This window comes from Hyalangium ruber (assembly GCF_034259325.1).
Taxonomy (GTDB): Bacteria; Myxococcota; Myxococcia; order Myxococcales; family Myxococcaceae; genus Hyalangium_A; species Hyalangium_A rubrum.
Genome location: NZ_JAXIVS010000015.1, coordinates 227,652 through 328,143, shown reverse-complemented (window position 1 = coordinate 328,143; position 100,492 = coordinate 227,652). Strand labels below are relative to the sequence as shown.

Here is a 100,492-nt window from a genome sequence, read left to right as displayed (position 1 = left end):
GCGATGTCCCGCGGGACGGCCCTTGCGCCACTCGTAGAGCGTCGGCCCGGACACCCCCAGCTTCTGCGCCGCGTCCGTCACCGTCCCTCCCGCCGCCACGGTGTGCTCGGCGTAGCGCACCGCGAAGGCGCGCAGCGCCTCAGGGAACGGCAACGAGCCACTGCGCCGCCCAGCCTTCAGCCGCTGCGCCTCCTGACGGAACTGCTCCAAGTCCTTCTCCAACTCCACGGACCACCTCCTGGTGTGTGGCCGCAGGTGGTCTCACGAGAAGGGGAACCCGTCACGACGGGGCACGGCGAGGTCTTACGTTCAGCATCAATGGGGGTTGTTGGATTCGGGTGGCGGACGTCAAGCCGCCATGCGGAGACGTGAGCTACGAGTGGAAAGAGAACTGCTACGTCCCCAACTACCACCCTCCGCGAGAGCCCACCTCAGAGCCACCGTAGCCGCCGCCCATGTGCAGCATGCTCATGGCTCTGGGCTGATGTGTCTCACCCCGTCGACGCGCCGAAGCGTTGGTCGAGCTTGGTGAGCTGGCTGCTGAAACCCTCCTTCTGCATCTGGCTGAACTCCGGGTTGTGCATGGGGCTCAGCGTCACGACCATGCGCACGCTGTTTCCGGACGGGATGAAGTCGACCCACATCGTGCTGTCGTACGGCTTCACGCCGGGCAGGAAGTCGATGACGTGGGTGAGGGCGAGCCGTCGTTGCGGCTCGAGCTCGGTGAAGGTCCCGCGGGTCGCGTGCGAAAGCGGCTCACCCATCTTCTTCATCTCGGCGATGACTTCCGGCGCGTGGGCAATCATGTCGTAGCGCAGCGTGCCGCCGATGCGCGCCGAGATTTCGTGAACGTCGACACGGAAGCCCACCGGTCCCCACCAGGACTCGAAGCCTTCCTTCGTCGTCCACAGATCCCAGAGTTCCTGCGCGCTCGCGCGGTAGGTGCGCTCGATGATGATGTTCTTCGCTTCAGCCATGGTCGTTGCTCCTGTTCGCTACTTCTTGCTCTTCTGTTTTTGACGTTGTTCGAGCGCCGCGCCGAAGCGGTCGAGACGTTCTTCCCAAAGCTGCCGGTAGGGCGAGAGCCAGGCATCGAGCTCCTGAAAGGGCTCGGGCTTGAGGGAATAGAGCCGGCGTTGCCCGTCGGGTCGCACCGAGACGAAGCCGGACTCGTGGAGGATGCGCAGATGGCGCGAGACGCCCGACTGGTGGACGCCGGCCTCTTCGACGATGTCACCGACCTGCCGCTCGCCCCGGCGCAGCGTTTCGACGATGCGCCGGCGGGTGGGGTCGGCGAGGGTCTGAAAGGCGTCTATATGCATGCTCGTGTATATACATAGCCGCGCATTCGATGGCCGTCAATGGGCTAGGGGCGCGCGCCACGCCGCAGGGACTCGAAGCTGCTTCAGGTGTCAGAGGGGAAGCCCCGCCCGGGGGGAACGGGGCAGGGGAGGGGCCACGTTCCCCCAGGGGTGCCCACGGCTCAGTCCATCGCGTGGAGGCGCGGAGTCAGTCGCCGGCCTGGGCCAGCCGGTGGTCGTAGCTGATGACCCGCGCAAGCTTCCAGCTGCCATCCTGCTGCTTCTTCCACAGGTCGATGAACTTGCCGGTTTCGGTCAGCCGGTCCGGACGCCCGGGCTGCAGCGCGAAGAACCGATGCGTGCCCATCTGCATCGCGCCGTAGCCTTTCAGCACATGCACCGTCATCGTGCCTGGCACCAGTTCTCGTCGCGCGGTGAAGTTCTCGCCGGTCTTCTGCTTCTCGCAGCCTTGGCGCACCGACTCCACGAAGGCCGGGCCCGAGTCCGCGGTTTGTCCCCATTTGTCATGCACGAACTCGAAGTCCTCGGCGATGAGCGAGGCCAGCGTGTCGAGCCGGCAGCCGAACACCGCGTCGAACAGCTTGAGATCCAACTCCTCGAGCTGCGCCACCAGTTCGGGCGATGGCGGCTCGGCGCCGGGATGCAGCCGGATGGCAGCGGCCCCGGGCGGAGCCGCTGCTTCGCCAGGCGTCGTGGTGGCGCATGTGACGCCAGAGATCAGAAGGGGCACGACAGGGAGCAGCCGCGTCAAGACGGTCTTCGCAGGGGGCATGGGATGGGAGGGACTGCAGGGTGGCCTCCGAAGCTTACTTGCAATCGATGCGTCCCTGCGCGTCGGGCAAGCTCGCGCACGCTTCGCGCCACGCAGCGTCCTCGGGATAGAGCGCGCTACGGAGGAACGCCCAGCTCATACGCTGCACCAGGGCGACGCGCTCGGGATTCTCGTCGGTGGTTTCGGTCACCTCGTAGCCGGAGATGCCGCCGAGCATGTGCTCACCGCCAAACAGCGTGAGCAGTGCTTTGCCGCCGGGGCTCAGCGTGTACGGATCGGTGAACCAATCCGGGCCGCGGACCGTCAGCGGCGATCGATCGTGGTCACCGGCCACCACGAGCGTCGGCGTCGCCATGTGCTCGAAGCTCGAGTCCAAGTACGGCAAGTGCTCCTTCGCGAAGGGACTCAGATCGTCGCCACCGCGCCCCCCTGCGGCGAGCAGCACACCCGCTGAGATCCGCGGATCGCGCATGTCCTCGTCGCCACCACTCGCGACCATCCGCGCGCCGAGCAGCATGCTTGCTGTCTGGGCACCGAACGAATGGCCAGCAATCGCGATGCGACTTCGAGCAACCCGGCCCGCGAGCTCCGGGGCCGCGGCCTCGAGGCGCTCCAAATTGTCGAGCACGCGCTTCACATCGTCGACGCGAAACCGCCAGATCACCGGCCGACGCGGATCGCCCTCCGCGAGCCCGAGCCGCCGCGAATCGAGATGCGTCGGCTGGATCACTACGAAGCCCCGCGCTGACCAGTAGTCGACGAGCGGCGCGTAGCCGTCCATCGACGATCCGAAGCCATGCGAGAACACGATGATCGGCAGGTCGCCTCCGTTCACTGGCGCGGACACGCGCACCTGCAGATCAACGCCGCGCCCTGGCGCCAACAGGGTCAACGGATGCACCGATACAATCGTGGTTGGCGAGATCCTCATCGCTGCTAAGTAAGAGACAGCATGCGGCTCGTCAATCACGCAACTTTTTAGGACCAAGTCACATGGATATGACCAGCTGCTCGGGCGTCAGCGAGATCCTCGGACAGGTCGGCGACAAGTGGACGATCCAGGTCGTCATTGCGCTCCTCGAGCAACCGCGGCGCTTCAACGACCTGCGCCGCAGCGTCGCGGGCATCTCGCAGCAGATGCTGGCGCGCACCCTGAGGGCGCTCGAACGCGACGGCATGATCGTCCGCACCGTCCACGCGACCAAGCCACCGCAGGTCGATTACGCGTTGACCGACCTCGGCCGCTCGCTCTCCGAGCCCGTCCGGCAGCTGGCGCAGTGGGCGATCGACCACCGCACCGCGATTCGCGACAACCGCGAGCGATTCGACGCGCGATGATGCCCTGCCGCGACCTGGAGTCGCCGCTGCGACGGGCGCCCGGTTGCTCAAGCAGCTCGGTCGGGGCTCATGCGACAACGGTACGTGATGAGGAGATGCGTGGTCTCGGCCACGCCTCATAGCAATGCCGAAACCGCCCTAAGCTCGCTCGCGGTCAACTCGAGCTCGAAGATGGCGAGATCCTCGCGCATGTGCGCTTTCGACGTGGTCCCGGTGAGCGGCGTGACGCCGACCTGCGTCAAGTAACGGAACAGGATCTGAGCCGGTGTCCGGCCGTACTCGAGCGACAGCCGCCGCACCGTGTCGTTGGCGAGCAGCTGCGGATTGGCCGTCAGCGTCCAGAAGCTCTGGTACGCGATGGCGTGACGCGTACAGAACTCGCGAATGTCCCGGTCGTACCCGGTCTCCGCATAGAAGCGGTTCTGCACGATGGCCGGCTTGATGCGGCTCGCGCCATGCAGACGCTCGAGAACATCGAGGTTGTAACAGTTGCTGATGCCGATGCGGTGCGCGCCGCCCGAGTCCACCAGTGATTCCATTGCGCGCCAGACCTGCATCGTCTGCTCCTCACGGGGAAGCGGCGAATGCAGGACCAGCGCGTCCACGTAATTCGTCTGGAGATTGCGCAGCGACGTGGCGAATGATTGCGCCACCTGCTCGGGCAGGCTTGCCTGCGGATCATACGGAATCCGCTGAGGATCGTGGCCGGGCAGTGACGTGAACTTGGTCTGCACGTAGACGTCCTCGCGGCGTATGCCCTCGCGCAGCCAGGACGCGAGCGCCTCGCCCACGCCGGGCTCGTGGTAGTGCTTCGGCTGGCAGGCCGTGTCGATGCCACCAAATCCCGCGCGCAGCGCCTGCGTGACGAGCGTCTCCGTGCGCTCTTTCTTCCACGCGGTTCCGTAGATGATGGGTGGCATTTGCATGGGTCGACTTCCTCGTTCGAGTCGTTGACGGCTCGCGGGAACGGATGGCACACAGCATGCCACGAACGGAGCCGCGCAGCCGTTGCGCGAGCCGGTGGTGCGACTTCAGGAAGAGGCGGATTCGATTGCCGCCGCTTCCAAGTAGATCAACCCGCCGCTTTCAATGCGGCACCCTCTGAGAACAGGGGCTGCGCTCGCATTTTCGGGACCAAATCCGGGTCTTTGGTCTTGAAGGAGAGTTCTTTCAGCGTCGTCGTCCCGCTCTTTAGGGACGGTGGAATCGTCGCGAAGTTCTTCAAGCCGAAGGCGATTGTCCTCATCACGCGCGACCTCCTTTGATCCGTGGCGTCCTCGATTCGTGGTGGTCATCAGGTTTGGAGAGCAGAGCATACAGCTCGTGGAGCTTCGCGCGGAGCACCTCCTTCGGAGGTAGGAACGTTTGGTACTCCGCGACGAGCGTGGGCGACGTCGTACGCGCGAGCGCGTACTCGACGACCTCGTCGTCCTTCGTCGCGCAGAGAAGCACGCCTATCGAGGGGCGCTCGTGAGGTTTCTTCACGTCGCGGTCGAGCGCCTCCACGTAGAACGAGAGCTGCCCCAGGTCGGCGGGTTTGAACTTGTCGACCTTCAGCTCGAAGGCGACGAGGCACTGCAGGCCGCGGTGGAAGAACACGAGGTCGATCTCGAAGTCTTGCTTGCCGACCTGCACGGGGTACTTCGAGCCGACGAAGCAAAAGTCGCGACCCAGCTCGGTGAGGAAGCGCCCAAGATGTTGGAGCAGGGAGCTGTGGAGGTCAGCTTCTGAGTGGCCGTCAGCAAGGGCGAGGAACTCCAAGTTGTAGGCGTTCTTCAGCTCGCTCAGGGCGTCGGGAATTTGTCTCAGCGCTGGTGAGACTTTCTTCGCGGCGTGCGCGTCGCGCAGCACGGCACCTGATCGGAGCTGGCGCTCCAACTCGCGCGACGACCAACGTTCCTTGATAGCTGCGAGGATGTAGAACTCGCGGGCCTCCGTTGGCTTGGCCTGCCCCAAGATGAGGAGATGGTGGGTCCACGGCAATTGTCTCAGCAGTGCTGAGACTTTTCGGTTCGACCGGTACGCCTCGTAAAACTGGCGCATTCGGAACAGGTTCGGGCGCGTGAAACCACGGAGCCCAGGGAAACGCCGGGCGAGCGACGCCGCGAGTTCCTCGACGACGCCGTCACCCCACTCAGCGCTCGCGATCTTCCGGCTGATGTACTCGCCGAGCTGCCAGTAGAGGGAGACCAACTCGGCGTTCACCGCCTGGTAGGCGCGGCCACGTGCGGCCTCGATGAGCGCGATGACCTCGGCGAAGCGCGTGTCTTCGTCGCCGGTCAGCCGTCTCGAACGAGGTACGGCGAGCGCCGACGCCTCGGTGGCGACGGTCTTCGCGGCGCGCGTTTTCGAGGCGGTCTTTGTGGCCATGCGGAGCACACATGTTCCGGCGAACCTGCGGATTTTACAACCGGATCTACCCACGACGATTTTGTGTCCCTGAGTTCGCGTCCGGAAGGCTTTGCTCCTCGCATGAGGATCGAACCTCACGCAGGCCAACACGTCGAAGTCGAACGTCCGAACGTCCTCCTCAGCCACTCGGCGTAAGTCCACTCGCGGCGTCCTCTGCTTCATCCGCTCCGTTCTGGCCGCTGCCTCCTTCCTCGCTCTCGCTTCCTCCTCACCTGCTTGGGGACCAGAAATGGCCGCAGTTTGGCGCCTGGGGCGAAGACGCCGTGGAACCTCGTGAGGTTTGCCCGAGGCGGAGGCACCAGGGACGCCACACGCTGTAACAGTTCCAGCCCAGTGAAGAGCAGGTGCGTCGTACCGTCCGGCAGCGGGCGCTTCATGCGGTAGGCAAGGAGCATAGGGGCTGCTTGGAAGTCCTACAGGAACTGCGCTCGATCAAATCGGAGCGCTCTCGTCAGAAGCTCCGCGCGGCGGGTTCGATTCCCGCCGCCTCCATCCCGAGAAGCCCAGCAATCTTAACGGGTTGCTGGGTTTTTCTTTGTCCTCGTTTTCTTCATGTGACCTCAGTGTGCCCCTCTGGCGTCTCTAGCCCAGAGCGGCGCGCGGCTGGGGGCTGGGCCGATCCAGTTCCTGCACCGCGCTCTCCCGCGCCTCGGGCGACAGGTGCGCATACCTCATGGTCATCGCGATGGTGGCGTGACCCATCAACTCCTGAATGACCTTGAGAGCAACGCCCCGCATCGCCAGGTGGCTGCCATAGGTGTGCCGTAGGTCGTGCCAGATGATGGAACCCTCCGGGCGGCTGACTCCTGCCCTACGCAGCGCCCGCAGGAGCGGGTGCTTGGTCACCCCAGCGGTGACCGGGCGACCGTCCGGCAGGCAGAACACGTAAACGCCGCACAGGTGGCGGTGTCCCTTGAGTGCCTCCACTGCCGACGCGGGGAGATCCACCGTTCGCGAGCATAGGAAGGACGGGAGCCCTCTTGGGCGTAGCGGGCGGGAGCAGAGCGGGAGGTGAGGGACGCTGACGGGGAGCCCATGAGCCGCACGCCGAGCCGACGCAGAAGCCTTTCATCTCCAGCAGACACACGCCTGCCCAGCCCAGCCGCCTTCCCAGCAGGGGCGCGGCAGGGGCCTGGCTCTCTTGGCTGGCTGGGGCGGCTTGAGCTTCAACACCCCGCGCTCTGGGGCGGCCCTCGCGCAGGGGCCAGGTGCGCACTCGACGGGGGCAACCCCAGGTGCTCCACAATCGCGCTCACCCCTCCGGCTCCCTTCACGGCCCGCCAACACCCTTAAGCCTGCCTCCACACCTCAAGCACGCCAACACATCCAGAGCGAACCTCCTGCGCAGCAGCCAGGCCCTGTCCAAACGGGGTGTGCGCTCCTTCCTCGGCTCCTCCACCGTCGCGGCAAAGGCGGGGCTCTCCTCCTGCCCCGGCTCCGCCCCTGCTTGAGGGAGCCCGAGCTGTGTGCCAGGCCGGTGTAGGGGGCCGAGCACCCCATAGGGCACACTGCTGCCCAGGCCGCCCTCCCATGTGCTTCAGAATCGCGCGCACCCCTCGTGCTCTCTTCACGTACGGCGATGGATCCACGCACCTGCGCGGAGCAGATCCTCCGCGCCATCGACCACCGAGACCGGGAGTTGGTGATGACGGCCCGAGCCAGGATTGGCCTCTACCTCAAGCTCCTGGCTCCGGGCTTGGTCGATCGCTTCGCGCTCAAGGCCACGCTGAAGCGGGGCGGATCGTGAGGAAGGGGCGGAGCGGACCCCGCTCCCTTCCGAGGACTTCAGCGCCTACGGGCTGAACATGCCGGTGAGCACGCTAGCGCGGCCTCGAGGCAGCGAGCGCATGTACGGGCTCGTCGCCAGGTCCGAGCCGGGCTGGTACCAGCTCTGGATCTCCGCGAAGTACGTCTGGCCCGTCTGCAGCACGCCCGGGGGCAGGTACACGCTCTGGAGATCCGTGTGCAGCGACGTCACGCGCGTGGCCGTGGTGCGGCCATTGCTCACGCCCAGCCGGTAGATGTTCACCACGTAGTTCGTGGCCGTGCCGACCAGCGGCTTGGACCAGCTCAGCGAGGCGTTGGTCCCCACGCCCGTGAGGTTCTGGAACGCGCCGCGCGTGTTCACCTTGGGCGCCTGCACCGGCCCGATGATCGGCTGGACGGGGGCGGCGGCGAACGCGCTCGCCTCCTGATCCACGCGGAGGTCCACGCTCATGGTGTAGGGCGTCGCGGTCCCCAGCGCGTAGCTCTTCGTGAAGCCCGCGGCGGCGAGCGCCACCTTCTGCCAGCTCGCCGGGAGCGGGTTGTTGTACGCCATGTCCCCCGTGACGAGGTCGGTGCGCTGCGAGTCCGGATTGAGCTTCACGAGCAGCGGCGGCCCGCTGATGGACGCGAGCGCCGAGCTCAGCGCGGCCGGCCGGGCGGACATCCAGATCTCGCTATATGTGCTGGCCGCGTCCGGATTCACCTGCGTGCGCATCGCCTCGAAGGCCGAGCGCCGCCAGTCCACGGCGAAGGTGCCTGTCGAGGCGGGCTGGGTGAAGGTGCCGCTGACGGAGACGGGCTGGCCCTCCACCTGCGTCACGCTCGCGAGGAGCACCTTGTGCATCGCGCGGTAGGTCACCCCGTTCGCGCTCGTCTTCAGCCGCATCTGCGCCAGCGAGAGCAGGTCCCCCTTGCTGCTGTCGAGCAGCACGGGGTTGAGCATGTTGGCGTAATCGAAGGTCAGCCCGGAGAGCGACGTGGCGCCCACCTGGGGGAGCCCCGTTGCGCTGCCGTTGATGTAGCCGAACGCGCCCGGGTTCAGCGAATACATGTCCAGGAAGTCCTCTGACTGCCAGGGAGACAGGCCTGTGGCGGACACCGTCACGGGGGTGGACAGCGAGACGAAGGTCCCGTCACGGCCCCACTCCATGGAGCCCAGATCGAACGAGCGGCCGGTGCTCACCAGGTAGCGCGAGCCCAGCTTCAGGTAGATGCGCCCGGAGGGGACGCTCGGCACGGAGATGGTGCCGTCCGCAGAGCCCGTGCCCGGGTAGGCCGTGAACTCGCCGGTCGTCGAGTCCCGCGTGTACGCCACCACCGAGGTGGCCGACTGATCGTACGGCTTCGTCTCGTTGCCCGACATGGCGACGAAGGTCACCTGGCTGGTGCCGGTGACGTTGGTGATCAGGGCTCGGGTGACCTGGGAGGTCGTGTCCGCCGACACGGAGGAGTCCAGGGCTTCGGCCTCATCGAGACCCGCGCAGCCGACCCCCGTCATGCCTAGGAAAAGCCCCATGAAGATCAATGACTTCCGCATTTTGGAATGCACCTTTCGGCGGCGCCCCAATGGTGCCGCGCCGGGAGATTCATACCGGGCATGTCTGACTTTTCCTGGAGCGCTTTGAGTCCCCACTTTTCGGCTACATCCGGAAGCATCGGCGGTGCATGTCGACGCTCTGGAAGACTCCTGCGGCCGTGCTCTCGCTTCTCCTCATTCCCTGGCAGCTCGCGGTCGCCGCGCCTCCGGCGGCAGCCCGAGCGAAGCCCGCGGACAACCCCTGGGTGCATCATCACGACCCTCGATCGCGCCGAGGCACGACGCAAGCCGCCGCCGGACCAGGACACGGTCGAGATCGGCGTGATGGAGAAGCCCGAGGATGCCGCGGCGGGTGCTCCGCCCGTGTGGACGCTTGAGCGCAACTTTCTCTCTCAATTCAAGGACAACAAGCACTCGCGCGTCTCGTTCGAGCATAGAACTCTCGCAGCGCACCCGCGCGAAGCCGTGCGCCAGCACTCCGCACTCCAGGTACCGGGCTTACGTCCCGCTCCACGTACCGGGGCAGGCCGCGCCCCACCTCGCTCGCCTCCGCCAGCAGCGTGGCCAGGTTGTCCTTCACCGCCTCGTACAGCACCGTCCCCTCCGGCTGCCTCCGCCGGTACGCCCACCCGCGCTCCTCCACCCGCTCCTTCCCTGCCACACCTTTCCAGGGCACACGCTCCTGTCCGCCTCCCACGGGGTTCTCGTGTGCCCTGGGAGACCGGGGAACTCAGGCCGCTTGCGTCCAAGCAGATTGCCTCTGTTTGGCCGCATGTGCCCCCAGTGTGCGTGCGCCGTGAAAGGTGCATCTGACCAGCGGGTGGAAGTCCCGCCCGAGGAGGAAGTCGACCCCCTCGGTAGCTATCTGGCGGGGATGAGGGGTGACCCTCGGACTCGAAGCCCAGAGAAAGAAGGCCTCGAAAGGAGGTCGAGCAAGCCAGATCCATCGGTGGGATGTCCTGACGGAGGCGCTCAGGCAGTCGAAGCAGAAGAAGGGCGCCGCAGGAGTGGATGGACAGACCTTCGAACAGATTGAGGCGCACGGTGAGGAACGCTGGCTCCAGGAGTTGCAGCGCGAGTTGCAAAGGAAGGGGTATCGGCCCCAGCCCGTACGAAGGGTGCTGATACCCAAGCCAGGAGGAGGCGAGCGGCCACTGGGTATCCCCACGATCAGAGATCGTGTGGTCCAGACAGCGGCAAAGCTCCTCCTGGAGCCTATTCTCGAGGCCGCCTTGAGCGAGGCTGCTTACGGGTACCGACTCGGACGCAGTGCAGTCGATGCGGTCAAGCAGGTCCATCAGGAACTGAAGCGAGGGCAGACCCAGGTAGTGGATGCGGATCTCTCGAAGTACTTCGACACGATTCCCCACGCGCAGCTGATGAAGAGCGTGGCGAGGAGGGTCGCGGACAAGGCGGTGCTGCATCTGGTGAAGATGTGGCTGAAGGTGCCTGTGGAAGAGAGGGACGAGCAGGGGCGCCCGAGGTACAGCGGAGGCAAACGCTCGAAGCAGGGAACACCGCAGGGGGGGGGCATCTCACCGCTGCTGGCGAACATCTACATCAACCGGTTGCTGAAGGTGTTTGCCAAGAGTGAGCTGATGGAGAGGAGCGGAGCGAAGATCGTCAACTACGCCGATGACTTCGTGGTGGTAGCCCGCAGGGGCGCCACGGAGGTGCTGGCACAGGTGAAGCAATGGCTCGGTGGGATGAAGCTGACGCTCAACGAGACGAAGACGAGCCTTCGTGATGCGCGGAAGGAGCATTTCCGCTTCCTGGGGTATGAGTTGGGGCCACTGGTCTACAAGAAGACCGGCCAGAAGTACCTGGGAGCCCGACCCTCGAAGAAGGCGATGGAGCACGCCCGAGGCGAAGTGAGCCGAATCCTCCGACGCGGCAGAACGGAGCGCTGGGAGGAGATAGCGGGTGAGCTCAACCAGTTCCTGCGAGGGTGGGCAAGTTACTTTGCCTACGACTCGCCGTTGCACGCGTTCAACGTGCTGGACTGGCACGTCACAGAACGGGTGAGGAACTTCCTGAGCAGGAGGCACAACGTGACGCGAGCAACGTCACGCTTCAAGTACAACGAGGTGCATCGGAGCCTCGGAGTGCTGGAGGTGCGTGCGCTCCTGCGCTGAGACGCGTCGCGTGAAATCTGTCCGAGAGCCGGATGCAGGAAATCTGCACGTCCGGTTCGATGAGCGGCGTGGAGGAAACGGACCGTGGGTAAGACTCGGCGAGAGGGCGAGCGAAAGCAGACCCTCGCAGTAGGCGCCGACGAGCCCGAGCGGTACCGCGCCTCCCGTCGACTCTACCCCTCCAGCGGGGAATTGAACGGGACGAGACGGGACGAAACGGGATGGGGCAGCAGAACGAACCGACGAGAGATCAAGGCATTAGCCGGTAACAGCGCGACCTGCTTGGGGTTTTGCTTCCGCCTTGATGCGGGTTCGATTCCCGCCGCCTCCATCCCGAGAAGCTCCGCAATCTGGGATTGCTGGCAATCAAGTCACTCTTCGGGAAGTGAAGGCGCGCTCCGTAGCCGATAGGGTAGGGGCATGGAGAGCCATGCGACCGTGGTCTTCGCTGATGGTGCGTGTTCCGGCAACCCCGGCCCGGGGGGCTGGGGGGCCATCATCGTTACGCCTGATGGCCAGGTGACGGAGCTGGGGGGCCACGAGCCGGGGACCACCAACAACAGGATGGAGATGACCGCCGTGGGCAAGGCGCTGCGCCACCTGGAGCGGACACCGGGGCCCGTGCATATCTACACGGACTCCACGTACGTCATTCAGGGCATCACCCGCTGGGTGTTCGGGTGGAGCCGGCGCGGATGGAAGACGGCCGAGGGCGGCGAGGTGGCCAACACCCTCTACTGGAAGCGGCTCATGGCACTGCTGGCCGAGCGCAAGCAGGCCTTTCCCGCCGAGGCCGCCCTCGTGGAGTGGCGGTACGTTCGCGGGCATGTGGGGGTGCCGGGCAATGAGCGGGTGGACGAGATCGCCGTCGCCTTCTCCAAGGGGCGAAGCACGCAGCTCTACGTGGGCCCGCTCCAGAGGTACGGGGTGGCCGTGCATGAGCTGCCCGAGGACACCTCGCTCCCCGAAGAGAAGCCCCGCCAGCGCGAGGGCGCTGCCCCGGCGTACTCCTACCTGAGCGAGGTGGGACGCACCGTGAGGCGGCACGCGACCTGGGCGGCCTGTGAGCGCAGGGTGAAAGGCGTGTCCGGCGCACGCTTCAAGAAGACGCGGAGCGCGCAAGATGAAGCGCGGGTGCTGGAGGAGTGGGGCGTCCAGGCCCAGGACGTCCAGTCGGAGGACTGAGGAGGCTCGTGCTCAGCCGCTACGGGTGCCACGTCGCGAGACCGAGCGCGAGGAGGGCGCCGCCGAGCCGCACGGCTCGATCGTTCTGTGCGTCGCTGAGGAGGACCTCCGCCTGGCGCGCGGCTCGGAGTTCGGCAGGCTGCAGGCGCAGTGCCCCCAGGGTGTCCTCGCCGGCGTGAAGCTTCAGCGCGCCGGAGGCTCCGCCGAGGTAGTGCCGAATGACGTCCGAGGGCAACGCGCGAAACTGCTCGAGCAGCAAGGCGCCGAGGTGCAGCCGAATCGTGCCACGGCCGACGGCCCCGGTAGCGGCCGCTGCTTGCCCTTCGCCCATCATCGCCGCCCGGAACTGCGCCGTCGCCAGCCTCTCGAGGGCTCCGACGACCTCCGCGGGGTGAATCAACTTCTCTTCGATCAGGAGGTGCTCTGGCGGAATGCCACGTTTCGCGGCTGCCGCACCGAGAAGTCCGACGAGTCCGCGATCGAGTTTGTCCTCCGCTGCGAGCAGGGCCAGGAGCCCCTCGGACGGGACCGTCGACTCCGAGGAGACGATGTGCCCGGCCGTCACCGAGAAGCACCGAACGCCCGAGGCACCTCGGGTGACGATGCGTGCCGACGGCTTCGACCAGGAGAGCGATACCGCGGACAGGAAGCGGGTGTTGAGCATGGGGGAACCTATCGCTTGCTACCCAGGGACAATATTGGCACTGGGTGCCATCCGCAACACGTAGTGCCAGGATTGCCGAGAGCAGGAAAGTAGGTTCAGCTACGCGGATGAAGGCGAAAGAGTCCCCTCCGGACCTCGAGTCTCTGCAGGAGCGCAAGCAAAGGCTGGTGCGGGCGAACATCGCGGAGCTTGCCTTGGCGCCGCTCATCGAGCGCGGCTTCGATGCCGTCACGATCGATGACCTCGCGAAGGCCGCGGGTATCTCCAGGAGGACGTTCTTCCGCTACTTCGCAACGAAGGAAGAAGTGGTTACGTCCGAGTTCGATGAAGCAGGCACGTCACTGCTGGCCGCGTTTCGCCTTCGTCCCCGGGACGAGCAGCCGCTCTTGTCGCTGCGCTTCGCCATCGGTTCGGTCATCGAGCGCCTCGCCAGCGCTCCGGAGCGCACCCGAGCGCTGATGCGGCTCATTCGCCGGACCCCCTCGCTCCGCGGGCGTTTCCTGGTCACCCAGGACGAGTGGAGGGATCAGCTCACCGCCGCCATCGTCGAACGGCTGCCGAGAGGTCCAAAGTCCCCGATGCTCGCGCGCCTCACCGCCACCGTGTCGATGGGCGCGGTCGACGCGGCGATGACGACGTGGGCCGAGAGCAACGACAGGGACATCAGTGCCGTCGCGGACGAAGCGTTCGAAGCGCTCTCGGCCGTGGTCATGGCGGCAACGCACACCGTGCAAGGCCGCAAGAGCCACCGCTGACCTCGATGGCTCCTCGGTGGATTGGACCTACGACGATGTGCTTTTGACCGAGCCGTAGCGTCTGGCCGCCTCGCGGTGGCTGGCGCTCAACAGCAGCGCCCACCGCCCCCGCGATAGCGGGCCTGCATTCGCTCGTTGAAGAACTCCGCGTAGCTCATCACCGGGCGAGCGGGGTGATGGGTACGCATGTGCTCGACGTAGGTGTCGTAGTCGGGCACGCCGATGAGCAAGCGGGCCGTCTGCACGGTCCGGAGCCAGAGCCGCCTCAGTTCCTCGCGCGGGAAGGGCATGGGTCAGCGCTCCACCACCGCCGCCAGGGGAACGGGGGGCGTCTCTTGCGCGGTCGGCACCGCTGAACGCCGGGCGGCCAGCGCCGCGCGGAGGCCGAACACGAGCGTGGTTACCACCACCAGCATGAACAGGCCGGTGAGGGTCGCGTCCACGGTGTCGTTGGTGATGACGCGCTGCATCTCCTCCAGGTTCTTCGCCGGTGCCAGCACCTTGCCGTCGGCCACCGCCGCCTCGAAGCCTCGCGCGTGGGCGAGGAAGCTGACCCGAGGATCCGAGCTGAACACCTTCTGCCAGCCCGCGGTCAGCGTGCAGATGATCAGCCAGACGGTGGGAATCGCCGGAATCCACAGGAAGCGCTCCCGCTTCATCTTCACCAGCACCACGCAGGCCAGGATCAGCGCGATGGCGGCCAACATCTGGTTGGCGATGCCGAACAGCGGCCACAGCGTGTTGATGCCTCCCAGCGGATCCACCACGCCCTGGTAGAGGAAGTAGCCCCAGCTCGCCACGCAGATCACCGTTGCGATCAGGTTCGCGCCCCAGGAGTCGGTCCGCTTCAGCGGCGCGTAGACCAACCCGGCCAGCTCCTGGATCATGAAGCGGCCCACACGTGTGCCCGCGTCCACAGTGGTGAGGATGAACAGCGCCTCGAAGAGGATGGCGTAGTGGTACCAGAAGGCCATCATTCCCTCGCCGCCGATGAGCCCATGGAGGATCTGCGCCATGCCCACCGCCAGGGTCGGCGCGCCGCCCGCGCGTGACAGGATGGAGGTCTCTCCAATGTCCCGGGCTGTCTGGGTGAGCACCTCCGGTGTGAGCACGAAGCCCCACTGGCTGATGACCTGGGCCGCTTGCTCGGCGGTGGTGCCGATCACGCCGGGAGGAGAGTTCATCGCGAAGTACACCCCCGGCTCCAGCACCGTGGCGGAGATCAGCGCCATGATCGCGACGAAGGCTTCCATGAGCATCGCGCCGTAGCCCACCATGCGCGCCTCGGGTTCGGAGGAGAGCATCTTCGGTGTGGTGCCCGAGGAGATCAGCGAGTGCCAGCCGGACACCGCACCGCAGGCGATGGTGATGAACAGGAACGGGAACACGTTGCCGGAGAACACGGGCCCGGTGCCATCGATGAACCGGGTCACCGCGGGCATCTTCAGCTCCGGCGCGGCGAAGACGATGCCCAGCGCCAGCACCACGATGGTGCCGATCTTCAGGAAGGTCGACAGGTAGTCGCGCGGCGCCAACAGCAGCCACACCGGGAGCACCGAGGCGCAGAAGCCGTAGGCGATCAGCATCCACGCCAGCGCCTTGCCGTCATAGGTGAACAGGGGCGCCAGGGCCGGTGCATCGGCCACCTTGCCACCCAGCCAGATCGACAGCATCAGCAGCACGAAGCCGATGATGGACACCTCGAGCACGCGGCCCGGACGGAGGTAGCGCAGGTACACGCCCATCAGCAGTGCGATGGGGATGGTCATGGCCACCGTGAAGGTGCCCCAGGCGCTGGCGGCCAGCGCCTTGACCACCACCAGGGCCAGCACCGCGAGGATGATCATCATGATCATCAGCACGCCGATCATCGCCACCACGCCGGCGGCGGGCCCCAGCTCCATGCGCACCATGTCGCCCAGGGATTTGCCGTCGCGGCGGATGGACAGGAACAGGATGGTGAAGTCCTGCACCGCGCCCGCGAGGATCACTCCGAAGAGGATCCACATCGTGCCGGGCAGGTACCCCATCTGCGCGGCGAGGACCGGGCCAACGAGCGGGCCCGCTCCCGCGATGGCGGCGAAGTGGTGGCCGAAGAGCACCCACTTGTCCGTGGGCACATAGTCCAGGCCGTCATTGTGACGACGCGCCGGCGTGGCGCGGTTGGGATCCAGCTGCAGGGCCTTCTCGGCGATGAAGCGGCTGTAGAAGCGGTAGCCGATCAAGAAGGTGGCGACGGAGGCCACCACCAGCCAGGTGGCGTTGATCGTCTCTCCCCGGTGCAGCGCCACCGTGCCCAGACAGAACGCGCCCAGGATGGCGAGCAGGGCCCAACCCACCGTGCTTGCCAGCCGCCTCTTCGTCCCTTCCGCTTGGAGCATCGCGGGATGCTTCCTCCTGGGATTGGAGCCCGTCAATGCAAGAGATCCGGGGCATGCACTTTGCGACGAAGCGGCGCCTCAGGGGCTCCCGCGACCGACGAGCTTCGCCAGGATCTTCTGGAACTCATCGGGGCGCAGGTTGATGTGCTCCACGACGTGCCCGTAGAGCATGGCCGTCGGGACGGAGCGCCCACCGCGCTCCTGCTCCAGGCGGCGCAGGGTGTAGAGGATGATGCGCTCGGCGCGCGTGAGCCCATCGCGTACGTCGGGGATCTGGTCGCGAGGGTCCACGAAGGTTCCTATTACCTGAGGGCGTCATACAGCCGCCGGGCCGTAGCGTACACCCAAGGGTCAGCTTCCCCACCAGCGGAAGGCCGCGAGGTGGGACGGATGGAGGAGGTCCTTGATGAGGCCATCCACCGTCACGCTTCGGAGTGAAGGCGCGCCATGACGGTCCGCGAAGGGAAGGAGCGCATCAGGCGGGAGGTAGCCAGCCATGGAGGCACGACGACGCTCATCCAGCAGCCCCAGTGCGTGCGGAAGGGAGCTGGACCGACGGGCCTGTTTGGACCATTGGGCGAGCAGGTCGCGCGTCCGTTGCACGGCGAGGCAGAGCGCGGCGGCACCCCGAGGGTTCTCGGCACGTGCATGCGCGAATTGCTCGCAGACCAGGGCCTTGACCAGATCGTGAATGGGCCATGCCAGGTCGAGCACGGCTCGCGCACCGCATGCCAGGAAGTTACCCGCGAGGCCGGGGATACGGTCCGCGGCGTCAAGCCCCGGGAGTGAAGCGTCCGCGCCTCCCGAGCTAGCTGCCCAGAGTTCCACTTCCTCGCAGCCGGGCAGAAGCACCTGAAGGGTGTCCTCCGAGGTGAAGGCGCGGGAGCCGGAGCCGTAGACCCGCAGGGAACGGACGTGGCTCCAGTCCACCTGGAGGCTGGGATCAAGGAGCACTTCCGGCGGGAAGGCGTTCCGCAATGTCCCAATGGCGGCCTCTCCGAAGGAGGTGTCGCCCTCCTCATGCTCGGGGAGGAGGAGGCAGGCGCGCTGCGTCGCCTGCTCCTGTTGAGGGAGTGGCTCTTCGAAGCCGAAAGAGGGGAGGAGCCGGAGGCTCGCCACGCGTTGATAGAGTCTGTGCTTGCCGCCCATGGGCAGGCCCAGCCAAGGAAGCGGGCGCAGGGCTCCCGGCGCGATGACGCTCCAATGCAACGCCTCCTCGGTCGCGGGACGCAGCAGTTGCTCGATGAATGGCGCCAGGTGCTTCTCGAGTTTCTCCCAGGCGCGATAGCGCGCCTCCGACTCGTTGGCTTCGAGTACCGCGGCGAGCGTCATGCCCAGCCCGAGGTCCTGGCTCCGCACGACATGGCCCCGGAGTCCGCGCTTGTCGTGCCAGAGCGCCGCGGCGAGCGGGGCCGCGCTCAGTCCCAGGAGAATGGCCAGCACCCCCTTTCCCCGTGGCACACGTCCGAGCTCGTCCTCGAGGATCTCCAGCTTGGAGTTCAGCTCGAGCAGGGGCACGCGCCGGCTGTGGCCTTCGCGTTTCTTTGGGAGCGTCGAGAGGATGCCCGACCACAGGTTCTTCGCCTTGTCTCCCAGGGCATGGACGGCGCGGGCGGATGGCTGTGCGGTGGGCCAAGGGGAAGGAGCAGCGTGGAGCGAAGAGTCCCGGAGCGTGTCGAGCAGGTATTCGCGCTGCCGAAGCGTGGTCCACAGCTCGCGATGAGTCCGAGCGAGGCGGTGGAAGAAGGTGAGCCGCAGATCACATGCGAGCTGGGTACACGCGATGAAGTGGCCAGGATCGCGAGGGTTCCCCTGGGAGCAGTGCTGCAGGAGATAGAAGGCGAGCGCCCAGCGGTAGGCGAAGCCAGGCGTGCCGGTGCTGGCTACCAGGGGAAAGCGGTCGTCAGAGGGTTCTCCCCAGAGCGCATCTTCCAGGCTGGAGAGCGTCGTCCCCCAGAACCAGTTCGGATCTTGTACCGCATCCTGGCCCTGGGCCAGGAGACGGCGGAGCGTGCTGCGGACCAACTCATGCGGAGGAAGCCATGCAAGCGCCTCCAGGGGGCCCTTCATGCGCTCTCCCAAGGCGTCGGCGAGAGCGGCAGCGGCCTCCCACAGGCGCGCCAGGAATGGCGCCTGGTGAAGGTTCTTGAAGGGCCGCTGCTCGCTTGGGAACAGGGGGCCACAGCGCTTCAAGAGGTCGAGGCCCGCTCGCGGCATGAGCCTGGGCTCCAGGAGGAGCACCTCACAGGCGGTCCACATCACCCGAAGGGCCTCGGGAGTGGGTTCCTGGAGTTCACCGAGGACGGGCGTGAGCAGTGCCCAGGCTTGGTGGATGGCGGCTTCGAGCCAGGACTTTCCGCGTTCCGGCGCAGCCAGTGCCTGGAGGATCCGCAGCCGGGCCTTCGCGGCCATGTAGCTGGCACGCAGCGCCCCCGATGCGGGAGCCTCTCCGGCCAGGCAGTGCTCCGCGCGGAGCAGGTCTGTCGGCGCGGGCTTATGCAGGCCGGCGAGGTTCAGATCCGGCAATTCACCGCTGGCCAGATCGAGCCAGAGGTGAGCGGCTTCCGTGGAGAGGCGGGCTCGCTCATGGGCCGCCAGGGAGGGGGAGGCGAGCGCCTCATGGAGCCACGTCAGGGCCAGCAGGAGGTTGTGAAGGTGGGAGCTCCGCTGGCGAGCGCAGTAGAGGCGCGCGAGGGAGAGCACCTCCTCGGGAGAGAGTTCCCGCTGCGTGCTGGCGACCAGGGCTGCCTCCAGCGCCTCCTCGAGTCGCTCCTTGGCGGAAGGAGGCTCCGAGGCTTTCTCCGCCTCGGAGAGCAGCCGTTCCACCTCGCGGCGGATCTCCTCGCTGACGGGGCGCGCGTGCTCATCCGTCCAGGGCTCCAGCGGACGCCGCTCGGGAATGCCCACGAATCGGAAGCCGGCCCACGAGAGAGGACAGCCGAAGCGTACACGGAGGTACTCGAGCTCCGCTTCGGGCATGGGTTCCCCTGGGTCGCGGGCCTCGGAGCCGAGGCTGGAGAGCATGTCCTTCATGTCCTCCTGCGTGGGGGTGGCGCCCAGGCTGCTGGTGAAGCGCTGGAAGCCGTCTTCTTCAGGGCCCTGACGAAGATGCTCTATGAAGGAGTCCAATCCCGCACCCGTCCACCAGCGCTGGGCCTGCGCGAGCGCTTCCGCGGCGTCTCTCCCCAGGAGCAATTCATGGCGGAAGCGGTTGACGATGCACGCCGTCACGAAGCCTGGAACCTTCCACAGGGTCCCAATGGCGCTGCGGACACCGACTCGGAGGAACTCGAAGTCGAAGCCGAAGGCCTCGTCCACGACCGGGGCGCGGGGATCCTGGGGCGCATTCACCCCGGATTGGCAGGCCCACAACTCGACACGCTCCGCGCCCGCCCATTGATCGATCAGGTGGCTCCGGTTGAGCCGCTGATCGCCGTGAAGCTTGAGGTGCGGCTCATGGGGAGCGGCGTGGAAGCCGTGGGCATAGAAGCAGATGACATCCGCGGTGCGCGCTTGCTCGGCGACCTCCTCCGGAACGGTCTGGGCTCCCTTCATTCGTCGCTCGTTCGGCAGCGGGAGGCGCGTGGCGAGGCCGGGGAAGGGAGTCTTGTCAGGGAGCACCGTGAGGGTGCCCTGCCGTGGAGGCTGGGCCACCTGCCGGCTCATGAGGGGAGCCAGGCTGGGAAGCCACAGGATCGAACCGAAGAGATCCAGCGGGCGCCTGCCCACGGGCCCGAGCGCAGCCAGGGGCAGGAAAGCCGAGAGATACGAGGGCAGGAGAATCACCCTGCGCCGCGCCGCCGACGGGAAAGCGCTGGAGATGTCGATAGAGGCCAACATCTCGTTCCACTGCTGGAAGTCGGCGCGCTCCGGGTCACGGAGCGCCTGGGGAATGAGACTCCATCCGTGCTGGGGAACGGCGGCCCGACAGGCCTTGCCCATCAGTCGTCCCTCCTCGAGCCACACGGCGACGGCGAGGAGATCACGGTCGAGATGGAGCCTCACGAAGACGGTGTCCGGTTCCTCCGCGAGGATTCGTTCGAGGCTGGACGCGTCCAGGAAATCACTCCCGAACAGCCCCTCGCGGTCTTTCCCGGACAGCCGCTTCCAGAGCACGGCGATGGCGCGGTGGGTGTCTTCTGTCCGGTCCTCGGAGAGCGCGCGGAGATACTCCGCCGGAAAGGGCTCGGAGGTGGCACCCCGCAGCGCGCCGATGATCCACTCGGAGCCGAGGCCCTTCTGACGGAAGCGCGCGTCTTGCGTTGCCTGCTCCTGGAACTCCGTGGCCATGGTGCGAGCCTGCTCACGCTGCTCCTCTACGGGCAGGAGGCTGAGCGTGCTGGCGCAGGTCGCGAGGAAGCTGGCCTGAGTCGCGAGCTTCAGCCGCTCCTGCCAGAGCGCGTTCGAGACAGGATCGGAGGGGCGGTAGTGATACGCGTGCAGCGCTTCGAGGTAGCGCAAGCCACTCACGTTCTCCAACTCGATGAACGCGGAGACCGCATCGCCCCGCGTCACGAGAATGCGCGCCGCCGCGCCCGCGGCATCCTGGGCCTCGCTGGCCAGATGGTCCGCGGAGAGATCGGTGACTGTCTTCTTGCGGCGCTGCATGAGCTCGGCAGCGAGATCGCGGAACAGCTTCAGGGCTTGTTCCGAGGCGGGATCGAGGCGCTCGTACAACCCCGCCAGCAGGGAGATTCGCTCGTGGCTCAGGCTCTCGGGATTGATGCGCTCGAGCGCCTTCCGCGCTTCCTCCTGCCGCGCGGGCTCGTCGGCGAGCACGGTCGCGCGCCAGAGCCAGGCTTCATCGGCTTGCTCCGGATCCTGGCGAGCGACATCCTCCAGGAGTTGGAGCGCGCGCTGTCGATCTTCGGGCTTGCCGCGAGCGGCCAGGACGCGAGCGAGGGCGAGGCTCGCGGCGTGGGCGACAGGAGGCAGGGAGCGGGACGCGCCTCCGCCCAGGAGATGTTGGAGCCTCAAGCCCTTGTCATAGGCCTCGATGGCTCCATCCCACTTGCGGCGCTGCTCGCGCAGGTTGCCCAGGTTGAACAGGTACTTGATGCAGCCTGGAATCCCAGGTGGGCCGAGCTGCTCCATCAAGGTCACGGCCTCTTCCGAGAACCCCTCCGCCTCATCCAGCATCCTCACGGTGTGCTTGCTCGGGGGCAGCTCCGATGCCTGGTAGCGGAGGCAGCTCGCCAGCATCGACAGGGTCATGGCGCACTGGATGGGGTACTTGCGCCTTCCGGTGGACTGGGCGGACCTGCGCAGGAGCAGCTCCGCCTGGCGGTAGCGCTCCTCGGGCAGGAGTTGCTCCTGGTCCATGAAGGACTGCGCGAGGTCATGCCAGGCGGCAGCCGCGGCGGCGCTCGTGTCGTCATCGGAGTGGAGGTTCGAAGCCCGGAGGAACAGCTCATGGGACGCGGGAAGTCTTCCCGCTTGTTTGTCCTCGAGCGCGCGCATCCGGAGGTCGAACGAGCGTCGACCCAGGGGCGTGGACTGAAGCTCGGCGTTGTAGGCGGCGCTTCCCTCCTTGAGGAAGCGCATGGACTCCAGCAACTCGCGCACGTGGGGAGGAGCACCGGGAAGGTCCAGCCCTCCCGGGAGGCGTCCTCCGCCTGGGGTTCGCCGTTTTCGCAAGGATGCCCCCCCTCAGGGCCGCGTGGGGCCCCGTGTGTCGCGGGTGGCGCCTAGCCTAGCAGTGCCAGCAGTCCGATGATGCCCACGATGAGGAAGTAGAGCGACTCGCCCGCGATGAGGCCACCACCAATGAGCGAGGTGGTGCTCATGTCCGACGGGAGCTCCGTTGACCCTTCCTTCGGTGCGGCGGCCCTGGCCCCCATCGTGTTCCACACCGAGGTGAGGATGCCGCCCGCGCCAAACCACAGCGACACCGGCAGATCCACGAAGCCACCGAAGGACGTGGCGTACGGGCTCGCCAGCACCACCGCGTCCATCGTCCAACCCAGCACGAAGCCCTTGCGCGAGCCCTGCACGTAGCGCTGGTAGCGGGCGTTGCCGCGCACCACCTTGCGCAGCACCTCGATGACGAAGCCGATGCTCAGGCCAATGAGGATCGCCTTCACCTTGTAGCCCGACAGGTGCCCGATGTCCTTGACGGCTCCCACGAGCTTGTACGTCATCGCCGAGCTCCACTGGCCCTGCTTCGCCTCCGGGTTGTCGAAGAGGTTCACCGTCAGCACCGGGTACGCCGTCATGAACAGCTTCGCCAGCCCCACGCACAACACCGCTCCCATCAGGATGCCGATCACCTGATAGCGGAACTGCAGCAACCGGTTCGTCCCCAGCCGCCAACCCGTCGAGCGGTCCTGCTGCATGTCGCAGCCCACCGCCGTGGCGACCAGCAGGATGCTGGAGACCATCATCCCCACCAGCGGCTCCGTCAGCCCCAGCAGCGACATCAGCAGCACGGAGATGACGAACGCGCTCGAGATGGGGTTCTGGTCGGTGATGCCCAGCGAGATGCCGTTGATCAACACGAACAACAGCGACAGCCCCAGCCCGAAGAGCACGAAGCCGATCGGCTGATCCAGCACCTGCGTGGCCACCACCACCACCGCCGCGCCCCAGAACCCCACCCACGCGATCAGCCGCGGGACGTTGACCTTCTTCCAGGCTGGCTCCGTGTCCACCTCCGCCGCCCCGGCGCGAGCGCGGATGCGTGCCACCGCCTTCACCGCCAGCAGCGAGATGTCCACCAGCGCCGCGCCGCAGATCATCGCCAGCGCGATGAGGAAGCCCGTCTTCCGGAAGGGATCATTCGGCCCCAGCCAGCCGATCTCCCGCAGGTAGGGCGCCAACCCCAGGCCCGCCAGGCCTCCGAGGATGGCGGGGACGGTGACGCGGCTGCCCACCACCATGCCCGCGCCGAAGGTCGAGGCGCTCGTGGCGAGTCGAGCCACCGCCTCCACGTGCTCGGTGAGCCACGCCACCGCCGCGCCCAGCCCCGTGCCGCCACCCAGCTTGGCGATCGAGACCTTCAAGAGGCGCTTGTCCGTCAGTGCCCGCAGGATGTTGGCCACCGCGTAGCCCGAGGGGTATTCGAGCTGCAGCTTGTCCACCAGCAGCGGCGTGTAGAGCATGCCCACGCCCACGCCGAACATGCCGATGCACGCCATGAAGAGCATCAGCTTCCAGGTCTCCGGCATCGGCATGCCCAGCCACACCATGGCCTGGATCAGCGCGCTCATGGCGCACAGCGAGGCCACCGAGGCGGCCATCGTCTGCATGTAGTTGGCGCCGTGCTTGCCCTCGGGCCCGTACCCGTACGTGACGGCGCTGCCGAGGATGCCCGCCAGCACCTGGCCTCCCACGAAGAAGCCCAGGCTGAAGTTCATGTACGCCGATGCCACGCCTCCCAGCGGCCCGAGGATGAAAATGGCCACCGCGCTCAGCAGCAGGTGGAACTTCCACGAGCCCACCGGCGGCAGGAAGCGGAAGCGCGGCCCCTCGGGGTCCTGGGGCATTCCCACCAGATGCGGGGAGGGGGGAGGGGAGGAGAGCGGTTGGGCAGGTTGAGCCATGGGGCCAGAGGGTACCGACCCTCCAGGTGGGCTTCAATGCACCCCGGGTGCATTGGCTTCAGCCGAACCAGCGGCTGGTGTCCGGAGCGAAGACGCGGACCCGCTCCAGCAGCGCGGGCGGCACACGCTGGCGGATGATGTCGTGTACCGCCGTGGGCGGGTAGGCCTGGCTGAAGTGCATCAACACCAGGGCCTCGTTCTGGAACCGGTCCGCCCGAGCGATGATCTCGTCCAGGTGGACGTGTAGGCGCTCCTGGGTCTCCTCCACCGTCCGGGACTGATCGAGGTAGGTACACTCGAGGATCAGTACCCGGCTGTCGAGGATCTCCGGCGCCGTCTCCAGCACCTTCGACAGGGTGTCGGTGGCATAGGCCAGCTCGCGCCGCTCGATCTCCTCGAAGATGCCCGGCGCTCCCTCGCGGCGCAGGCGGGCGAGCTCCTCTCCGGGCAGGCCCTGGTGCTCGGGCTTGAGCTTCGTGATGCGGCGCAGGAACTGGTAGCCCAGCGAGGGGCCCGCGTGGTGCGTCCGGAAGGCGCGCACCCAGAGGTCCTTGTAGACTTTGAGGGTCTCGCCCGGGAGCATGGGGATGGTCTGGAAGGAGATCGCCGAGCGGTGAAGCCGGCAGAGCGCCGCTTGCGCCTCCTGGACCGCCGACTCGATCTCCGCGGGCAGGAACACGCGAGCGGGCGTGTGCTTGCCTACCAGCCCGCGAATTCCCAGCAGCGCCCCCAGGGCGCTGGCGTGGTCCGAGTGGCCGTGGCTCAGGAAGACGTGGTCCGTCGTGGCGAAGCTCCGCAGCGGCACCCCCACGTCGAGCACCACGCCCAGCTCCGGCACCTGCAGCGACGTGTACACCCCGCCCACCGAGATGCCTCGGACGGTGTAGGGCCCTGCCTGCACTTCGGTCAGCATGCACCCAAAGCTAACCCGGCTTGTGCAGGGTAGGGGGGATGCCAACGTTCCTCGCAGATGAGGACGACCATGCGAACGATGCCAGCCTTCCTGTTCTGCCTTCTCACGCCACTGCTGGCCCTGGCCCAGGCCGGTCAGGGACCCAATCTCCCCGAGCAGGCGGTCACCCGCAGCCCGCTGTTCTGGTACTGGGTGGTGGCCATCGCCATCGCCGTGGGGGCCTTCATCTGGACCTCGATCACCATCTCCCGGCGCAAGGGAGGGCCGCCTTCTCGGCCCCGCATCTCGTGACGCCCAGGCCCCTGGACGCCCGTCCGGTGGGCCGCCGAGCTTGATTCGTGGCGAGTGAAGCCTGCTTCCTGAAGCGTTGGCGTCATCATGCGTTGGGTGATGCTCGCTCGCTTTGCCGCCGTGCTGCTCCTGAGCCTGGGAGTTCCGCTGCGCGCGGGCGCCTTCTCGGTGGGCGACCATCAGCGCCTCACCGAGGCGGCGATCGACTCGGCGTCAGGCTCCGCGGCGCACCCCCTGCTCGCGCGGTACCGGAGTGCGGTGGTGCATGGCGCCACGGCCGAGGATCTCAACCTCCACGTGAAGTGGACCGGCTGGCACCACTTCTATTCCCCCGAGGGCTCGCTCGACACCGCCGTGCGTCGGGCCTCGGACTCGCGCGTTCGGGAGTTGTGGGGGGAGGCGCTCGAGGCCGCCCGCCATGGAGACATGGCCCGCGCCTTCGATCGCGCCGGTCACCTCGCCCACCACGTGCAGGACATGGCCTCTCCCCCCCACGTGGTGCCGGTGAATCATGGCCTGGGCGATCGCTTCGAGCGGTATGGCGTCAGCGCTTCCCTCGCCCGTGTCTCGCGTCGCGAGGTGGCGCCGCTCTCCGGAGATGAGGCGCAGCGGGCGCTCGCGCGGGAGACCCTGGCCGCCGTGCGCGGCGAGTTCCTGACCGTGTCGGGAGGCGCCATCCCCTGGAGCGCCTTCTGGTCCGAGCCCGAGACGCCTGGGCCCGGCGTGTTCGGTGGCTATGGCGCCAAGGTGGGCAATGCGTTCGGCCGGGCCCGGGTGTCCTGGAACGGGCGCATGTGTGACGTGGACCCGGCCGGCTACGCTGCGTTCATGGACGCGCGCATCTCGGGCGCCGTCGCCTATACCCGCGCCTTCCTCGAGTGGGCGAGCGCGAGGTTCGAGGAGGCGGCCTCGGCGGACACCTCCGTGGCGCTGCGTGGGTTCCGGCCCGCGCCAGCGCTGTCCCTCCAGTTCCTGGGGGGCCTCTCCCAGGACTCGCGGGGCATGGCTCCCGTGCTTGGCCTTCGCGCGGAGCTTCCGTTGCCGCACGCGCTGATGCTGTCCGTGGACTGGAAGCGCGGGGTGGGGGGCTCCGAGGCATCGCTTCGCCCAGGAGGTTGGGCTCTGGCGGTGCTCTCGCCTCCGCTGTGGACCGCGCGTCCCGGCTATCCGCTGGGCCTGGACCTTCGCGCCGCCGTGGGCGTGGGTCTCGTCTCGTGGGAGGGACAGCGCCGTGTTGGCGTGCCGCTCGGGCTGCGCCTGCACGCGGCTCCGGGGAGCGCGCTCACGCTGAGCACCGAGCTGCTCTACCAGGGCATGAAGCCTCCCGACGCGGCCTGGAGACACGGCGTCGCTTTCACCCTGGGTGTCGGTCTCGCCTGGGGCGATCGCTAGCGCTCCCGAGTGGTTCCGCGCGCAGCGGTTTTCAGGTATTTCCCTGCGCGCCCATGATTCCTTCTCCTTTCGTCATTCTGCGTGCGTTGAAGCGCCCCATGGCTTTCAAGTTCCTTGGGGCGGGCGTCGTCGGCTCCCTGTTCTTGTCCCACGTGAGCTGTGGGGATGAAGCGAAGCCGCGTGAGCCCGTCCGCGTCCAGGTGCTGGCCATCAATGACTTTCACGGCAACCTGGAGGCTCCCTCCGGCAGCAACGGGCGCATCACGGTCCCGAGCACGACCACCGACGGTGGCGTCGGAACCGTCGACGTCAACGCGGGCGGCGCGACCTACCTCGCCCACCACATCTCCAAGCTGCGGGAGGAGAACCCGAACACGGTGGTCGTCTCCGCGGGAGATCTGATCGGCGCCTCGCCGTTGGTCTCGGGCATCTTCCACGACGAGCCCACCATCGAGTTGATGAACCTGATCGGTCTGGACATCAACGGCGTGGGCAACCACGAGTTCGATGATGGCCAGGCCGAGCTGCTGCGCATGCAGAACGGCGGTTGCCACGCCGACGGGTGCCAGGGCGCCACGACCTTCACCGGCGCGAAGTTCAAGTTCCTGTCGGCCAACGTCTTCAAGAACGTGGCCACGAAGGAGACGCTCCTTCCTCCCTACGAGATCAAGGAGTTCGAGGGTGTGAAGGTCGCCTTCATCGGGATGACGCTCGAGGGCACCTCGAAGATCGTCAACCCGGCCGGTATCGGTGGCCTCACCTTCCAGGACGAGGCGGACACCGTCAACGCCCTGGTCCCCGACCTCAAGGCTCAGGGCGTGGAGGCCATCGTGGTCGTCCTGCACGAGGGCGGCATGCCGACGGGCGCGTATGACGCGTGCCCGGGCATCTCCGGCCCCATCGTGGAGCTCACCGAGCGGTTCGATGACGCGGTGGACGTGGTCGTCTCCGGTCACACCCACCAGGCGTACAACTGCGTCATCGACGGCAAGCGCGTCACCAGCGCCGCCAGCCATGGGCGCCTCGTGACCGACATCGATCTGGTGCTGGATCCCACCACCCGGGACGTGGTGGAGGCCACCGCGCGCAACGTCATCGTTACCCGCGACACCGCGACTCCCCAGGTGGACACGTTCGTGAGTGACTACGTCAGCAGGGCCGCGCCCCTGGCCAACCGCGTCATCGGCAACACCCCGGTCGAGCTGAAGCTCCCCCCTCGCCCGCTCCCGCCGGGCCAGGGCGGTGACTACTCGATGGGCAGAGTCGTCGCGGACGCCATGCTCGCGGCCACGAGCGGCCCGCAGGTGGGCAACGCGGTCATCGCCCTCCAGAACCCGGGCGGCGTGCGCGCCGACATCAACGTCGGCGACATCACCTACAGCGAGGTCTTCACCGTGCAGCCCTTCGCCAACAACATGGTGACGATGACGCTCACGGGCGCGCAGATCGAGCGGGTGCTGGAGCAGCAGTTCCGAGGAACGACCCGGCTCGTGATGCAGGTGTCCGAGGGCTTCACCTACGCCTGGAGCGAGTCGGCGCCGGTGGGGCAGAAGATCGACCCGGCGTCCATCACCCTCCATGGCACGCCCATCCGCCCGGACGCGGAGTACCGCGTCACGGTGAACAACTTCATGGCCTCCGGTGGCGACGACTACCTGGTCTTCACCGAGGGCAAGGATCTGCTCACCGGTGACGTGGATACCAACGTGCTCGAGGCCTATCTGCGCTCCCACAACCCGCTGACTCCGCCGGCGCAGGGCCGTATTACCGTGCTGCCATAGAGGAGCTTTGCCATGCACTTGAGCGAGTACGCGAAGTTCGATGGTCTCGGCCTGGCGGAGCTCGTCCGCCGAAGGGAAGTAAAGCCCCAGGAGCTGGTCGAGATCGCCCTGGCCGCCATCCAGGCGGTGAACCCCTCCCTCAACGCCGTCATCGATGTGCTGGAGAAGGAGGCGCGTACCACGCTGGAGCGTGGCCTGCCCGAGGGCCCCTTCACCGGGCTGCCCTTCCTGTTCAAGGATCTGGTGATGCACGCGGCCGGAATCCCCTCGGACTCCGGCAGCCGGCTGTTCCAGGGGCTGGTGCTGCCGCATGACACCGCGCTCATGGGGCGCTACCGCAAGGCGGGCCTCGTCCCGCTGGGGCGGACCAACACGCCAGAGCTGGGCTTCAACGCCACCACCGAGCCCGTGCTGCACGGTGCCACGCAGAACCCGTGGAACCCGGAGTACAGCCCGGGCGGCTCGAGCGGCGGTTCGGCGGCGGCCGTGAGCTCCGGCATGGTGCCCCTGGCCTATGCGAATGACGGGGGCGGCTCCATTCGCATCCCCGCCTCCCTGTGCGGCCTCTTTGGCTTGAAGCCGACTCGGGGCCGGACTCCCTCCGGGCCCGATGTCGGGGAGCCGCTCAACGGCATGGGCGTGGAGCACATCCTGTCTCGGACGGTGCGCGACAGCGCCGCCATGCTGGATGCCACGATGGGGCCTGATGTGGGCGCCCCGTTCCACATCGCTCCTCCGGAGCGGCCCTATCTGGAAGAGGTGAAGCGGGAGCCCGGGCGCCTGCGCATCGCCTTCACCCGCGCCTCACCCGCGTCCCGAGTCGCGGTCAGCCCCGAGTGCGTGGCCGCGGTGGAGGATGTGGCGCGGCTGTGCCAGGACCTGGGCCACGAAGTGGTCGAGGCGCGGCCGGATTACGTCCACGAGGTCATGGAGGAAGCGTTGCTGGCCATCTGGAGCTCCGGGCTGGCGGGCTGGGCATTTGGACTCGCCGGCATGACGGGCCGGAAGCCAGGGCCCGATACACTCGAGGCCGCCAACTGGGCCACCTTGCAGCATGGCCTGGGCCTCAAGTCCCTGGAGATGCAGCGGGCCTTCGCGATCGTGAACCGCGTCACGCGCGCGGTGGCCAGCTTCTTCGTGGAGCATGACGTCCTGCTCACCCCTACGATGCCCTTCGCGCCGTACCGGCTGGGTGTGCTGAAGGCGAACGAGCCGACGACCGCTCAGGAGTGGGCCTCTCGCACCTTCTCGTACTGCGCGTTCACGGGCCTGTTCAACGTGACGGGCCAGCCCGCCATGAACGTGCCGCTCCACTGGAGCGCCGAGGGAATGCCGGTGGGGACCCAGTTCGCCGGGCGCTGGGGCGACGAGGCCACGCTGTTCCGCCTGGCCGGGCAGCTCGAGCGGGCCCGCCCCTGGGCCCAGCGCCTGCCGCGGATTCACGTTTCGACCGCACGGTGAACCGGGCGCCGCGCGGGGTGCTCGGCTTCACCTCGCCGTTCGGTGGGCCGGGGTGAGCTTCATGGGAGCGTGCTTGCGGCAGCGCTTCGGGCGGGGGCCCTCGGCCATCCGGGTCACCCACAGCCCGACATAGCTGTCCGCGTGCTCGGCCAGGTACTGCTTCAGGTCCACCTCCACCACCTGGCCCGCGAAGTGGTCCCCGACGATCCACTTGCCCCCGCCGCTGTAGAGCCCGGTGTGCCAGACCCACACCGGCTGGCCCTTCAGCATGCCGATGGAGGGCTCCGCCGGATTCCGGCCATGGCCGACCAGCAGCAGCACGTCCCCCGGCTGGAGCTTCGAGAGCTCCAACTCCGAGGAGGCCACGGGCGACAGGCCTTCCACGCTCACTCCCAGCTCTCCGTCCGGGACGGACTGCGTGGGCATTACGGAGAAAGACTTCCAGCCGCACTGTCCGACACGCTCCGCCGCGTAGAAGAGCACGCCCTGGCAGTCGATGCCGTCCTCCGCTTCCCGGAGCCGGCCGCCGAAGTCATAGGGTACACCGAGCACCTCCCGGGCCGCCGTGACGAAGCGCTCGGAGGAGGTGGGCCGCTGCTGGGCCAGGACGCCGCCGCCCCCACCGAGCATCAGCAGGAGTATTCCCCGGTATACAAGCTTTGGCACGGCGCCCTCCAGATTGCGGCCGCAAAGGACCGTTGATCAGCCTTGGAGACTATAGTGGGGGTATGTACAGCCGTGCCGAAGGCGAAGAGCTCGCCCCCATCCACCGCATCATCCACACCTTCGCTGGAGCTCTGCGCGACTTGGGGCACCCGGCTCCGCCCGCCGAGGTCGAGCGCTGGAGCGTCATCGTGGACGAGGCCATGGCCGGCCGCGCGCGCCTCTTCCACACCCACGACCATGTCTTCGATCTCACCCAGACGACCGATGCCATCGAGGCCCTGGCCGGCCTGTTTCACGACATCGTCTACGTGCAGGTGGATCAGGGCATGTCCTCCCGCATCAACAACGTGGTGGGCGCGTACGCCGAGCCCGGGCCGAACGTGTACGTGCTCAAGCCGCTGGCCGAGGACGATGTGCCCGCCCAGCTCGTTCATGAGCTCTTCGGTGTCCAGCCCGGAGCGCGCCTGTCTCCCTTCAGCGGGCTCAATGAGCTGCTGAGCGCGCTGGTGGCCGCCCGGGAGCTGGCCCCCCGGCTGCCGCTGTTCGCGATCGCCGAGATCGTCGCCTGCATCGAGGGCACCATTGCCTTCCGGGGCCTGGATGCGCAGGGCCGCTCGCCCTTCCAGAACATGGCGGACCGGATGCGGAGCGCCAACGCCCGCTTCTCGCTCGGGCTGGACGAGCAGGAGATCCACGCGGCCGTTCGCCGGGCGCTCCACGTCTCTTTCCGGGACGTGCAGAACTTCGCTGATCCGGATCCCGCGCGCTTCCTCGACAACACCTGGAAGCTGCTGCCGGAGACGAACCCCGCGCTCCGGACGCCGGATGTCTATTCGATCCGGGAGTACCGCATCGCCCTCCACAAGATGGAGGGCTTCCTCAGCTCGCTCACCCCCGCCCGGGTCTTCCCCCAGTACCAGGGTGAGCCGCCTCCCGAGGAGCACCAGCAGCTCCTGGAGGCCACCGCGCGCAACCTGGACTTCTCCGTGCGCTACCTGCGCACCAAGCTCTACCCGGTGGCGATCCTGGAGGCGCTGGCCATCGCCACGGGAGGCGATGCGCCGCTCGAGCTCTTCACGGGCGGGCTGCCCAAGCCCTCCGGGACCAGCAAGCGGCTCGAGCACTATCTGCCTCCCGCCGAGGACATCGCGCAGGACCAGGACCCGACCTTGCGCGCCGTGCTCGCCTTCGGGCGGGCGAGCGAGACGTCCTTCGACCTGCGCGCCTCTCCGGCCGCCTCGTTCCTCTACCGGCGGTTCGGTGAGGCCGCCATCCCCCGGTGGATGGACCACTCCCAGCGCTTCTTCCAGGGGACGATGTCCGCGCAGGACTTCCTGCGGAGCCAGTCTCCCGCCGCCACCGTCCCCATCACCCGAGCCACCGCTCGGCTGGCGGTGACCCGCACCGAGGCCCTGGAGTCCCTCGCCGCCAGCTTCGAGGCGGGAGCGGCCGCCTAGCCTCGGCTCACTCGCGACGGCCGGGGCACCTGCCGCAGTGCTCCGAGACGTGGACCGCGTACACCACGCCCGCCGACTCGTTCCGGGAGCGCACCTCCGCAGGGTTGGCCTTGAGGGCACGCGCGAAGTCCTGCACCGCCTTCCGGGCCGCCTTCGGCTCTGGAGCGAACACCGCGCCGTGGGCCACGTCTTCCCACTGCAGGGTGCTCATCCAGTACTCCCACTTGCCCTGGGCCGCGGAGTCCAACAGCGCCACCTCGGACACGCGGGCTTCCTTGAAGGAGGGAGAGATCGCCAGCTTGGGCTGGTAGCGATCCACCTCCAGCGGCAGCTCGAAGAGGAAGAGGCGGCCGGGCGGGGCGCCGGCGGCCGTGCGCACCGTCACCTTCATCCGTGACGGCCGGGGGTAGGCATCCTCCAGGTTCGTGGTGGCCTTGAGGTGACGGGTGATGACGTCCTCGTGGGTGCTGAGGGCGTTGTCGACGCCCACCTTGTCCTTCAGAACGCGCTGACGCTCCTCATCGTCGTACTCGGCCAGGTCCGACAGGCACACGTCACAGGGGGAGGAGAACCCCGTGACCAGCGCGCAGACACTGCCAGCGGGCTTGGGGTAGTCGTTGTCCGGCTCGAAGTCCACCCGCTCGACCTGCGCCTCCAGGGGAGGCCCCGAGCACCCGTAGATGCTGGTGACCGTCTCGATCCGCCAACCCTTGTCCGGGGCGTCCTGGGCCCGCTCTGGCTCCTTCATGCGGACGGCCGCGGCGACCGCCAGGCGGTAGCGCTCGGACTGGAAGGCCTCGTCGATCAGCGCCGGGGCGATCTGGGACACATCCTTCGCTTCGGCGATCACCAGCGCCCGCTTGAGCAGCTCCAGCCGTTGCTCCTCGTGCTCCTCTCGGGACAGGGCGTTCACCTTGGCGAGGTGCTCGGCTGGGCTCAGGCGCTTGGCCTGGATCGAGGTGAGCTGCAGGTAGCCTCGGGCGCGGGCGCCTCGCTGGGCCGAGGAGAGCTCCGCCGTGTCTCCCGCCTGGACCTGGGCGAGGTCCCCCAGATCGACCGACATCCACGGCGTCTGCTTCGCGATGAGCGCCACCTGTGCCCACTCTCCCTGGAGCACCTGCACCTCCACGGCCGCCTCCACCGGGAGCACGGTGATGATGGGATCGCGCAGGTCCGGACCCTCCCGGAGCGAGGCCCGGTAGGGGACGACGTAGCCCACGGCACCCTTGGCCGGCGGGGTGTCGCCATACGCCTTCTCTCCAAAGCTGGTCAGCTCGTCCAGCAGCGCGGACGGCTCCGTCTCCGCTTGCTCCAGCGCCTGGACGAGCGCGCCGCTCCTGCCGGTGCCCTCGGCCATCGTCGCGGCGGCCCGGGCCAGCGCCTTCGTGCGCGCCATGTCCCCCTGCCGGAGGTACTCCTTCGCGGTCTCCAGGAGGTTGCGCGTCGTGGGCTTCTCCGCGCCGAGCCCGAACCCGTCCACGTAGCCCAGCAGCAGCCCGCCGCGAATGACGCCCCGGTAGTCCTGTTCACCCGGTGGCTCCGCGGCCAGCAACTGCACCTCGTCCCCCAGCTTCAGCACCGTCTCGAGGAGGCGACCCGAGGACTCCCGCGTCGCGCGGACTGGCAGCTCCTCCACCCGAACGAACCGCGTCTCTCCTCGGAGCGGGTAGGGGGCCAGCCCCTCCAGCTTCGTCCAGCGAGGGCCCGCCTTCGTCTCGATGCGGTGCCACTCCGAGTCCTCCCAGAAGTGAGGCGCATGCAGGGTGACCCGCGCCCCCAGCGGCAGCTTCTCCGCCACCGCCGCGTCGACGTGGGCGGTCTCTCGCAGCTCCACGCCCTCCTGGATGACGGTCATCTCCTCGGGCTTGCCGCACGCGGCGGCCAGCAGCACCACCAGGAGCCAGACGGGAGCGCGGGCGAGGACGAAGCTCGGGGTTCTCATCCTCCGAAGGAAACCCCATCGACGCTTCACCGACAACGGGTCCGAGTGACGCGCCTTGTCCATTGTCAGTGGAGGTCCCAAGGTCTACACCTCTGGACATGGATACGAACCGGACGATTCTCATCGCGGGCGCGGGCATCGGAGGTCTCACGTTGGGGGTCGCCCTGCGCCGGGCAGGCTTCTCCGTCCGGGTCTTCGAGCGTGCCGCGACCCTGCGCCCCATCGGCGCCGGCATCACCATGCAGGCCAACGCGATGCTCGCGTTCCGGACGATCGGAGTCGATGCGGCTGTCGCCGCGGCCGGCCATGTCATGCAGCGCGGCTCCATCCAGGATCAGCAGGGCCGCACGTTGGGGACGATGCTGGTGGGCGAGATGGCCGAGGAGCTCGGCGCGCCGATGATCGCCATCCACCGGGCCCGGCTCCAGGAGACGCTTCAGGAGGCGCTGGGCTCCGAGTCGCTCACCCTCGGGGTGAAGGTGGTGAGCTTCCGCGACGAGCCCGGCGGCCTCTTCGTCCGGCTCTCCGATGGCTCCGAGGTCCAGGGCGATCTGCTGGTGGGCGCCGACGGCCTGCGCTCCGTGGTGCGTGCCCAACTGTTGAACGATGGCGAGCCCCGGTACGCGGGTTACACGAGCTGGCGCGGGGTGTGCGAGGTGCCCGGCATCGCGGACCCGTCCGCCACCTCCGAGAGCTGGGGGCGCGGGGCCCGCTTCGGCATCGTGCCCATCGATGGCGGGCGTACCTACTGGTTCGCCACCGCCAACGCGCCCCAGGGCGGAATCGATGCTCCGGACTCGCGCACCGAGCTCCTCTCGCGCTTCTCGGACTGGCACGCGCCCATCCGCGCCCTCATCGAGAACACGCAGGCGGCCGCGATCGTGCGCACCGACATCCTCGATCGGCCCCCGGTGCCGCACTGGTCACGCGGGCGCGTGGTGCTGCTGGGGGACGCTGCGCACCCGATGACTCCGAACATGGGGCAGGGTGGCGGACAGGCGGTGGAGGACGCGGTGGTGCTGGCGCGCTGCCTGGCCCGCGAGGCGGAGCTGCCCACGGCCCTGTCGCGCTACGAGGCCCTGCGGGTGCCGCGCGCCAATGACTTCGTGGTCCGGTCCCGTCGCCTCGGTGGGGTGGCCCAGTGGGAGAACGCCGCCGCGCGCTGGGTGCGGAATCGGATCTTCGCGCTCACGCCCCCCAGCAGCATCCGCTCCACGATGCGCCGGGCGCTCACGTTCACGCCGGGTCCCTGAGCCGGCCTACCCGCTGTGAGAGCCCATCCCGCCGGGTGGGTTCCGCAGCCGGGCGTACAGCGTCTCCGTGAGCAGGAACCAGAACTGCACGTAGCCGAAGCTCAGGATGTCCCCGTCCCGCAGCGTCACCTCGCGGTCCCCAAGGGTGGCGCCGTTGAGGAACGTGCCGTTGCGCGAGCCCAGGTCCTTCACCGTGCAGCGGCGGTCGGCCTCGCTCCAGCGCAGCTGCGCGTGCATCTTGGACACCGAGGAGTCCTCCAGCACCACGTCGCAGTCCGGCAGCCGCCCGATGGTGAGCGCGTCCGTCTCCTTCAGCGGCGGCAGCGTGGCGACGAGCAGGTTCTCGAACTCGAACAGCAGCGAGAGCATGCCCAGCTCGATCGTCCCCGTATCCGCCACGCGGGTGGGGGCCAGCACCGCCGAGGAGGACTCGCTGGGCGGGCGCTGGATGAGGGCGAAGGGCCCGAGCTGGCGGCGGAACGTCCCCGCCGGGAGGGATGCGCCGAGCGCTCGCAGTTCTTTGACCGAGATCACGTGGGTCGTCTCAGAGGGGCTGGTGGGTGCGCAGCATGGCCAGGAGGCTGGAGGTCTCCAGGAAGCAGAACTCCGCGTCCCCGAAGCTCAGCACGTCCCCGTCGCTCACCATCGTGTTCGGATCGCGTACGTAGTCGGCGTTGATCGTCGTTCCGTTGCGCGAGCCCAGGTCCGACACCACGCACCGGCGCGCCACGTTGTCCCACCGCAGCATCGCGTGGCGCTTGGACACGGAGGGGTCATCCACCACGAGATCGTTGTCGGGCAGTCGCCCGACCGTCAGCTCCTCGCTGCCGTGGATGGGGGGGAGGGTGGCCACGCCCAGATCATCGAACTGCTGGAGCAGCTCCGCCATCAGAATCTTGGAGTCGGCCGAGGTGCGCGCCACCTTGGTGCGCTGGGCCCCCAGCCGCATCGCCATCTTCGCCACCACGGGGTCCGGCGGCCGCCGCACGAGGACGAAGGGGCCCACCTGCCGACGAAAGTCTTCGTTCGTCAGGTTCCCCGCCAGCGTTCGGACCTCACGGACCAGCAGCATGGCGGCCAGCCTAATGGGTTGCCTGCCAGACACCCAAGGCCCAGCCGCACAGGGCCTGCCGCTTTCGTTTGCTCGGTTGTCAAACGTTCTCTACATTCCAAACTTTCTGTGTGGTTGCCCTTCCGCCTGTGGTGGCGGGCGGGCAGGCGAGCACTCGTCTCGGTGGTGGAAGGAGCGGTAGCAATGAGTGGCGGCAACATCCCGATGACCCCTCACGGTCTCCGGAAGCTCAAGGAGGAGCTCAAGCACCTCCAGACCGTCGAGCGGCTGAAGATCTCCCGGGAGATCGAGGTGGCACGCGCGCACGGGGACCTGCGCGAGAACGCCGAGTATCACGCGGCCAAGGAGAAGCAGTCCCACATCGAGGGCCGCATCCTCGACATCAATGACTGGATCGCCCGCGCCGAGGTGATCGACACCAGCAAGCTCAAGGGCGACGCGGTCGTCTTCGGCGCCACCGTCGTCCTCAAGGACGCCGAGACCGACAAGGCCGTCACCTACCGGATCGTCGGCGAGCTGGAGGCCGACATCAAAAAGCGCTGGCTGGCCGTCACCTCGCCCGTGGCCCGCGCCCTCATCGGCAAGAAGGTGGGCGACACCGCCCTCGTGCGCAGCCCCGGAGGCGAGCGCGAGTACGAGATCGAGGAGGTCCGCTTCGAGGATCCTCCGGATGAAGAGGCGCCGCCCGCCTCGTGAGGCCTCGCCGCTGGAGCGGCAGCCGGGGGAGTGGGCCTTGGCTCGCTCCCCCGTTTTCATTTGGTGCGGGACGTCATCCCCACTCTTTAGGATGAGCGCTCGGACCCGCCTGTGAGCCACCCCCTCGCCAGCCTCGTCGGACCGCTTCGTTACGCGTGCCAGCGCGACTTCGCCCACCTGTCCACCGTGAAGGATTTGCGCACGGTGGTGGAGCGGGCGCTCGCGGGGGCCAGTGGGGTGGATGTGCGTGCGCTGTCGCAGCTGCGCGCCGCCCTGCCGCATGTGGACCATCCTACTCCCGAGCGACGCAAGGCCGCGCTGCGGAGTGTCGTGGGCGCGCTCAAGCTCAGCGGGTTGGCGCTCCCCGTGGAGCTGGAGCAGGTGGCCCGGAGTGCTCCCGCCGAGGGGGGCTCTGGCGGTGTGCCTACCGTGGCTGCTGTGCGTGCCGTGGCTTCTGTTCCTGCCTGGAAGGCCTCGGAGCCGGTGCCTCCTCCGTGTGAGCCGCTGGTACTGACGCCTCCTCCGGCTCAGCCGGCTCCTGCTCGCGCCGCTCCCGCCGCCGCGAAGAAGGCCGCCGCCCCGAAGAAGCGCAAGCGCGCCCCTGGCTCCGAGGAGTCCCGCTCCGAGGCGAAGCTGCTCTCCATCGCCCCTCGCTCGGGCCCGCTGTCCATCGCGCTGAAGACCTTGGGCAAGCGGCTGGGGCCGCGGCTCCTGGCCACCCTAAACAAGAAGGGCCTGCGGCGCGTGGGCGACATCCTCTTCCTCCTGCCGCGCTGCTACGAGGACCGGCGTCAGCTGATGACCATCGCCGAGCTGGATCCGGGCCAGCGCGGCGTCACCGTGGGCGTCGTCCGGAGCGCCGACTACGTGGCAGGGCGCAACGGCAAGCGCTACTTCCGGGCCGTCGTCGCCGACCGCTCGGGCTCCATCGCCGCCACCTACTTCCACGCCGGCCCGTGGCTCAAGGGCCGCTTCACCGTGGGCAAGCGGCTGGTGCTCTCCGGCGAGGTGCGCGCCTCCACCTCCGGCCGGGAGATCGCCCACCCCGAGATCGAGCCCGCCGAGGATCTCGAGTCCTCCTCCATCCACTTCAACCGCATCGTCCCCATCTACCCGGGCCTGGAGCGGGGGGATCAGCGCTCCTACCGCGAGCTGGCCTCCCGTGTCGCCGACAGCTACGCCCAGCACCTCGAGGAGCCCCTGCCCGAGGCCCTGCGCCAGAAGCTCAATCTGATGACGCTGCCGGAGGCCCTGCGTCACATCCACTTCCCGCCGGACGACGCGGACCTGGAGCGGCTCGACGCCCACCGCAGCCCCTCGCACCTGCGGCTGGCCTTCGATGAGCTGTTCTTCCTCCAGCTCGGCGTGGGCCTCAAGCGCCAGGGCGTCAAGACGGAGCGCGGCATCGCCTTCGATGTCTCCGCGCCTCGCATGGAGCGCGCCCGGAGCGCCCTGCCGTTCATGCTCACGGGGGCGCAGCGCCGAGTCATTGAAGAGATCGCCCAGGACATGGCGCGCCCCGAGCCCATGAACCGCCTGGTTCAGGGCGACGTGGGCTCCGGCAAGACGGCCGTGGCCCTGGTGTCCGCGCTGCTCGCGCTGCAGGACGGCTACCAAGTGGCCGTCATGGCCCCCACGGAGATCCTCGCCGAGCAGCACGAGCGCACCTTCCGCCGCCTCCTGGAGCCGCTGGGCTTCCGCGTGGGGCTGATCAGCGCCGCCGGCACCGCCAAGCAGAAGCGCGAGCTGCGCGAGGCCGTCGCCCGGGGAGACATCCGCCTCGCCGTGGGCACCCACGCCCTCATCGAGGGAGATGTGGCCTTCGAGCGGCTGGGCTTCGTCGTCATCGACGAGCAGCACCGCTTCGGCGTGCTCCAGCGCCACTCGCTGATGAGCAAGGGCCTCAAGCCCGATGTGCTGGTGATGACCGCCACGCCCATTCCCCGTACCCTGGCGATGACGATGTACGGGGACCTGGATGTCTCCGTCATCGACGAGCTGCCCCCGGGCCGCACGCCCGTCACCACCCGCGTCTTCAACGAGCAGCAGCGCGCCCGCGTCTACGAGGGCGTGGCCGCCGAGATCGCCAAGGGCCACCAGGCCTACATCGTCTATCCGCTGGTGGAGGAGTCCGAGAAGCTGGACCTGGAGGACGCCACCCGGGGCGCGGAGAAGGTGCAGCTGGTGTTTCCGCAGGCACGCGTGGGGTTGCTCCACGGGCGGATGAAGCCCGAGGAGAAGGACGCGGTGATGGAGGACTTCCGCCAGAAGCGGATCCACATCCTCGTGTGTACCACCGTGGTGGAGGTGGGCGTGGACGTGCCCAACGCCTCCGTCATGCTCATCGAGGCAGCCGAGCGCTTCGGCCTGTCCCAATTGCACCAGCTGCGTGGCCGGGTGGGGCGTGGCGCGGCCGTGAGCCACTGCTACCTGGTGGCCAGCCTCGCCCGCTCCTGGGAGTCCACCGAGCGGCTCGCCGTCATGGAGCACAGCAATGACGGCTTCGTCATCGCCGAGAAGGACCTGGAGATTCGCGGGCCCGGCGAGTTCCTCGGCACGCGGCAGAGCGGCTTGCCCGAGCTGGCCGTCGCCAACCTCGCCCGGGATGGGGATCTGCTCTCCCTGGCCCAGGCCGAGGCCCGGCGGATCCTCGAGAGGGATCCCTTCCTGCGAGCCCCCGAGCACCAGGGGCTGGTGAAGGCGCTGGAGGAGCGCTGGGAGGGGAGGCTGGCACTCGCGAAGGTCGGATAGTCGCGGTGCCTTGCCTACATGGGTCGGTTCTGGCGGTGCCTATCCTTATATAGGGAGGACGGCCATGGGTGATGTGGCGCTGGCGGAGTTCCTGGAGCGGCAGGGGATTCGGGACCGACGGGTGCTCGACGCGATCGCCCGCCTGGACCGCGCGGACTTCGTCCCGGAGCACTCGCGGGCGGCCGCCACGCAGGACTCGCCGCTGCCCATCGGCCACGGGCAGACCATCAGCCAGCCCTATATCGTCGCCCTCATGTCCCAGGCGCTCCAGCTCAAGGGGCATGAGCGCGTGCTGGAGATCGGCACCGGCTCTGGCTACCAGACGGCGGTGCTGGCCCAGCTGTGTCGTGAGGTGTACTCCGTGGAGATCGTCCCCTCGCTCGCCCGCTCGTCGAGGAGGCTGATGCGACGGTTGGGCTTCCAGAACGTGTATCTGCGCTTCGGGGACGGCACGCTCGGCTGGCCGGAGGCGGCGCCCTTCGATGCGGTCATTGGTACGGCGGCCCCGGAGACGGTGCCTCCTCGGCTCCTGGGGCAGCTCGAGCCGGGCGGGCGCATGGTCATCCCCGTGGGGCCAGAGCGGGGCGCGCAGGAGCTGCTGCGCATCACCCGGGTTCGGAACGGGGGGATTCCCCAGGTCGAGCGCCTGTTGCCCGTGCGCTTCGTGCCCATGACGGGCGAGGCTCGGCACCCTCAGTGAAATGACGCCCGCGTTGCCCTGGCACGCCGCTGCCCGTTAACGTGCGCCCCATGATCATCTGCCCGGTGTGCGAACACCAACAGGCGCAGGGAACCGAGTGCGACAACTGCGGCAAGAAGCTCCAGGCGCCCCAGGCCGTCGCCGTGCCCGTCGTGACGCTTCCTGAGTTGGAGCAGACCCACCACGCCGGAGGCCGCGCGCCCGTGGAGACGCAGGCGCTGCCCGAGCTGGACCACACCCGCCAGAAGGCCGGGCCCGATCTGCCAGCCCAGGCGGTGCAGGATCTGGAGGCCACGCGCGCGGCGCCGATCGACAAGGTCAGCGTCGAGGCCGTGCCCGAGCTGGATACCGGTCGCGCGGCGGATGACGGGGTGCGCACCGCGGCGCCCAGCGGGGCGGTTGTCTGCCGCTACTGCCGCAACGTCCAGGCCGAGGGCCTGGTGTGTGATCGCTGCGGCATGCGCCTGCCCAAGCTCCGCGTCACCCAGGCCGCCGCGACGCCGGGGGCCGTGGATGGGGACGCGCCGTGGATCCCGTGCCACAAGTGCCGCACGCCCACCCGTCCGAACAAGATCTGCTCGGTCTGTGGCACGCGCGTGGTGGTGCAGGAGTGAGCGCGCCCGGTCCTGGTTTCCGAGCGGAGTTCGCCTGCAGCGAGGGGTGCGGCTTCCGCTCCTCGCTGTGGGAGGTCATCTACCGTTGCCCGCGCTGCGGCTCGCTGCTGGAGGTGGCGCACGATCTCGAGGCGCTGCGCACCGTGCCAGCCGCCGAGTGGAAGCGCCGCTTCGAGTCTCGCTTCGGGAGCGCGCGGCTGCCGCACGCCTCGGGCGTCTGGGGCAAGCACGAGTGGGTGTGCCCGGAGCTGCCCGTGGGGGACATCGTCTCTCTGGGCGAGGGGCGGGTGCCGCTCAAGCCGCTGCCGCGCATGGCGGCCGGCCTGGGGCTGGCGAGCCTGGAGCTCAAGGAGTGCGGCGTCTCGCCGACGGGGAGCTTCAAGGACTGGGGCATGACGGTGCTCGTGTCCGCGGTGAAGCACCTGAGGGCGCGCGGAGTGCCCATCCGGGCGGTGGCGTGCGCCTCCACGGGAGACACCTCGGCGGCGCTGGCGGCCTACTGCGCGGCGGCGGGCATCCCCTCGGTGGTGTTCCTGCCCAAGGACAAGGTGTCGCTGGCGCAGCTCGTCCAGCCCATCGCCAACGGGGCGAAGGTGCTGTCGCTGGACACGGACTTCGACGGCTGCATGCGGCTGGTGCAGCAGGTGACGGAGGACCGGGAGCTGTACCTGGCCAACTCGATGAACTCGCTGCGCATCGAGGGGCAGAAGGTGGTGGCCCTGGAGCTGTGCCAGGATCTGGGCTGGGAGGTGCCGGACTGGGTGGTCATCCCCGGAGGCAACCTGGGCAACGCGAGCGCGCTGGCCAAGGGCTTCCAGATGCTGCAGGCGATGGGGCTGATCTCCCGGCTGCCTCGGCTGGCGGTGGCGCAGGCGCAGCGGGCCAACCCGCTGTTCCGCGCCTTCCGTGGAGGCTTCAGCGAGCTGGTGCCGATGAAGGCGGAGAGCACGCTGGCCTCGGCCATCCAGATCGGCAACCCCGTCTCGTTCCGGCGCGCGGTGCGGGCGCTGAAGGCCTTCGACGGCGTGGTGGAGGAAGCCACCGAGTCCGAGCTGGCCAACGCGGCGGCCCGGGCGGACCGCGAGGGGACCTTCACCTGTCCCCACACGGGCGTGGCGCTGGCGGCGGTGGAGAAGCTGGCGGCCCAGAAGGTCATCGCCCCGGGGGCGCGCGTGGTGGTGGTGTCCACGGCGCACGGGTTGAAGTTCGCGGACTTCAAGGTGGGCTACCACCGCTCGAGCCTGGCGGATGTGGAGAGCCTGCGGGCCAATCCCCCGGTGGAACTGCCGGCGGAACTGGGGGCCGTGCGCGCCGCCCTGTCGGCCCTGGGATGAGGGCTCGGGGCGGCAGTGACTCGACGGCGGGCCGGGGCTGCGCTATGTCCCCGGCCCCGTGAGCGCTGAAAACCCTGAGCAGTTGCGGTCCCAGCTGGATCTCCTCCAGGAGAGCCTGGCTACGCGGCAGAGCGTGCTGCACTTCGCCCATACGGGCGTGTCCTTCCTCATCGCCCTGATCATGGCGGGAGCGGCGGCCAAGCTGTTCTGGGACTCGCTCCGGGTGCCAGTGCTGGCCTTCGCGGCCTCGGGGGTGTCGCTGGGGCTGGTGGTCTACGCCCTGGTTCACTACCGCAAGGGCCGCCGGGCGCTGACCGAGGAGCTGAAGCGCTACGGTGATCTGCTGGAGCTGCGGCGCCAGTTGAAGTTGGACAACCCGTCGGCGTTGCTGCCCCGGTGAGCGCCCTCCGTCGGAAGCCGGGGCGCGGGCGTTTCATCGTCCTGGAGGGGCTGGACGGGGCGGGCACCACGACGCAGGCCGAGCGCCTCGCGGCGGCACTGCGCGCGGAGGGGCACACGGTGCTCACGACCCGCGAGCCCTCGGACGGGCCGATTGGCACGTTGATCCGCCAGGCCCTGACGGGGCGGCTGGTGCTACCGGGAGGGGCGGGGCCCTTGGCCTCGGAGACGCTGGCGCTGCTGTACGCGGCGGACCGGACGGACCACCTGAAGGCGAAGGTGCTGCCGGCGCTGGAGGCGGGGCAGATCGTCCTGAGCGATCGGTATGTGCTGTCCTCGCTGGCCTACCAGGGCGCCTCGCTGTCGATGGCGTGGGTGGAGGCGGCGAACGGGTACGCGGTGTCGCCGGATCTCACCCTGTTCGTGCATGTGTCGCCGTCGGTGGCGGCCAGGCGGAGGGCGGCGCGAGGTGGGGCGGCGGAGCTGTTCGAGGAGGACGCGCTCCAGCGGCGGATCGCCCGGCAGTACGAGGAGGCCATCCGTCGGCGCGAGTCACAGGAGCACATCGTCCGGATCGACGGAGAGCAGTCCGTCGAAGCGGTGACGGAAGCGGCACTGGCGGAGATTCACACGGTGCTCGGACGCAAGCGCGCGCGTTAGAGTCGGTGCTCCATGGAGCGCACCGGAGCAGCGGCGATCATCATCGGCAACGAAGTCCTGACCGCGAAGGTGGTGGATGCCAACGGGCCCCACCTCATTCGCCGTCTCCGGGAGCGAGGCATCCCCTTGCGCTCGATGGAGTTCGTCCTGGACGACGTGGATGCCATCGTCGACGCGGTGGCGCGAGCGCGAGCCCGGGCGGCCTACGTCTTCACCAGCGGCGGCATCGGCCCCACGCACGATGACGTCACCGTGCGCGCGGTGGCGCTCGCCATGGGGCGCCCCGTCGTCCGCCTGCCGGAGATGGTGGAGCTCGTCCGCAGGAAGTACGACCATGTGACGGAGGAGGCCATGCGGCTCGCGGATGCGCCCGAGGGCGCGGAGCTCCTCTACCAGGAAGGCACCTGGTTCCCGGCGCTCACGGTGGACAACCTCTTCCTGCTGCCCGGAGTGCCACAGCTCTTCAAGATCCAGCTGGAGACGGTGCTGGCGCGGCTCAAGGGCTCGCCCGTCCACCTGCGCAACCTCTACCTGCGGCTCGGAGAGGGCGCCATCGCGGCGGTGCTGGACCGGGTGGCCCTGGACATGCCGCACGTGGCGATCGGCTCGTACCCGGTGTTCGACGCGGGGTTGGACTACCGGGTGAAGGTGACCATCGAGTCCGCGGAGTCGGGCCCCGTGGAGGATGCGACGGCGCGCATCCGCGGCGGACTGCCCGCGGATGCGGTGATTCGTCAGGAGTAGCCGGCGCGGCTCAGAGCGAGAGGCCGAGCCGCTGGCGCAGCCGGAAGAAGTCGTCCGACAGGGCGAAGCCCAGCAGATCCCGCAGATCGTTGCGCTCCTTGAGCGCCTGGAACACCGGATCCCCCGACTCCACCTTGGAGTTGGCCATCGACGGATCCTCGCGTAGCACCAACCCGAGGCCCACCGAGACGTCGCCGCACATCAGCAGGCCAGCCCGGTCCGCCGACATCGACAGCGACTCCACCAGCGACTGCACGTCCAGCTTCTTCGCGTCCCCGATGGCCAGCGCGTGCGGCTTGAGCACCTTGAGCGCCGTGCTCGAGGAGACCTTCTTCACCTGCTTCGACATCTCGTCGTTCTTGCGGCCCAGCGCCGAGAACTGCGGGGAGAAGATGCGGATGGCGTTGCCGAACAGGTCCGCCGTCTCACCCTGGGAGAGCTTGGAGAGCACCGCCGTCTTGTTGAGCAGGCCCAGCACGGCGCGGCCGATGAGGAACTTCTGCTCGCGGGCGTTGAACTTGCGCACCACGTCCTGGCCCACGCACACCGACAGCGGCTCGGTGGTCTCCAGCGTCATCAGCCCACGGCGGGCCTGGTAGACCTCGAACTGCTCCACCCCGAGCACCTGCGCCACGGAGCGGATGGCCTTGAACACGGCGGAGTCCGGCTTGAGCCGGTCGGCCTTGCGGTCCACGCCCAGCATCTCGAACTGGGGCGGGTACATCTTCCCGAGCTGATCACCGATGGAGCGCAGCACCTCGAGCAGGGGCCCGCGGGCACCCGGATGCAGCAGCGCGCTGTCCAGATCGGCCAGGGCCAGACGCTCCTGCGCCTCATGGGCCAGACGGGCCTTCGCCTCGTTGTAGTAGACGATCTCGATCTCGTTGGCCGAGCGCAGGAACTGCAGCACCGATGCCGCGCTGAAGGCCTTGTCGTGCTGCTTCAGGCCCTCCCACAGCTTGAAGAGCGCATGCAGGCTGTCCACCCGCGTGGGGTCCAGCTTGAGCAACTGCCGGTGCTCCTCGATGGCCATCGGCGTGGAGGCGCTGTCGCGCGTGTACAGCTCGGCCAGCGCGGCCCGGGCCTGGAGGTTCGCCGGATCATTCTCCAGCACTTGCCGGTAGACGGCGATGGCGCGCGCGGGCTGCTCCAGCTGCTTGGCGTTGAGCTCGGCCAGCCGCATCCGCACGGACTGGGCCCGCTGCGGATCCGCCGAGAGCGCCCCCACCTGTGCCTCCAGCATCTGCGCCAGCTCGGGCAGGTTGTGGGCACGCTCGTAGAGGATGACGAGGCGATCGACCAGCGCCGACTCACCGGGGCTCAGCTCCAGCGCCTTGCGGTACAGCGCGGAGGCGCCCGGCGTATCGCCCAGGCCCTCGTCGTGGATGCGCGCCAGCTCGACCGTGTGACGCGCCCGGTCCGCCGTGGGCAGATCCTGCTCCAGCAGGCGCTTGAGGCAGTCCACCGCGCCGGACCAGTTGCGCGCCTGCCCGTGCAGGGTGGCCAGTCGCTCCAGCGCCTCGAGGTTCTTCGGCATCGCGGCCAGCGCCGTCTGCAAGTGCGCCGCGGCCCGGTTGGGCTCGTTGAGGTGCGTCTGGTACAGGCCACCCAGGGTGAGGTGGTGCTGCGCCAGCACGCGCGGATCGCCGCCCTGTTGCACGCGCTGGGCGAGCGCCGCGGCGGCATCGGCGTACTGCTGAGCCTCGAGCATGAGCCGGCCCTTCACCTCGAGGGCATCCGGGTGACCCGGCTGCGCGACGAGCGCGCGATCCACCAGGGCCATGGCCTTGGCGCGATCATTGAGGGCGGTGACGTACAGCTTCGCTCCGCTGACGAAGGCGGCGGCGGCGGCCACGGTGTCGCGCTGGGCCATGCGAGCCTCACCGCGACGCTCGTGCAGGGCGGCGAGATCCGAGGTGCCGCCGCGCTGGGCGAGCAGCTCCTCCAGGCCCGTGGTGGCGGCGGCGTTGAGCGGATCGCGCTCCAGCGCCTGGCGGTACAGGGCGGCGGCGCCGTCCAGATCGTTCATCCGGCTGGAGGCCAGCCGCGCGGCGGCGATGAAAGCCTCCACGGCGCTGCGAGGATCGCGGCTCGCGCGAGCCTCGGCCTCCAGGGTGGCGCGGGCGGCGGCGGTCTGGCCCTGCTTGAGCTGCACGCGGCGGCTGCCCATGAGGGCGGGCAGGCACTGCGGCTGAGCCTCCAGGGCGGCGCGGTAGAGCTGGCCGGCGCGATCCAGGTCCGCCAGCTTGTGCTCGGCGAGGTCGGCGGCGCGCAGCATCAACTCCACGCGCTCGATGGGCTCCTTCGCCACCTCCAGGCGGCGGCTGTAGAGCCACGCGAGGCCGGCGGAGTCATTGGCCTGGCGCATGGCGCGCTCCAGGGCGAACGCCACGCGCACGTCGGAGGGGTCCTCCTGGAAGGCCTGTCGGTACTCGTCCAGGGCGCGCTCGGCGGCGCCCTTGTCCTGGTCCCCGGCGGCCGACAGGCGCAGGGCGGTGCGCAGGCGCGCGTCGGTCACCCGCTCGGCCAGCCGGGCGCGCAGCTCGGCGCGGCGCGGCCGGTCCCCGGCGCGGATGCGCTCGAGCATCTTCAGCGCGGCGAAGTGGCCGGGATCGAGCTGGAGCACGGCCTCGCAGCACTGGGCGGCGCGAGTTGGCTCCTGGAAGCGATCCAGGTACAGCCGCGCGAGCTTGAGGTAGGCGGCGATCTTGGCGCCGGGGGTCTGCCCCACCTGCGTCTCGCGATCGAGGATGGCCACCAGCTCCTTGGTGTTCTCCTGCGTGGTGTAGAGCCGCTCCAGGGAGCGCAGCGAGGCGCCATGGCCCGGGGTGATGCGGAGCACCTCCTGGTAGCCCTCGATGGCCATCTCCGGGCGCTGGAGCTGATCCTCCCAGATGGCGGCGGCCTGGTAGAGGGCGTTGGCGCGCTCGACGGGGTCGATGCGGTTGGCGGCCTCGGCGCGCAGCACCTCGATGAGGCTCTCCCAGTTGCCGCGGGAGCGGTAGATGCGGGCCAGGGCGCGCAGGGCGGGGAAGTAGCTGGGCGCGAGCGTGAGCGCCTCCTGGTAGGAGGCCACCGCCTCGTCCTCGCTCTTGAGCCGGTGCTCGTACAGCTCGGCGATCTTGAAGAGGAGGGTGGAGGCCTGCTCGGTGGAGGAGGAGATCTCCGCCTCGGCGCGGTACATCTTGATGAGCTCGTCCCAGCGGCCCTCCTGGGCGTAGAGGCGGCCCAGGGCCTTGAGGGCGGGCAGGTACGAGGGAGACAGGGCCAGCACGCGCTCGTACACGGCGATGGAGCCGCCGCGATCCTTGAGGTGCTCGTCGAGGATCTCGGCGTTGCGGTGGTAGAGCGAGAGCACCTGCTTGGTGTCACCGGCGAACGAGGCCTCGAGCTCCTGGGTCTCGATGAGCTCGCGGTAGCGGCCGGCACGCTCGTACAGGCGCGCGAGGTTGCGGATGGTGGGCAGGTGGTCCGAGGCCAGATCGAGGATGCGCTTCATGCACTCGATGGCGTGGTCCAGATCGCTCAGGCGGTCCTCGTAGATGACTGCCATCTTGTTGAGCGTGGTGATGAGCTGATCGCGGTCGGCCGTCTGGAGCAGATCCTGCTCATACATGGCGACGAGCTCGGCGAAGCGGCCCTGGCGCTCGTAGAGGCGCGAGAGGGCCTTCTGCGCGGGCAGGTAGCCGGGCTGGAGCTGGAGGCAGACGTTGTAGCGGGAGATGGCGTCCTCCTGCCGTCCCAGGCGCTCCTCGAGCACCTCGGCCGCCTTGTACATGCGAGCGGCCTTCTGCTTGGGCTCCTCGGCGGCGGCGATCTCCGCGTCGAACACGGAGACGAGGCCGTCCCAGTGCTGCAGGCGGTGGTAGAGCTTGCCCAGGCCGGCGAGCGCGGCGGAGTGGCCGGGGATGCGCGAGAGGATGGCTTGGTAGCGGGAGATGGCTTCCTGCTCGCGCTTGAGGTCCTCCTCGTAGAGCGCGGCGAGGCGCAGGTTGATGGCGACCAGCTCGCTCTCGTCGGTGATGGAGCCCACCCACGCCAGGAGCACGTCGGCCAGCTCCTCGTACCGGCCCTGGGTCTCGTAGATGCCAGCGAGCTCGGAGAGCACCAGCGGCTCGTTGGGGGTGACGCGGCGGCCGGCCATCAGCGCGGCGAGGGCGTCATCCTTGCGGCCGAGGCGCTCATAGACCTTGGCGATCTGCAGGTAGGCGGGGGTGGCCTGGGTGCCGAGCACATGGGCCTCGGCGGCCAGGGCGGCGAGCAGCTCGTCGGTGCGGCCCTCGCGCTCGGCCACGCGCTTCATGGCGGCGAGCAGCAGCAGGTCCGAGCGGTCGAGGGAGAAGGCCTCGCGGAACAGGGCGGCGGCGCCATCGCGGGCCTTGAGGCGCTCTTCCATCACCAGACCGGCGGAGGTGAGGTAGTGGGCGCGCAGGGAGGGAGTCTCCAGCGAGGCGGCGAGCAGCCGGTACACCTCGATGAGGGCCTCGAAGTCGTTGCGGGCGCCGTAGTGCGCCTCGAGCTGGGTGAGCAGCGAGGCGTCGGTGGGCTTGAGCTCGAGGCTCTGGCGGTAGGCGGCCTTGGCGTCCTCCTCGCGGGAGAGCCGCTCGTCGAGGATGGAGGCCTTCTCGAAGAGGAGAGCGGCCTTCTGGCGGGGCTCGTCGGTGCCGGTGAGCTCGGCCTCGAGGAGCTGGAGGACCATCTGCCAGTTGCCGACGTCGGCGAAGAGGCGACGGGCGGCGCGGATGTTCACGAGGAACTTGGGCGCCAGCTTGTAGGCGTTCTGGAAGGCGACGGCGGCGTTGCGAGGGTTCTTGAGGACCTCTTCCCAGAGCAGACCGATCTCATGGAAGAGGAGGGCGGCGGCCTGAGCGTCGGAGGTGCTGAGGGCGCGAGCCTCGCGCTCCATGACAGCGATGCGCTCGCGGGCATCGTCCTCGGGAGTGACGACGGGCGGCATCGCGCCAATGCCCTGGGCGAGAACCTCCGTCGCGGGCTTCGCGGGGGCCGTGCCGGGAGGAGGCACGGAGACAGAGGGAGAGGACGCGGTCCTCGTGGAATCGTTCTGCTCGCTCATGGGAGGCAGGCTCCGGAGATGGGAATTCAGCCTGGACGACAGTTGCCGTCGGGGTCGTAACACGTGGCTGCCTGCCCTCTCAAGTTCCCGACTTCCTTGATGAAATGCGCGTCTGGCTACCTGGGAGGCAGGGAGGCGAGGGCTTGGGGTGAGAGATTGGGCGCGCTAGGGTTCGAGGGGTGCGAGCCCGAGAAAAAGCCTTTCGTGTCGGCCTGATCGGCTACGGCCTGTCCGGAGCGACTTTCCAAGCGCCCCTGCTCTCAGTGGAGCCCGCCTTCACGCTGAGTGCGGTGGCGACGCGGAACGCGGAGGCGGTCGCAAGCGACTGGCCAGGCGTGCGAGTGCTCTCTGTGGATGCGCTGCTGGCGGACCCGACGCTGGATCTGATCATCGTGGCCACGCCGAACGACAGCCACGGACCGCTGGCGGAGCGGGCGCTGCGGGCGGGGAAGCACGTGGCGGTGGAGAAGCCCTTCACGCTGGATTCGGCGGAGGCGTTCCGACTGGGAGCGCTGGCGCAGGAGCAGGGCCGCTGCCTGGCGGTCTTCCACAACCGGCGCTGGGACGGAGACTTCCTCACGGTGCGGCAACTGCTGGAGCAGGGGAGGCTCGGGAAGCTCTACAGCTTCGAGAGCCACTTCGACCGCTACCGCCCGCAGGTGAAGAAGCGGTGGAAAGAAGAGGAGGGACCCGGAGGAGGCACGCTCTGGGACCTGGGGCCGCACCTGGTGGACCAGGCCCTGCAGCTCTTCGGAATGCCCGAGTCGGTCATGGCGGACGTAGGCCGGCAGCGTCCCGAGGGAAGGGCAGTGGACTGGTTCCACCTGGTGCTGCGCTACGGCGAACTGCGAGTAATCCTGCACTCAGGCTCGGTGGTGCATGATCCCTGGCCACGGTTCGTGCTGCAAGGCGAAGCGGACGCCTACGTGAAATACGGGCTGGACCCGCAGGAAGAGCAACTCAAGGCGGGACTGCGACCGGGAATGGCGGGATGGGGCGCCGAGCCAGCGGAGCGGCACGGACGCCTGAGCTGCGGCGGAGCCCTTCCCACGACGCCCGGAAGCTACGAGCAGTTCTACCGCCAACTCGCTGCCGCCATGGCGGGAGAAGGCCCGGTGCCTGTCACAACCGAGAGTGCGGGCCAAGTAATCCAAGTCATTGAGGCAGCCGTGCGCAGTGCTTGCGAGGATCGGTGCATCCCATTGAATTGAATCACCGCAAGAAATCCGCAATACGTTGGACGGCAGGAGCGGCTGGAGGGGACGGTGCTGTACTAGAGCTTGACGCACAGCCCGAGCGGCACCTGTCAACGGCCCGCCTTGGCCCCTGTGCATCAACTCGCCATCCTCAAAAGCGCACCATTTTTCCTAGGCATCATATATGGGCGCTGCTTGCGGCACATAAGTAGGGTGGGATTCAGCTTATTCTTACCATGGTTCAAATCGCCGAGAGCGTATTTGTCGGCATGCTTTGTCGGCATGCTATGTCGATCCCTTGAAAGACTAGATGAAGAGACTAACCGAATGCCTACCGCGCCCTCATACTCTCGATTTGCACTCAAGCCACACAAAGCCTAGAACAAAATCGCACCACCTCGTCTGGCCTACAAAATTCTTGACAAGCGCCATATAAAACGAGCGAGTATTCGACCATGCCACGGTCCAAAACAGCAAACCTCAAGTCACGTTCCGCAGAAGGACCATCCCGTTCTTCCTCAACCAGTCGCTCGACGTCCAGGACTAGAGCTGCAGCGAATATATCCTCGTCTCTAGATTCTTTAGAGATACGGCACATAATACCCGACGAAAGAGTAGGAAGTCTTTCGACTCTGGTCAGCATGAGCACTGAGGACTACCTCTCGTTGACCAATCCAGCTTACCAGAGACGAGGAAGCATTGAAGGGCAGCGCGAAGCACTCCAGACTAGCTCCGCAGTGCGTATTCGCGATCGAATGGCCAGCGATCTTAGAGCAGGCGCAGTGCTTCCTCCTGTAGTCGTTGGGATTCTTCTGCCTCATAAGAGATTGACGCAAGTCCCCTCGTGGACCAGTTCAAAACTTAGAAAAATGCTGGCAAAGCTAGATCCATCTGCAGTTTCAATCATAGATGGGATGCAGCGCACTACAGTGTTGCTTGATCATCAAAAAGAACTCAAGGGCCGTGAACTCCGTGTCGAACTCTGGCTTGCGGACAAAACCTCAAGCCTGACTTATCGAATGCTAATCCTCAACACTGGGCAGGTTCCTTGGAATCTCCGACGGCAGATCGAAGTCATAAATGCTTCGCTCATCAGAGAGATTCGCTCTGAGCTTGAATCTGACAATACACCTCCTGAAATCTACAGTATTGACAACAAGAGCCGTCGCTTTAATCCAGGCGAGTATCAAGCGAACGACGTTGTAGAGATGTATATAGCTTTTGGTCTCAGAAAAGCACAGGTTGACAAAGAGTCCGTGCTGGCAGATCAATTCTCGCGACTGGATATGATTGAAGCAGTCTCCACCAGTGACTTCTTGCCGCATTTCATCGAAGTTTTTAGGCAGATGATTGCGCTCGACCGTGCTTTTGGTCAAATGCCCGGCACTCCCAAGAGTCTCAGGCGATTCAATGCAGGGCGCAGTCTCTTCGACAGCCAACCCGCCTGCGTTGGGTTCATGGCAGCTGCTGCACAGAAGATATATGGACGCCCTGGCGCCAATCGCAGCCATGATGAACAGCTGGCAGCTGTTAAAAATATCTCCGATCAATGCAATAAGGTGAGTAAGTATGTATCCACCCTTAACGAAGAAGAACTCTCCGCTTTTCTTGACTTCGCAACGCTGAACGAAGTCTTGGATAAGCCGTCTAGCAAAATTGGAGATTTTGAGCGAACACTCTTTACAGATGCCTTCAGGCTGTTTCTTGAAGAGGGACCAAGGCTAAAGTCAATGACTGCCTGCTGGCGTGTGCAGTAGTGAATCCGTCCCATGTCTAGAAACATGAAGGAGGCCAACAGCAAGATTTTTGCAAAACTGGCCGCGTTAGTCGATGCCGCCGGTGTCGCCCATCATGTTGCCAATATTAAAGCCCCACGGTGGGTCAAGACCTCCGAGGAGGAAAAAGACTTTTTAAAGCACGCCAAGGTTGAGCACTCCAGCGAGTGCCTTCCTGGCAAGTGGGCATCTCTTGTATCGCACAGTGCTCGGCTTTTTGTCGTACTGCCAGAATCACGTCAACTCACGATCTCCATTCAAGGTATCAAGTCTCATCCTCCTCATGCAGGGCTCTTGACGCTCCTCTGGTCTCTTGACGCACACAAGGTTATTACCAGCAGCGACATTGGAGTTCGCATCGCGGAGAACCTCTTCGGAGTTGAAGGGGCTTACGAAGCAGCAACCGTCGCTCCATACTTTGCACCGATACAAGTTTTTGAAGTTGATCAGGTTGCGAGGGGAGATGATCCTGAAAACCTGATATACAAGGTCTATGGGGTGTTTTTACTAGACAAGGACGCCAGCATTCCGTTGCCTTACTCTACTTCGACGAGGGCGCGAATATCCGAACTCATAGAAGGAGAGTGTGGTAATATAGCTTCTGATGTTTTATTTAGGGCCATCACCGCATCACATTGGACGCATGCGTTCTTGGACTTTTACCGCTGCATTGAGCGACTCTACCAAGTTCCCTATGTGGAAGATTTAAGAAAGGGATTGGGTACTGCATCGCACGCAACCCTAGGGGAGCAAATCTCTAAACATCTTGATTGGCGCCCTAAGGAAGATATTGCTCTTAAGAGGCTTCTCAGGGAAATATCCAATCCACCACTTATTGAGAGACTTCGGTTGGGTTTCTGTAAAACCCAGGCGCCTGAACCATCCGGGCTGGTGGAAATGGTCGGCGGATCAATTTATAAAGTCCGAAATGGCATCGCACATTTCCGTGCCAGTAGAGCAGCCACGCAGCCGCCCGCCAATGCAATTGGCGACTGGGATCAGGCTATCGAGTACCTCTGTGAGCTTATTTCTGAACTTTATAAGGCTTACGGTGTCGCTATTCGCGTCTAAATATATAGACGCCAGATTAGGCATTGTCTGTAGCGCCGAAGAGCTCTTTGCATACTAGCAAGTTTTCCGCCGTCAGCTCGATTACCTGCTCGCCCGTGAGAGTCTCGCTGCGGCGCAAGAATTGCTCGGACAACTCGGGCACCAGTACGAGGAAGTGTGGGTGCGTGAGGATCGACGCGTCGAAGTCCTCGCGCCGCAGCAGCAGCGAGGTGCGTTCCCTCAAGCGGATTTGGATCCGAAGCTGGAAGAGGCGAGTGTGCTGACCGAGGCAACGGGCCAAAAGGTTGCCCCAGAAGTACCCGAAGTGAGGCCGGTTCAGGCTGGGTTGTCGCCCAAACGGCGAAGCAGCGCGGTGTGCTGGGACGCAAGCTTCAGGCACTCATTCTCAATGGCCTCGACGGAACAACTCGCCATCGCGTCGAACGCGGAAATCAAAGTAAAAAACGACGCAGATATTTATGCTGCCACTGCGGATTCGGGGGGCTCCTCAGCGGCCCTCCTCGGATTGAGACAGCGGCGCTCGAGCGGAGAGGTGGAGCAACCCAAACAGGTAATACCAGCCCAGCACGGGGCTTGCGCCAGCCCCCAGCACAGGAACCGGGAAGTTGCCCAACTCAGTGACGATGAAGGTCAGCCCGAAATACACGGCCAGGGAAGCAGCCAGCGGTGCCGCCTCGCTGTGACGGGAGAACAACCTCACGGCATGGTGAATGGCGGGAGTTAGGAGGGCCCCCACTGACAGCAGTGAGGCAACGAGCCAGGGTGCTCCAACATTCGCCGCAAGGTGAAGGATGCGCTCCACGTGGGGAATCGCTCCTAAGGGATCGGGCCTCATCCAAGCCGCTGCGGCTCCCAGCAATGCCAAGGTGCTCGCGACGACGCGCCACCGGGTGCCCGTGGACGGCGTGGTCCAGAGAAGGAGCGCTGCACTGACGCCCAACGCCGTCGCCTGCCCCGAATCGGGCTGGAGGACGTGAAGCGCTTGGATTGCCGCAACCCAGCCACAGGCAAGGGCGGGGCGGGCTCGGATCAGGAGCCCTCCCACCGCCATCAGGAACCACGGCATCACCACCGATGAGGCATTCAGACGTAAGGGCCCCAGGGCGATCCAGCGGTGTACGCCTTCGAGCCCAGGGAACAGCAGGGTGGTGGCCAGCAGGCCCCCGATTGCGGCCGCGATGAGGGGTGCCTGGCGAACCACGCTCTCCCACGAGAGCCGGAGGAGCCCGGCCACGAGCGCGAGTCCCAGCCCTGCCGCCACCACGTTGGGGCCAAAGGCCCTCGGGGCGATACCGTGGAGGTAGGCCACCCAACCTCCGATGAGGATGGCCGCGAATGGAAGCGCGCCAACCGCGAGGAACGTCAGCTGAGACGAAAGGGAGCGCATGGGAGACAACCTTTACCGAGACAGCAGCCGTTCGAGCCATGCCTCGCGAGCCGCATTCGCGGCCCGGGAGATGGCGGCATTCGGCGCCATCTGGTTGAAGCCGTGAAACGCGCCGCCCCAGACGTGGAGCTCCGCGTCTCCGCCTGCCGCCCAGATCGCGCTCGCATAGGCAACGGCCTCGTCGCGGAAGACCTCCGCCGACGCCACGTCGATGAATGTAGGAGGCAGGCCGCTCAGATCGGTCGCGCGCGCGGGTGCCGCATAGATTGACACGTTGTCCGTTCCGCGCCGGTTACCGAGCAGGGCCGTCCAGCCGGTCAGGTTGCTGACGCGATCCCAGATGCCGATCCCCTGCATCTGGTACGAGGAGACGGTTTCGTTCCGATCGTCGAGCATGGGGCACTGGAGGAGTTGTCCGAACAGCTTCGGCCCCTTGCGGTCGCGCGCCAACAGGGTAGTGCCCGCGGACAGGCCGCCCCCAGCGCTTCCTCCGAAGACGATGAGCCGCTCCGGGTTGATCAACAGCTTCTCCGCGTGTGCGGTCATCCACACGAGTCCCGCGTAGCAGTCCTCGACGGGGATCGGGTCGGGGTTCTCGGGTGCCCGTCGGTATTCGACCGTGACGCACACCGCGTCGAACTTCATCGCCCACGCCACCAGGTCGGAGGCACCTGCGAAACGGTTGGCCATGACCATCCCGCCACCGTGGATGTGATAGATGCCGGGGCCCGGTTTGGCATGGTCTTTCCGCGAGATCACCGAGACGGCGATGTCGACCCCTTGGTAGCCGGGGAGGGTGAAGTCGACGCACTGGACCGGCTGATTGCCGATCTGCTCAGCGATCGAAGGCATGGGAATGGCGCGATATTTTTCGATCTGATCGGCCGTCATGTTGATGGGGGCGGCCCCGGCGAACGCAGGAAGGATTTCGGCGAGTTCGGGATCGAACGGGGGCGGCGCGAGCCCCTTCTTCGTGTTGCGCATGGTCATCGACCTCGATTCATGGGGGAGCGCGGAGAAGAGGGGAGAAGCGTCGCCCGCTCACCCATCGCGCAGTATGCCCGCCTGGAGGGCGTGGGAATCCACAATCCATCCGTCCGGAGAGCGATGTGCAGGTGGGTCGACAACAGTCCGGTGCTCGCTCGCGGGATCGTAACTTGTCCCAGGTCGATCCCGGACACAGGATGAGTCCTCCATGCGCCCTGGAGCCCTCATCGCTGGACGCTTCGAGCTCAAGAGGCGCGCGGGCTTGGGGGGAATGGGCGAGATCTTCCAGGGCCTCGACACGGAGACCGGTCGTCTCGTCGCCCTCAAGTTCCTGCGCGATGCCTCGGATCGGGAACGGTTCGAGCAGGAGGCACGCACGCTCGCGCAGCTGCATCATCCCGCGATCGTCCGGCCCGCCGCCTACGGAGTCACCGAAGAGGGCCTTCCCTACCTCGCCATGGAGTGGCTCGAGGGGGAGGATCTCGCCACGCTGCTGCTCCGGCGGCGGCTCAGCGTCGAGGAGGTGCTGGTCCTCGCCAAGCGCGTGGCCAGCGCGCTGGGAGAGGCCCATTCCCTGGGGCTGATCCACCGCGACATCAAGCCGGCCAACCTCTTCATCGAGAATGACGACGTCAGCCGGACCCGGCTGCTGGACTTCGGCATCGCACGGTTTCTCGGTCAGACGCGGATGACCCAGACGGGCACGCCCCTGGGGACGCCTGGGTACATGGCTCCGGAGCAGGCGCGGGGGGACGAGAAGCTCACGCCCGCGCTCGACATCTTCTCGCTGGGCTGCGTGCTCTTCGAGCTGCTCGCGGGAAGGCCCCCCTTCGAGGGCCAGCACATGGTCGCCATCCTGGCCAAGGTCATCTTCATGGAGGCCCCGGTGCTGGAGACCTATCGCCCGGATGTGGCCCCAGAACTCTCCGCGCTCGTCTCGCGGATGCTCGCCAAGGAGCCCACGGCACGGCCTCAGGATGGCATGGCGCTGCTCGCGGATCTCACGGAGCTCGAGGCGCTCGTGGGCGGCTCCGCGCCTTCGGACCGCGTGCCACCCTCTCTTCCGCCTCCGGGCTCGCTCACCGAGGACGAGCAGCGGATGGTATCGGTGGTGATGATTGGCCGCGGCAGGACCGGAGCGCAGCCGGTGGATGGCTGGAGCATCCCGGCGGAGGTGTGGAGCACCGCCGAGGAGGTGGGGGGCCGCCAGGAGCGCCTCGCGGATGGTTCGATCGCCATCACCTTTGGGGGCCCTGGCGTCGTCAAGGACCATGTCGCGCTCGCGGCGCGGTTCGCGTTCGCCCTCCGGGCGCACCATGCGGAGGCTCCCATCGCCCTGGCCACGGGCCGTGGCGCGACGCGCAAGGCCACCGCGCTCGGTGAGGCGATCGAGCGGGCGGCCCAACGGCTCGCTCAATGCGACGAGGCGCGGGCCTCGGGCCCTCGGCCCGTGGCCATCGACGCGATGACGGCGGCGCTGCTCGACGCACGCTTCGAGTGGCGCGAGGGTGAGGGGGGACCCGAGCTCTGGGGCGAGCGCGACCGGGCCGAGGCGGCGCGGACCCTGCTCGGTAAGCCCACGCCCTGCGTGGGCCGGGAGATCGAGCTGCGGATGCTCGAGCAGGCCTTTGACACCTGTATGGAGGAGGTCTCGGCGCAGGTCTTCCTGGTCACGGCGCCCGTGGGGATGGGCAAGTCGCGGCTGGCCCGCGAGTTCATCCAGTCGATCCGGCGGCGGGCTCCGGAGGCGGCGATCTGGTTTGGCAGGGCCGACTCTTCGCACGCGGGCTCCTCGCTGTACCTGCTGGGCCAGGTGCTGCGCGGTGCGCTGGGGTTGCCGGGCAGCGAGCCCCCCGAGGCGTGGCGCGAGAGGCTGCGGGCCCGCTTCACCGAGGACGTGGCGTCAGCCAGAGGACAGCGGCTCCGCGAGTTCCTCGGTGAGCTGGTGGGTGTCCCTTTCCCGGAGCCCGTCAGCCCCCAACTGGCCGCCGCGCGGCAGGACGTGCAGCTCATGGCCACGCAGCTCCACCAGGCCTTCGAGGACTTCCTGCTGCTCGAGAGCGCGGCGCACCCGGTGGTGCTCATCCTCGATGATCTGCACTGGGGAGACACCGCGAGCATGCGCTTCGTGGATCAGGGACTCCTGAAGGCGAGGGACCGGGCCGTCTTCGTGCTGGGCCTGGCGAGGCCCGAGGTCCACGCGCGCTTCCCCCGGCTCTGGAGCGAGCGGGACTTGCAGGAAGTCCGCCTGCGCTCGTTGTCGCGCAGGGCGAGCGAGCGGCTGGCGCGGTCGGTCCTCGGAGAGGAGTTCGCGGACCAAACCCTCGAGCGGCTCATCGAGCTGTCGGAGGGCAATGCCTTCTACCTGGAGGAGCTGATCCGCGCCGTGGCCGAGGGCAAGAGCGCGCTGCCGGACACGGTCGTCGCCATGGTGCAGTCGCGGCTGGCGGCGTTGGAGCCTGACGCGCGGCGGGTGCTCCGGGCCGCCAGCATCTTCGGCGAGGTCTTCTGGAAGGGCGCCACGGTGGCCCTGCTCGGAGGCATGCGCACGAACCAGGCGTTTGACTGGCTTCTGCTCCTGGCCCAGCGGGAGCTGCTCGTGCGTCGGGAGGAGAGCCGCTTCCCGGGTGAGACGGAGTTCACCTTCCGGCATGCACTGCTCCGGGAGGGGGCCTATGCGCTGCTGACCGAGGAAGATCGGCGGCTCGGGCACCGGCTCGCGGGAGAGTGGCTCGAGCAGCGAGGGGAGAGTGATGCGCTGGCGCTCGCGACGCACTTCGAGCGGGGCGGGGAGCCGGAGCGGGCGGTGGTGTACTACGTGCGTGCCGCCGAGCGGGCCTCCGAGGCCGATGACGCCGAGGCGATCCTGTCCTGCACCGAGCGGGGCCTGAGCTGCGACCCGGTGGGCGAGCAGCGGGGCGCGTTGCTGAGCCTGAAGGCCAGCGCCCACGTGGGCCGCGAGCAGTATTCGGAGGCCGTGGCGCTCTCCGTGGAGGCGCTGGAGCTGCTCCCGGCGGGGAGCCGGCGCTGGTACATGACGTACCACCACCTTTTTCAGGCGCTCATCCTCTCGCAGCCAGAGGCCGTCCTGGTCCATACGCGGCGCTTCCTGGAGGTGCCTCCGAACTCCGAGGCGCGGGGGGAATACATCCGGTCCGCCACGTGGCTGTTCGCCGTCCTCGAACTCACCGGCGCGAAGGACCTCGCGTACGACCTGTTTGCGCGGGTACGCGCGGAGAGCGTCCACCTGGACGCACGGGATTTCAGCACGAGGTCCTACGTCCGGGGGTGTGAAGCCAACCACTATCACATCGGTGAGCAGGCGCCGTGGTCCTGCGCCCAGGCCGACGCGGAGTCCGTGCGCTACGCCGAGCAGGCCGAGCTCTGGCGGCAGCGCTGCATTGTTGGGGGCTACCAGGGCAAGGCGCTCACGGATCTGGGCGACTACACGGGGGCGGAGGCGGTGCTGCGGGAGAACCTGGCGGTGGCCGAGCGGCGGGGCGAGGCGATGTCGCTCACGTACGCACGGCTGTTCCTCGCGCGGCTCCTCTGCCGGGTGGCAGCGCCCGCTCAGCTCGAGGAGTCCGAGCAGCTCACGCGGGCCGTCATTGCCGCGAACAACATGTCGCTCCTGGGGCCCGCCCATGGGGTGCTCGCCGAGCTGGCGCTCCATCGCGGCGATCTCGAGGTCGCGGAGGCTGAGGCCCGCACCGCTTGCGAGTTGTTGCGGCCGTTCCCGACGAGCTCCTGGGAGTTCCACGCGCTGCACGTTCAGACCCTCCTCGCGCTGGGGCGGTCCAGGGAGGCGCTCGAAGTGGCCGAGGCGGCCCTCCAGTTGTTCGAGCGGATTGGAATGGCGGGGTTTGGCGAGATCGACCTGCGCCTGGCTGTGGCGGAGGCGCGCGAGGCCACGGGCCAGCCTCAGTCCGCGCGGGAGATGCTACGGACCACGCTCTCCCGGTTGCGCCCGCGCGTGGAGGATCTGCCCGACGCCGCCACGCGCGCGCGGTACCTCACCCAGGTGCCGAACCACGCCCGGCTGCTGGCGCTGGCCAGGGACTGGCTCGGCGAAGAGGCAGTGCGAGCAGCGGGGCTGGGGCTCGAGGCGCTTGGTGACGCATGAGGGGGGACAGCGGCTGTAGGTTACGGCCCTGACACCAATGCTCTCGCGCCATGCCATGAGGCCAGGCAGGTCTCGTTGTGGTGAGTCATGGCAATCCTATCGAGCTCAGGTGCTCAGACGACGACATTCACGAGCGTACCCCGCACCACGATGATCCGCTTGGGGACCTTGCCCTCGAGGTGTCGCTGGACCGGTACCAGCTCCAGCGCGCGGGCCTTCAGCGCCTCGTCCGGAGTACCGCGAGGCACGTCGAAGGTGGCCCGCAGCTTTCCGTTCACCTGCACCGCCACCGTCACGGACTCCTTGACGGTCAGCGCTGGGTCGAACGTGGGCCAGGGCTGGGTACACGCGAAGGGCGCATGCCCCAGTCGTTCCCACATCGCCTCGGCCGTATGCGGCGCGAAGGGGGACAGCAACAACGTCAACGTTTCCAGATCGGCTCGCGTGGCACCGTGGACCAGCTCGCCCACGTACTCCATCAGGCTGGAGATGGCCGTGTTGAACTTGAACAGCTCGATGCGCTCGCCGACTGCCTGGATGGTGGCGTGGCGCAAGCGCAGGTGCGGATCGTCTGAGGGTGCCTTGGCGGCGGCCCACTCATCTACCAGCCGCCAGACGCGTCCCAGGAACCGGCTGACGCCCTCGATGCCGCGCACGTCCCAGGGCTTGCTCAGCTCGAAGTCGCCCATGAACATCTCGTACAGTCGCAACCCATCCGCGCCGTAGCGCTCGACGACCTCGTCCGGGTTGATGACGTTCTTCTTCGACTTCGACATTTTCTCGATCCGCGACGCCAGCGAAGAGCCGTCCTCCTTCAGCGTGGGTGGCTCCGTGCTCAGGTCGATCTCGTCGTAGCCGCGATAGCGGCCCTGCGAGTCCTGGTAGCTGTAGGCCAGCACCATTCCCTGGTGGCGCAGCTTCTGGAACGGCTCTCGAGTGGACAGCAGCCCCAAGTCGAACAGGAACTTGTGCCAGAAGCGCGCGTACAGCAGGTGCAGCACGGCGTGTTCGGTGCCACCGACATACAAGTCCACTGGCAACCAGGCGTCGGCTGCCTTCCGGTTGAACGGGGCCTGCGCATTCCGAGGATCCGTGAAGCGCAGGTAGTACCAGCACGAGCCCGCCCAGTTGGGCATGGTGTTGGTCTCACGCTCGGCGGGACCTCCACACTGGGGGCACGTCGTCTCCACCCAGTGTCGCATCGCCGCCAGCGGGGACTCGCCCGTGCCCGAAGGCTCATAGCGTTCCACGTCGGGCAGGGTGACGGGCAGCTGGTCCTCGGGTACCGGGACGGCGCCACATCCGCGCTGACAGTGGATGATGGGGATCGGCTCGCCCCAGTACCGCTGCCGGGAGAAGACCCAATCGCGCAGGCGGTAGGTGGTGGTCGCCTTGCCCACGCCCCGTTCCTGGATCCAGGCGATCATCTTCTCCTTCGCCTCGTGGGTCGGCAGGCCCTCCACAGCAGGCGAATTCACCGCTACGCCCTCGCCGGTGAATGGCTCGGTCTGGACGTCCTGCCCTCCGCGCACCACCTCGACGATGGGCAGCCCGAACGTACGAGCGAACGCGTGGTCACGCTCGTCATGCGCGGGCACCGCCATGATGGCGCCCGTGCCGTAGCCCGCCAGCACGTAGTCCGCGATCCAGATGGGGATGCCCTGGCCCGTGGCGGGGTGGGTGGCCATGGCGCCCGTGGCCACGCCCGTCTTCACCCGCGTCTGGTCCGTGCGCTCCATGTCGCTCTTGGCACGTGAGGCCTGGCGGTACGCCTCCACCGAAGCCCGCTGCTCGGGCGTCGTCAAAGCGGGGACCAGCGGGTGCTCCGGCGACAGCACCAGGTACGTGGCGCCGAACAACGTATCCGGCCGCGTGGTGAAGACCCTGACCGGGCCCGCCGGCGTGGGGAACTCGATCTCCGCCCCCACGGAGCGGCCAATCCAGTTGCGCTGCATGGCCAGGGTGGACTCCGGCCAGTCCAACCCCTCCAGGTCATCCACCAAGCGGTCACCGTAGGCGGTGATCTTCAGCATCCACTGGCGCATGTCGCGCCGCTCCACGGGAGTGCCGCACCGCTCGCACTTGCCGTTGTGGACCTCTTCGTTGGCCAGCCCCGTCAGGTCCTTCGGGCACCAGTTGATGGGCACCATCGCCTGGTAGGCCAGCCCGCGCTCGTGCAGCTTCAGGAAGATCCACTGCGTCCACCGGAAGTACTCGGGGGACGTCGTCGACAACTCCCGCTCCCAGTCATAGGACAGGCCCAGCGCCTGGATCTGTTGCTTGAAGGTGCGGATCGCCGCGGCGGTGGTCTTCGCCGGGTGGACGCCGGTGGAGATGGCGTAGTTCTCGGCGGGCAGCCCGAAGGCATCCCAGCCCATGGGGTGGAGCACGTCCCAGCCCTGCATCCGACGCCACCGGGCGATGATGTCCGTCGCCGTGTATCCCTCGGGGTGGCCCACGTGGAGGCCGGCGCCGGAGGGATAGGGGAACATGTCCAGGATGTACGCCTTGGGCCGGTTCGGGTGGAGCGTGGCGCGGAAGACGCCAGCCTGCTCCCACCGCTCCTGCCACTTCCGATCATTCGTCCGAGAATCGAAGGATGACATGGGGATCTGAACTTACACACGCGTCCCCGAGTTCAGGTCTGACCTTCGAGAGGCGCGCCCTCCGTCCTGGCTCGAGGAACGGAGGGCCGCCGCTTCACGGCGAGGGGCTCAGGCGCGCGCCTGGGCGACCGCCTGCTCGACGTACTTGATGCCCTTCGAGGTGATCGCCTTGCCCTTCTTGGTCTCCTGGGCATAGCCGGTGTGCGTGCGCAGGGCCTTGGCGGCGTTGGGGGCGGCGTAGGAGACGCCGAGCTCCTCCCAGAAGCGCGAGGTGGTGCCGGAGGTCACCTCCAGGTCCAGCGAGCGCGCCAGGTAGAGCGGAATGAGCGAGCGCAGCAGCTGGTCCTTCTGCTGCTGCCCGGCGGAGATCAGGCTCTTCTGGTTCGGGTGAGCCCGCAGAGCTTCCACGAGCCGGGTGACGGCCTCGGTGGTCGCGGCCTTCCCCGCGCCACGGCCCTGGCTCGACTTCGCGGCGCGCTTGGGCGCGGCCTTCCGAGCGGCGGGCGCGGCCTTCTTGGCGGCACGGGCCGGGGTCTTGGCGCGCGGAGAACGGGTCGCGGAGGTCTTCTTGCTCTTGGCTTCTGGCTTCTTGGGCATGATGGACTCGGGTGCAGAGGACTGGGAATGCTCGCTACGTACAGGGGGGATGCTGTCCAGGGGCTCGCCCTTCGGATCACGCCACAGCCGCGCCTTGAGCTCGCCCGCCAACTCGGTGAGTCCTGAGCGCTTGATCAGCGAATCCAACCAACTGGGACCGGAGAACACCGGTGGAACCTCCTGGAAGACGGGGGCGAAAGCTACACAGCTCACCGGGTTGTGCGCCAGTGGGGTGTATCGATCCTGGCGGATCCGGGCTGATCAGCGCCCCCGGTTTCTTTATATCCGGCTGAAGGACCAGTTCACCGCGCGTCCTTGTGCATAGGGCATGACGCCGTGGAAGGCGCGCGGATCCGCGTCGAACACCAGCGGCAGGAAGTATCGGTCACCATCCCACAGCGGCAGACCCATGATGTCCTTCACGGGGACCCAGGACAATTCCCCCTCCGCGTTGCGCTCCAGCGGCGTGCCCGTGAAGCGATCGATCCGGAAGACGAAGCCGAGCCAGTCCTCGCCCTTGGGGCCGAAGCCCGGCCAGCTGATGGTCCCGCGCAGCGTCAGCTCCACGCATTCGATGTTCGCCTCCTCGCGGATCTCGCGGCGCATGCAGGCGACGACATCCTCGTCCGGCTGCATCTTCCCGCCCAGGCCGTTGTACTTGCCCAGGTGCGCGTCGTCCTTGCGCGCGTTGCGGTGGATGAGCAGCACGCGCTCGCCGTCGGGAGACATCACATAGCCGAGGGTTCCGATGATCGGGGTATAGGGCATGGCGTCCGGTGCATACCGCAAGCCGGGCTGACAAGGAGCACTTCATCATGTCCACGACGCAGCGACTGGCCCAGAAGACGGCCGTGATCACCGGCGGAAGCACTGGCATCGGCCTGGCCACCGCACGGGCTTTCATCCAGGAAGGCGCCCGGGTGATCATCACCGGCAAGAGCGAGGAGAACCTCGCCGCCGCCGTCCGGGAGCTCGGGCCCCAGGCCATCCCCGTACGTGCCGATGTGCGCAAGCTGGAGGACCTGGACGCGCTGGCCCAGCGGGCCCGGGAGCTCTTCGAGCACGTCGATGTGCTGTTCGCCAACGCGGGCCGGGGATGGTCCGCCACACTCGAGCAGGTGACCGAGGCGTTCTACGACGAGCTGTTCGACACCAACGTGAAGGGCGTCTTCTTCACCGTGCAGAAGCTGGCGGGGCTGCTCCGGCAGGGCTCCAGCGTCATCCTCTGCTCCTCGACGGTGAGCGAGAAGGGCGCGCCCGCCTCCTCCACCTATTTCGCCACCAAGGCGGCAGTGCGCTCTCTGGCGCGCACGCTGGCCGTCGAGCTGGCGCCTCGCGGCATTCGCGTCAACGCCATCAGCCCGGGAATGGTGCCCACCGAGTTCCAGGGCAAGATGGGCGTTCCTCCCGAGGTGATCGACGGCTTCTACAAGCTGGTCACCCAGGTGACGCCCCTGGGGCGCCTCGGCCGGCCCGACGAGATCGCCAAGGCCGTGCTCTTCCTCGCCAGCGATGAGTCCTCCTATATGACCGCCGGGGACCTGCTTGTGGACGGGGGATACCGGGACGTCTGAGGTATCTTGCGCGCGTTCATCCCGGGGATGGAGGCCTGAATGCCTCCAGCGTCGCGGGGTGCCAGGGAGGCAACGTGGGTGCTGGCCGGATCTTGGGAGTGATGCTCGCCGTGGCGGGAGGCGTGCTGCTGTGGTTCGGGGTGCAGGCGAAGGACTCGCTCGCGGAACGGGCCTCCCACGCGCTCACCGGGCGCTACTCCGATCGCACCACCCAATACCTCGTGGGGGGAGGCGCGGCGGTGGCGGGCGGCGTCCTGTTGATGCTGTTCGGCGGTGGCGGGCGTCGACGGAGGTAGGGTGCGTCCAGTGGTGGGCTTGGCGTTCAAGCTCCGGTTGACGCCCTTTCCTGGCAGCCAGTAGACCCGGCGACATGAAAGGTCACGCCCGCAACATGATGACCGCGCCGGTGCTCTCGGTCGGCCCGGACGCTTCCCTGGCGGAGATCGCCCGCTGCATGGCCGGCGCGCGGATTGGCGGTGTCCCCGTGGTGGGCGCCGAGGGGCGGGTGGAGGGCTTCGTCAGCGAGAGTGATCTGCTGGGCGCGCTCCTCGCCGAGCGAGCGCTTTCGACCCGGGCCTCCGAGATCATGACGCACTCCGTCCTCTCGGTGGATGAGTTCGACCGGACGGAGGAGGTGATGGAGCTGCTGCGCAAGCACCGGATCCACCACCTCCCGGTGCTCCGCGCGGGCCAGCTCGTGGGGATGATCACCCCCTCCGACGTGGTCCGCTTCATGGTCGAGCACGTCCTGACGGAGCCTCCCAAGGTGGGGTGAGCCACCCGACCTGCCAGGATTCGTGAAGTTCGTTGAGCCATCGAGGAGGCGGTGCCATGGTTCCCGGCCATGAAGCGCTGCCTACCTCTCCTCGCGATCCTGTTCTCTTGTGCTACCCCCTCGACTCCTGGCCCCGCGCCTTCGGACGCGCCTGTGCCGAAGGCGACCCTGCTCCCCGAGGAGGTCCGGCTGGCGGAGTTGCGCCAGCTCACCTTCGGCGGTGAGAACGCCGAGGCCTACTGGTCCTTCGACGGCAAACAGCTCTCCTTCCAGGCGAAGCGTGGAGAGATGGGCTGTGACCGCATCTTCCGGATGACGGTGGACCCGGTGGCGGAGACCCAGGTGTCGAGCGGGCAGGGCGCCACGACGTGCGCGCACTTCCTGCCCGGGGACCAGGAGCTGATCTTCGCCTCGACGCACCTGGGCGGAGAGGCCTGCCCGCCGAAGCCCGATCGCTCCATGGGCTACGTCTGGGCGCTCTACGACTCCTACGACGTCTTCAAGTCGCGCGCGGATGGCAGCGGGCTGACGCGGCTGACCGAGGCCCCCGGCTACGACGCGGAAGGGACCGTCTGCGCCAAGGATGGCTCGATCATCTTCACCTCGGTGCGCGACGGCGACCTCGAACTGTACCGCATGGACCGGGATGGCTCGAACGTGCGCCGGCTCACCCACGCGCCCGGCTACGACGGCGGCGCCTTCTTCAATGCCGACTGCTCGAAGATCGTCTGGCGCGCTTCGCGGCCGCGGTCCGACAAGGAGCTCCAGGACTACCAGGGCCTGCTCGCGCGGGGGCTGGTGCGGCCTTCCAAGCTGGAGCTGTACGTCGCCAACGCGGATGGCTCGGAGGCGAAGCAGATCACCTGGCTCAACGCCGCCTCGTTCGCGCCGTTCTTCCACCCGAACGGCAAGCGCATCCTCTTCTCGACGAACTACGGCGATCCGAAGGGCCGCGAGTTCGACATCTGGGCGGTGAACATCGACGGCTCGAACCTCGAGCGCATCACTCACGCGCCGGGCTTCGACGGCTTCCCCATGTTCTCGCCCGATGGACAGTGGCTGGTGTTCTCCAGCAACCGCGCCACCGCGCCTGGGCAGGGCGACACCAACATCTTCCTCGCGCGGTGGGTGGAGAGCGCCAAGCCGAGCGCAGCGCTCCCCGAGACCGCCGCGGACCGCACGGCGAAGGACGTGGCGTTCCTCGCCGCCCCGGAGCGAGAGGGGCGCGGCATTGGGACGCCGGGACTGGAGGCTGCCGGCGCGTACGTCGAGACGCGCTTCAAGGAACTGGGGCTGAAGCCCGCGGGCGACCAGGGCTCCTTCCGCCAGGCCTTCCCGGTGACGACGTCGGTGCGGAGCGGGCCGAAGACGCAGGTGAAGCTCGGCGGCGCGTTGCTCCCGAGTGAGTCCTACACGGTGCTCGGCTTCTCCGGGCAGGGCGCGGCGCAGGGACAGCTGGTGCTGGCGGGCTACGGCATCGTCGAGCCGTCACTGAAGGTGGACGACTACGCGAAGCGCGACGTGAAGGGGAAGATCGTCGTGGTGCGGCGCTTCGTGCCCGACACCGCCACCTTCTCCGAGACCGAGAAGCAGCGGCGCTATGGCGACCTTCGCTACAAGGCCTGGACGGCGCGGGAGCGGGGAGCCAAGGCGCTCGTCATCGTCGACTGGCCGGAGCAGCCGTCTCCTCCCGTGAAGGACTGGCAGATGCCCTCCGAGGCGGCGCTGCCCGGCTCTTTCTCCGAGGGCGCGGGCGACGTGGGAATCCCCGTGGTGGTGGTCAAGCGCGCCGCGCTCGAGCCCCACATGAGCAAGCTGACCGGGGGCAAGCGCCTCGATGCGAGCGTCGAGGTGCAGCTGGAGTTCGAGAAGAGCCAGGCCTTCAACGTGGCCGGCATGCTGGAGGCGGGCGAGGGCAAGCTGCCGGGGACGATCGTGATTGGCGCCCACTACGATCACCTGGGCTACGGCGGTCGCGACTCGCTCGCGCCCGACAAACAGGAGCCGCACGTCGGCGCCGATGACAACGCCTCGGGTGTCGCCGCGCTGCTGGAGATCGCCCGTCAGCTCGCGGAGAACCGCGCGGGGCTCAAGCGCGATGTGCTCTTCCTCGCCTTCTCGGGAGAGGAGGCGGGGGTGCTCGGCTCTTCGTTCTTCACGCGCCAGCGGGGGGACGCGGGCATGAAGCAGATCGCCGCCATGCTGAACCTGGACATGGTCGGGAGGCTGCGTGGCAACAAGCTGTCGGTGCTCGGAGCCGAGTCCGCCGCGGAGTGGATTCCCCTGATCTCCGCCGCCTGCGAGAAGGCGCGCGTCGAGTGCGCCTCGAGCGGGGATGGCTACGGCCCGAGCGACCACTCTCCGTTCTACGCGGCCGGAGTGCCGGTGCTGCACTTCTTTACCGGCGCCCACTCCGACTATCACAAGCCCTCGGACACGGCCGAGGGTGTGAACGTGGCGGGCCTGGCGCAGGTGGCCAGCATCGTCTCGACCATTGCCCAGGGGCTGGGAACTCAGTCCGCGCTCACCTATCGGCAGGTGCCCTCGCCGACGCCTCGCGGCGATCTGCGCAGCTTCAACGCCTCGCTCGGCACGGTGCCGGACTACGCGGGGCTGCCCAACGGACAGAAGGGCATGCTGCTGGCCGGGGTTCGGCCCGGAGGCGCGGCGGATGTGGCCGGTCTGCGGCGCGGTGACGTCCTCATCCGGCTCGGCAAGCACGTCATCGGCGGCGTCGAGGACCTGATGTACGTGCTCAATGCCTCCAAGCCGGGCGAGACGATCACGGCGGTCGTCCTCCGGGAAGGCAAGGAACTGAAGCTCGACGTGACGTTCCAGGAGAGCAAGCGGCCTCGATAGGGGCGCTGCCTCCCATATTCCGCCGGGGCCGTGCATAATGGGCCCCGGGGACAGTTCGTCACCGAGGACACCCATGTCGAATCAGAAACCTCCCCCCAAGAGCCGCGCGGACAAGGTCTACACCGCGTTGCAGGGGGATGATGAGTTCAGCGTGTTCTCGGTGGACCCCGATGCCCGAAAGCCCATGGTGGACCTTGGGCTGAAGGAGACGGTCAACCCGGTGGCCACGCCGCTGTCGCGTTCGATCGTACGTCTGTTCCGGAAGATCTTCGGTTCCTGAGCCGGGGCCTTATGCGCGTGAAGATGGCAGCCGAGGGCCCTGAGGTCTCCCGGCTGGCTTATGGGGTGTGGCGGCTGCTGCAGGATCCGGACGGAGCCGACGCCCAACGGATCCTCGCCAAGATCCAGACCTGTCTCGACTGCGGCATCACCACCTTCGATCACGCGGACATCTACGGTGGCTACCGCGTCGAGGAGGCCTTTGGCGCCGCGCTGCGAGCCAGCCCTGGACTGCGGCAGCGGATGGAGCTGGTGACGAAGTGCGGAATCATGTTGGTGGATCCCGCGCGACCGCAGAACCGGCTCAAGCACTACGACTACTCGCGCCAGCACCTCGTCGCGTCCGTGGAGCGCTCGTTGCGCAACCTGGGCACGGACTACCTGGACGTGCTGCTGCTGCACCGGCCCAGCCCGCTGCTGGATCCGCAGGAGGTGGCCGAGGCGCTGCGCGCGTTGGTGGAGCAGGGCAAGGTGCGCCACGTGGGCGTGTCCAACTTCACCGTGGCGCAGGTCGACATGCTGGCCAGCTGGCTCCCCATGCCGCTGGTGACGAACCAGGTGGAGCTCCATCCGCTGCGGCTCGAGCCCTTTCTGGACGGGACGTTGGACCAGTGTCTGCGGCGGCGGATGTCCCCCATGGCGTGGTCGCCTCTGGCGGGTGGGCGGCTGGTGAATGGCCAGGGAGCGGCCGAGGCGCGCGTCCGGGCCGTGCTGGTGGAGCTGGGGCGCAAGTACGGCGCGGACCTGGACCAGATGGTCTTCGCCTGGCTGCTGCGGCACCCGTCGCGGATCATCCCGGTGCTGGGGACGAACCGGCTCGAGCGCATCACCTCGGCTGCCCGGGCACTTTCGCTGCAGATGGAACTCCAGGACTGGTTCGCCGTGTGGAGCGCTGCCACGGGGGCCGAGGTTCCATGACGGCCGCGGATGCGGCGCGGGACATGGTGGCGTTCATCCAGGAGAAGGCGGGGCTTCGGGAGCTGAACCGCCATGACATCGCCGAGCTGAGCGATGCCGCCGCCGGTCTGGTCGATGCTCATGGGCGGGTCACCCCCGCGCTCCAGGAGCTCCTCTACACCGTCGAGAGCACGTTCCGCTCTCGCTTCGATGCCAGTGCCGCCGCCGCTTTCCAGAGCTGGGTCGCGCGGATGGGCGCCCGGATGCGGGGCCCCATCACCTTGCCCGAGGAGGAGACGCCCTACTGGCAGCTCCTCCCGAACCCCCTGGCGGACTTCCGCTCCACTCCACGCCTCCCCGAGGAGGTGGACCTGCTCATCATCGGCGCGGGCCTCACGGGGGCCTCGGCGGCCTATCACGCCGTCGAGCTGGCGCGGGCCGGCCAGCGCGTCGCCGTCATCGACATGGCGGATCCCGCCAGCCAGGCCAGTGGGCGGAATGGCGGCAACTTCGAGCTGATCCCCGAGAACTTCCTGGGACCCTACGAGGGACTCGTCCGCGAGCGGTTCAAGTACCTCCAGGCCGTGTACCCGGACTGCGACGAGGCGACCCTCCAGGAGCAGGCCGACCGCCAGGCGCGGCTGGTGGTCGACTTCGGCAAGCGCAACAGCCGGCGCTTCACCCAGCTCGTCACCCAGGAGGGAATCGACTGCGACTTCTCTCCCCTCGGCTGGCTCCGCATCGCTGAGACGGCGGAGGAGGAAGCGGCGCTCGCGGGAGAAGTCGCCCTCGTCGGAGACGAAGACCTCCTGGTGTACTGGAGCAAGGAGAAGATCTTCGCGGAGCTGGGGCTGCGCGCGTACTTCGGTGGCCGGTGCGCGCCGAGGAGCGGCAACTACCACCCGCGCAAGTTCGTCTGCGGGGTGCTCCAGAAGGCCATCGCGCGGGGCGTCGGGCTCTACACCCGGGTGCGGGTCGACAACGTGGTGACCGGTGCGGGCCCCGATCCCATCGTCTGCACGGCGGAGGGAGACATCCGGGCCCGGAGGGTGATCGTCGCGACCAACGCGTTCACCTCGCACCTCTTCCCCGAGCTCGAGAAGATCGAGTGCTACCAGAGCCAGATCCTGAACCTGGAGCACGTCGAGGACCGCCTGAAGGGGATGACGGTCACCGAGAAGAAGGGGGACCTCTATTACAACTTCCCCCAGGCCACGCGGTACGTGGATGACCAGAACGTGCGGCGCGGCATGCTCCACGTGGGCGGAGGCCTGGATCGGCCCGCGCCCGCTCCGGAGGACCTTCAGCGCTCGAACGCGGTGCTCGGGCTGGTGAAGGCGGGGACGGACCGGCGCTTCCCGGACACCCGGGGCCAGCCTCCCTCGCGGGTGTGGACGGGGCCGATGGCGTTCACGCCCGACCGGATGCCGGCGATCGGGTTCTTCCGCCGCACGGGGGCCGACCCTCGGAGCCTCATCGTGGCGGCGGGCTTCAACGGCTACGGCGGCAGCTACTGCGTCGAAGCTGGATACACCGCTGTCGAGCTGGCGAGGACCGGGCAGGTGCCGCCGGAGGTGCCGGAGGACGTCTTCTCGCCCCAGCGCTTCCAGGTCCAGCTCCCGTTGTTCCCGCTTAGCCCGGCGCGTCAGACGCGGAAGTAGTTTCCGCTGCAGAACGCTGCGAGGCGTGATTCGTGTCGCCGCGTCCGCCACTGGGCAGATATCTGGGCGTGCGGGGTAACAAACCCAGCGCTCGGACATGCCTTCATTACGTTGCCGCATCCCTCATGGAGGCAACGCGGTGGCCAAGAACAAGCCCGACTCGGTACACATCGATGAAGACAGCAAGGACAAGGCGCTCGAGCACAATCGCGTCGAGCAGCAAGGTCAGTACCTGACGACGGACCAGGGCATCAAGATCGAGAACACCGACGACTCGCTCCGTGCCGGGCGGAGAGGGCCCACGCTGCTCGAGGACTTCCACTTCCGCGAGAAGATGACGCGCTTCGATCACGAGCGCATCCCCGAGCGGGTCGTCCATGCGCGCGGCTCGGCGGCGCACGGCTACTTCCAGGTCTACGAGTCGATGAAGGAGCTCACCCGGGCGCGCTTCCTCCAGGACCCTTCCGTGAAGACGCCGGTCTTCGTGCGTTTCTCCACCGTGGCGGGCTCGCGCGGCTCGGCGGACACGGTGCGCGACGTGCGCGGCTTCGCCGTGAAGTTCTACACGGAGGAGGGCAACTTCGATCTCGTCGGCAACAACATCCCCGTCTTCTTCATCCAGGACGGCATCAAGTTCCCGGACGTGGTCCACGCGGTGAAGCCGGAGCCGCACCACGAGATGCCGCAGGCAGCCTCCGCGCATGACAGCTTCTGGGACTTCGTCTCGCTGGTGCCCGAGACGGCCCACATGGTGATGTGGACGATGTCCGATCGCGCGCTGCCGCGCAGCTACCGGATGATGGAGGGCTTCGGCGTCCACACCTTCCGGTTCGTGAACGCGGAGGGCGTCTCGCGCTTCGTCAAGTTCCACTGGAAGCCGCTGCTCGGCACGCACTCGCTCGTATGGGACGAGGCCCAGAAGCTGGCCGGCAAGGACCCCGACTACCACCGGCGAGACCTGTGGGAGGCGATCGAGCTGGGCGACTTCCCCGAGTACGAGCTGGCGGTTCAGATCATCGAGGAGGAAGCAGCGGAGAAGCTGGGGATCGAGCTGCTCGATCCGACGAAGCTGGTGCCCGAAGAGCTCGTCCCGGTGCGCCGCATCGGCAAGCTCACGCTCAACCGCAACCCCACGAACTTCTTCGCCGAGACGGAGCAGGTGGCCTTCTGCGTGGCGAACGTCGTGCCGGGGATCGACTTCACCAACGATCCGCTGATGCAGGCACGGCTCTTCTCGTACCTGGATACGCAGCTCACGCGGCTGGGAGGCCCGAACTTCGCGGAGATCCCCATCAACCGTCCGTTGGCGCCGGTACACAACCACCAGCAGGACGGCTTCCACCGGCAGACCATCAACGCCAGCCGCGCCAACTACCACCCGAACTCGCTCGGGGGAGGGTGCCCGATGATGGCCTCGGCCGCCCAGGGCGGCTTCACGCACTACCCGGAGCGCGTGCGGACCGAGAAGACGCGCGTGCGCAGCGAGAGCTTCGCGGATCACTTCAGCCAGGCAGGGATGTTCTTCCGCAGCCTGTCGGCGCCCGAGAAGACGCACCTCATCGACGCCTGCCGCTTCGAGCTCGGCAAGGTCGAGATCAAGGAGATCCGGGAGCGCGTCCTGGATCTGTTCTCCAACATCGATGGGGAGCTCACGGCACGGGTCGCCGAGGGGCTCGGACTCCCAGCCCCGACGACGAAGTCGATCCCGAAGAGCCCCGTTCAGGTGGCACCGTCCCTCAGCATCGAGAACACGAAGAAGGACTCGATCAAGACGCGCCGCATCGCCGCGCTCATCGCCGACGGCGTGGATGCCGCCGAGCTGATCGACGTGCGCGCGGCCTTGGAGCGCGAGGGCGCGAAGGTGAAGATCGTCGCCAAGCACCTGGGCACGGTGAAGGGCGAGGGAGGCCATGCCGTGGAGGTCGACAAGAACTCGATCACGACGGCCTCGGTCGAGTACGACGCCGTGCTCATCCCGGGAGGCGCCGCGAGCGTGGAGGCGCTGAAGAAGGACGGCGAGGCGCTGCACTTCCTCCAGGAGGCCTACCGGCACTGCAAGCCGGTGGGCGCGACGAAGGAGGGCGTGGAGTTGCTGCGCGCCTGCGGGATCGATCCCAAGGCCCCGGGTGTCGTCACGCACGCGAAGGGGGGAGACGTGGCCACCTTCGTCACCGGGTTCACCGCGGCCATCGCGAAGCATCGGCACTGGGACCGTGCCGACAAGGACCGCATCCCCGCCTGAGCTACTCAGCGCAGGGGAAGGAGGTGCTGAACGTCTTGCTGCTCTTGACTCCAGGCCCGGTCAGGGTCGCCGTCACCTTGACCTGGGAGGAGCAGTCATAGGGCAGCAGGAAGGGCACGGAGGTGACGCCGTTCTCGGACAGGGCGGACAGCTTGCGAGACTGCGTCACCTTCCAGCCGGGATCCTTGCCAGTCGCCTCCGAGGACTCCGTGGGGGCGCTGGCGCTCAGCTTCAGCACGAGCGCTCCCTCGCCCTCCCAGGTTCCCTGGATGCGGACCACCAGGACGGCGTCGCTGTTCATCCCGTAGGGGTCGGAGGACTCCTCGGGCGGCACGAGCGCGTCCTTCTGGCGGTCGAAGACCCGAAGCTGGATCTCCTGGATCGAGACACCCGCCGCGGGCTGGGGCTTCGCGGCGGGCTGGCTCCAAGCGGAGGGTCCCGTGCCGAGCAGCAGAGAGCACGCCAGTACGAGCAGGTTCCATCCTGTCTTCTTCATGGGGCTCCTCCTGAGGGCACGGGGCGAACCGCTACGACGTTACTTCTTCACCGTGAGCTTCGTCTCCGCGGTCTTCTCGCCGTTCTTCACGGTGATGGTGGCGACACCGGGCTTCACGCCGGTGACCTTGCCGGTGGCGTCCACGGTGGCGATCTTCTCGTTGCTGCTGGCGAAGGCGTGGGTGACGCCCTCGATGTTGGCGCCCTCCGCCGTCTTGGCGAGGACGGTCAGCTGCACGCTCTCGCCGACCTTCACGTTCGCGGGAGCCGCGTCGAAGGCCACCGAGGCGACCTCGGGCAGCTTCACCGTGACGTCGATGTTCTGCTTCAGGGCGCCGGAGGTCGCCGTCACCTGCGTGGCGCCCGGGGCCTTGGCCGTCAGCGTGGTGCCGCTCACCTCGACGATCTTGGGATCGGCGCTGACGAACTCCACCTGGGCGCCCTGCACCGGGCGGTCCGCGTCATCCTGCACCTGCGCCTCCAGCGTCGCCGTGGAGCCCAGCCCGGTCAGGGTGACGGGCGAGCCCTTGACGGTGATGGCCGCGGGGATGACGGCCTCCACGGGCACCTTGGCGGTCTTCTCCGCGCCCGAGACGGTGATGGTCGCCGAGCCGCTCTTGACCACCGTCACGATGCCGGTCGCGTCCACCTTGGCGATCTTGTCGTCGCTCGAGGCGAACGTGAACTTCGTGTCCGGCAGCGGCTGGCCATCTGCGGTGAGGCCGGAGGCCTTCAGCGGGATCTGCTTCCCCGCCTCGGTGGCCGACACCGTCGGCGGCTGTACGTCGATGCGCTCGACCTTCTTGCAGCCAGATACCAGCGCCACGAGCGCGATGACCGACAGGGAATGGATGAACGTCTTCATGGATGTTTTGCCTCCCGCTCGTGTCTGATGACGAGCGATGGTGTTGAGAAAAACTTGCAGTCCCAAGGACCGGGCACGAGGCCCGAATGCCCATAGCAAATCATTCGAGACGGTGCATACGTTCATCTGAAACGCTTTGAATCCAAACGGCTCATGATCGAGATCTCCTCTCCCGCGACGCTCTCCGCCCTCTGGGAAGAAGTCCGCCTCCCGGAGCGGCCTCCGCTGCCGCTCGTTCGCCATGCGCAGGTGGAGGCGTGGGTGCGGAGACTTCCGCCGGACCTCTTCCAGGTGGAGGTCGCCGGGCACTCGGTGGAGGGGCGCGCGCTCTACCACGTTCAGGTGGGCCAGGGCCCGAGGCAGGTGCTGCTCTGGTCGCAGATGCATGGCGACGAGCCCACCGCCACGACGGCGCTATTCGAGGTCTTCGAGTACGTGCGGCGCTACCGTGAGCACCCGCGGGTACAGGAGCTGCTGTCCACGCTCACGCTGCACGCCGTGCCCATGCTCAACCCCGATGGGGCCGAGCGCTTCCAGCGCGTCAACGCGCAGGGCATCGATATCAATCGAGATGCGCTGAGGCTGCAGACGCCCGAGGGGCGTACGCTCAAGGCGCTGCGGGATCGGCTTCAGCCCTCCATTGGCTTCAACCTGCACAACCAGGACTGGCGCACGTCGGTGGGGACGAGCGGCAAGCCGGCCTCCATCTCGCTGCTCGCGCCGGCCTTCGATGCGGCCCGCAGCGACAATCCCGGTCGCCTCCTCGCCAAGAAGCTGTGCGCGGTCATCCGGGACGCGGTCGAGGCGCTGGTGCCTGGGCAGGTGGGGCGCTACAGCGACGCGTTCGAGGTGCGTGCCTTTGGCGACAACATGGGGCTCTGGGGTACGCCCGCGGTCCTCATCGAGACGGGACCCTGGGCCGGGATCGACGCCGACGCTCCGCTGCTGCGGTTGAACTTCGTGGCCCTGGTGTCCTCGCTGGAGGCGCTCGCCAGTGGCCAGGCGGAGCAGGCGGACCTGGGGCGCTACGACTCCATCCCGCTGAACGACGGGAAGGGGCTGTTCCACGTCGTCGTGAAGGAGGCCCACGTCTTCGGTGAGGCCGGGGAAGCCTTCATCGGGGACATTGGCATGACGGCCTTCATGGCGGTTCGGCAGCGGCAGGGCGCGCCGGTCGCCGTCATCGCGGGACAGATCGCGGATCTGGGAGATCTGCGCGTATTCGGGGCCGTCGAGACGGTGGACGGCCGTGGGCTCACGGCGGTGCCGCTGCCTCCCCGAGGCGCGAGGGAGGGGGATCTCATCCCCCTGCCTCCGAGGAGCCTCTGCGGGGTGAAGGTGGGGCAGCCCGCCGAGCTGATGCTGCTGCGACCCGCGAAGTCCGCTGGGATGTGGCGGGTGGAGCGCATCGTCCGCTTCGAGCGGTGACGCTCGCCGCTCAGCCGCGCCGGGAGAGAATCTCGCTCGTGGTCTCCACCCGGGCCACCAGCGAGCCGAGTGCAGCCAGGAAGGCGTTGTGTACGGTGCGCCCGGGGATGAGCTCCTGCCCCGAGCGCAGATCCGGGGCGGCGCAGGCATCGGCGGCCACGTAGGTGTTGAAGCCGAGGTCCGCGGAAGCGCGCGTGGCGGCGTCCACGCACATGCTCGTCATCATCCCGCAGATGACGACATCGGTGATGCCCCGCTCCCGGAGCACGCTCTGCAGCGGTGTCTCCTTGAAGGAGTTGGCGTAGTGCTTGACGATGAGGCGCTCGCCCGGAAGCGGCTTCACGTTGGGGTGGATCTCAGCACCCTCGGTGCCGGGGACGAAGAAGGGCGCGTTCGGAGATTGGAAGAGGTGCTGGATGTGGATGAGCTCCTCGCCGCTCTTGCGGAAGCCCTCGATCAGCTCTCGGGCCCTCAGGCTCGCTTCCTCGGCGCCGACGAGCTGCATCTTGCCTCCCGGGAAGTAGTCCTTCTGGATATCGATGACGAGCAGTGCGCGCTTCATGTGTCCCTCCTGAACGCTTCGGGGTTGGAGCCTTCTACCACCCCGGCGATAGGCTCCGGGCCCTATGCGCTCCCGCTGGGTCCTGACCTTGATGCTGCTCACGGCCTGTGGCGAGGATCTCGCGGAGCAGCTCGAGGCGGAGGCCTCCGACTGTGAGGTGCAGCCCGCGGTGCGGCTGGGAGAGGCGCCGTCCACGGCGGTGTTTCTCAACGCGTACTACCTCCAGGAAGAGGCCACGAGGGCGCTGCGCCAGGAGCTGACCGAGTCACCCGTCCTGGAGGAGACGTTCTCGAAGGCCGTGGCGCTCGGCGCCTGGGGGGTGCGCACCAGCGGCTTCAACGACGCGCGGAGCAAACAGGGAGACTCCGCCATCCAGCTCGCTCCCGGGGTGTACGACGAGACCAGCTTCCGAGGGTTGGACTGGGTCCTGACGCGCGCGGCCCACCATGGGGTGAAGCTCGTTCTGACACTCGGCAACTACTGGGACGCCTATGGCGGAGCGCGTCAATACGTGGAGTGGGCCGGGCTGCCTGCGCCGCAGGAGGGTGACTCGCGCTTCTTCACCGAGCGCGCGGTGATCGAGCACTACAAGCGGCACGTCACGCACGTGCTGTCCCGCGTCAACACCTTCGATGGGATCCGCTACGGCGAGCACCCGTCCGTGCTCGCCTGGGAGTTGCTCAATGAGCCGCGCGGGGTGGGGCTGGATCGGCAGGGCGAGGCGATGCGGGCCTGGGTGGACGAAGTGGCCGAGGTGGTACACACCCATGCGCCCGGCCATCGGGTGGGCACGGGGGAGGAGGGCTTCGACGTCTCCGGAGACGGCTATGACGCGGCGTTCTGGGGGCTGATGCCCTCGGAGCTGCTCTTCGGGTCCTCGGTGAGCTTCCGGCGAAACACCGCCTCTCCGCTCATCGACTTCGGGGGCGCGCACTTCTACCCGGAGCTGTGGGGCATCCCCAGCGACGCGACGGCCCGGGCGGGAGCACGCTGGATCTCGGACCACGCCGCCCTGGCGCGCGAGTTGGGCAAGCCGATGTTCCTGGGGGAGTTCGGCCTGCGCAACCAAGGGGACTTCTCGCTGGAGGAGCGGCGGGCCCTGTACCGGGGCTGGCTGCGCTGTGCGTGGCGGGCGGGCGTGGGAGGGCTCGCTCCGTGGATGTTCTCCTATGACTCCCGCCCCGATGCGTGGGACGCCTTCACCTTTTATTACCGGGATGGCACCGCTCCGGAGCACCCGAGCAACCGCTATGCGGACCTCGTCATCGAGGCCACCGGACGCACTGGGGAGCGCTGAGCCCTCCGCTGAAGCCTCCCTGTCAGGTCCGTTGTCCACGGAGAACCTGCTGGATGGCCCAGCAGGGGGGAGTCCTGTTTCCCACGGGTAGTGATAGAACACGCACTCTGATGGTGCATCTCGGGCCCGATATCTCGCAGCCCTCGGCCTTCGCCGTGAGCGCGGCCGCTCCTGAGGAGGAGCGGGCGTTCCTCCAGCGTCGCCTGGTGTTCCTGTTCAAGACGCTGTGTCTCCTCGCCGCCGGCTTCTACGCCATCACCACGTTGGCCGCGCTCCTGACGCTCGAGCTGCCGTGGCTACACGTGCTCATCGCCCCCAGCTTTGCCTTCCACCTGGCCAGCATCGGGGTCTCCTTCTGTTTCTGGCAGGCGTGTCGCGGTGCGCCCCGCTCCCTGCGGATCCTGCGCGCGTTGGAGAGCGTGGGGCTCTTGGGGGCACTCTTCCTCCTGAAGCTCGATGCCTTCAGCGAGGGGGATTCCCACTCCCTGCTGCTGGGCACCAACGCGGTGCTGATCTGCCGCGCGGTGATTGTTCCCACCTCCGTGCGCCGGACGCTCTGGACTTCCATGGCGGGAGCGCTGCCGGACGCGGTCTTCCTGGCGCTGATGCGGGCGGGTAGCTCCGATGGCTACCTCCTGGTCGCGCTGGATGCGCTGCTCTGGAGCGCCATCGCCGTCATCATGGCGAGCCTGGTGACCCGGGTCATCTACGGCCTGCGCCAGCAGGTGCGGGATGCGCGCAAGCTGGGCCAGTACACGCTACTCGAGCCGCTGGGCGCCGGGGCCATGGGCGATGTGTACCTGGCGAGCCACGCGATGATGCGCCGCCGCACCGCCATCAAGCTCTTGCGCGCCAACACGGATGGCCAGGGCCTGGTGCGCTTCGAGCGCGAGGTGCAGCTCACCAGTCAGCTCACCCACCCGAACACCATCGCCATCTACGACTACGGCCGCACCCAAGAGGGGCTGTTCTATTACGTGATGGAGCACCTGGAGGGCATGGACCTGGAGCGGTTGCTGGCCGGCTCGGGGCCACAGCCTCCCGCGAGGGTCATCCACATCCTGCGCCAGGTGTGCGGAGCGCTGGAGGAGGCCCATGGCCTGGGGCTGCTCCACCGCGACATCAAGCCGGCCAATCTCTTCCTCTGCCGGCGCCGGGGTGTGCCGGACATGGTGAAGGTGCTGGACTTCGGGCTGGTGAAGGAGCTGGGTGCCTCCGAGGAGTCCGGCTCCCATCGGCCCCACGTGGTGGCGGGGACTCCGCACTATCTGGCTCCCGAGGCGATCACCACGCCGACGAAGGTGGACGGGCGAGGCGACCTCTATTCGCTGGGGGCGGTGGGCTACGCGCTGCTCACCGGTGGCCATGTCTTCATGGGGCAGACCGCGGCGGAGATCTGCTCGCACCAGGTGAACACGCAGCCGCTCCCTCCCGATATCCGCTCGGGGCGTGAGCTGCCGCCGGACCTGTGTGGCATCATCCTCCGCTGCCTGGAGAAGCGCCCGGAAGCCCGCTTCGCCAACGCGCGTGAGCTGCGGATGGCGCTGGAGGCGTGCGCGGACGCCGGGCGCTGGACGGAGTTGGAAGCCGAGCTGTGGTGGGACAGGAACGGCGAGACGCTGGAGAAGACCGTCGTACGCCGCAACCCGCTGGCCCTCACCGGGACGCAGACCGTGGTGAAGGATCTGGACGGACGCGTGGCGGCGTAGGGCTCCTGCCGCTCAGGGATTGGACTCCGCGAACGGCTTGAGCATCGCTGGCGCGGCGGGCTTGGGTCTCTCCGCCGCGATCAGCTCCTCCCGGCGCAGCAGCAGCAGCGCGTTCTTGTTGGGGAGGATGCGCACCTGGAAGCGCCGGCGGTAGGTGTCCTCGGGAGTGAAGACGCCCCGGTCGCTCACCAGCAGCAGCGCCGTGGGCACCACGTACCGGGACGAGTTGTTGCCGTAGTAATGCACCACCACGTGGTACGGGCCCGGTGCCGCCTTGGGCGCTTGGTACAGCTCGGGCCCCAGCCCGTCCGTGATGTCCCAGAAGAGCTTGCCTCCCAGGCGCGTGTCCCGGTGCGAGTAGTAGCAGCGCTCGCCGGTGGGCTCGATGACCCAAAGATCGATGTCCGTGCTGTCCGAGTTCCAGTGCGTGGTGAGCTGGTAGTCGAGCGGCCGGGAGTTCGGGGCCTGTGATGGCTTGCTGGGGTCCTTCAGCTCCGAGGCCCGGCTGCGCAGCTGGAGAGCCAGGGCTTCCGCGCGCGGGTGGCGCGCCAACGCGGAGAGCATCCGCGAGTAGTGGTACGCCGCGACCGTCTTCACCTCGGTGGGGTGTCGGGCCCATGACCGCGCCAGGACGATCTCGTAGTTGCGCGCGGCCTCCGCGTAGCGCCCCGCGGCATCCAGCGCCAGCGCCTCCTCGAGGAACGCCTGGCCCTCGAAGGGCCGGTTCAGCCGCACGTGTTCGAAGAGCTCGGCGGCCGCTGGGTACTGCCCCAGCGCCAGCATGCCGTAGCCTACCAGCCGCAGCGCTTCCGGATCCTTCGGGCGTAGCTCCACGGGCGAGGAGAGCGCGCGCACCGCGCCCCAGGTGTCTCCCGAGAAGGCCCGCTTGCGCGCGATGGCCTCGTACACCAACACGTCGTCCCGGTTGTCTCTCCGGGCCCTGCGATACGCCAGCTCCGCCTGAAGCCGTTCCTCTCCGCCCGCGTAGGGCTCATCCCGCAGCGGCTGGCGCCGGAGGAGGGGAGCCAGCCCTGCTTTCAGCTCGGTCAGCCGCCGCACCAGGGCACGGCCCGCATCGGGCACTTCGTCCAAGGCGATGCCCAGCAGCTTGTCCCGGCGCTGATCCTCCTCCTTGCGCCGCAGTCCTTCCAGGTTCTCCAGGTCCACCTGCTCGTTGCGAACCGCGTAGCGGGTGTAGTCGCCCTCCGACTCCAGGATGAGCATGGAGGCGCGTGAGTTGGCCAGGCGGTAGTGCTGGCTGAGCGCCACCACCATCCGGTCCAGCCGCTCGTCGTCCAGCGAGGTCAGCCGGCCCACGAACAGCTCCGCCCAGGCCCTCGGCGCGAAGGGGCTGTCCTCCTCTCGCGGCAGGGGCACGCGCAGCACGCGCTCTTCCGAGCCGGCGTGCGTCACCACCTCCAGCTCCGCCGTGCCTTCCGCTGGCAGCCGCCCGGCTACCTGCAACTCCTGTCCGGGGAAGAGCAGGTGGGGGCGGCCCGCCACCACCAGATCCTTCACCTCGGTTCCCTTGACGGCCACTCGCGCCAGCACCACCGAGGCAGCCCGGTGGGCATTGGCGGCGGCGTTCACCTCCGAGCCGGAGAGCACGGTGACCACCCGGCCACCACTGGCACGCGCCATCGCGTCGAACAGTTCCGTGTTCACCGCCGCCTCCCCGAAGCGGTAGCTCACCCAGCGCAGCGTCTCCACGCTGGGGTGGCGGGAGATCAGCGCGTCGACCCGGCTCTGGCCCCAGGTGACGTTGCCATCCGAGAGCAGGAACGCTGTCACCCGCTCGGTGGGCTGGGCCGGCTTGAGCCACTCGCGCCCGGCCCGGTCCAGCTCCTCCAGGACTCCGTCCACGTGCGAGGCGCCCTCCAGGAACATGCGCTCCAGCTCCGAGAAGGTCTCTTGGCGGTGCGCGGCGTCATTGGGCCGCCAACCCGGCGCGTGCAGCCAGCGCGAGCGCACGTCGAACAGCAGCACTGCGTACTCCTTCAGCGTCGGGTCTTTCTCCAGCAGTGCGCGCAAGGTGGCCGCCTGGAGCGCCCAGGCGTTGCCGTCTTCCGCCGACAGCGAGGTGTCCACCACCAGCACCGCCCGTCCGGTGGGAGCGCCCTCCGCACCCGAGGTCAGCCGCTCGGGCAGCCGCACGCGCGTGTAGAAAGCATGGCCCGGCAGTCCCGCCGCGTCCTTGCCCACCAGCACGTCGGCCTCCGCGTTCTTGGGAGTGAGCGCCACCGCCAGCGCGCCGTCACCCTCCAGCTTGGAGAAGTCGTACGCCTGCCACGGACCGAGCGCGCGTGCCTGGGTGCCCGGCTCTGGCTGCACCAGCACCTCCGTGGTGTGGCGCGGGTCCACATGCACTCGCGCGGATACCTGCAGGCTCTTCCCGGCTTCGGTCGGCAGCGGCCACGTGTAGCGCAGGCGCTGCCCGTCGAAGAGCAGCGTCTGCTCGTAGGCGATCACCACGCGCTTGAGGCTCTTGGGAGGCAGGGGGAACACGCGCGCGCTGAAGGTGGAGGCTCCCGCCCACTCCAACAGCGCAGGGTCCACGTTGCGCCGCACCACCTCCTCGTACACCTCGCGCGCTCGCTTCTGCTCGACGACCCGGGCCTCCTGGCGCTCGCCCCAGGCGTACTTCGCTCCGGGCTTGCTCGGCGGCGCGGCGGCTCCCAGCTCCGCGATGTTGGCAGAGTCTTCTCCCAGGGCGGGCAGCAGCTCCGAGGATTGGAAGAGCGAGGGGGCTCGCACCGCCACGGCATCGGAGTACATGGCGAAGCCCGCCACCGCCGCCCCTCCTGGCAGCGGGTAGTAGAAGGTGCCTTCCAGGGTACGGTTCGTGTCGTTCTCGAACAGGTAGTCCACCACCGTGCGTGCCCGGGCGCCTTGGATGTACGTCACCACGCGTACCGCGCGCGTCTTGAGCGGCTGGTAGCGGCCCGACTCGTCCGTCACCAGGACCTTGGCCGCTCGGGGCGCCGCCTCCACCTTGGGCAGTACCGGCGCGGGCGGCGCGGGGCTCGCGGCGCTTTGAGCCTTCGAGGCGAGCTCTTTGACCTTGGCGGGAGGCGGTGGGGGGGCATAGGCAGGCGCACCATCACTGCCTCCGCTGCCTTTGATGATCTGGATGATCTCCCGGCGCTTCTGCTCGAGGACGCGCGGACGCGCCTCGGCCTGTGGAGAAGAGCCTCCGCTACCGGGGCCCGCGGAGGCACGAGGCGAGAACGCAAGGGCGTCCTCCAAGGACTCCCCTTCCTCGGCGCGGTCCTCGGTAACGGGTTCGCGAGGCCTGGCGGCAAGGGCGTTGCTCGGCGCGGGGCGCGGGGCTTCTCGCGGAGGCTGTGCGGAGGGAGCAGGTGCTCCCGTGGGCGAAGCCATCTGAAAGAGCTGGGCCTCGGTGACCTCCTGCGGATCCGCCACGGAGTCGCGCAGCTCCGCGAGATCCACCTCGCCCGTGTCGGGTTGGCCGGGGGCCGTCGTGGGGGCCGCGATGCCTGCTTGCGCGAACCGCTCGGCCTGCTTCGGGTCAAGACGTGTGGGCGGCTTGGTGGCCTCGGGAGGAGGTGGCGGAGTGGAAGAGCCACGCTCACAGCCTCCCAGGGCAAGGAATCCCGTCAGCAGCAGGGCGGTGGATAGGCGCGCGAGGTGCATGGCTGGGACGTTAGCTCATCGTCCCAGGTAGGCGCAGGGGAGGGGGGATGACGGCCCGGCTCACTCCCGGGTGGCGGCGTGGACCGTCTCCAGCAGCTCGCCCGAGTCGATGAGCTTGCTCACCGCCTCGATGTCCCGGTGGAGCTCCCGGTCCTTCTCCATCGTGGGCACCTTGCTGCGGATCAGCTCATACGCCGCCTGCGGCCCGCGCCCCGCCTTCACCGGCTGGCGGTAGTCCAGCGCCTGCGCCGCCACCAGCAGCTCGATGGCCAGGCACGAGCGCGTGAACTCGGACACCTGCCGCGCCTTGAGCGCCGCCGTCATGCCCATGGACACGTGGTCCTCGCGGCCCGCGGAGGACGGGATCGAATCCACCGAGGCCGGGTGGCTCAGCACGCGCGACTCGGCCACCAGCGCCGCGCTCGTCACCTGCGCGATCATGAACCCCGAGTTCAGCCCCGAGTTCTTCGCCAGGAACGGAGGCAGCCCCGACAGCGCCGGGTTGACGAGCTGCTCCACCCGCCGCTCGCTGATCGCCGAGAGCTGCGTGAGCGCCATCGCCGCCACATCCAGCGCCAGCGAGATCGGCTGCCCGTGGAAGTTGCCGCCCGAGACGATGCGCTCCGAGTCCACGAACACCAGCGGGTTGTCCGTGGCGCTGTTCACCTCCACCTCCAGGATGCGCCGCGAGAAGGACAGCCCCTCGCGCGCCGAGCCGTGTACCTGCGGCATGCACCGCAGACTGTACGGATCCTGCACCTTGCTGCAGTTGGCGTGAGACTCCACCAGATCGCTGCCCGCGAGCAGCCGCCGCAGGTGCGCCGCGCACGCCTTCTGCCCCGGGTGGGCGCGCACGTCGTGGATCTCCGGGATGAAGGGCTTGTGGCTCCCCAGCAGGCCCTCCAGCGTCATCGCCCCCGCCACGTCCGCCAGATCCGCCAGCGCCTCGGAGCGCAGCTGCAACAGCGTGCCCACCGCGCACATCGCCTGGGTGCCGTTGACCAGCGCCAGGCCCTCCTTGGCCTCCAGCACCACCGGCTGGAGCCCCGCGCGCTCCAGCGCCACCCGCGCCGGCAGCCGCTCGCCCTGGTAGAACGCCTCGCCCTCGCCGATGAACACCAGCGCCAGGTGCGCCAGTGGCGCCAGATCTCCCGAGGCGCCCACGCTGCCGCGCTCGGGTACCACCGGCACCACGTCTCGGTTCAGCATCTCCAGCGCCAGCTCCAGCGTCTCCGAGCGGATGCCCGAGAAGCCCTTGGCCAGCACGTTGCACCGCAGCAGCAGCAGCGCCCGGGCCTCGGGCAGCGGCAGCGGCGAGCCCACGCCGGCCGCGTGCGACAGGATGAGGTTGCGCTGCAGCTCGCGCAGATCCTTCTTGTCGATGCGCACCTCGGCCAGCGTGCCAAAGCCCGTGTTGATGCCGTAGGACGGAGTGTCCCCCGCGGCCACGCGGTCCACCAACGCGCGGGAGGCGCGCACCCGCGAGGCGGCCTCGGGGGCCAGCTCCACCTTCACGGCGTGGCGGGCCACCTGGAGGATCTCCTCCAGCTTCAGGGTGTCTCCATCGATGAGTAGGCGGGGCAGGGACATAGGAGCTCCAAGGAAAAGGGCGCGCACCCTAGCGCAAACCCGAGGCACCGGCAGCCACGATGGGCCACTGCGCCTTTGACAGCGGGGGATGCGCCCAATAGGGTCCGCCCGTCAAGCAGGTAGGAGCCAGGCACCTTGGCACTCATCGTCCAGAAGTACGGCGGTACCTCGGTGGGAGACACCGAGCGAATCAAGAACGTGGCGCGCCGCTGCATCGCGGCCCAGAAGGCCGGACACGATGTGGTGGTCGTTGTCTCCGCCATGTCCGGCGAAACCAACCGGCTGCTCAAGCTCGTGTCGCAGATCACCGAGCGGCCCAACGAGCGCGAACAGGATGTGGTGGTGGCCACCGGCGAGCAGGTGTCCATCGGCCTGGTCGCGCTGGCAATCCAGCAGCAGAAGCGGAAGGCCGTCAGCTTCCTGGGCCATCAGGTCCGCATCACCACCGACAGCACCTTCTCGAAGGCTCGCATCAAGAGCATCGACGCGGAGCGCATCGTCCAGGCGCTGAAGAAGAAGAACATCGTCGTGGTGGCGGGCTTCCAGGGCCAGGACGAGGAGGGCAACGTCACCACGCTGGGCCGAGGCGGCTCGGACACCACGGCGGTGGCGCTGGCCGCGGCGCTCAAGGCCGACGCTTGTGAAATCTATACGGACGTGGACGGCGTCTACACCACCGACCCCAACGTGTGCCCCGCGGCGCACAAGCTGGACCGCATCTCCTATGAGGAGATGCTGGAGCTGGCCAGCGTGGGCGCCAAGGTGTTGCAGATCCGTTCGGTCGAATTCGCGATGAAGTACAAGGTGCCCCTGTGGGTGAAGTCCTCGTTCACGGACGACCCGGGCACACTGGTGTGTGAGGAGGACTCTTCGATGGAAGACGTGCTGGTCAGTGGAATCGCCTACGACAAGAACGAGGCGAAGATCGCCATCCGTGGCGTTCCGGACGTGCCGGGTGTGGCGGCGAAGGTCTTCGGCGCCCTCGACGAGAAGAGCATCGTCGTGGACCTGATCGTCCAGAACGTCTCCAAGGACGGCCGCACGGACCTGACCTTCACCGTGGGCAAGGCGGACCTCACCAAGGCCAAGGACGTGGTGAAGAAGATCGTCAAGACGATCAAGGCCGAGGGCATGGAGACCGACGACCAGGTGTCCAAGGTGTCCATCGTCGGCGTGGGCATGCGCAACCACTCGGGCGTGGCGGCCAAGATGTTCACGGTGCTGGCGGGTGCTGGCATCAACGTGCAGATGATCTCCACCTCGGAGATCAAGGTCTCGTGCGTCATCCACTCCAACTACACGGAGCTGGCGGTGCGCGAGCTGCACAGCGCCTTCGGGCTGGACAAGCCCCAGGGCGAGGGCATCTCCGAGCCCTCCGTCGCCGCCAAGGGCTAGTCGTGAACCGTACCGCCGCGCTGGCCGCCGCGACGCTGGGGTTGCTGGCGTTGGGCGTTCTGGCGCGGGGGTGGTGGCCGAGCTCCGCTCCGGCGCTGGACTGTGAGCCCGGAGCGGTGCGCATGGTGGAGGGCGTGGCCGTGTGTGGCGAGGGAGCCCCGCCCACCGGCGCGCAGGCCTTGGCGCTCGGGCTGAAGCTGGATCTCAACTCCGCCACCGAGGAAGAGCTGGCCCGGTTGCCCGGCGTGGGGCGCTCGCTCGCGCGCAAGCTGGTAGAGGCCCGGGAGGCTGAGGGGCGCTTCTCGAGCTGGGAGCAGGTGGACGCCGTCTCGGGCGTCGGCGCCGCCAAGCTGGAGACCCTCCAGGCAGCCACCGAGCTACGAGAGGCGCCGGAGTCGGGGCGTGTGTGGTAAGCACGCTGCGTGCAGATCGGCTGTCCTCAGTGCTCGATGCAGTATGAACTCGACCCTCGGCTGTTACCGCCGGCGGGCGCTTCGGTGCAATGCACGCGCTGCAGCTTCGTCTTCACGGCCACCCCGTCCGGGAAGGTCCTCGTCCCCCCCCAGGCCCAGAGCGCGCAAGGGGGCTCGACGGCCAGGGTAGGGGAGGTCTCCCGTACCTCCTCCGCGAGCACCACTCGCATCTTCGGCATCCCCCAGGGGACCGTCTCGCCGCCGGCGGAGCGGAGTGCCTCCGCGAGCCAGTCCACGCGGATCTTCGGAGTGCCCCCGGGTCTTTCCCGTGCCCCCGCCGCGCCTGCCGCTCCGCCGCCGGACGACTCCGAGAAGACTCCGGCCTATGGGACGCTCGCGGAGGGCCTGCCGGGCGGGGAGATGGGAAAGACCCAGGTGTTTGGCGCCCCTCCGCCCGCGCGAGTGCCGCCGGCCACCACGACGCAGGTCTTCGGAGCGGTCTCCGTTCCATCTCCCGCCACCACGACGCAGGTCTTCGGGGCTCCCTCCCTTCCGCCCCCAGCGCCGCCACCCACCACGACGCAGGTCTTCGGCGCCAGCGCCATCCCTGCTTCCCCGGCTGCTCCCGCCACCACCCAGGCCTTCGGGGCCTCGCAGATCCAGGCCGCCGATCGAGCAGCCGGGGTCTCCGTCCCCAGCCAGGACGCGGGAGGCACCGTCCCGTGGATGGTCGAGTCAGGCGCTGGCGGCAAGCAGGGGCGAGGGAAGACCGGCGAGAGTCGGGCCGCCGCGCCCCGCGCCGCGCCTGTCGACCTACCTCCCCAGGCTCCTGTCCCCTTGCCCACGCCCCCTCCCGTGGCGCTCCCGCCGGAGTCGCCCGTGGAGTCGCGAGGGGGGAGCGCCACCGGCTCGCGTCGCGGCTCCGCGCTCACGTCCCAGGAGATCTTCGAGCGCCTCGAGCGCGAGAGCCCCGCCCAGGAGGCACCTGAAGGCCCCGGGGTCGGGCGCTACCTGCTCATCCTGGCCGCCGTGGGCGTGCTCGCGCTGACGGCCTGGCTCACCTACCCAGTCTGGCGCAACCAGGGCTCGGAGCTGCCGGCCGAGGCCCTCACCACCAAGGACCAGGCGGTGGCGCTGCTGCGGAGGGACGATGCGGCTTCGCGCGAGCAGGCCCTCGAGCAGTTGCGCGCGTTGGTGGTCCGGTTCCCCAAGTTCACCGAGGCCCAGGCGGAGCTGCTGGTGGCGCTCGCGCTGCAGCTCGATGACTCCCAGGTGGAGCTCGCGTGGATCAGCGAGCAGCAGACGCGGCTGCGCCGGGAGATCGCCTCGCTGCAGCTGGCCCAGGCTCCGGCCGACTGGGAGAGTCGCGTCAACTCGAGGAAGGAAGAGCTGGAGGCTTTGGGGGAACAGCGGCGGCCCCTGGAGGCTGCGATCGGGCAGCTGACGAAGCAGGGCCAGGAGGCCCTGATGGTGATTCGCGCGGCGCCGGAGACGGAGCCCGCCGCCGATGTGGTGGCGCGGCTGAAGGCGCAGGCGGTCCACGCGGGCGTCACCGGCAACCCCCAAGCGCTCGCGCTCGCGGAGCGGCTGCGCAAGGTGGAGAACCCCTCGCACTGGAGCGCCCTGTCGCTGGCAGAGTACGGCCTCAACGCTGGCTCGCCGCCCTCCGCGCTGGAGGAGCTGTCCGAGGCGCTGCGAGAGGTCCGGGAGCGGGACAACACCCTCATTCGGGCCTATGTGCTGGGAGCGCGGCTGGCGCTAAGGCAGCGGGAGCCGGCCGTGGCACGGAGCCTGCTCGACACGGCGCTGGCGCTCAACCCGAACCACGCGCTTGCCCGCAAGCTCCAGCAGTGGTCGGCCACCCTGGGCACGATTACGCCCTGACAGGGTTTCAGGCCGACCTCCGGACGGGCTGGAAGAAGTTCAGTCTTGCACGCCCCATGACGCAGGGCGCCTCTTGGCTTCCGAGGGAAGTCCGCCCCTTGGCTCCGGCATGTCCTTTGCTGCTCCCTGACCGAGCCCGAAGTCTGGGTCCTGGGGAGGCGAGGCGATGGCGGAGGTTTTCTTCTGGTGTGCCGCCCTGTTACTGCTGCACACCTACTTTTTCTACCCATTGTGTCTGGTGGCTATCGATGGGGTCGCGCAGGCGTTCTACAACCTGCGCTCGACGCGAGCTGCGAAGCGGGAGCGTGAATCCAAGACGGGGCTGGTGCCCTCGGTGAGCCTGGTGGTGGCCGCCTACAACGAGGCGAGCTGCATCCAGCAGAAGTTGGAGAACAGCCTGGCGCTGGACTACCCGGCGCACCGCTTCGAGGTGCTGATCGGCTCGGACGGCTCGACGGATGGGACGGATGAGCGGGTGAAGCAGTGCCCGGACACGCGGGTGCGGCTGTCGGCGGCGGCGCGGGCGGGGAAGACGACGGTGCTCAACCGCTGCATCCCCATGGCGATGGGGGACATCATCGTCCTGTCCGACGCGAACACGATGATCGAGCCGGAGGCCATCCAGGCCCTGGTGCGCCACTTCGAGGATCCAGAGGTGGGCGCGGTGTGCGGCAAGCTGCGGCTCTACAACCCGACGAAGAAGGACTACGAGGAGAGCGCGTACTGGAACTACGAGTCGCTCATCAAGTTCTACGAGGGCAAGCGCGGCTCGGTGGTGGGCGCCAACGGCGGGCTGTACGCGATTCGCCGCACGCTCTTCACGCAGTTGCCGCCGTCCACCATCGTCGATGACTTCGTGATTCCGCTGCGCATCCTCGAGCAGGGCTACAAGGTGGTGTACGAGGCCGAGGCGGTGGCGCACGAGGAGACGACGGAGGACTACGGCAAGGAGTTCGGCCGTCGGGCGCGCATCGCGGCGGGCAACTTCCAGAGCCTGAAGATGGTGCCGGGGCTGCTGCTGCCGACGGCGGGCTTCCCGGCGTTCGCCTTCTGGTCGCACAAGCTGTTGCGCTGGTGCGCGCCGGCGCTGATGGCGGTGGCGCTGCTGGCCAACCTGTTCCTGCTGGACAGCGTGTTCTACCGGCTGACGCTCTTCTCCCAGGCGATGTTCTACGCGCTGGCGTACCTGGGGAAGGCCGGGGTGCTGAAGGGGACGGGGAAGCGGATCGCCTCGGTGGCCTACTACTTCGTGACGATGAACCTGGCGATCGTGGTGGGCTTCTGGCGCTTCCTGCGCAACGCGCAGAAGGCGGCCTGGGATCGCACCGCGCGCCCCGCCGCGTAGCGGGCGCGAAGGACTACCGGCGGGCCACGGCCACCGGCGCTGCCTTGGGGGTGGGCAGCACGGTGGCATAGGCCGCGAAGAGCTGCCCGGTGAGGGCGAAAGTCCTCCCGGGCCCCGGGGCCCGCAGTGTGTCGTTGATCACCTGCCCGGAGCGCGGATCCTTGGCGACCCGGGGCTTCGAGAGGTTCATCCGGTAGCGCATCACGCCGCGACTCACGCGGTGGATGACGGTGACGGTGCCGTCGGCGGCCACCTGGTCCACGATTCCCACGTGGGTGAGCCCGTCGTTGCGCCGGCCGTCGCGGTTCTGGTCGTAGGTCTCCCGGAAGAAGACGAGATCTCCCGCCGAGGGCCGGCCGCCGGTGTACACGCGGCCGTGGGCCTGGGCGTAGCGGTAGAGCGCGGTGACGCCGTTGTCTCCCGGCTTCGCGCCGCCGCGCAGCGAGATGCCCGCCTGCGCATAGGCGGCCTCGACGAGCCCGGTGCAGTCGGAAGGAAAGGTGCGGCCCGCGGCCTTCACCTGGGTCTTCCCCACCAGTCCGCGCGCGGTGGCGAGCACCGTCTCCCGCGCATCGCGAGACACGACCGGACGCGGAGCGGGCTGAGCGCGCTTCTTCGGCTCGGGGCGCTGGGCGCGAGACGTGGCGGGGGTGGGGGCAGGGGCGGCGGACTCCTCTCGCTTCGCCACGACGGGGCGAGCCTCGGCCGGAGCGGGAGCCGGAGCCGGAGGCGTCTGAACGACCGCGACCGCGGGCTCCTCGCGCTCGGGGGGAATGTCGCGCGGCATGGCGGAGGGGGTGGCGGGGCGGTAGCGCATGGCCTCGAAGGCCATCCTCCCGCCCATGGGCGGCGGAGCTCCGGTGGCGCACCCCGTCATCCACACCATCCCAGCCAGTAGCGCGATGTACCTCATGCAACCTCCCTGTGAGTCCACGGGCCCATGGTCCGGTCAGGAGGCGGTGTCGTCAAAAAACCTACCCAAGCAACCGTGCGTGGAGGCTCGGTTTTTCCGTTTCCGGACAGGTGGGATAATGGTGGGGTGATGGCCAGGCCCCTTTCGCTCGCGGTGCTCCTTTTCCTCACCGGTTGCGCGTCCGGCGCGTTCCAGCGCGCGAGGGATGCGGACACGGTGGAGGCGTACCGCGACTTCCTGCGAGAGCACCCGAAGGACGATCTGGCCGAGGCGGCCGAGGCGCGCATCGAGGAGCTGGAGTTCGCGCGGGCGAAGAAGCTGCACACGGTGCTGGCCTACAAGCGTTTCCTGGAGGAGCACCCGGAGTCGGCGCATGAGCGCGCGGCGCGCTCGCTCTTGGAGGGTTTGCGTTTCAACGCGGCGAAGGAGGCGGGCACGGCGGCGGCGTGGCGCCAGTTCCTGGCGGATCACCCGGAAGGGGCGCAGCGCGACGAGGCGAAGCGGCTGCTGGCGGAGGCGGAGCAGAAGGAGCTGGCTGTCTCCGAGGATCCGAAGCAGCTGTCGGCCTTCCTGCGCGAGGCGGGGGATGATCCACGGCGGCAGGAGGTGGAGTCGAAGCTGGACGATCAAGCCTTCACCCAGGCGAAAGCCTCGGGGGCGGCGAAGCTCTTCGGGTACCTGCGGGACTTCCCGGCGGGGCGCCACCGCGAGGAGGCCAAGGTCCGGCTGCTGGATCTAGAGGTGGAGGGCCTGCTCGTCTCGGGGCTGCTGGAGGAGGCCGAGGCGCGGGTGAAGACGCACCCGCTGGGCCCTCAGCTCAAGGACTTCCCGGAGCGCCTGAGCCGGGCCCGGAGCGCGCGGGAGGCGCTCGCGAACCGCGAGCCGCTGGTCCAGGCTGCGCACGTGGGGCACTACCTGAGAGCGCTCGAGGATCTTCAGCGCGCGCTGGGAGCACCGGATCCGCTGGATCGCTGGCAGGCGGCGGAGGAGCTGGGGCAGCACGTCTCGGTGCGCGCCTTGGATCCGCTGCTCAACGCCTTCCGCACGGCGCGCAACCCGCTGATCCGCCTGCGGGCGCTGGAGAGCCTCCAGAGCGTGCTCCGGGGCCTGCCGCGTTCGGTGGCCGAGTACGAGGTGACGGCGCGGCTGGAGAGCATGCGTGAGCGGGCGGGCAGCGCGGAGGTGTACCTGGCGATCGCGGCGCTGCTGGACCTGAGCGGGCAGTTGGAGCTGGCGGCCACGGAGTACCAGCGGGCCTTCGACACGGGGAACCCGGATCCGGTGGTGCTGCGCCGTTGGGTGCAGATCCGCCAGGAGCGGCGGCAGCCCTTCTCGGCGGCGGTGGCGGCGCGGCAGCTGGCGCTCTGGTCGCTGGAGGTGGCGCGCGAGGAGGTGGTGTCCACCGAAGGCGGAGTGCCGCTGGCCTCGGCCCGGCAGCTCTGCGCGGCGTCGGAGAACGCGCGCTTCGCCGCGGACGTGATTGCCCGGGTGCGCAAGGACACGACGGAGTTCCCCGAGGATCTGAACAGCTTCGAGCGGACGGTGACGGACGCGGTGAAGCTCTCGGAGGCGCGGCTGGCGGACGCGGAGCTGCTGCTGCGCGAGCGCAACCCGGACGCCCGCCTGTGCCGGGATCGCCAGGTGAGCGAGCGCCTGGGCAGCGCGGTGAAGGAGCGTACGGCGGCGCTGGAGGCCGTGGGCGCGAAGCTGCCGAAGCTCGCCCCGGTGCTCCTGGAGCTGGCGAGGGATCGGGATCCGTCTCCGGAAGTGCGCGCGGTGGCGGCCTCTCGCCTCTCGGCGCTCTCGTCGCGCGGGGACTGAACGGATTTTCCCTGCCCCGTCGAGGGGCGACGGTTAGAGTCCGAGCCCCATGGCCACGCGCACCTACACGCTCAAGGTCGCCTCCGGCGCGAAGCCCGCGCTGCGGATCGATTACGCGGCGCTCCTCAACGAGGAGCAGCTTCGAGCGGTGGAGGCGGGGGACGGGCCGGCGCTGGTCATCGCGGGAGCGGGCTCGGGCAAGACGCGCACGCTGACGTTCCGGGTGGCGCGGCTGCTGGAGCGGGGGATTCCGCCGGAAGGAATCCTCCTGCTCACCTTCACCAACAAGGCCGCGCGGGAGATGACGCGGCGGGTGGAGGAACTGGCCGGAGGCTTCGTGGACGTGCGGCGCATCCTGGGCGGCACCTTCCACCACGCGGGGCACGTGCTGCTGCGGCAGTACGCCCAGAACCTGGGCTTCTCGCAGTCCTTCACGGTGCTGGACCGGGAGGACGCCAGCGATCTGATGGCCTCGTGCATCGCCGAGCGGAAGGTGTCGCGCGAGAAGCGCTTCCCCCGGGCGGAGGTGGTGCTGGACATGGTCTCCACGGCCATCAACCTCCAGCGCTCGCTCTCACAGGTGATGGTGGACGACCGGCCGCAGTTCCTGCCGCTGGCGGAGGAGGTGCTGGCGACGGCGGTGCGCTTCCAGCAGCGCAAGCAGCAGATGAACCTGATGGACTTCGACGATCTGCTGCTGCACCTCAAGCGGCTGCTGGCCGAGCACCCCGCGGTGCGAGCGCAGCTCGTCGAGCGCTTCCAGTGCGTGTTGGTGGACGAGTACCAGGACACCAACCGGCTCCAGGGAGACCTGGTGGATCTGCTGGCCGGGGAGCGAAAGAACCTGACGGTGGTGGGAGACGACTGCCAGTCCATCTACAGCTTCCGGGGCGCGGACTTCACCAACATCATCGACTTTCCCCAGCGCTACCCGGGCTGCGGGGTGTACCCGCTGACGCGCAACTACCGCTCCACGCCCGAGATCCTCGAGCTGGCCAACGCCTCGATCGCCCTCAACCTGCGCCAGTTCCCCAAGGAGCTCAGCGCCGAGCGGCCCAGCGGTCCGCCGCCGGTGGTGGTACCGACCAAGGACGTGGACGAGCAGGCGGCCTTCGTCGCCCAGCGGGTGCTGGAGCTGCGGGACGAGGGGCTGCCACTGGAGGAGATGGCGGTGCTCTACCGGGCACACAGCCACTCCATGGAGCTGCAGCTCGAGCTGACGCGGCGGGGCATTCCCTTTCGGGTACGCTCCGGGGTGCGCTTCTTCGAGCAGGCCCACATCAAGGACGTGCTGGCCCACCTGCGCTTCGCGCAGAGCTCTGGGGATGAGCTGGCCTTCAAGCGGGTGGTGAAGCTGGTGTCGGGGGTGGGGCAGGCCACGGCGGAGTCCCTCTGGACGGCCGTGCTCGGCCTGCCGCCGGAGCTGCCCGTGAAGGAGAAGCTGGAGCACCCGGACGTCCGCCGCCACGTGCCGCGCCGGGCCTCCTCGGGGTTCGCCCGCTTCAGCTCACTGATGGCCCGCCTGGGCCGTGCGGACTCCACCCGCACTCCGGGTCAACTCATCGAGGACGTGCTGACGGGGGGCTATGGGGAGTACCTCCGGGACGAGTTCGGCGCCGAAGGGCAGCGCCGCGAGGAGGATCTGCGCCAGCTGGCCGAGTACGCGGGCCGCTTCGAGGACCTGCCGCGCTTCCTCTCGGAGATCGCCCTGGTGTCGGAGTTCTCCGCCGAGGACGCCGTCGCCGCGGAGGAGCCGGACGAGTTCCTCACCCTGTCCACGGTCCACCAGGCCAAGGGGCTGGAGTGGAAGGCGGTCTTCGTCATCTGGCTGGCGGAGGGGCGCTTCCCGCTGGTGACGGCCATCCGCAACCCGGAGGAGGAGGAGGAGGAGCGGCGCCTCTTCTACGTAGCTGTTACTCGGGCCAAGGACGAGCTGGCGCTGACCTACCCGCTGACGACCAACCCCCAGGACGGGGCGCGGATCATCCTCCGCCAGTCGCGCTTCATCGAGGAGCTGCCGGTGGGGGCGGACGCTCCGTATGACCGACTCATCCTGGAGGCGATGGAGACGCCGGTGCTCCCCCGCCTGGAGGGCGCCAAGGCGCTGCCCCCCAAGCCGGATCCGGAGTCCCAGGAATAGCTGGCGGCCAGAAACGCGCATGTCGCGCGGTGTCGTGATACAGAGTCGGGCTGGGCGGTGAGTCTCCTGTCGGCTAGCGCCTGGAACCTCATGGCGGACAAACCTCGCATCATCGGGATCGACCTGGGCACGACCAACACGCTGGTCGCGTCAGTGCGTAACCGCATCCCGAAGATTGTCCCCACCGATCGCGGCAACCTGATCCTGCCGTCCGTGGTCGCGCTGTCGTCCAAGGGAGACATGCTGGTCGGCGGTATCGCCAAGGACCAGATGGTCACCAACCCGAAGAACACGCTCTACGGCACCAAGCGGCTCATCGGGCGCAAGTACCACTCCAAGGCGGTGGAGGAGCTCAAGAGCTACTTCCACTACGACATCGTCGAGGGCGCGGACGGTGACGCGGCGGTGGCGCTCGGGGGCAAGACGTACTCGCTGCAGCACGTGGCGGGGCTGATCCTCGGGCAGGTGAAGACCATCGCCGAGCAGTTCCTGGGAGGGCCCATCGCCGAGGCCGTCATCTCGGTGCCGGCCTACTACAACGACAACCAGCGCAACGCGGTGAAGGAGGCGGGGCGCCTGGCGGGCTTCGACGTCAAGCGCATCGTCAACGAGCCCACGGCGGCGGCCCTGGCCTACGGCTTCAACCGGGGCCTGGATCAGAAGATCCTGGTGTACGACCTGGGCGGCGGCACCTTCGACGTGTCCGTGCTGCAACTGACGGGCAACGTCTTCGAGGTGCTGGCCACCGGCGGCGACACCTTCCTGGGCGGCGTGGACTTCGACAACCGGGTCATCGACTACGTGCTCCAGAAGTTCCACGAGGCGCACGGGATCGATCTGGCGCAGAGCCCCATCGCGATGCAGCGGATCAAGAACGCGGCCGAGGCCGCGAAGATCGATCTCACGCTGCGCCTCAACGTGGTCATCGATCTGCCCTACATCGAAGAGCGCAAGGGCAAGCCGATCGACCTGCGGATTCCGCTGACCCGCGACGTGCTCAACGCGCTCACGGGCGATCTGGTGGCCCGGACCTTTGAGATGTGCGACCGGGTGCTGGAAGAGAAGGGCATCAAGCGCACGGAGATCGACGAGATCATCCTGGTGGGCGGCCAGAGCCGCATGCCGCTGGTGCAGCAGAAGATCCAGGAGCACTTCGGCAAGCCGCCGCGCAAGGGCGTGCATCCGGACGAGTGCGTGGCGCTGGGCGCGGCGCTGCTGGCCGACTCGCTGGGCAGCCTGGACTCGGTGACGCTGCTGGACGCGCTGTCGATGCCCATCGGCTACGGGCTGCCGAACCTGCGGGTGCGGCGCATCATCGAGAAGAACTCGGCCATTCCGCTGGTGCGCAGCTTCCGGCTGCCGGCGCCGAAGGATCCCAGCTCGCAGTTCATCGAGCTGGACATCTACCAGGGCGACAGCGACCTGATCGTGGACAACGAGTACCTGGGCACGGTGCGTGTTCCCGCGTCGGCGGCGGGCCGGAAGATCGACTTCAAGCTGACGGAGGAGTGCCTGCTCCAGGTGATGGTGGAGGAGGGCTCCGCCATGAAGCGCTTGGAGCTGGCCACCCGGGATACACCCGCGGATCTGAAGCGGGCGATCGCGGAGTCGATGCCGAAGGAAGAGGTCGGGCAGCCCCAGCCGCAGCAGGCGGCGGAAGGTGGCAGCCTCCTCTCCAGCATCAAGGCGTTCTGGAAGCGGTAGGGAGACGCGATGCCGAAGTTCCCGTCGAAGGAGTGGTGTGAGGAGGCAGTGCGGCTGACCAACGCGGACCCCGAGTCCGTGGCGGCCGGCCAGGGCTGGAACGGGGACTTCGGGGCGGTGGTGGAAGCCGAGCCCGGCAAGCTGGCCAAGGCGTTCGTGGTCCACATCGTCCCCGAGAACGGCCGCATCAAGAAGCTTCGGGTGCTGGACGATCCGGACGATTTGGACGAGTTCGAGCCGGCGTACGTGGCGCGGGCGCAGTACTCGGTGTGGAAGGAGCTGCTCCGGGGCACCCTGGATCCGGTGGAGGCGGTGCTCAAGCGCCGCATCGCGGTGAAGGGAGACCTGCAGCCCCTCATCGAGCGGATGCGCTACAAGGGCATCGCGGACCGGGTCTTCGCGGCGCTGAAGACGGAGTTCATCGACGAGCGGTGAGGCCTCGCATGGGCATCGGCAAGGAACTGAAGAAGCGGGCGCTGGGCGTCTCGGCCAAGGCGGTGGAGAAGCTCATGGCGGACGAGAAGCGCGCCATGCAGATCGCCAGCGCCATCGGGAAGGTGCAGCGGGGCAAGCAGGCGGTCGACAAGGGGCAGCAGGACCTGATGCGGGCGCTGAACTTCGCTCCCCAGGGGGACTACAAGGCCGTGGGCAAGAAGCTCTCGAGCCTCAAGCGCCGCCTGCGGGAGCTGGACGAGAAGCTGGACGAGCTCACCCCGGAGTGAGCGCTCCCCAGGCGTGGAAGCATAGGGATTAGGCCGTACCTCCGGCGGCATACAAACGGGGAGGGCGGCGGTTGAATAGCGTTGACAGCTGAGGGGCCGGATGGCATTTACCCCCGCGTCGCGTCAACGCAACGGGCGTATAGCTCAGCGGTAGAGCACTGCCTTCACACGGCAGGGGTCGCAGGTTCAAACCCTGCTGCGCCCACACTTGAGAGGCCGTGAGTCCGGGAGAAATCCCCAGGGCTCACGGCCTCTGACTTTTTCAGCGACTCAGTTCGCCTCGACCACCGGGTCAACCGGAGCGGCGGGCTTGGCGGCCTCCAGGGCGCGTGCCTTGCGCAGCGAGGCCACCACCGAGCCGCCGATGAGCAGGGCGATGACACCCAGGGAGACGAAGGCGGGGATCTTCACCACGTCGACCAGGGTCATCTTCGCGCCGACGAAGACGAGGACCGCGGACAGGCCGACCTTGAGGTAGCTGAACTTCTCCACCATGCCGGCCAGGAGGAAGAAGAGGGAGCGCAGGCCCAGGATGGCGAAGATGTTCGAGGTGAAGACGATGAACGGGTCCTGGGTGACGGCGAAGATGGCGGGGATGGAGTCCAGGGCGAAGAGGACGTCGGTGGCCTCCACGAGCAGCAGGGCCATGAAGAGGGGGGTGGCCAGGCGCTTGCCATTCTCCAGGGTGAAGAAGTGCTCGCCGTGGAGCTTGCTGGTGGAGGGGATGACGCGGCGGGCCCAGCGCATGACGGGGCTGTTCTCGGGGTGCTCCTCCTTGTTGCGGTTGAGGAAGAGCTTGAGGCCCGTGAGGATGAGGAAGGCGCCGAAGACGTAGATGAGCCAGTGGAAGCGCTGGAGCATGGCCACGCCGGCGAAGATCATCACCGCGCGGAGGATCAGGGCGGTGAGGATGCCCCAGAAGAGCACCCGGTGCTGGTAGAGCGACGGGATGGCGAGCGACGAGAAGATGATGACGAAGACGAAGATGTTGTCGACCGACAGCGACTTCTCGATCAAGTAGCCGGTCAGGAACTGCACGGCGGGCTCGGGGCCGAACTTCCACCAGATGCCCGCGTTGAACACCAGCGCGAGACTCACCCAGACGCCGCTCCAGAGGAGGGCTTCCTTGGCGCGGATCACGTGGGCTTTGCGGTGGAAGACTCCGAGGTCCAGCGCCAGCATGGCGAGGACGAAAACGATGAAGCCGGCCCATAGGGCCGGGCTGCCTACACTCTGCAGTTCCATGGCGGGTAAGGTTCCTTAGTCTGAGTAGGGGAGGGCGTAGGGCGAGCGGCCCCAGCCCTTGTCCTGGGCGCGCACGTTCATGGCACGCAGCCGTCGCGCGCGTTCAGGGATGGCGGGGTGAGTGGAGAAGAGCTGGAGGATGGAGCCGGCCCCCGCGAACGGGTTGACGATGAAGAGGCTGGCGGTGGCGGGCCGGGCCGAGGGGCTGGGCATGTGCTGCGCACCCTGCTCGAGCTTCTCCAGGGCGCGGGCGAGCGCCTCGGGGTCACCGGAGATCTCTGCGCCGGTGCGGTCGGCCATGTACTCGCGAGCGCGAGAGATACCGAGCTGGACGAGCGTGGCGGCGATGGGCGCCACCAGCGCCAGCACGAGCGCCTGAGCGGGGGACAGCCCCTCCTCGCCCTCGTCCTGACTGCCGCCCGCGAACGCGGAGATGAAGCCAGCGGCGTTGGCCAGGAACGTCACCGCCGAGGCGACGGTGGCCGCGATGGTGGACACGAGGATGTCCCGGTTCTTGATGTGCGCCAGCTCGTGGGCGATGACGCCGCGCAGCTCGCGGGCGTCGAGGATGCCGAGGATGCCCGTGGTGACGGCCACCACCCCGTGCGCGGGGTTACGGCCCGTGGCGAACGCGTTGGGCTGCGGGTCATCCATGATGAAGACGCGCGGCTTGGGAATCTGAGCGTTGCGAGCTAGCTCGTCGACCATGCGGTGCAGGTCGGGAGCCTCGTGAGGGCCCACCTCGCGAGCGCCGTGCATGGACAGCACCATGCGGTCGGAGAAGAAGTAGGCGCCCACGTTCATCGCCAGCGCGAGCACGGCGGCGAGGATGAGGTAGCCCTGGCCGAGCGCCCCACCGACGCCGATGAGGACGGCGGACAGGATGCCCATGAGGACAACGGTCTTGATTTGGTTCTTCATGGTTCCAAAGGGGGTGAGATGAGTACGCCCCTTGAAATAAGAACCGCTGCATTCTTCGGCAAATAGGTAATGTGGCTGCGAACCATCGGTTAAACCGAAGGTTCGCGGAGTGACGCATTCTTAACGCAGAGCGTCAGCTCGCTGGAGATCCCGGGAGAGGTCCGCTCGCCGCGCCTCTCGCTGCTCGGCGGAGCCGAAGTTCACCTTCTCCAGCTCTTCCCGGGTGGTGCGGACCACGCGCTGCACGCCGTCGCGAGCGATGACGCCCACCTGGTAGGCCTCGACGGCGGCTCCCACGTAGGTGTCGAAGAAGAAGATGCGCTTGTCGCGCCATGCCTTGCGAACGAGCTCGGGCGTGTCGACGACGTCATGGATGAAGACGGCGCGAACGGTCTCCGGGTGGGAGGCCAGCATCTGCTCGCCAAAGGCCACATCGCCTTGGCCGCTGTCGCCGACGAAGACGAAGCCGTATTCGGGGTAGAGCTGCACGTAGCGGCTGAAGTTGTCGAACTTCTTCTCGGCGATGCGCGAGTTGCCGAGCAGGTGGGTGAAGGCTCCGGAGAGCATCGCCGCCGTGGGGACGCCGTGTTCGCGCAAGGTGGCGAGGGTGCGGTCCTCGATGAAGCCGAGCGGATCCATGGGCCGGGCGCTCACGAAGGTCAGGTCGCCCTCGCGGCCGGGGATGATGCCCGGGCCCCGGTCGAGCTCGCGGTAGAACTGAAGCACGCCGGGGTACACGGTCTTGGGCGGGTAGCGGGTGTCCTTCCAGTTGAGGATGAAGGTGTCGTCGATGTCGCTGAGGACCTTGTTCTCGCCACTGGGAGCGGTCTCGGCCTCCCGGCGGATGTGGTCGAGGATCTCCTGCCGGATGGAGGGGCTGTCGACGTCGCTGAACACGAGCTGCTGCAGGTCGCGGTAGGTGCCGCGTCCATCGAGCAGGTTCTTGAACTCGGTGAGCTCGCGGCCGCGTGTACTGAGGAACAGCGCCTGGATCATCCGCTCGGCCAGTTGAGGGGTGAGGCCTGTCTGGAGCGCGAACATGAGACCGGCGCGGACGGGAAGTCCCAGCTCGTGGGCTCGCTGGACACACAGCGTTTCGAGCAGGGTGGTGAGGTGGTCGGGGCCGACGAGGCGGTTGTCCACGTCGGACAGCAGGGCGTCCACGTTGATGTTGGTGATGAGGTAGTTCAGCTCGGCAGCGGTGGCGTTCGCGAAGAGTCCGAGGATCTGCTTTTCCTCATTCCGGTCGGTGTGACCGGTCATGAGTGTACGGAGCGTCTGGAGCTTCTGCGTCGCGGCGGTGGAGTCCACGGAGCCTCCCGGATGGAGCATCCAGCCTAACCGGACCCTA

At 68.0% G+C, this 100,492-nt stretch carries 81 protein-coding genes, 1 tRNA gene and 1 pseudogene; 44 read left to right on the top strand and 39 right to left on the bottom strand.

Annotated elements, in window-relative coordinates; all coding sequences use genetic code 11:
• The 5 genes from SYV04_RS35405 to SYV04_RS35385 form a co-directional block, all read right to left on the bottom strand.
• Positions 1–228, bottom strand: a 228-nt coding sequence (locus tag SYV04_RS35405) for a transposase (protein ID WP_321550432.1), incomplete at its 3' end; no start/stop codon positions are given.
• Positions 229–491: 263 nt separating this feature from the next.
• Positions 492–977 carry an SRPBCC family protein gene (locus tag SYV04_RS35400; RefSeq protein WP_321550431.1) on the bottom strand — a complete coding sequence of 162 codons (486 nt, stop codon included), beginning with the start codon at positions 975–977 and terminating at the stop codon, positions 492–494.
• An 18-nt stretch (positions 978–995) separates the two neighbouring features.
• Entirely contained in the window at positions 996–1,322 is a 327-nt protein-coding gene (locus SYV04_RS35395; protein WP_321550430.1) for an ArsR/SmtB family transcription factor, read from the bottom strand.
• Between the two features lie 187 nt (positions 1,323–1,509).
• On the bottom strand, positions 1,510–2,073 hold the full coding sequence (locus SYV04_RS35390; RefSeq protein WP_321550429.1) for a nuclear transport factor 2 family protein: 564 nt from the start codon (positions 2,071–2,073) through the stop codon (positions 1,510–1,512).
• A 55-nt stretch (positions 2,074–2,128) separates the two neighbouring features.
• Positions 2,129–2,995 carry an alpha/beta hydrolase family protein gene (locus SYV04_RS35385; protein WP_321550428.1) on the bottom strand — a complete coding sequence of 289 codons (867 nt, stop codon included), beginning with the start codon at positions 2,993–2,995 and terminating at the stop codon, positions 2,129–2,131.
• Positions 2,996–3,087: 92 nt separating this feature from the next.
• Between SYV04_RS35385 and SYV04_RS35380 the strand changes: the two genes are divergently transcribed.
• A complete protein-coding gene (locus SYV04_RS35380; protein WP_321550427.1) occupies positions 3,088–3,432 on the top strand; it encodes a winged helix-turn-helix transcriptional regulator in 345 nt (114 codons plus the stop codon).
• Positions 3,433–3,548: 116 nt separating this feature from the next.
• Here SYV04_RS35380 and SYV04_RS35375 read toward each other — a convergent pair whose 3' ends face one another.
• The 5 genes and pseudogenes from SYV04_RS35375 to SYV04_RS35355 all read right to left on the bottom strand — a co-directional run.
• Positions 3,549–4,352 carry an aldo/keto reductase family protein gene (locus SYV04_RS35375; RefSeq protein ID WP_321550426.1) on the bottom strand — a complete coding sequence of 268 codons (804 nt, stop codon included), beginning with the start codon at positions 4,350–4,352 and terminating at the stop codon, positions 3,549–3,551.
• 152 nt (positions 4,353–4,504) lie between these two features.
• On the bottom strand, positions 4,505–4,678 hold the full coding sequence (locus SYV04_RS35370) for a hypothetical protein (RefSeq protein ID WP_321550425.1): 174 nt from the start codon (positions 4,676–4,678) through the stop codon (positions 4,505–4,507).
• Positions 4,678–5,970, bottom strand: coding sequence for a PDDEXK nuclease domain-containing protein (locus SYV04_RS35365; RefSeq protein ID WP_321550424.1), 1,293 nt, complete (start codon positions 5,968–5,970; stop codon positions 4,678–4,680). The genes SYV04_RS35370 and SYV04_RS35365 overlap by 1 nt, the downstream gene beginning before the upstream one ends.
• A gap of 32 nt (positions 5,971–6,002) precedes the next feature.
• Positions 6,003–6,221 carry a transposase gene (locus SYV04_RS35360; protein ID WP_321550423.1) on the bottom strand — a complete coding sequence of 73 codons (219 nt, stop codon included), beginning with the start codon at positions 6,219–6,221 and terminating at the stop codon, positions 6,003–6,005.
• Positions 6,222–6,426: 205 nt separating this feature from the next.
• Positions 6,427–6,822, bottom strand: a pseudogene (locus SYV04_RS35355) (tyrosine-type recombinase/integrase); the annotation flags it as partial.
• Between the two features lie 601 nt (positions 6,823–7,423).
• Here SYV04_RS35355 and SYV04_RS35350 point away from each other — a divergent pair.
• Positions 7,424–7,591 carry a hypothetical protein gene (locus tag SYV04_RS35350; RefSeq protein WP_321550422.1) on the top strand — a complete coding sequence of 56 codons (168 nt, stop codon included), beginning with the start codon at positions 7,424–7,426 and terminating at the stop codon, positions 7,589–7,591.
• Positions 7,592–7,636: 45 nt separating this feature from the next.
• Here the strand turns inward: SYV04_RS35350 and SYV04_RS35345 are convergent, their stop codons facing one another.
• Positions 7,637–9,148: an ABC transporter substrate-binding protein gene (locus SYV04_RS35345; protein WP_321550421.1), complete on the bottom strand. Its 1,512-nt coding sequence runs from the start codon at positions 9,146–9,148 to the stop codon at positions 7,637–7,639.
• A gap of 397 nt (positions 9,149–9,545) precedes the next feature.
• On the bottom strand, positions 9,546–9,824 hold the full coding sequence (locus SYV04_RS35340; protein ID WP_321550420.1) for a hypothetical protein: 279 nt from the start codon (positions 9,822–9,824) through the stop codon (positions 9,546–9,548).
• Between the two features lie 205 nt (positions 9,825–10,029).
• On the opposite strand from SYV04_RS35340, the gene ltrA reads away from it, so the two are divergent.
• On the top strand, positions 10,030–11,283 hold the full coding sequence (ltrA, locus tag SYV04_RS35335) for a group II intron reverse transcriptase/maturase (protein WP_321550419.1): 1,254 nt from the start codon (positions 10,030–10,032) through the stop codon (positions 11,281–11,283).
• Between the two features lie 420 nt (positions 11,284–11,703).
• Complete coding sequence (locus SYV04_RS35330; protein WP_321550418.1) at positions 11,704–12,468, top strand: RNase H family protein; 765 nt, start codon at positions 11,704–11,706, stop codon at positions 12,466–12,468.
• Between the two features lie 19 nt (positions 12,469–12,487).
• On the opposite strand, the gene SYV04_RS35325 is transcribed toward SYV04_RS35330, so the two are convergent.
• Positions 12,488–13,132: a hypothetical protein gene (locus SYV04_RS35325; protein WP_321550417.1), complete on the bottom strand. Its 645-nt coding sequence runs from the start codon at positions 13,130–13,132 to the stop codon at positions 12,488–12,490.
• Positions 13,133–13,239: 107 nt separating this feature from the next.
• Between SYV04_RS35325 and SYV04_RS35320 the strand changes: the two genes are divergently transcribed.
• Complete coding sequence (locus tag SYV04_RS35320) at positions 13,240–13,887, top strand: TetR family transcriptional regulator (protein WP_321550416.1); 648 nt, start codon at positions 13,240–13,242, stop codon at positions 13,885–13,887.
• Positions 13,888–13,973: 86 nt separating this feature from the next.
• Here the strand turns inward: SYV04_RS35320 and SYV04_RS35315 are convergent, their stop codons facing one another.
• The 6 genes from SYV04_RS35315 to SYV04_RS35290 all read right to left on the bottom strand — a co-directional run bounded on the left by SYV04_RS35315 (position 13,974) and on the right by SYV04_RS35290 (position 24,722).
• Entirely contained in the window at positions 13,974–14,177 is a 204-nt protein-coding gene (locus SYV04_RS35315; protein ID WP_321550415.1) for a YbdD/YjiX family protein, read from the bottom strand.
• A gap of 3 nt (positions 14,178–14,180) precedes the next feature.
• Positions 14,181–16,268 carry a carbon starvation CstA family protein gene (locus SYV04_RS35310; protein WP_321550414.1) on the bottom strand — a complete coding sequence of 696 codons (2,088 nt, stop codon included), beginning with the start codon at positions 16,266–16,268 and terminating at the stop codon, positions 14,181–14,183.
• 78 nt (positions 16,269–16,346) lie between these two features.
• Complete coding sequence (locus SYV04_RS35305) at positions 16,347–16,559, bottom strand: hypothetical protein (protein ID WP_321550413.1); 213 nt, start codon at positions 16,557–16,559, stop codon at positions 16,347–16,349.
• Positions 16,560–16,619: 60 nt separating this feature from the next.
• Positions 16,620–21,812, bottom strand: a complete 5,193-nt coding sequence (locus tag SYV04_RS35300; RefSeq protein WP_321550412.1) for a CHAT domain-containing protein — start codon at positions 21,810–21,812, stop codon at positions 16,620–16,622.
• Positions 21,813–21,955: 143 nt separating this feature from the next.
• Positions 21,956–23,752: an OPT/YSL family transporter gene (locus SYV04_RS35295; RefSeq protein WP_321550411.1), complete on the bottom strand. Its 1,797-nt coding sequence runs from the start codon at positions 23,750–23,752 to the stop codon at positions 21,956–21,958.
• A gap of 115 nt (positions 23,753–23,867) precedes the next feature.
• Positions 23,868–24,722, bottom strand: a complete 855-nt coding sequence (locus SYV04_RS35290; RefSeq protein ID WP_321550410.1) for an MBL fold metallo-hydrolase — start codon at positions 24,720–24,722, stop codon at positions 23,868–23,870.
• Between the two features lie 69 nt (positions 24,723–24,791).
• On the opposite strand from SYV04_RS35290, the gene SYV04_RS35285 reads away from it, so the two are divergent.
• The 4 genes from SYV04_RS35285 to SYV04_RS35270 all read left to right on the top strand — a co-directional run bounded on the left by SYV04_RS35285 (position 24,792) and on the right by SYV04_RS35270 (position 29,647).
• Positions 24,792–25,013, top strand: coding sequence for a hypothetical protein (locus tag SYV04_RS35285; RefSeq protein WP_321550409.1), 222 nt, complete (start codon positions 24,792–24,794; stop codon positions 25,011–25,013).
• Between the two features lie 99 nt (positions 25,014–25,112).
• Positions 25,113–26,405 (top strand): phospholipase C/P1 nuclease family protein, encoded by a 1,293-nt coding sequence (locus tag SYV04_RS35280; RefSeq protein ID WP_321550408.1) that lies wholly within the window; start codon positions 25,113–25,115, stop codon positions 26,403–26,405.
• A gap of 98 nt (positions 26,406–26,503) precedes the next feature.
• A complete protein-coding gene (locus SYV04_RS35275; RefSeq protein ID WP_321550407.1) occupies positions 26,504–28,186 on the top strand; it encodes a bifunctional metallophosphatase/5'-nucleotidase in 1,683 nt (560 codons plus the stop codon).
• A 12-nt stretch (positions 28,187–28,198) separates the two neighbouring features.
• The gene (locus tag SYV04_RS35270) at positions 28,199–29,647 is read left to right on the top strand and encodes an amidase (protein ID WP_321550406.1); all 1,449 of its coding nucleotides are present in this window, start codon (positions 28,199–28,201) and stop codon (positions 29,645–29,647) included.
• Positions 29,648–29,674: 27 nt separating this feature from the next.
• On the opposite strand, the gene SYV04_RS35265 is transcribed toward SYV04_RS35270, so the two are convergent.
• A complete protein-coding gene (locus SYV04_RS35265; RefSeq protein ID WP_321550405.1) occupies positions 29,675–30,313 on the bottom strand; it encodes an NlpC/P60 family protein in 639 nt (212 codons plus the stop codon).
• 62 nt (positions 30,314–30,375) lie between these two features.
• On the opposite strand from SYV04_RS35265, the gene SYV04_RS35260 reads away from it, so the two are divergent.
• Positions 30,376–31,770, top strand: coding sequence for a hypothetical protein (locus SYV04_RS35260; protein WP_321550404.1), 1,395 nt, complete (start codon positions 30,376–30,378; stop codon positions 31,768–31,770).
• 7 nt (positions 31,771–31,777) lie between these two features.
• On the opposite strand, the gene SYV04_RS35255 is transcribed toward SYV04_RS35260, so the two are convergent.
• Positions 31,778–33,712, bottom strand: a complete 1,935-nt coding sequence (locus SYV04_RS35255) for an SH3 domain-containing protein (RefSeq protein WP_321550403.1) — start codon at positions 33,710–33,712, stop codon at positions 31,778–31,780.
• 98 nt (positions 33,713–33,810) lie between these two features.
• Here SYV04_RS35255 and SYV04_RS35250 point away from each other — a divergent pair, with 98 nt between their 5' ends.
• A complete protein-coding gene (locus SYV04_RS35250) occupies positions 33,811–34,965 on the top strand; it encodes an FAD-dependent monooxygenase (RefSeq protein WP_321550402.1) in 1,155 nt (384 codons plus the stop codon).
• 6 nt (positions 34,966–34,971) lie between these two features.
• On the opposite strand, the gene SYV04_RS35245 is transcribed toward SYV04_RS35250, so the two are convergent.
• Positions 34,972–35,499, bottom strand: a complete 528-nt coding sequence (locus SYV04_RS35245) for an FHA domain-containing protein (RefSeq protein WP_321550401.1) — start codon at positions 35,497–35,499, stop codon at positions 34,972–34,974.
• Positions 35,500–35,509: 10 nt separating this feature from the next.
• Entirely contained in the window at positions 35,510–36,037 is a 528-nt protein-coding gene (locus tag SYV04_RS35240) for an FHA domain-containing protein (RefSeq protein WP_321550400.1), read from the bottom strand.
• Positions 36,038–36,220: 183 nt separating this feature from the next.
• Here SYV04_RS35240 and greA point away from each other — a divergent pair, with 183 nt between their 5' ends.
• The 8 genes from greA to SYV04_RS35200 all read left to right on the top strand — a co-directional run bounded on the left by greA (position 36,221) and on the right by SYV04_RS35200 (position 43,935).
• Entirely contained in the window at positions 36,221–36,733 is a 513-nt protein-coding gene (gene greA / locus SYV04_RS35235) for a transcription elongation factor GreA (protein WP_321550399.1), read from the top strand.
• Positions 36,734–36,844: 111 nt separating this feature from the next.
• The gene (gene recG / locus SYV04_RS35230; protein ID WP_321550398.1) at positions 36,845–39,484 is read left to right on the top strand and encodes an ATP-dependent DNA helicase RecG; all 2,640 of its coding nucleotides are present in this window, start codon (positions 36,845–36,847) and stop codon (positions 39,482–39,484) included.
• Between the two features lie 64 nt (positions 39,485–39,548).
• The gene (locus tag SYV04_RS35225) at positions 39,549–40,184 is read left to right on the top strand and encodes a protein-L-isoaspartate(D-aspartate) O-methyltransferase (RefSeq protein ID WP_321550397.1); all 636 of its coding nucleotides are present in this window, start codon (positions 39,549–39,551) and stop codon (positions 40,182–40,184) included.
• A gap of 50 nt (positions 40,185–40,234) precedes the next feature.
• On the top strand, positions 40,235–40,798 hold the full coding sequence (locus tag SYV04_RS35220) for a hypothetical protein (RefSeq protein WP_321550396.1): 564 nt from the start codon (positions 40,235–40,237) through the stop codon (positions 40,796–40,798).
• On the top strand, positions 40,795–42,132 hold the full coding sequence (gene thrC, locus SYV04_RS35215; RefSeq protein ID WP_321550395.1) for a threonine synthase: 1,338 nt from the start codon (positions 40,795–40,797) through the stop codon (positions 42,130–42,132). The genes SYV04_RS35220 and thrC overlap by 4 nt, the downstream gene beginning before the upstream one ends.
• An 82-nt stretch (positions 42,133–42,214) precedes the next feature.
• Entirely contained in the window at positions 42,215–42,532 is a 318-nt protein-coding gene (locus SYV04_RS35210) for a hypothetical protein (RefSeq protein ID WP_321550394.1), read from the top strand.
• Positions 42,529–43,191, top strand: coding sequence for a dTMP kinase (tmk, locus tag SYV04_RS35205; protein ID WP_321550393.1), 663 nt, complete (start codon positions 42,529–42,531; stop codon positions 43,189–43,191). Before SYV04_RS35210 ends, tmk begins: the two co-directional genes overlap by 4 nt.
• A 12-nt stretch (positions 43,192–43,203) precedes the next feature.
• Positions 43,204–43,935 (top strand): competence/damage-inducible protein A, encoded by a 732-nt coding sequence (locus tag SYV04_RS35200; RefSeq protein ID WP_321550392.1) that lies wholly within the window; start codon positions 43,204–43,206, stop codon positions 43,933–43,935.
• Between the two features lie 10 nt (positions 43,936–43,945).
• Here SYV04_RS35200 and SYV04_RS35195 read toward each other — a convergent pair whose 3' ends face one another.
• On the bottom strand, positions 43,946–49,009 hold the full coding sequence (locus SYV04_RS35195; RefSeq protein WP_321550391.1) for a tetratricopeptide repeat protein: 5,064 nt from the start codon (positions 49,007–49,009) through the stop codon (positions 43,946–43,948).
• Between the two features lie 179 nt (positions 49,010–49,188).
• Between SYV04_RS35195 and SYV04_RS35190 the strand changes: the two genes are divergently transcribed.
• The 3 genes from SYV04_RS35190 to SYV04_RS35180 all read left to right on the top strand — a co-directional run bounded on the left by SYV04_RS35190 (position 49,189) and on the right by SYV04_RS35180 (position 53,051).
• A complete protein-coding gene (locus SYV04_RS35190; RefSeq protein ID WP_321550390.1) occupies positions 49,189–50,220 on the top strand; it encodes an oxidoreductase in 1,032 nt (343 codons plus the stop codon).
• Positions 50,221–50,846: 626 nt separating this feature from the next.
• Positions 50,847–51,962, top strand: a complete 1,116-nt coding sequence (locus SYV04_RS35185; protein WP_321550389.1) for a hypothetical protein — start codon at positions 50,847–50,849, stop codon at positions 51,960–51,962.
• Between the two features lie 24 nt (positions 51,963–51,986).
• Positions 51,987–53,051: a hypothetical protein gene (locus tag SYV04_RS35180; RefSeq protein WP_321550388.1), complete on the top strand. Its 1,065-nt coding sequence runs from the start codon at positions 51,987–51,989 to the stop codon at positions 53,049–53,051.
• 16 nt (positions 53,052–53,067) lie between these two features.
• Here SYV04_RS35180 and SYV04_RS35175 read toward each other — a convergent pair whose 3' ends face one another.
• From SYV04_RS35175 to SYV04_RS35165, 3 genes are all read right to left on the bottom strand, one after another.
• Complete coding sequence (locus SYV04_RS35175) at positions 53,068–53,274, bottom strand: hypothetical protein (RefSeq protein ID WP_321550387.1); 207 nt, start codon at positions 53,272–53,274, stop codon at positions 53,068–53,070.
• A 264-nt stretch (positions 53,275–53,538) separates the two neighbouring features.
• On the bottom strand, positions 53,539–54,360 hold the full coding sequence (locus SYV04_RS35170) for an FtsW/RodA/SpoVE family cell cycle protein (protein WP_321550386.1): 822 nt from the start codon (positions 54,358–54,360) through the stop codon (positions 53,539–53,541).
• 90 nt (positions 54,361–54,450) lie between these two features.
• A complete protein-coding gene (locus SYV04_RS35165; protein ID WP_321550385.1) occupies positions 54,451–55,422 on the bottom strand; it encodes an alpha/beta hydrolase in 972 nt (323 codons plus the stop codon).
• A gap of 211 nt (positions 55,423–55,633) precedes the next feature.
• Here SYV04_RS35165 and SYV04_RS35160 point away from each other — a divergent pair, with 211 nt between their 5' ends.
• Entirely contained in the window at positions 55,634–59,548 is a 3,915-nt protein-coding gene (locus SYV04_RS35160; RefSeq protein WP_321550384.1) for a serine/threonine-protein kinase, read from the top strand.
• Between the two features lie 113 nt (positions 59,549–59,661).
• On the opposite strand, the gene leuS is transcribed toward SYV04_RS35160, so the two are convergent.
• From leuS to SYV04_RS35145, 3 genes are all read right to left on the bottom strand, one after another.
• A complete protein-coding gene (gene leuS / locus SYV04_RS35155; protein WP_321550383.1) occupies positions 59,662–62,154 on the bottom strand; it encodes a leucine--tRNA ligase in 2,493 nt (830 codons plus the stop codon).
• 108 nt (positions 62,155–62,262) lie between these two features.
• On the bottom strand, positions 62,263–62,919 hold the full coding sequence (locus tag SYV04_RS35150; RefSeq protein ID WP_321550382.1) for a hypothetical protein: 657 nt from the start codon (positions 62,917–62,919) through the stop codon (positions 62,263–62,265).
• Positions 62,920–63,030: 111 nt separating this feature from the next.
• Positions 63,031–63,519: an NUDIX hydrolase gene (locus SYV04_RS35145; RefSeq protein ID WP_321550381.1), complete on the bottom strand. Its 489-nt coding sequence runs from the start codon at positions 63,517–63,519 to the stop codon at positions 63,031–63,033.
• A gap of 47 nt (positions 63,520–63,566) precedes the next feature.
• Here SYV04_RS35145 and SYV04_RS35140 point away from each other — a divergent pair, with 47 nt between their 5' ends.
• The 8 genes from SYV04_RS35140 (at position 63,567) to SYV04_RS35105 (ending at position 73,038) form a co-directional block, all read left to right on the top strand.
• On the top strand, positions 63,567–64,325 hold the full coding sequence (locus SYV04_RS35140; protein ID WP_321550380.1) for a glucose 1-dehydrogenase: 759 nt from the start codon (positions 63,567–63,569) through the stop codon (positions 64,323–64,325).
• 74 nt (positions 64,326–64,399) lie between these two features.
• Entirely contained in the window at positions 64,400–64,621 is a 222-nt protein-coding gene (locus tag SYV04_RS35135) for a DUF3185 family protein (protein WP_321550379.1), read from the top strand.
• Positions 64,622–64,695: 74 nt separating this feature from the next.
• Positions 64,696–65,100 carry a CBS domain-containing protein gene (locus tag SYV04_RS35130; protein WP_321550378.1) on the top strand — a complete coding sequence of 135 codons (405 nt, stop codon included), beginning with the start codon at positions 64,696–64,698 and terminating at the stop codon, positions 65,098–65,100.
• Between the two features lie 153 nt (positions 65,101–65,253).
• Positions 65,254–67,959: a M20/M25/M40 family metallo-hydrolase gene (locus SYV04_RS35125; protein WP_321550377.1), complete on the top strand. Its 2,706-nt coding sequence runs from the start codon at positions 65,254–65,256 to the stop codon at positions 67,957–67,959.
• Positions 67,960–68,032: 73 nt separating this feature from the next.
• Positions 68,033–68,239, top strand: coding sequence for a hypothetical protein (locus SYV04_RS35120; protein WP_321550376.1), 207 nt, complete (start codon positions 68,033–68,035; stop codon positions 68,237–68,239).
• Between the two features lie 11 nt (positions 68,240–68,250).
• Positions 68,251–69,156, top strand: coding sequence for an aldo/keto reductase (locus tag SYV04_RS35115; protein ID WP_321550375.1), 906 nt, complete (start codon positions 68,251–68,253; stop codon positions 69,154–69,156).
• Positions 69,153–70,796, top strand: coding sequence for an NAD(P)/FAD-dependent oxidoreductase (locus SYV04_RS35110; protein WP_321550374.1), 1,644 nt, complete (start codon positions 69,153–69,155; stop codon positions 70,794–70,796). Before SYV04_RS35115 ends, SYV04_RS35110 begins: the two co-directional genes overlap by 4 nt.
• A gap of 139 nt (positions 70,797–70,935) precedes the next feature.
• Positions 70,936–73,038 carry a catalase gene (locus SYV04_RS35105; RefSeq protein WP_321550373.1) on the top strand — a complete coding sequence of 701 codons (2,103 nt, stop codon included), beginning with the start codon at positions 70,936–70,938 and terminating at the stop codon, positions 73,036–73,038.
• A gap of 1 nt (position 73,039) precedes the next feature.
• Here SYV04_RS35105 and SYV04_RS35100 read toward each other — a convergent pair whose 3' ends face one another.
• Both SYV04_RS35100 and SYV04_RS35095 read right to left on the bottom strand, forming a co-directional pair.
• Positions 73,040–73,534 carry a hypothetical protein gene (locus tag SYV04_RS35100; RefSeq protein ID WP_321550372.1) on the bottom strand — a complete coding sequence of 165 codons (495 nt, stop codon included), beginning with the start codon at positions 73,532–73,534 and terminating at the stop codon, positions 73,040–73,042.
• Between the two features lie 39 nt (positions 73,535–73,573).
• A complete protein-coding gene (locus tag SYV04_RS35095) occupies positions 73,574–74,398 on the bottom strand; it encodes an Ig-like domain-containing protein (protein ID WP_321550371.1) in 825 nt (274 codons plus the stop codon).
• A gap of 153 nt (positions 74,399–74,551) precedes the next feature.
• Here SYV04_RS35095 and SYV04_RS35090 point away from each other — a divergent pair, with 153 nt between their 5' ends.
• Positions 74,552–75,826 (top strand): M14 family metallopeptidase, encoded by a 1,275-nt coding sequence (locus SYV04_RS35090; protein ID WP_321550370.1) that lies wholly within the window; start codon positions 74,552–74,554, stop codon positions 75,824–75,826.
• 10 nt (positions 75,827–75,836) lie between these two features.
• Here SYV04_RS35090 and SYV04_RS35085 read toward each other — a convergent pair whose 3' ends face one another.
• On the bottom strand, positions 75,837–76,388 hold the full coding sequence (locus SYV04_RS35085; RefSeq protein WP_321550369.1) for a cysteine hydrolase family protein: 552 nt from the start codon (positions 76,386–76,388) through the stop codon (positions 75,837–75,839).
• 64 nt (positions 76,389–76,452) lie between these two features.
• Between SYV04_RS35085 and SYV04_RS35080 the strand changes: the two genes are divergently transcribed.
• Positions 76,453–77,685, top strand: coding sequence for a cellulase family glycosylhydrolase (locus SYV04_RS35080; RefSeq protein ID WP_321550368.1), 1,233 nt, complete (start codon positions 76,453–76,455; stop codon positions 77,683–77,685).
• A 110-nt stretch (positions 77,686–77,795) separates the two neighbouring features.
• A complete protein-coding gene (locus SYV04_RS35075; RefSeq protein ID WP_321550367.1) occupies positions 77,796–79,394 on the top strand; it encodes a serine/threonine-protein kinase in 1,599 nt (532 codons plus the stop codon).
• 12 nt (positions 79,395–79,406) lie between these two features.
• Here SYV04_RS35075 and SYV04_RS35070 read toward each other — a convergent pair whose 3' ends face one another.
• Positions 79,407–83,048, bottom strand: a complete 3,642-nt coding sequence (locus SYV04_RS35070) for a VIT domain-containing protein (protein WP_321550366.1) — start codon at positions 83,046–83,048, stop codon at positions 79,407–79,409.
• 60 nt (positions 83,049–83,108) lie between these two features.
• Positions 83,109–84,638 carry a histidine ammonia-lyase gene (gene hutH / locus SYV04_RS35065; RefSeq protein ID WP_321550365.1) on the bottom strand — a complete coding sequence of 510 codons (1,530 nt, stop codon included), beginning with the start codon at positions 84,636–84,638 and terminating at the stop codon, positions 83,109–83,111.
• Positions 84,639–84,773: 135 nt separating this feature from the next.
• Here hutH and SYV04_RS35060 point away from each other — a divergent pair, with 135 nt between their 5' ends.
• The 4 genes from SYV04_RS35060 to SYV04_RS35045 all read left to right on the top strand — a co-directional run bounded on the left by SYV04_RS35060 (position 84,774) and on the right by SYV04_RS35045 (position 89,675).
• On the top strand, positions 84,774–86,033 hold the full coding sequence (locus SYV04_RS35060) for an aspartate kinase (protein ID WP_321550364.1): 1,260 nt from the start codon (positions 84,774–84,776) through the stop codon (positions 86,031–86,033).
• 2 nt (positions 86,034–86,035) lie between these two features.
• Positions 86,036–86,446, top strand: a complete 411-nt coding sequence (locus SYV04_RS35055) for a ComEA family DNA-binding protein (protein WP_321550363.1) — start codon at positions 86,036–86,038, stop codon at positions 86,444–86,446.
• 9 nt (positions 86,447–86,455) lie between these two features.
• On the top strand, positions 86,456–88,330 hold the full coding sequence (locus SYV04_RS35050; RefSeq protein WP_321550362.1) for a zinc-ribbon domain-containing protein: 1,875 nt from the start codon (positions 86,456–86,458) through the stop codon (positions 88,328–88,330).
• Between the two features lie 166 nt (positions 88,331–88,496).
• Positions 88,497–89,675 carry a glycosyltransferase family 2 protein gene (locus SYV04_RS35045; protein WP_321550361.1) on the top strand — a complete coding sequence of 393 codons (1,179 nt, stop codon included), beginning with the start codon at positions 88,497–88,499 and terminating at the stop codon, positions 89,673–89,675.
• A gap of 13 nt (positions 89,676–89,688) precedes the next feature.
• Here SYV04_RS35045 and SYV04_RS35040 read toward each other — a convergent pair whose 3' ends face one another.
• On the bottom strand, positions 89,689–90,588 hold the full coding sequence (locus SYV04_RS35040; protein WP_321550360.1) for a C40 family peptidase: 900 nt from the start codon (positions 90,586–90,588) through the stop codon (positions 89,689–89,691).
• A gap of 129 nt (positions 90,589–90,717) precedes the next feature.
• On the opposite strand from SYV04_RS35040, the gene SYV04_RS35035 reads away from it, so the two are divergent.
• The 6 genes from SYV04_RS35035 to SYV04_RS35010 all read left to right on the top strand — a co-directional run bounded on the left by SYV04_RS35035 (position 90,718) and on the right by SYV04_RS35010 (position 97,180).
• Entirely contained in the window at positions 90,718–92,409 is a 1,692-nt protein-coding gene (locus SYV04_RS35035; protein WP_321550359.1) for a HEAT repeat domain-containing protein, read from the top strand.
• A 49-nt stretch (positions 92,410–92,458) separates the two neighbouring features.
• On the top strand, positions 92,459–94,549 hold the full coding sequence (locus SYV04_RS35030) for an ATP-dependent helicase (RefSeq protein ID WP_321550358.1): 2,091 nt from the start codon (positions 92,459–92,461) through the stop codon (positions 94,547–94,549).
• Positions 94,550–94,639: 90 nt separating this feature from the next.
• Complete coding sequence (locus SYV04_RS35025) at positions 94,640–96,253, top strand: Hsp70 family protein (RefSeq protein WP_321550357.1); 1,614 nt, start codon at positions 94,640–94,642, stop codon at positions 96,251–96,253.
• A 9-nt stretch (positions 96,254–96,262) separates the two neighbouring features.
• Positions 96,263–96,688, top strand: coding sequence for an SCP2 sterol-binding domain-containing protein (locus SYV04_RS35020; RefSeq protein ID WP_321550356.1), 426 nt, complete (start codon positions 96,263–96,265; stop codon positions 96,686–96,688).
• Between the two features lie 8 nt (positions 96,689–96,696).
• A complete protein-coding gene (locus tag SYV04_RS35015) occupies positions 96,697–96,975 on the top strand; it encodes a hypothetical protein (RefSeq protein ID WP_321550442.1) in 279 nt (92 codons plus the stop codon).
• A 133-nt stretch (positions 96,976–97,108) separates the two neighbouring features.
• Positions 97,109–97,180, top strand: a tRNA-Val gene (locus SYV04_RS35010).
• 65 nt (positions 97,181–97,245) lie between these two features.
• On the opposite strand, the gene SYV04_RS35005 is transcribed toward SYV04_RS35010, so the two are convergent.
• From SYV04_RS35005 to SYV04_RS34995, 3 genes are all read right to left on the bottom strand, one after another.
• Entirely contained in the window at positions 97,246–98,220 is a 975-nt protein-coding gene (locus tag SYV04_RS35005) for a TerC family protein (RefSeq protein ID WP_321550355.1), read from the bottom strand.
• A 15-nt stretch (positions 98,221–98,235) separates the two neighbouring features.
• Positions 98,236–99,141 (bottom strand): zinc metalloprotease HtpX, encoded by a 906-nt coding sequence (locus tag SYV04_RS35000; protein WP_321550354.1) that lies wholly within the window; start codon positions 99,139–99,141, stop codon positions 98,236–98,238.
• Between the two features lie 120 nt (positions 99,142–99,261).
• Positions 99,262–100,452, bottom strand: a complete 1,191-nt coding sequence (locus SYV04_RS34995; RefSeq protein ID WP_321550353.1) for a phosphatase domain-containing protein — start codon at positions 100,450–100,452, stop codon at positions 99,262–99,264.
• Between the last annotated feature and the right edge of the window lie 40 nt (positions 100,453–100,492).

Bases quoted from the DNA above. Each gene is read 5' to 3' on its own strand.
- SYV04_RS35100 (WP_321550372.1), bottom strand. From the start codon at position 73,534: ATGAAGAAGACAGGATGGAACCTGCTCGTACTGGCGTGCTCTCTGCTG.
- SYV04_RS35120 (WP_321550376.1), top strand. From the start codon at position 68,033: ATGTCGAATCAGAAACCTCCCCCCAAGAGCCGCGCGGACAAGGTCTAC.
- SYV04_RS35220 (WP_321550396.1), top strand. From the start codon at position 40,235: ATGATCATCTGCCCGGTGTGCGAACACCAACAGGCGCAGGGAACCGAG.
- SYV04_RS35255 (WP_321550403.1), bottom strand. From the start codon at position 33,712: ATGAGAACCCCGAGCTTCGTCCTCGCCCGCGCTCCCGTCTGGCTCCTG.
- SYV04_RS35075 (WP_321550367.1), top strand. From the start codon at position 77,796: ATGGTGCATCTCGGGCCCGATATCTCGCAGCCCTCGGCCTTCGCCGTG.
- SYV04_RS35295 (WP_321550411.1), bottom strand. From the start codon at position 23,752: ATGCCCCAGGACCCCGAGGGGCCGCGCTTCCGCTTCCTGCCGCCGGTG.
- SYV04_RS35290 (WP_321550410.1), bottom strand. From the start codon at position 24,722: ATGCTGACCGAAGTGCAGGCAGGGCCCTACACCGTCCGAGGCATCTCG.
- SYV04_RS35020 (WP_321550356.1), top strand. From the start codon at position 96,263: ATGCCGAAGTTCCCGTCGAAGGAGTGGTGTGAGGAGGCAGTGCGGCTG.
- SYV04_RS35085 (WP_321550369.1), bottom strand. From the start codon at position 76,388: ATGAAGCGCGCACTGCTCGTCATCGATATCCAGAAGGACTACTTCCCG.
- SYV04_RS35145 (WP_321550381.1), bottom strand. From the start codon at position 63,519: ATGCCCTATACCCCGATCATCGGAACCCTCGGCTATGTGATGTCTCCC.
- SYV04_RS35110 (WP_321550374.1), top strand. From the start codon at position 69,153: ATGACGGCCGCGGATGCGGCGCGGGACATGGTGGCGTTCATCCAGGAG.
- SYV04_RS35180 (WP_321550388.1), top strand. From the start codon at position 51,987: ATGAAGGAGGCCAACAGCAAGATTTTTGCAAAACTGGCCGCGTTAGTC.
- SYV04_RS35200 (WP_321550392.1), top strand. From the start codon at position 43,204: ATGGAGCGCACCGGAGCAGCGGCGATCATCATCGGCAACGAAGTCCTG.
- SYV04_RS35005 (WP_321550355.1), bottom strand. From the start codon at position 98,220: ATGGAACTGCAGAGTGTAGGCAGCCCGGCCCTATGGGCCGGCTTCATC.
- SYV04_RS35115 (WP_321550375.1), top strand. From the start codon at position 68,251: ATGCGCGTGAAGATGGCAGCCGAGGGCCCTGAGGTCTCCCGGCTGGCT.
- SYV04_RS35095 (WP_321550371.1), bottom strand. From the start codon at position 74,398: ATGAAGACGTTCATCCATTCCCTGTCGGTCATCGCGCTCGTGGCGCTG.
- SYV04_RS35185 (WP_321550389.1), top strand. From the start codon at position 50,847: ATGAGCACTGAGGACTACCTCTCGTTGACCAATCCAGCTTACCAGAGA.
- SYV04_RS35350 (WP_321550422.1), top strand. From the start codon at position 7,424: ATGGATCCACGCACCTGCGCGGAGCAGATCCTCCGCGCCATCGACCAC.
- SYV04_RS35315 (WP_321550415.1), bottom strand. From the start codon at position 14,177: ATGCCCTTCCCGCGCGAGGAACTGAGGCGGCTCTGGCTCCGGACCGTG.
- SYV04_RS35345 (WP_321550421.1), bottom strand. From the start codon at position 9,148: ATGCGGAAGTCATTGATCTTCATGGGGCTTTTCCTAGGCATGACGGGG.
- SYV04_RS35380 (WP_321550427.1), top strand. From the start codon at position 3,088: ATGGATATGACCAGCTGCTCGGGCGTCAGCGAGATCCTCGGACAGGTC.
- SYV04_RS35250 (WP_321550402.1), top strand. From the start codon at position 33,811: ATGGATACGAACCGGACGATTCTCATCGCGGGCGCGGGCATCGGAGGT.
- SYV04_RS35400 (WP_321550431.1), bottom strand. From the start codon at position 977: ATGGCTGAAGCGAAGAACATCATCATCGAGCGCACCTACCGCGCGAGC.
- SYV04_RS35165 (WP_321550385.1), bottom strand. From the start codon at position 55,422: ATGCGCAACACGAAGAAGGGGCTCGCGCCGCCCCCGTTCGATCCCGAA.
- SYV04_RS35270 (WP_321550406.1), top strand. From the start codon at position 28,199: ATGCACTTGAGCGAGTACGCGAAGTTCGATGGTCTCGGCCTGGCGGAG.
- hutH (WP_321550365.1), bottom strand. From the start codon at position 84,638: ATGTCCCTGCCCCGCCTACTCATCGATGGAGACACCCTGAAGCTGGAG.
- SYV04_RS35080 (WP_321550368.1), top strand. From the start codon at position 76,453: ATGCGCTCCCGCTGGGTCCTGACCTTGATGCTGCTCACGGCCTGTGGC.
- SYV04_RS35070 (WP_321550366.1), bottom strand. From the start codon at position 83,048: ATGCACCTCGCGCGCCTATCCACCGCCCTGCTGCTGACGGGATTCCTT.
- SYV04_RS35000 (WP_321550354.1), bottom strand. From the start codon at position 99,141: ATGAAGAACCAAATCAAGACCGTTGTCCTCATGGGCATCCTGTCCGCC.
- SYV04_RS35280 (WP_321550408.1), top strand. From the start codon at position 25,113: ATGCTCGCTCGCTTTGCCGCCGTGCTGCTCCTGAGCCTGGGAGTTCCG.
- SYV04_RS35195 (WP_321550391.1), bottom strand. From the start codon at position 49,009: ATGAGCGAGCAGAACGATTCCACGAGGACCGCGTCCTCTCCCTCTGTC.
- SYV04_RS35025 (WP_321550357.1), top strand. From the start codon at position 94,640: ATGGCGGACAAACCTCGCATCATCGGGATCGACCTGGGCACGACCAAC.
- SYV04_RS35030 (WP_321550358.1), top strand. From the start codon at position 92,459: ATGGCCACGCGCACCTACACGCTCAAGGTCGCCTCCGGCGCGAAGCCC.
- SYV04_RS35035 (WP_321550359.1), top strand. From the start codon at position 90,718: ATGGCCAGGCCCCTTTCGCTCGCGGTGCTCCTTTTCCTCACCGGTTGC.
- SYV04_RS35160 (WP_321550384.1), top strand. From the start codon at position 55,634: ATGCGCCCTGGAGCCCTCATCGCTGGACGCTTCGAGCTCAAGAGGCGC.
- SYV04_RS35240 (WP_321550400.1), bottom strand. From the start codon at position 36,037: ATGCTGCTGGTCCGTGAGGTCCGAACGCTGGCGGGGAACCTGACGAAC.
- SYV04_RS35300 (WP_321550412.1), bottom strand. From the start codon at position 21,812: ATGCGCTTCCTCAAGGAGGGAAGCGCCGCCTACAACGCCGAGCTTCAG.
- SYV04_RS35310 (WP_321550414.1), bottom strand. From the start codon at position 16,268: ATGCTCCAAGCGGAAGGGACGAAGAGGCGGCTGGCAAGCACGGTGGGT.
- SYV04_RS35045 (WP_321550361.1), top strand. From the start codon at position 88,497: ATGGCGGAGGTTTTCTTCTGGTGTGCCGCCCTGTTACTGCTGCACACC.
- SYV04_RS35260 (WP_321550404.1), top strand. From the start codon at position 30,376: ATGTACAGCCGTGCCGAAGGCGAAGAGCTCGCCCCCATCCACCGCATC.
- SYV04_RS35370 (WP_321550425.1), bottom strand. From the start codon at position 4,678: ATGAGGACAATCGCCTTCGGCTTGAAGAACTTCGCGACGATTCCACCG.
- leuS (WP_321550383.1), bottom strand. From the start codon at position 62,154: ATGTCATCCTTCGATTCTCGGACGAATGATCGGAAGTGGCAGGAGCGG.
- SYV04_RS35375 (WP_321550426.1), bottom strand. From the start codon at position 4,352: ATGCCACCCATCATCTACGGAACCGCGTGGAAGAAAGAGCGCACGGAG.
- SYV04_RS35040 (WP_321550360.1), bottom strand. From the start codon at position 90,588: ATGAGGTACATCGCGCTACTGGCTGGGATGGTGTGGATGACGGGGTGC.
- greA (WP_321550399.1), top strand. From the start codon at position 36,221: ATGAGTGGCGGCAACATCCCGATGACCCCTCACGGTCTCCGGAAGCTC.
- SYV04_RS35140 (WP_321550380.1), top strand. From the start codon at position 63,567: ATGTCCACGACGCAGCGACTGGCCCAGAAGACGGCCGTGATCACCGGC.
- SYV04_RS35275 (WP_321550407.1), top strand. From the start codon at position 26,504: ATGGCTTTCAAGTTCCTTGGGGCGGGCGTCGTCGGCTCCCTGTTCTTG.
- SYV04_RS35130 (WP_321550378.1), top strand. From the start codon at position 64,696: ATGAAAGGTCACGCCCGCAACATGATGACCGCGCCGGTGCTCTCGGTC.
- SYV04_RS35360 (WP_321550423.1), bottom strand. From the start codon at position 6,221: ATGAAGCGCCCGCTGCCGGACGGTACGACGCACCTGCTCTTCACTGGG.
- SYV04_RS35320 (WP_321550416.1), top strand. From the start codon at position 13,240: ATGAAGGCGAAAGAGTCCCCTCCGGACCTCGAGTCTCTGCAGGAGCGC.
- SYV04_RS35090 (WP_321550370.1), top strand. From the start codon at position 74,552: ATGATCGAGATCTCCTCTCCCGCGACGCTCTCCGCCCTCTGGGAAGAA.
- SYV04_RS35225 (WP_321550397.1), top strand. From the start codon at position 39,549: ATGGGTGATGTGGCGCTGGCGGAGTTCCTGGAGCGGCAGGGGATTCGG.
- SYV04_RS35285 (WP_321550409.1), top strand. From the start codon at position 24,792: ATGCGAACGATGCCAGCCTTCCTGTTCTGCCTTCTCACGCCACTGCTG.
- SYV04_RS35330 (WP_321550418.1), top strand. From the start codon at position 11,704: ATGGAGAGCCATGCGACCGTGGTCTTCGCTGATGGTGCGTGTTCCGGC.
- SYV04_RS35395 (WP_321550430.1), bottom strand. From the start codon at position 1,322: ATGCATATAGACGCCTTTCAGACCCTCGCCGACCCCACCCGCCGGCGC.
- SYV04_RS35325 (WP_321550417.1), bottom strand. From the start codon at position 13,132: ATGCTCAACACCCGCTTCCTGTCCGCGGTATCGCTCTCCTGGTCGAAG.
- SYV04_RS35015 (WP_321550442.1), top strand. From the start codon at position 96,697: ATGGGCATCGGCAAGGAACTGAAGAAGCGGGCGCTGGGCGTCTCGGCC.